The following is a 114229-nucleotide window of genomic DNA, read 5'->3' on the forward strand; positions in this document are numbered from 1 at the left end:
TCGCCGAGGAGCGGCCGGAGATCCGGCTGCGGCTGCTGGAGATCATGCCCGCCGGTCTCGGCCGGGACGCCGAGGACGAGGAGTTCTGGCTGGCGCTGCTCGCGGAGACCGGGGCGGACCGACTGCTCACGGACGCCTCGGCGGCCGCCGAGCACGGCGCCGATCCGGCGGACTGGCTGTCCCGCTGGGCCTCCTTCCGCAAGCACGGCGGCTCCTACTCCCGCCGCTGCCCGGCCACGCTGGCGCTGGCCGCCCGCATGGCTCCGGTGCTGCGGGACGCCGGCCGTCCGGTGGACCTGTGCACCGGCCGCTGGCACGCCGGCGCGGATCTGGACCTGCTGGACCTGTGCGCGGCCGAGCGGGTCCCGCTGTCGCTGCCGGACGCCGACGTGCCCGTGTACCTGCCGCTGCCCGAGTGGCTGCTGGACACCCGCGCGGGCCGGCGCGACCTGGCGGCCGTCACGGCCGACCCGCGCCTGCGGCGGCTGCTGCACCAGGCGGTGGACAAGGTCGGCGCGCATCGGCGCGCCAGCGAACTGCTGACGTCGATGGCCGCGCATCCGGTCCTCTCCGGGGTGCTGCGCGAGTGGCTGGACGAGGCCGCCGGCGACTTCACGCACGCGGCGGGCCTGCCCGGCGCCCGCGCGGCGCTCGACCGGCTGCGTCCCTTCCGGGTCATCGCCTCCGAGGTCGCGCCGGAGACGGTGGCCCGGGTCGCCGGCCGCGAGGTCGCGCCGCTGCTCGGGCGTACGGTGCGGGCCGGGATCCTCGACGAGCTGGGATGGCCCGCCCTCGACGAGGCGCTGGCGCTGCTCGACGGTCAGACCAGGAAGGGCGAGGACGACGCGCTGGCCGTCCACGAGGCCTGGCCGGCGCTGGTGCTGTGCCGCCGGCAGAAGGCGGTGGTGGTCGGCCCGGATCGGATCCTGCTCGACCACGACCTGCGCCTGCCCCATGACCTGGACCGCTGGCAGCGTCCCCGCTTCCGGTACGTGGACGGCGAACTGCTCGTGATGTGGCGGCACGGCAGCAAGCAGTACGGCTACTGGTCGGCCCGGCCCGCCGAGGTGTTCGAGCTGGGCGGCGAGCAGCTGCCCTCCTGGTGGTCCGGCCAGGAGACGGTCGTCCCGTCGATCCCGCTGCCGGGCGGCGGCCGGGCGACCGGAGGCCGCGCCCTGCACGCCGGTGACACGGACCTGCCGCCGTGCCGCGCGATCATCGGCGACGGCACCGCCCTGTGGCGCGAGGGCAGGCAGGGCCGGCAGACGGTGTGGCTGGAGTACGACCCGGTCACCGGGACGCACGGCCGCGCGTCCCTGCCGGCGCTGCTGCGCTCGGCGGTCCGTGAGGACGCCGCGCTGCTGCCCGGCGCGTGCGAGGTCCTGCCGCTGCAACCCGGCCTGGAGGACAGTCCGTTCGGCACCGACGGCACGGTGCTGGGACGCTGGGTGCGCACGGAGGGCGAGGGTGCGGACGAGCGTCGTACGGCCGGGACACCGGACGGGCGGACGGTGTCGGTCGCGAGGGGCGACGGCGACGGGGCGGTCGTACCTTTCGGCGCCCTGCGGCTGCCCGGCGGGGCCGAGCCGGTCGTCGTCCAGCTGAGCGGCCACAGCGCCCGGTGGGGTGGGCACATCGGTCTCTACGCCGGTGACGACACCTCTCCCGCCGGTCTGCTGGGCCGGCTGACGCCGAACGACCGTGGGGGCGAGTACGCGGCCGGTACCCGGCTGGTGCCCCCGCTGCCCTTCTGGCACGCTCTGCGCCCACGCGACGAGCAGGGCTCCGCGGTGCTGCGCGCGCTCACCGACGAGCAGGCCGCGGAGCTGCTGCGGCTCGCCGCGCAGGCCCTGGCGATCCGTCAGGAGGCGCTGGCGGAAGCGGGATCGGACGAGGCGGCCAAGGCCGCGGTACCGACCGCGGACACCGTCGTCCTGAAGGCGGTCGAGCACGTCCTGCCCAAGCTGACCGACGAGCGGCTGCGCAGGGGCGTCGCCGCCCTGGTCCGGTCGGCGCTGCGCGTCACCGAGTCGGCCACCGCCTTCGCGACTCCCCCCGAGGAGGGGCCGCGACAGCCGCGCAACCGGACCGAGGGCATGTTCGCCGACTACAGCCCCGTGCACGGCGACGACCGCACCCTGCACGACGCGCTGTCCGGTGTCGTCGGGCTGCACGGCTGGTGGTACGGCGAGCGGTGGAGCGTGCTCCGCCAGATCCGCGCGGTGAACCACGTGCTGTCCGGCAGGCCCGCCGACGGCACGCCGCTGCCCGGCCTGGAGCGCCTCGGTGCCCTCACGGACGGCTGGACCAGCGAGGAGCACACCGTCCCGGCGATCGGCATGGTGTGGCCACCCGTCCTGGGCGTCCTGCGGGCGCTGGCGTATCGGGCCGCCTCGCCCGCCCTGAGCGACACCCAGCGGGAGCCGCTGCTGTTGCTGGCCGAGGCCCTCGCGGAGGGGCCGCTCGTCGCGGCCGGCGGCACACTGCGGGAGCTGGTGCTGAGCGAACCGCAGGAGGAGAAGCAGGCGCAGCGGGCCGGGCAGGTGCTGCGCCGGGCCGGGCGCACGGTGGTGATCGTCGGCCAGCAGGGCGTCGACGTCCAGCGGGAGCGCGTCAAGTGGCTGGCGCTGGACCACGATCCCTCCGGCGGGTTCGGGGCCGTCGCGCACTTCACGCTGGAGCAGGAGACGCGGTACGCCCCGACGATCTCCACCGAGGACCTGGCCGCCGTCATCCGTCTCGTCCGTGACAAGGGCGCCGCGCCCTGGACGCCCTCGGCGCCCGAGGCGCTGGTGGCGGCGACGGGTGGCGCGCTGGGCCCGCTGCAGTCCACCGTGCTGCTCGCCGGGCAGCCGCAGGAACCGGAGGCCGAGGCCCTCGCCGTGATCGGACTGAAGCCCCGGCAGCGGGAGTTCGGTGCCGCTTTGCTGCAAGGGCTGGGCGTGGAACGGCGGGCGGCGCTCATGGGCGCGCTGCTGCCGGACGACCCGGCCGCCCTGTGGACGACGGGACCGGACCTCCAGGCCGCGGGGCGGGTGTGGGCCGAGCGGTTCGGCTCGCTCGTCCGGCTGCCGGAGGACCTCAGCGCCGAACTCGCCGGGATGCGCGCCGGAGGCACCCAGGACGTGCTCAACCCGTCCCGTACCCCCTGGCTGAGCCGCACCACGGTTCTGCGCCCGGACAAGGACGGCAACCTCGTCCCGGAGGACCCGCAGGCGATGCCCAGCGGCCACACCCTGACGGGGGCCGTCGGCGCGCTCTCCGCACTGGCGTACGTCCTGCCGTACGGCCACCCGCTGCGGGCCGCCCTGCCGGAGGGCCTGGCCGCGGTGCGCCGCCGGATGTCCGATCCGGAGCTGCTGCTCGGCCTGGACGTGGAGTTCACGGAGCAGGGCAGCTGCACGGCGGTGGAGCTGCGGAAGGTGTTCGGGCTGCCCGCGACGGGCGGTGCCGACGCGTACGGCACGACCCGGGTCGGCGACGCGCTCGCTCTGCGCCCGGGCTACCGCGACACCGAGACGGTCCTGGTCCGCCCGGCCGGCCTCACCGGGTCCGACGACGCGGTGTTCGGGCTGCTGGAAGGCCTGGTGGGTCCGCAACGCGGCCACGGACTGCGTGCGCTGCGCACGCTTCTCGGGGAGGAGCTGGGCCGCGCGGTCGCGGCCGGCGCCGAGGGTCGCACGGGGTACGCCCAGGATCCGGCCGTCAGCGTGCCCGCGCTCGTCACCGAGGTGGCCGCCGCACACGGGCTGGGCGAGGACGCCGCCGCGCTCTACCTCCAGCTGCTGGCCCTGCCGGATCCGACGGACCGCAACTGCGCCCGTTGGACCGGCTGGAAACCCGCACGCATGAAGAAGGCCCGCGCCGAGCTGTCCGCCACGGACCTCGTGGTGGAGGCCAAACGGCCGCGCGCCGGGCGGACGCTGTTCCTGCCGTGCGGCTGGCGCGACCTGAAGTCGCCCGCGCTGCCGGTGGAGACCTGGAAGGAGGGTCTGTACCCGATCGCGGACCACCGGCGCGCGATACCGCTGATCCCGGTGCCCGAGCTGTTCACGCATGCCTGGGACCGCGTCCGCGCGGGCGACGCCCCGGCGTACGAACAGCTGACCACCCGCGCGAACCGCCGGGGGCGGCGCCGATGACGTCCACCGTGCCGCGCACCACCGCGCCGGCGTCCGCCCACCCGTTCCCTTCGGCCTCCGGCCGCACGCTCGCCCCGACCTCCCTCCGTACCACGTCGAAGGATCCCCGCCGATGACCACCGCCCTCGCGCCCGACGCGACCCGTCAGATCGTCCCGCCCGAGGACCGGTACGCCGTCGAGCTGGCCTTCCTCGCCGCCCATGACTCCGGTCCACGCCCGCCCGCCTGGCGGCTGACGCCCCGGGCCGTCGTCACGTTCGTCATGGGCAGCGGCGGCCGGGCGCTGCGGCTGCCCGACGACGCGGAGGCCCCGCGGGGGGTGCCGCGCCGGCTGGAGATCACCGGCAAGTTCGTCGGGGACCGCGCGCTGGTCGAGCGCTGTGTGGTCACGCTCGCCGGGGAACGGGGCCTGCTGCTCGTCGGCGAGCCCGGTACCGCCAAGTCCATGCTGTCGGAGCTGCTGTCGGCCGCCGTGTGCGGGACCAGCGGCCTGGTCGTGCAGGGGACGGCAGGGACGACCGAGGACCAGCTCAAGTACGGCTGGAACTACGCCCTGTTGCTCGCGCAGGGGCCCAGCCGGCAGGCGCTCGTTCCGTCGCCGGTGCTCACCGCGATGGCCCGGGGGGCGATCGCCCGGGTCGAGGAGGTGACCCGCTGTCTGCCGGAGGTGCAGGACTCCCTGGTGTCGTTGCTTTCCGAGCGGCGGATCGCCGTGCCCGAACTGGCGGGGAGCGAGGACGCGTTGGCGCACGCGGCGCCGGGGTTCAACCTCATCGCCACCGCCAACCTGCGGGACAAGGGCGTCTCCGAGATGTCGGCAGCGCTCAAGCGTCGTTTCAACTTCGAGACGGTCGGTCCCATTGCGGACCTCGACGCCGAGACGGCACTGGTGCGTGGCCAGGCCCGGGCGTCGGTGGAGCGGGCGGGCGCGCCCTTCCAGGTGGACGACGCCGTGCTGGAGGCTCTGGTCACCGTCTTCCGCGATCTGCGGGAGGGCCGGTCGGCGGAGGGCTGGGAGGTGGAGCGGCCGTCCACGGTGATGAGCACGGCTGAGGCGGTGTCCGTGGCGGGCGCGCTGGGGCTGGCCGCGGCGTACTTCCCGGGGGACCGGGACGTCCTCGGGCTGCTGCCCGGCCATGTCCTCGGCGTCGTACGCAAGGACGACCCGGCGGACGCGGCGCGGCTGCGCGGCTACTGGGACGGCCCGGTCCGGCGCCGCGCCGAACAGGGTTCGGCCACCTGGCGCACCCTGTGGGACCAGCGCACGGTCCTGGAGGGCTGACGGTCGTGTCCTCCGCCTCCCCCGCCTCCTCTGTCGCCCCGCTCGACGCGTCGGCCGTGGCCCACTCCGGTCCCGGCGCGGACCCTGGGACGCCGGCCGGTCCCGAGGCCGCCGTGGCGGCCCTGACCGCTGCGGGAATGCCGTACCTCATCGGGGTACGGCACCACGCACCCTCCCTCGCCGCGGCCGTGCCCGCGCTGCTGGAGGCGGCCCGGCCCGATGTGCTGCTGGTCGAGCTCCCCGCCGACCTTCAGGACTGGCTGCCCTGGCTCGCCCACGAGGAGACCGAGGCTCCCGTCGCTCTCGCCGCCGCGCCGGGGGACGGCGCCGGGGGGCCGGCGTTCTATCCCTTCGCCGACTTCTCACCGGAACTGGCGGCCGTGCGGTGGGCCGCGCGCCAGGGGGTACCGGTGATCGCGTGCGACCTGCCGCTGGCGTACCGGCAGGCAGGGACGGCGGATCCCGGTCAGCCCGAGATCCAGGTCCAGGCCCAGCTTCCGGCCCGGTCCCGGGCCCCGGAGTCGGAGTCGGAGGCGGGCGGGGAAGGCGGGGCGGACCATGTCCCGGCGCCACGAACGGCCGAACGGCCCGGGACGGCCGGTCCCCCGGAAGCGAAGGCCGGCGGGCACGGCGGTGCTTCTGTCGCGACCGCGCTCACCTCGGTGCTGCGCAACCGCCTCACCGGCCGCCCCGGAGACGATCTGTGGGACCGGCTGGTCGAGGCCGCCGCTCCCGGTTCCCCGCCGGAGGCACTGCGCCGCGCCGCCCTGCTGACGGGATGGGCGCTGCGCGAGGAGGCGGTCGCCTCGGGCGGGGTGCCGGAGCTGGACCTGCGGCGGGAGCGGTGGATGCGGGCGTGCCTCGCCGCGGCGACGGTGCAGGGCGAGCGTGCCGCCGTGCTCGTCGGCGCCTTCCACGGCCCGGCGTTCCTGGCACCGGCCGACGGCGACACCCTTCCGCCGGCGCGGTCGCCCGCCGACCGGAAGGCGCAGGCCGCCGACTCGACGTGGACCACCTCCCTGATCCCTTACTGCTACGCCCTGCTCGACGAACGCTCCGGCTACCCGGCCGGCATCCGTGACCCGGAATGGCAGCATCTGGTGCTGGAGGCGGCCGGGGACCCCGCCGCACTGGAGGACGCGTTGACGCGGGCCGCGGTGCGCGTGTGCGCCGAGTTGCGGGCGCTGGGCCATCCGTCCGGACCCGCCGACGCCCGGGAGATCGTCCGACTGGCCGGTGATCTCGCTCGGCTGCGGGGGCTGCCCGCGGCGGGCCGGGGCGAGCTGGTCGAGGCCGTGCAGACGGTACTCGCCCAGGGGGAGCCGTACGGGCGCGGACGGGCCGTGGCCAGGGCGATGGAAAGGGTGCTCGTCGGCACGCGCACCGGCCGCCCGGCCCCGGACGCACCGCGCAGCGGCCTGGCCCCGGCGGTGGAGGCGGAACTCGCCGAGCTGGGGCTGCCCGGCCCGGCGGACTCGGGCCGGGCAGCCGCCCGTGACCTGCGCCTTGACCCGCTCCGCTCGGAGCGGGACCGCCGCCGTGAACTGCTGCTGCGGCGCCTCGCCGTGTGCGGCGTGCCGTACGGCGAACCCCAGGCGGTTCTCGGCACGGGCGGTGCCGACGCGCTCACCTCGCGCTGGGAGGTGCGCTGGACTCCGGCCACCGCGGCCATGCTGACCGCGGCGGGTGTGCGTGGAGTCACGTCGGCACAGGCCGCCGAGGGAGTGCTGCGCGAGGGCCGGCGCAGGGAGCGCGAGGAGGGCGGACCGACAGCGGCGCAGACCCTGCGCGGGCTGGAACAGGCGGCGGAGTGCGGTCTGCCCGGGCTCGCGGACGAGCGGCTGGCCGACGCCGCCGAGGTGCTGCCGGGTTCCGGCACACTGCCCGAACTTCTCGCGGGGCTCGCCCTGTCGGACCGGCTGCGGGCGGGACACATCGCCGGGCTCGGCCGTGACGACGACCGTACGGCGCGGGCGTCGGCCGTCGCCGGCCTGCTGACCGCCGCCGCGGTGCGTCAGGTCGACGGGCTCACCGGCTCCGAGGACCCGGCCGACGCGCACGCCCTGCTCGAACTCGCCCACCGGGCCGACGTGCTGGGCGGGATACGGCTCACCGACGCGCTCGCCCGGCTGGCGGCCGGCGGATCTCCGCTGATGCGGGGCGCCGCCGGAGCCGTACGTGTGCTGCTGGGGCAGGAGGAGGCCGGGGCGTTCGGCGACCGGGTCGCCTCCTGGGTGGACGGCGCGTGCGACGCCGGGTCCCGGTCGGCGCTCACCGCGCGGCTGACCGGGCTGCTGAGCGCGGCCGGGCCGCTGCTGGAGTCGGCGGCACCCGCGCTGGAACCCCTGCTGAACCGGATGGCGGAACTGTCCGACCGGGACTTCCTGGAGCGGCTTCCGGCGCTGAGAGGCGGATTCGACACGCTCAGCCCGGCCGCCCGCAGCCGGCTGCTGGCCACCGTCGAGCAGCGCCTGGGCGGGGAGCGTCCGGACGACACCGGGAGCGTCGACCCCGCGGCCCTGGCCCTGTGGACCCGCGCCGACCTCACGGCCCGCGAGACGCTGGCCGCACTGGGTCTCCTTCCGCCGTCCCGGCCGGCCGGCGCGACCCCCACGCCGCATCCCGGGGATCCCACAGCCTCCGAAGTCCCCACACCGGCCTCCCCGGGCCGCGACACCGGCGAGGGCCACCAGCTCGTCCCGGCCGACCGCTGGCGCCTGCTACTCGGCCGCAGAAGCGGTGAACTGTCCCCCGCCGCCCGGCCGTTGGCGACCGCACTGGACGAGCTGTACGGCAGCGGACGCGGTGAGGGAAGCCGAGGGGACCTCCCGGGGCAGGGCGGCCCGGGGTCCGGTGGCGGACGTACGGCGCCGTATCCCGGGGTGCGGGAGTGGTCCGAGGAACTGGCCGCGCTGTTCGGGCCGGGCATCCGCGAGGAGGTGCTGGCCGCGGCTGCCGCGGCCGGCCGCCAGGATGTCCTCGCCGAGCTGGACCCGGCCGGCGTACGGCCCTCCGTCGATCTGCTGCGCTCGGTGCTGCGGCACGCCGGCGGTCTGCCCGAGGCCCGGCTGGCCGCACTGCGTCCGCTGGTCCGGCGCCTGGTGGACGCCCTGACCCGGCAGTTGGCGACCCGGCTGCGCCCCGCGCTGCACGGCACCACCCTGCCGCGCCCCAGCCGGCGCCCCGGCGGTGGCCTCGACCTGGCCCGCACGCTGCGGGCGAACCTGGCCACGGCCCGCCGGATGCCGGACGGCACGGTCCGGGTCGTACCCGAACGGCCGGTGTTCCGCAGCCGGGCCCGGCGGTCGGCCGACTGGCGCCTGATCCTGGTCACCGATGTGTCGGGATCCATGGAGGCGTCCACGATCTGGGCGGCGCTCACGGCCTCGGTACTGGCCGGGGTGCCCACCCTGTCCACGCACTTCCTGGCCTTCTCCACCGAGGTGATCGACCTGACCGACCATGTCGAGGACCCGCTGTCCCTCCTGCTGGAGGTCAGGATCGGCGGCGGCACCCATGTCGCCGCGGGGCTGCGGCACGCGCGCACCCTGGTCACCGTGCCCTCGCGCACGCTCGTCGTGGTCGTCAGCGACTTCGAGGAGGGCTACCCGGTGGGCGGACTGCTCGCCGAGGTCCGCGCCCTGGTGGATGCCGGCTGCCAGGTGCTGGGCTGCGCGAGCCTCGACGACACGGGCCGGCCCCGGTATTCGACCGGTGTGGCGGGACAGTTGGTGTCCGCGGGCATGCCGGTGGCCGCTCTCAGCCCGCTCGAACTCGCCCGCTGGGTAGGGGAGAAGATCGCATGAGCCCGCTCCTTCCGCCGGTCGCCCCGGGTGTGACCGCCGAACTCGTCGCGGCCCTGACGCCCCGGCTGCGCAAGCGGCTCGACGGAGGCATCGCCAAGCTCGCGGACCGGCCGGTCGTCCGCGACGGCGACACCGTGCGCATCGCCCTCGACGACGACACCGATCTGGAGCTGCACGCCCCGGACGGCACGGTGCGCAGCGCGGACGCCATCCGCTGCGGCTGTCTGCTGGCCCCGGACTGCCTGCACCGCGCCGCGGCCGCCTCGGCGGCCCCGGTCGCCGAGGACGCCCCTGCCGAGAAGCAGAGGATCGGTTCGGAGGTACCGGCGGGCGCGGCGCCGGAGGAGGCGGAGCCGGAGGCGGCCGGCGCCGAGCAGCGCACCGCCGCGCTCGCGCTGCGCACCGCCGCGTCCGCCGTGCTGGAAGCGGGTGCGGACGGTGCGGGAGCGGTGCTCCAGGCGGAGCTGTTGCGGGCCGCCCACACGGCGCGGCTCGCGGGCCTGCACCGGGCCGCCGCCTCCGCCGTATCCGTGGTCACGGCTCTGCGCGCGGCCCGCGCCGCCGACCCGGCCTACCGCCTGGCGGACCTGGTCGCCGGCCTGCGTGACGTCCTGTCCGTGGCCCACCGCGTCCCGCACGCCACCGGCGCCGAACTGGCCGCACTGCGCGGCACCGTACGGCAGCCGTACCACCCGGACGGCTCGCTGCGGCTGTACGGCGTGTTCTGCGAACCCGTGCTCACCGCGAGCGGCTACGCGGGTGCCGTCACCTGGACCGCCGACGCCGAGGGCCGGCTGTACCAGGTGTCCGATGTCGCTCCGGGCGGTGCCGGGCGCGCGGTGGGCGCGGCCGACCGCGCGGTCCGGCTCGGCGACACGGCCCTGACCCACCGGGAGCTGTCCCGTGCGGGCCTCGCGGTGTCGGGGGCCACCGTCTCCCCCACCGGGCGGCTCGGAGCGGGCGCCGGAGTGCGGGCGGTCGGGGCATCCGGTGCCGGCTGGCGCGAGGAACCGCTGGACCGGCTCTGGCGAGTCCCCGTGGCCGAGCAGCTCACGCGTGCGCTGAACGGCGGCCACGGTCTGCTGTTCCTGGAGGTCACTCTGCTCGGTACGGTGGCGGAGGCGGCGGGCGACTGTCTGCTCGCCGGATGCGATGGCGCCGTCCTGCGGCTGACGGCCGCACATGACCATCCCGCGCTGCCGCACCGGGACAACCTGCGTCTGCTGTCCGCCGCCCGGGGTGCCGCGCTCCGGGTCGTCGCCCGGCTCACCCCTGCGCCGCATCCCCGCGCCCAGCTCCTCGCCACCGAGCATCCGGCGCAGTCCGGCACCCGGGTCGACGTGGGCCTGGACCGGCTCCAGCGCGCGGACCTGCCCACGGCACCCGCATCCCCGGTTCGTACGGCACCGAGTCCCGGGGAGGCGCCGGTCCATCTGCTGCGCCGCCGCGTCCAGCAGGCGGTCTCGGGCGGCCGACGCGTGCTGTCCTTCCCCGGCGAGACGACCGCCGACGCCCGGCGGCTGAGCCGGTCCGGGCTGGCGACGGCGGGTGGTCTGCTGGAGGAGCTGCACGCGGCCGCGGCGGAGCGCTCCCGCGATGTGTTCGGCCGCCTGCTGCCCGCGGACCCCGTTCGCTTCACCCACGCGTGGCTGGCGGCGGCCCGTTACACGGAGGAGCTGGACCGCGCGCTCTGCCTCGCGGCCTGGTCGGGGTGACGCCCGGGGCCGGCGTGCGGGCACGCTGGGGCTGCGACTTGCCGCCGTGCAGCGCCGCGGCCTATATCCAGGCAGCCGAAAGAATATGAACGGAGTACAAAAGCAATAAGCTGAGGCCCCGCCGAAAGGCGGGACCTCAGCTATCTCATACGCTTCGGCGTCAGGCGGGAGTGATGTTCTCCGCCTGCGGACCCTTCTGGCCCTGCGTGACGTCGAAGTTCACCCTCTGACCTTCCTGGAGCTCGCGGAAGCCCTGGCCGGCGATGTTCGAGTAGTGGGCGAAGACGTCGGGGCCGCCGCCGTCCTGCTCGATGAAGCCGAAGCCCTTTTCCGCGTTGAACCACTTGACGGTGCCAGTAGCCATGTCACATCTCCTGGGGGGCGGGGACCCACGCCATGTGAACCCCTGCGTCGCCACAATGAGCCCCGTCCGGACAAGCACCGGAAATACAGAAATGCCCGACGAAACACGACCGCCAAGACATTTGAAGTTTCGGGAACTACAACTGCAACTCCCTCAATTTTAGCACGGAACACGCAACCACTCTGCACGGAAGGCGGGATTTCGAACTCGTACGAGAGCCCATCCTCCGTAGGCCTCAGCGGCAGTCGAGCAGGCCCGCACCGCGCTTGGCGTCGAGTATCCGGCGCACGCTGCCGTTGACCTTGGCCCGGAACGAAGCGTCCTGCCGCATCCGGGTCTGGATTGCCTGTGCCATCGCGGGTACGGTGCTCGGCCGCACCGTGAGGATCATGTCCCCGCCCGCCGCGATGAAGTTCACGGCCCGCTGGGCAGGACTGAAGGACCGTACCGCGACCGCGTTCCCGAGGTCGTCCGAGATGACCACGCCCTTGAAGGCGAGTTGGCCGCGCAGCAGGTGATCGATGACCGTCGGTGAGAAGGCCGCCAGGTGCTTGGGGTCGATCCTGGTGTAGGTGGCCGACGAGATCATCACGAAGGGTGACCCGGCCCTGATTCCAGCCCGGAACGGCGTGAGGCTGGAACTGCCCGCGGTCGTCACCGAGTCGACGACGTCGGCGGTGGTGTCGGTGTTGCCGATCACCTGGCCCAGCCCGGGAAAGTGCTTGAGCGTGGTCATCACGCCCGACTGTGCGAAGCCGGCGGCGAAGGCGCTGGTGTGGGAGGTCACGGTGTCCGCGGTATGGCCGTACTCCCGCTGGAAGGAACCGATGGGGATGTTGCGGGCACCCAGAGCGGCCGGGACCACGTCGGCCACCGGTGCCAGGTTCAGGTTGACCCCGGCCGCCCTGAGCTGCTGGGCCCATCCGGCGGCCTGGGTACGCAGCGTCGCGGTCGGCCAGCCGCCCTGGGTCAGGCCGCTGGGGATGGCCGAGAAACCGGGGCCGTTGAGCACCTGCACCCGGCCGCCCTCCTGGTCGGTCGCGACCAGGAGACCGACCTGCCGGCCGGTGACGCGGTCCGCTTGGCCTCGGAAACCGTCGACGACTTTCCTGGTCGCCGACGTACCGGCGGTGCTGCGGCCGGTCAGCATGACGGATCCGACATGGTTGTCGCGCAGAGTGGCCAGCTGGGCCTGGTCGGGGTGCGCCGCGGCGATTCCGCCCATGAGGAGCTGTCCGGCCAGTTGAGCAGCGGTCATGCCGGACATGTATCGGTCGGTGCAGGTGGCGGCAGGCGCCGACGGGGCGGTACTCGCGGCGGCCGGGGCGGCTTCGGTGCCGCCACGGCTCGGCAGCGCACTGGCGGCACCCGGATCTCGTGCGCCATGGCTGGCGGCGAGGGATCTGGAGGAGTCGGCCGTGGCCCCGCCCGACGCACCGCAACCTGTGACGGCGAGCGCCAGAGTGACCAGCGGGACCCCGGTACGCAGGGCTCTGCAGCGGCGCCTTACGGGCTGCTGCCGGACGCGTATGGACATACTTCTTCTCCCGGCCTGGACGACCCGGGACTGCCGCGTGCTGCGCAGGCGCCTCCGTCACGGCGAACCCGGCTTGCTGCGTCCATCACACGGTACGTTATTGAGCATTTGTTCGCCCCTTGGCGCATGTGGGTGATGCCCTGCGGTCGCCCACGCACCACACCAGGGTCCGGGACGGCACGAACTCCCCGTCGGTGAGCAGCACCCGGTCCAACAGGCCGCTCCAGTCGCGCACCGAGCCGATGGTGATCCAACTCGACCGGGAACCTAAGGGAGTTGGAGCTCCTGGAAGTGGGTCCACCGGATCCTGGAGCGGTTTCTCCAGGCGGCCTGCCGGAGAAGGAACATGTCCTCGATCACGCTCTCCCGGCCCCCGTGGGCTCGGTGGCTGCGCGCCCCGCGTCCCGCACCGCTTCACACTCGTCCAGCTCCATCGCCCCGGGGGCGCGCATCATCGAAGGAGGGGAGACCGTCGACGAGGAGTGGCGATGAGGTTGGCGTTCCTTGAACCCCTCTACGCGGAGCCCGGCCCGTTCGCCTCCGTGTACCTGGACACCTCGCGAAACGTCGAGCATCCCGATCGGGCGATCGCGCTGCGCTGGCACCGGCTGCGCGAGAGTCTGTCCCGTCAGGGCTCGGACCGGGCGCTTCTCAACGTACTGGAGGAGGTGGTCGGCGCCGACACAGACGTGCCGGGGCCGCACGGTCAGGCCATCTTCGCCGCCCACGGCACGCTCGTCATGGACGGGGAGCTGCCCAGGCCCCCCAAGCACGACTCCGCCCGCTACAGCACCCTGCCGGACGCGATGCCCCTGGTCACCCAGCACGTTCCGGAGATCCCCTACATGGCCGTGGTCGTCCACTACGGCGGCCTTCCGACCGCCGAGACCCACGGCTGGGTGACGGTGGAGGCGGAGACCGGCACCTGGCCCGCGTCCACCGTCACCCCGGGTGAGCGGCTGCACCGCAGGGTCGCGGTGGCGACCTGGCACCGCGCCTCCCTCCGGCTCGGTCACCAGCTGGACGAACGGGCGCGGCGCGCCCACGCCGACGCCGTCGTCGTGGGCGGGGACGAGTGGGCGTGCAACGTACTGATCCGCCGCCTGCCGCACACCCTGCGGGACAAGGTCGTACGCGTGGGCGGCCGGACCCCCACCGACACCGGACGCGCGCTGCTGGAGCCGCAGCTCGACGGCGTCTTCCGCGACCACATGGCCGCGCACGACCGGGAACTCGTGGACATCTTCATCGGCCGGCGTGCCCTGGACGGACCCGTGACGGACGGGCTGGCCGCCACCGTCTCCGCCCTCCAGCGCGGCCAGGTCGCGGCACTGCTGCTGAACCGACCGCCCGGGCCTTCGCTGCGGCTCTGGACGGGCTCCCAGCCCACGGAGCTCGCCCTGACCGAGGCGGAGCTGGTGTCCTTCGGCGTGCGGGCCCCGCGCGAGGAACGCGGCGACGAGGCCCTCGTGCGGGCCCTCGTCGGCACCGGTGCCGAGCTGGTCGTCGTACCGGAGAGCGAGCTGAGACTGTACGAGGGCGTGGGCGCCCTGCTGAGGTACACCGACCCGGGGACCCCGTCCTGACGCCGACGCGCTGTGCCTCCCGGATCACAGGTCGCCCCGTGCGTCCGACCGCCCGGGATCGCGCCGCGCGCGGAACATGCCGACACTGGCCTGGAGCGGCAGCGCGGCGGACGAGGGGCGGACGGGGCACATGGACAGAGGCAGGAGCGGCGCGGAGGAGACGGACGTTCCGATCACACCGCCCGAGAGCTGGGCGGTGGGCCTGCCGGCGGTGGCCAACCCACTGTGGTGCTCCCTGGAGCAGACGACGGTCCGCCGTACGGCGCTGACGCTGCTCGACCTCGACCAGACCAGGGGCTTCGACGGCCTCGGTCGCGCCTGGCCGGAACCAGACCCCGCTCACCGGCGGTCCGATGGCCCATGAAGGGACCCCAGAAGACCTGGTTCGCGCGGCCCACGCCGTGGGCGTGACCGACGCCCGTCTCCTGGAGGCCGTACGCAGCGTCCCCCGAGCGGAATTCGTCCCCGCGGACGAGGCGGCGTCCGCGTACCGGGACACGCCCGTTCCGCTCCCCCACGGGCAGGTGACCACCCAGCCCTCGCTGATCGCCATGATGGTCTCCGCTCTCGGCCTCACCGGAGACGAACAGGTCCTTGAGGTCGGGACCGGATACGGCTGGCAGACCGCGCTGCTGGCCCGCCTGGCCGCGTACGTCGTCAGCGTCGAGCGCTGGCCCGACCTGGTCGACGAGGCCCGCCTGCGGCTGGCCGGACGGGGCGTCGGCAATGCCGAGGTCGTAGTCGGCGACGGGACCCTGGGGATGCCGGCCCGGGCCCCGTACGACGCCGTCATCGTCTGCGCGGCCTTCCCGCGAGTGCCCGAGCCGCTCGTGGATCAGCTCCGCGCCGGTGGCCGGCTCGTCCAGCCGATCGGGCAGGGCGGGCGGGAGCGCGTCGAGCTGTACGAGCGGCGGGCCCGCGGCCTGGTGCACCGCAGGACGGTCACCGCGGCACGGTTCGTCCGGCTGTACGGCGCCCATGGCTACGACCAGGGGTGACGTGCTCAGCGCTGATAGGTCCCGACCAAGGTGCCGGAGGCCAGTTCCCTGCCCTTCAGGGCACGGTGCACGTCCTCGGCGCTCGGGTGGCCGTGCAGCGGCAGCGGCTCGGACAGGGCGTACAGGCGGAAGAAGTAGCGGTGTGGCCCGTGCCCCGGTGGAGGCATCGGCCCTCCCCAGCCCACGCGGCCGAAGCCGTTCGGCCAAGGCAGGCCTCCCTGGGGCTTCTGGCCCTCCGCCGCCCCGGTGGTCCCCGGATCGATGCCGGTCACCAGCCAGTGCAGGAAGGTCGTCCCCGGCGCGTCCGGGTCCTCACACAGGAGTACCAGCTCCGTGGCCTCGTCGGGCACCCCCGCCCAGGTCAAGGGCGGTGAGATGTTCTCGCCCTCCCCGCTGTACCGACGGGGGATCACCGTTTTGTCGTCGAACGCGGTGCTGCTGAGTTCAATTCGGCTCATGCGCGCCGCTCTACCCGCAACGGCGGCACCGGCACCGGTCCGCACCCCGAAACGCCCGCTCGGCCGAGCCCACCCGGGCCGCCTCCGAAAGCGGGGGAAGATGGCGGTGTGCCGACGAGGATCCTGGTCGAGGGCCGTCCCGGCGCGGGCAAGACGACCGCCCTGCGTCGGCTCGCCGCGCTGCTGCCCACCCACGCGGCCAGCGGCTTCACCACGGAGGAGATCCGGCAATGCGGCGCCCGCGTCGGATTCGCCCTGGAGACCCTGGCGGGCCGACGGGACGTGCTCGCCCATGTCGACCTGCCCGGTCCGCCACGGGTGGGGAAGTACGGCGTCGACCCGGGCGTCATGGAACGACTGGCGCTGCCGTCGCTTCGGCCGGCAGCAACCGGGGAGGCAACGGGGAGGCTGGTGCTCATCGACGAGCTGGGGCGGATGGAACTGGCGTGCACGGCGTTCCGGCACGCGGTCGACGCGCTGTTCGTCGCAGAGGTCGACGTCGTCGCCACGGTCCACACGCACCGCGATCCGTTCACCGACGCCCTCAAGCGGCGTGCCGACGTCGAGGTCATCCAGCTCACCCCGGCGAACCGGGACGTCCTGCCGGGCGAGCTGGCGGCCCGGCTGCGGCAGCCCCGGACCCACGGGAGGCCGCCCTCTCACGGATGAGAGACCGCCCTCCGACCTGCTGGGACCAGAGCCGGGGCGGCAGGATGTGAAGTCGTCCGGTAGGCGTGCGGGCTGGATTGTTGGCTTCAACCCTGATAAATCATCTTGTCATGGCCATGAAGGCGATTGAACTGCACAGTATCAATCGTTGGGAGGCGTCCTTCCTGCGCGAGGAGGTGGGCGGCTATTTCACCCACGGCATCGAGTGCAGGCCGGGCGCGACGGTACTCGACGTGGGCGCCAACATCGGTGTGTTCTCGGCGGCCGTCTATGAGCGGCTGGACGGGGACGTGCGGATCTACGCCTTCGAGCCGGTGCCGCCGCTCCACGCGACACTCGACCGCAATGCTCGCGAGTTCTTCAACGGACGTCTGACCGCGCTCCCTTACGGCCTTGCGTCCCGTGACGACGAGCTCGATTTCAGCTATGTTCCGGCCGCCACGATCTTCTCGTCCTCCTCACGGGATCAGGGAAACATCGAGGCTGAGCGGCGGCGGGTCACCGCGAGCGTCGTCGAAATGATCCGCCAGGGCGGCCTGGGACCGGTCCTGCGCCGCGTACCCGCTCCCCTCCTCACTCTTCTCGTCAGCCGCAAGCTGCGGGTGATGCGGCGGCTTGAGACGCACCGGGTGAAGGTCAGGGCCCTGTCATCAGTGCTCGACGAGCAGGGCATCGACCACATCGACCTGCTCAAGGTCGATGTGGAAGGCGCCGAGCTCGATGTGCTCAGAGGCGTCGAGGAACGGCATTGGCCGCTGGTCCGCCAGGCCGTCGTCGAGGTGGAGCGCTGGCAGCAGAACCACGGCACAGTCTGCGAGGTCCTCCGCACCCGCGGCTTCACGGTGAGCACCGAGCAGGATTCGGTGCAGCAGGCCGGCGACATCGGCATGGTGTTCGCGGTCAGGCCCTGACCACGCGCAGCGCCCCAGGCACAACACTCCAGACCGAGTTGCTCTCACGGCCGGGCTGTGCTTCGCCTACCGCGCCAGGGCCTGTCCGGTGGATCACTGACCGTGGCGGTGAGCCGGGGCAGTGATCCACCACGCGTGACCGGGAACGGGGCGTCAGGCCATGGAGAACTTGGCGACGTACTCCTGGAAGGGTTCGATGCCTGCTTCCGCACGGAGTTCGTCCATCCGCTCGGGCTCTTCACACGGCCAGGGAACCGGCGCCCCGTCCTTCACGCCGGCGATCTGAGTGCCGTAGATCTGCTTACGGCCCTCGTTGACCAGCGTGCGGTCGCGCAGGAAGGCCAGCTCGCGCGGGCTGGCCGAGCCTGCCGACACCGCCTGCCGCATCAGCCGGAGAGCGCGACGCTGGACGTCGAGCTGCCGGTCGGCGTGCTGGGCGATCAGCCAGGCAGCGCGTGCGGCCTCCTCGCCGACCAGTTCCGCCGTCGGCCAGCCGTACTCGTCCATGATCTCGCCGAGCCGGTCACCGTGCCGAGCGGTCAGCCGTCGCCACGCCAGCTGCTCGGCGGGGTCATCGCTGTTCGCGCCGAGTGCGGACCGGTGATCGGCCGCAGCCATGTCCGTGAGTTCCACCGCCAGTGCGGCAACGTCGTGCGCCACTCTCAACCCCCAGGTCAGATCCGTGCTTTGTGTCCGCCCGCAAGCCTAGAGGCGCAAATCGGGTGTAAGGATCATTCCGGAGAACGGTGACAGACGCCTCCCCGCACCGGGATAATGGATCTACCCCCGAAGCCAGAGCCGGATGGCTGCGACGCTCACGGCGCCCTGGAAGTGCACGCTTGTCGAACCTCGTGGCCACATCTGGGTAGACGCGGCTCGCGAGAATGCTTGCCGAAGGAATCGCAGTCGTAGACGCTCTCGGAGAAGGAGATCCTCACCCGCGAGCAGGAGGCCGAGCAGCGCATCGCGCACGCCGTCCACGCCCTCCCCGCGGCACGACGAGCCCTCGATGAACTCCCGGCCTCGGACCGAGCGCCACGGCGCACTCGGCCGAGGGGAACTCGCCGCCATGCCGGCCGGCTCCGCGCACGGCTGGACGACGGCACCTGGCTCGCACGCCTCGTCCCACGCGGCGTCACCCATGGCACCGAGTTCCCCGACGACGCGGCCGGTCGGCGCGCTCCATGGTCCGACGCGCTCCCCGAAGCACAGGCCTAACCCAGGAAGGTCAACCGGACCTGACGACTGGGGTTGTCCCTGTTCGTGTCGACCAGGCACACCGACTGCCACGTGCCCAGTTCCAGGCGGCCGGCGATAACCGGGAGGGTCGCGTGGGGCGGGACGATGGCGGGGAGGACGTGGTCGCGGCCGTGGCCGGGGCTGCCGTGCCGGTGCTGCCAGCGGTCGTCGGCGGGGAGCAGGGTGTGCAGGGCGGCGAGCAGGTCGTCGTCGCTGCCGGCGCCGGTCTCGATGACGGCGATCCCTGCGGTGGCGTGCGGGACGAAGAGATTGAGCAGTCCGTCGCGGCCGGCTGCCGCCTCCCGCAGGAAGTCCTCGCAGTCGCGGGTGAGGTCGACGACGCGTTCCCGGGAGCCGGTGGAGACGTTCAGCATTCGGGTGGTGAAGGCATCTGACATGCCCCCATCCTGACCCATACGCCGGGTTTCACACTCGGTGGCGCGGGCGTCCGCCAGGACGGGCGTTCCGCGAGGCGAGACGCCGTTGGCCATGGAGCGGTCATCTGGCCACGTTCGACCGCATGTTGCGAACAGCTCTGCTCACCACGCGCGGTGACATCGACCTGCTGCGGGTGGCCTTCGCCGCGCATCGCCGCGGCTGCTGACGCCTTTCCCGCTCCCCCGGCCTCCTCGCTCCACCGCCTCGACCGTCAGCCGCGCTTGATGCCGGCAGGACGTGGCGGCATCGAGCCCGCCGAGCCGCATCCCCCGTGCCCCTCTCCCCTCCCCCGCGGAGCGGCCGGCACCGACGGCAAGGGCGCCGTCCCGCTCGGCGTCGGTGACCAGGAGGGCGGTTCCGAGGCCATCCTGAGGACAAGCCGCTCGTCGCCTCCGAGCAGCAGATCGCCGACACCTTCACCGCCTTGAAGCTCATCCCCGAGAAGGGACGTCTTCGCGGCGTCCGGGGGCTTCCCCGGCTGTAGGCCCGCATTTGGAATGTACCGAGTTGTTCGCCGGTGTCGTCCAGGACGAGGCGTTCGGGCCGCTTGTCGTCTTCGGTCTCGTCGGTACGGCGACCGAGCTGCTCGCCGACCATGCCGCCCGGCTCGCGCCGCTGACTGATCTGGATGTACGTGACCTGCTCACCTCCCCGCGCTGCTTCCCCCTGCTGTTCGGCTACGGTGGCACACCCGCCACTGACCTCTCCACCAGTTGGCAGAGGCCGACCTCAACCCGGTGCTGGCCGGTCCGCACGGCGTCATGGTCCTCGACGCCCGCGTGCGGCTCGTACCGCGCCATCCCCACGACCCGTATCTGCGCCGGCTGCGCTGATCGACTCGGGCGCATGGGCCGAAAAGCCCTGACCGCGGTCCGGGCGGCCCGTTGGTGCCAGTGCCCGGGGTCGCGCACGCTGGGATCGACAGCCCGTGAAGGGAGCAGGTGCGATGACTTCCGCCACCACCATCACCACGGCTCTTGAGCCCGTACACCGCGAACGGCTGATGCGCCTCGCCCGTGAGATCTCCTTCGACGCCGGCGCCCGCCTGTTCGAGGAGGGTCACCGGGCCGATCGCTTCTGGATCGTGCGCACCGGCACTGTCGCCCTCGACCTGCACGTGCCCGGCCGCCGCCCCGCCGTCGTCGAAACGCTCGGACACGGCGAGTTGGTGGGGTGGTCCTGGCACTTCCCACCCCACGTCTGGCACCTCGGTGCCGAGGCGATGAGCCCGGTACGGGCCTGGGAGTTCGACGCGGAGGAGGTGCTCGCGATGTGCGCCGCCGACGCCGAGTTCGGCCGGGCGATAGCGGTGTGGGTGGGCCGTGTGGTCGCTCAGCGGCTGCACTCCTCGCGCGTCCGGCTGCTCGACCTCTATGCCCCGTACGGCAGCGGAAGCCTGGCCTGAACCACTGGAGGAGAGCATGGACAGCAGCCCGCACCGGGTGGGTGACGTGATGACGCGTGCCGCCGTAGCGGTGGGCCGCACGGCTCTGTTCAAGGACATCGTCGAGCGCATGGAGCAGTGGAAGGTCAGTGCCCTTCCCGTGCTGGAGGGCGACGGCCGGGTCATCGGAGTGGTTTCCGAAGCCGATCTGCTGCCCAAGGAGGAGTTCCGGGACAGCGACCCTGACCGGTTCACCCAGATGAGCCGGCTACCCGACCTCGCGAAGGCCGGGGCGGTGTGCGCCGAGGACCTGATGAGCACGCCGGCCGTCACCGTCCACGCGGACGCGACGCTCCCCGAGGCGGCGCGCATCATGGCGCTGCGGCACGTCAAACGGCTGCCCGTGGTGAGCTCCGAGGGCGTCCTCGAAGGCGTGGTCAGCCGCGGCGACCTGCTGAAGGTCTTCCTGCGCACGGACAACGAACTCGCCGACGAGATCCGCCGCGACATCGTCGACGTCCTCTTCCCGGCGCCGATCGAGCCCATACACGTGAGGGTCACCGACGGCGTCGCGACGCTGACCGGGCGCGTCGGGGAATCTGCTCGGGTCGACCTGGCCACGCGCCTGGTCCGGGGCGTAGAAGGGGTCGTGGGGGTGGACTGCCATCTCACCGCCGCCGACGCGGCATGACCCCGCACGCGGCATGGCCCCCCAGTGGCCCTTGGAGCCGGCGACAGCAGTCAAGGTGACCCATCGCGATGGCGGCCTGCGCGGCGAAGCCCTGCAACATCTTGGTCTCGTGGCCGGAGAACACCGGCCGACCGTCGCTCGCGAGCGGGGCGGCAGCCGAGAAGGCAAGGCCTATCAGGGGCCCGGACAGAGGCTCCACTCACCAGCGGACCGCTCCTCCGTGGTGGGCCGATCGGCCCACCTGACGGGACCGAGGGCACCTCCCCCGGCGCCCCCCGTGGTTCCAGGCTGGAGGGGCACCGAATCATCGCGGAGCCGAGGAGTGGCGTCATGGTCCGCTATGTGTACGACTTCCAGAGCGGCGGCCGCGACATGGCCGGCCTGCTCGGCGCAAGGGCGCGAACCTGGCCGAGATGAGTCGGCTGGGCCTGCCGGTGCCGCCGGGGTTCACCGTCTCCACCGAGGCCTGCCGTACTTTCCTGACTACCGGTGAGGAGCCCGCGGGCCTCTCGGCGGAGATCTCCCGGTACCTGTCGGCACTGGAGACAACCACCGGGCGGCTGCTCGGACAGCCGGACGACCCCTTGCTGGTCTCCGTCCGCTCCGGAGCCCGCTTCTCGATGCCCGGCATGATGGAGACCGTCCTGGACATCGGCCTCAATGACGAATCCGTACTCGGTCTGGCCAAGGTGTCCGGCAGTGAGCGCTTCGCCTGGGATTCCTACCGACGGCTCGTCCAGATGTACGGCACCACTGTGATGGGCGTCGACCCCGCCCTGTTCGACGAGGCCATGACTTTGCTGAAAGCGGCTCGCGACGCTTCCGACGACCTTCGTCTTGACGCGGGTGACCTGGCCTGGCTCGTGGAAACCTACAAGCGGCTGATCCGCGACGAGGCCGGCCGAGACTTCCCGCAGTCCCCGGCCGAGCAACTGCACGAGGCGATCCTCGCGGTTTTCCGGTCCTGGAACGCCGAGCGGGCCCGACTGTACCGGCGCCGCGAGCACATCCCGGACGACCTCGGGACCGCCGTCACCGTGCAGCGCATGGTGTTCGGCAACCTCGGTCCTGACTCCGGCAGCGGCGTCGCCTTCACCCGCGACCCGGCCACCGGGCGCCCGGGCCTGTACGGCGACTACCTGCCCAACGCCCAGGGCGAGGACGTGGTCTCCGGCGTACGGGACGCTGTAGCGCTGGCCGAGCTGGAACACCTCGACCCGGTCTCCTACCGGCGGCTGCGCGACCACGCGCAGACGTTGGAGCGGCACTACCGCGACCTGTGCGACATCGAGTTCACCATCGAGCGCGGGACGCTGTGGATGCTGCAGACCCGGGTGGGCAAGCGCACGGCCGAAGCGGCGTTCGCCATTGCCGCCGAGTTGGTGGAGGAGGGACTCATCAGCGCGGACGAGGGCCTGGCGCGGGTGAGCGGCGACGGGCTCGCACGGCTCATGTTCCCCCGTTTCGACAGCGCCGCCACCGGTGAGCCGCTCGCCCATGGCGTGCCGGCCTCGCCGGGGGCCGCGGTGGGCGCGGCGGTGTTCGATTCGGCGGAGGCCGTACGGCGTGCCGCCACCGGCGAGAAGGTGGTCCTCGTCCGCGAGGAGACCACCCCCGACGACCTGCCCGGCATGGTCGCCGCGCAGGCGGTGCTGACCGGCCGGGGCGGAAAGACCAGCCATGCGGCCGTCGTCGCCCGCGGCATGGGCAAGGTGTGCGTGTGCGGCGCCCAGGACATCGCCGTCAACGGCGGGGCACGGCGCTTCACCACTCGGGACGGCACCGTCATCGAAGAGGGCACGGTCGTTTCGGTGGACGGCTCCGCCGGTGTCGTGTACTTGGGGCCGGTCCCCTTGGTCGCTTCCGCGGCCATGCGCTACTTGGAGAGCGGCGAGCAGGCCGACAGCGTGGTCTGCGCGGTGGGCCGGGCCCTGGATCACGCCGACGCCGTACGGAGGTTGGAGGTTCGGGCCAACGCCGACACCCCCGAGGACGCGGCGCGCGCCCGGCGCTTCGGGGCCCAGGGCATCGGGCTGTGCCGCACCGAGCACATGTTCCTCGGCGAACGGCGCAAGCTGGTCGAGGACATGATCGTCGCCCGTACGGACACGGACCGCGACCAGGCGCTGGCTGCCCTCCTTCCGCTGCAGCGGAAGGACTTCACAGGCCTTCTTCGGGCCATGGACGGGCTGCCGGTCACCATCCGGCTTCTCGACCCGCCACTGCACGAGTTCCTGCCCGAGCGCACCGGTCTTGCCGTGCGCATCGCCGCGATCGAAGCCGCCGGCGGACAACCGGAGCCTCACGACGTGGAGTTGCTCGACGCGGTGAACCGGATGCACGAGGAGAACCCGATGCTCGGCCTGCGGGGCGTGCGGCTGGGACTGGTGGTTCCGGGGCTGGTCACCATGCAGGTGCGGGCGATCGCCGAGGCGGTCGTCGAGCGCACCCGCGCGGGTGGCTCACCGCAGGCGGAGATCATGGTGCCGCTCGTCGGCGCCGTCGAGGAACTCCGGCTCGCCCACGAAGAGGTCACACGCGTCCTGGCCGAGGTCGGCGGGGAGACCGGCGTGACCGTCCGGTGTCCGGTCGGCACGATGATCGAGCTGCCCCGAGCCGCGCTCACGGCGGGCCGTATCGCCGAGGAGGCGGAGTTCTTCTCCTTCGGCACCAACGACCTCACCCAGACCACCTGGGGCTTCTCCCGCGACGACGTGGAAGCGGCCTTCTTCTCCGCCTATCTCGACAAGGGCGTCTTCGCCGCCTCACCGTTCGAGACACTCGACCGCGAGGGTGTGGGCCGGCTGGTCCGGATCGCGGTCGAGGAGGGCCGTGCGGCGCACCCGGGACTGGAGACAGGCGTCTGCGGTGAACACGGCGGCGACCCGGAGTCGATCCACTTCTTCCACGCCACGGGCCTGGACTACGTGTCCTGCTCCCCGTTCCGGGTCCCGGTGGCCCGTCTGGAGGCCGGCCGGGCGACGCTGACCGGCATGGACGCGAGTGACAGCAGGTGAGGGGGACGTCCGACCCCTCACCCGACCCTCATGGCACTGGAGAGCACATGCATCATGGCCGACGGTGGGAGCAGGAGGCCCCGTTCCCTGTGTGTCGCTCCACCCGCATCACACCCGACCGTCCAAGGACCGACTGGAGTCGGTGGCGGGACAGTTACTCATCTGAGAAGAAGCAGCCCATGACCCGCAAACACGCTCCCACGAACCGGCGCATCGAGCTGGACCCTGCCGAGGCGCTGCGGTTGCTGGGCAGCGTGCCGCTGGGCAGGGTCGTCTTCACCCGGCAGGCACTGCCCACGGTCCGGCCGGTCAACCACGTCCTGGACAGCGGGGACATCGTCATACGCACCCATGAGGGCGTGGCGCTGACGGCCCGTGCCGAGGAGGCCGACGACACGGGCGTGGTCGTCGCCTACGAGGCCGACGCCATCGACCCGGACACCCACCTCGGCTGGAGCGTCGTCGTCACCGGTTATGCCCACCTGGTCACCGATCCGGCCGAACTGGCGCGCATCCGGGACTTGTTGCAGCCCTGGGCGCCTGTCGAGGGCATGGACCAGGCGGTACGCATCCGCCCCGAAGTGGTCGCGGGTGTCCGCCTGACGGAGGCGGGCGCGACCACGACGTCATCCAGCTGAGCCGACCCCGGCCGGACGGTTCCGAACGGCTCGTTTCCGGAGCGGTGGGCCGTCGTGGCTCGGGCCCGGTCCGGGTGGCCCGTCAGGAGGGCCTCTCGGCCTCTGTGAGCGCGGCACTTACGGAGTCACCCTCAAAGGAGTCATCGCGACGTGGAGGTGTCCGTTATGAGCACCGGCAAACGGCTGTGGCGATGGCGGAGCAGTCCACTGCGGCGGCGCGAGGACGTCATCGAGGCCTGGATCGTCCTCGCAGTCTGGCTGGTCGTGGTGGTCTGTGGCGGCGTTGCCGCACTCGTCACGGACCGCAGCGCCGAGCACGAGTTCGCGCAGCAGCGCGCCCACCGGCATCCCGTCAGCGCTGTCCTGCTCTCCGACGCTCGGCACGGCGTCACCGCGGACTGGTCGACGGACGGCCGTGTCCAGGGACCCGTGCGCTGGAAGGCCCCCGACGGCTCCGCTCGCACCGGGCGCACGCTGGTGGACGGCGGCTTGAAGGCCGGGGCTCGGGTGACGGTGTGGCAGGACGACCGGGGCCGGCTCAGTCCGTCGCAGCCGACGGGCCGGGGTGAGGGTCATGTCGAAGCCGCGCTCTTCGGCGCCGCGGCGGCCCTCGCCGTCGCAGCCCCGGCCTTCGGCGCGGGCGCCGTCGCGCGAGCGCGGCTCGACCGGCGCCGCATGGCCCGTTGGGACCAGGAGTGGGATCTGGTGGGACCGCGGTGGGGCCCCAGGATGGGCTGATCCGCAGCGCCAGAGGCCCGCATCGGGCCTGCTGACCGGACACAGCGGGTCCTCGGCACGCGACTCGGGATCGAGGCGAGGTTCATGGACGTGACGCTGCCCCTCGGCCGGATCGCCGGTGTGCGGGTCGGCCTGAACTGGAGTGTCCTGGTCATCGTCGCCCTGGTGACCGTCGCTCTTGCGCACAGTGAGTTCCCGTCCGCCCACCCCGGCCATTCCGCCCTGCTGTACTGGGCTCTGGCACTGTTGGCGGCGATCGTCTTCCTCGCCTCGCTGCTGGCGCACGAGCTGGCGCACGCCGTGGTCGCCCGCCGCAACGGCGTGCAGGTCGACGGCATCACCCTGTGGATGCTGGGCGGCGCCGCTCGTCTGCACAGCGAGGCACCCACTCCGGGCGCCGAGCTGCGCATCGCCGCCGTGGGTCCGCTCACCAGTCTGCTCGCCGGTGGTGTCTTCGCCGGCATCGCCGCCGGGCTGCACGCGTTGCACGCGTCCGGGCTCGTCGTCGAGGCGGTCGTATGGCTGTCCGCGATCAACGTCATGCTGGCCGTCTTCAACGCGCTGCCGGCCGCCCCGCTCGACGGGGGACGGCTGCTGCGGGCGTACCTGTGGCACCGCACCGGCGACCGGCTGCGGGCCACTCGCGGGGCGTCGGCGGCGGGCCGGGGACTGGGCTGGTTCATGGTGCTGACCGGGTTCGCGGCAGTGTGGTTCGGGCACAGTCTGTCCGGCCTGTGGCCCGCGCTGATCGGCTGGTTCCTGATCGGTGCGGCGACCACGGAGGCTCGCCAGGCCGAGCTGCGGAGTGTGCTGGGCGGTGTCCCGGTCCGTCGCGTCATGACCCCGAACCCGGTCACCGTGCCGGACACCGCGACCCTCGGCGACATCCTGGCCGAGGGCCCCTTCGGCCCCTACCGCCACTCGGCCTTCCCGGTGCTGGCGGCCGACGGCTCGGTGGCCGGTCTGCTCACCGTGCGACGCGTCGAGGCGACGCCGGTCCAGGCTCGTACGAGCACGACGGTCCGGGAAGCGATGCGTCCGCTCGCCGAGATCATCACGGCCGCGCCCCAGGAGCCGATGCTCGACTTGCTGCCACGGCTGGAGGCCAGCCCCGTACGCCGCGCGGTGGTCCTCGACGAAGGGCGCCTCGTCGGCATCGTCACCGTCGCCGACATCACCCGTGCCCTGGCCTGGCCGAGCGGGCCCACCCAGGCGCAGCCGCACACCGCCGCCCCGCGTGTCACGAAGGAAGCGTGACGGACACGATGGCGGGCACCGTCCGGGTCATCACACTGCCCGGAGACCGCGTCGAGGCAAGTCACCCGCAGGCGCCAGGCGTTCGCCGTCGCGGTATGCGGCGCACACTGGCGGCCCCTCTGACGCCGATCGCACCTGAAGTGCTCATCGGTCCTCTTCCGGCACCGACCGCCGCTCGGCGAGGCGATCCGGACTCCCGGCCCGGGCTCATTCGGGCTCCGGTACGACCGCCACCGGGCAGGCCGCATGGTGCAGCACGCCGTGGGCGACTCGGCCGAGTTGGAGCCCGAAGGGGCCTTGGCGTCGTCGGGCACCGACGACGAGCAGGTCGGACTCACGGGACACCGCGATCAGGGCGTCCCGTGCGTAACCCTCGACCGTACGCCGCTGTACCTCCAACTCGGCCGGGGCGTCCCGCAGCGCCCCTTCCACCAGTTCCGCCGCCTGCGCCTCCTCCAGGTGGGCGGGTCCGCCGACCATCAGGGGATGTGCGGTCGGCTCGTGCAGTGGTCGGCGCCAAGCGCGTACGGCTTCCAGCGGGACCCGGCGCAGCATGGCCTCCTCGATCGCGAATCGTGCCGCGGCCGAACCCGCCGGCTTCTCTCCCACCCCGAGAACGATGCGGCCGTGTGTCCCTGCGCGTGCCTGGTTGTCGTGGCTTCCACGGAGCACGATCACCGGGCAGTGGGCGTGTCCCGCCACGGCGACACTGACCGAGCCGAGGAGGGCCGCCGTCACCCCGCTGCGGCCACGGCAGCCCAGCACCATCGCGAGGGCGCTGCGACTCTCGCGTACCAGGCCGTACTCCGGTTCTTCGGGCAGCACATCGGTGGTGACCTTCACACCTGGTTGCCGGTGACGGGCCCGTCGCTCGGCGGTCCGGACGATGTCCTCGGCCATCACCTCTTCGGACGGCTTACCGAGATCGGTGGCCATGGAAGCGCCCTCGTAGCGCTCCCAGAGCGAGGCGTACACCAGTCGGAGCGCCGCCCCGCGCAGGGCGGCCTCGTCGGCAGCCCAGCCCACGGCCCGCAAGCTCGGCTCTGAGCCGTCGACGCCGACGACCAGGGGAAGCTCCAGAGGCTCCCCATAGGCGTGTACGGCTGATGCACTCATGGTTTCTCCTTCTCCGGAGCGGAAGTCAGCTGTGCGCGACGACCGCGACGGGAGCGGCGATGTGGTGCAGGGCGGAGTGGGCGACATGGCCGATACGGGCACCGAACGACCTGGTACGGATGCGCCGGCCGACGACCACCAGGGAGGCGTCACGGGAGTCGTTGACGAGAACCTGCGCGGCGCTGCCGCACCGGCTGGCCTCGATCACCTCGACGTCAGGAAACTTCTGCCGCCAGGAATGCAGCACCTTGCTCAGGAGGGTGGCCTGTCCGCGTTCGAGCGAATCGTAGAGTTCGGCGTCGCCGGCGAAACGGTAGAAGGAGGTCGGCGGCTCGGGCCAGGCGTGGACGACCCGAAGGGTGGCTTTCCGCCGCGCGGCGGCGTCGAAAGCGAACTGCAGCAAGGTGTCGTCCGCTTGGTCGGTGTCGAGCCCCAGCACGACGGGCCGGAAGGGCGCCGCAGCGGACGGCACACCCGCCGGATCCATCTCGTGCTCGTCGGCGGCCTGCTCCCCCGCCCGCACCAGCACCACCGGCCGCTCGGCGCGGGCGACCACGCCCAGGCTCACCGAGCCCACCATGAACCCCTCCAGTCCACCGAGGGCCCGCGAGCCCAGGACCAGCAGCTCGGCAAAGCCCGCCGCCTCGCACAGGACGTCGGCCGGGGTCCCGGTCAGCTGCTCGGTGATCACCTCGATGCCCGGGTGGCGGAGCCGGATGCCGTCCGCGGACTCGCTTGTCACCCGCTCTGCCCAGTGCCGGTAAGTGTCGGGATCCAGCAGTGGAGTCCGGGCCACGAACCTGGGAGTCGGCTCGGAGACGTACATGATCTTGAGGGGCAGGTCGCGCAGCAGCGCTTCTCGCGCCGCCCACTCGGCCGCGGCCCGGCTCTCGGGCGAGTCGTCGACACCTACGGTGACGGTGCGGGACATGGTCTCCACCTCCCGGGACGAAGGTTCCGACACCAGCGTGGCGTCGCGGTGCCGAGACGATCAGGGGCCACCCGGCCCCATCAGGGCCCGACCGACCCTCTGCGAACGGGAAGCGATCTGCTGTGGCCCGAAGCCGCACGGGCCGGTCCGAGGGCCGTGCGGCCCCTGGCACTGCCGCTGTCCCCGGGCACACCCTGGAAGGAGCCGGACACCTCATCGAGGCCCTCACGGAGTCACCATGTACGGCACCCGTCAAATCGTCAGCGACGTGATGACCGAGACGGTCGCCGCCGTCGGCCGCCGTGCCCCCTTCAAGGAGATCGTGCAGCTGATGCAGGACTGGCAGGTCAGCGCCCTGCCCGTGATCGAGGGCGAGGGCCGGGTGGTCGGCGTGGTCTCCGAAGCCGACCTGCTGCCCAAGGAGGAACTGCGGGACGACCCCGACGCGGGCTACCTCCAGCTGCGACAGCCCGTCGATGTGGCGAAGGCCGGCGCCCTCACGGCCGACGACCTCATGTCGTCCCCCGCCGTCACGGTCAGGGCCGGCGCCACCCTCGCCGAGGCCGCGCGCATCATGGCGCACGAAGGGGTCAAGAGGCTGCCCGTGGTGGACGACGCAGGGCTGCTGGCCGGTGTCGTCAGCCGGGCCGATCTGCTCAAGGTCTTCCTGCGCGACGACGAGGACATCGCCGAGGAGGTGCGGCGGGAGATCGCCTCGTACCTCTTCCCGCCGCCGTCGGCCGTCCACGTGGAGGTGCACGACGGGGTCGTGACGCTCACCGGACGGCTCCCCGACACCGCCCTCGTGCCCGTCGCAGCCCGGCTGATCAGGGCTGTCGAAGGGGTGGTGGACGTGGAGTTCGACCTCGCTCACCACACCGCTGTGCGGTAACCGGAGGCGATATCGTCGTGGTGACTGGGTCCGGTCGGCCCTCGTGCGACCGCCGGTGACGATCGGCTCCTGAGGCAGTCGGCAGTCTGCCATCGTCCGCGAAACGTGGGATCGCCATGACCGAGATGCGGACCTTCAGCGAGCAGCCCCGATCCACGTGTTCCTGCTCGACGATCACGAGGTCGTACGGCGTGGCCTTGCCGCCCTCCTCGACGCGGAACCCGACATCAGCGTCGTCGGCGACGCGGACACCGCCGAACACGCGCTGGTCCGGGGCTTCGCCCTGCGCCCCCACGTGGCCGTTCTCGACGTCCGTGCCGGCGGAACCGGCCGGCCTCTCTCCCCGGGAAAGGGGAGTGCAGCGCCGGGTCCAGGCGGCCGTTCTCGCCTCCCACCTCGACCAGCCAAACCCCCACCTGCACGCTTCCCACCATGCCGGGAGGCCAGATCCCCCGGTGATCGGATGAGAGCGGGCGAACTCAGTCGGCGCTGAGCAGGTTCTTCACCTCGATGACGTCGGCGATCCCCTCGACCTCCGCCACGAGTCGGGCCATCGTCGCCGACGGCAGCCTCCCGGTCAGCTCCACGATCCCGTCGTGCACGGTGACGGCCACGCTCTCCCGGTCAGCCGGTGGGCAGCAGGCTTCGAGCGTGACCTGAACTTCCGCCCGGATACCGGAATCATCCCTGATCAGCGCCTGCAACAACGCGTCACGACGCACGACGCCCACGAGTCGGCCGTTGCGATCGGTGACGGGCATGCGCTTCACCCGGGACAACGCGGCGAGCCAGGCGGCCTCGGCCACCGTCGTGCCCGGCAGTACCGTGATCGCGGGACTCGTCATCAGGTCGGCGGCCGTCTCGCCCCGGGCCTTGTCGTGCATCCGGCGTTCGCGCAGTCTGCCGATGCGTCCGGGCCGGTGACCGGAGGCCTCGAACGCGACCTTGGCCAGCAGATCGGACTCCGAGACGACGCCGACGACATGGTCAGTGGTGTCCACGACCGGGAGCGCGCCCACCTGCTCGCGGGCCAGCAGCCGGGCGATGTCGCGATACGCCTGGTCCTCGCAGAGGGAAGCGGCGGGCACGTCCATCACGTCCCGCACCAGTGTCATACCTGGTTCCTGCGGGGAGCCTGGCCGGCGCGTGGGCGTCACGGTCGACGGTGCCCGCTCCTCGGTGTCCGCGTGCTCGGCCGCACTGCCGGAGTGCTTGGCCGCGGCCGAGGCGACCGCACCCAGGTAGCGGAGCAGCATGTCCTGTCGAGCCGTTTCTCCCGGGCTCCAGGCACGTGCGGAGACACCGTGCCGGGCATCGGCCCCCGCGCGGAGGTTCTCGTGCGCGTTCACAGCGGCCTCCTGACTCCGTCGAGTCGCCTACCGTCCCAGTCTCCCGTTCTCGCCGCCCGTGCCAAGAGCCGAACGGCCCTGGTGGAACGACGTAAGGGCCCTATCCGGTGCGGGGTGGGCCGGGAACGGTGAAACTGGAGGAGCACCGACCGGCAGGAGGCTGCCGATGAGCCTGCGGGACTTCCTGGAGCGGTTCCGTCCGGCGGGGGCGCCGGGGGCGTCCGCAACCGGCGTGCCTGGCGACCGCATGGCGGAGCGCGCGGCGGAACTGGAGCCTGCCCTTGCTCGGCTGACGGATGTTCAGCAGCAGGTGGCACGGATCCGGGCCGCCGCGGAGGAGACGGCAGAGGCCCTTCGACGGAACGCCGTACGGGAGGCGGAACATCTCCTGGCGGACGCGCGGGAACAGGCTCCAGAGGTTCGCCGGCAGGCCGCGGAACCCCTCCTCCGAGAAGCCCGGCAGGAGGCCGACGCGCTGCGCGCAGCCGCAGATCGTACGGCCTCGGCGATCCGCGAGCGGACCAGGGAACGCATGCCGCACCTGGTGGACCTCGCCGTGGCCGATGCCATGAGACTGGCGAGCGGGACGGTGAAAGAGCCGTGAAGGCCGGCTGGGTCGCCGGAGCGGTGCGGGCGCAAGCCCTCGTCGCACGGTATCCGGGCGCCGACGGGGCACGAGAGATCGCGCGCGGTCCGACGCTCGACGACGCCCTGCGGCACCTCGCCACGACGCCGTACGCACGGTACACGCGCACGACCGTGGGCCTTCCCGATGCTCAGCGGGCGGTGGCCGCCGGCCTCCTGTGGCATCTGCGGGTACTGGCCGGATGGCTGCCGCCCGGCGGCGCTCACCTGCTGGTTCCGCTCGCGTCGGGATTCGAGATCGCCAACGTGGTGTCCCGGTTGCCGGCACCGGAAGGTCGGCGCACCGAGGCACCGGAGCCGTACCGGCTGGGTGCCCTGGAGACGGCCTGGCGGAGCCTGGAGCGTGCCGGGACGCTCGCGGAACTGCGGGCGGCGCTCGCCGCGTCGCCTTGGGGTGACCCGGGCGACGACACTCCGTGGGCCCTGGTCACAGGCATGCGCATGGCCGCAGCGCGGCGCACCGCCGTGTCCGTCCCGCCCGCACAGCGCTGGGCTCAGGGCCGTGCGGTCCTGCTGGCCGCGCGAGAACTCTTCGTGCACCACCGTCCTCTCACGGAGTCCGTGCGTCGCGATGCGGCACGGCTGCTCGGGACACGGGCGTCGGCAGCCTCGTCCTACCGGGAGTTCCGCGACAGCCTTCCCTCAGCCGCCCGATGGGTCCTGGCGGACATCGACGAGCCCGGTGAGCTGTGGCGGGCCGAGACCCGCTGGTGGCGGACGGTACAGACCGAGGGCGCGGCGATGCTGCGGCAAGGCCAGTACGGGCCCGCGGTCGTCGTCGGCGCGGTCGCGTTGTTGTCCGTGGACGCGTGGCGGGTGCGGGCCGCGCTGGAGTCCGCGGCACGGGGTGGACGGCCCGGAGAGGCGTTCGATGCCCTGGTCTGAGGCGATGACACCGGTCCGGATGCGCCGTGTGGCGGTGGTCGTACCGCAGACGGGCCTGCGAGACGCGCTGGTGCGGATCGCCGAGGAGGGCTGCGTGGAACTGGACCGCGCCGAGGAGGCGGCGCCGGGGGCGGCGGCCGTGCGACTGCAGCGGTTGCGTGGGCAGGGAACGACGTCCGAGTCCGAGAGCGCCGCTCCGGCTGTACTGGCCGTCACGGCGCCCGATCTCGACATGCTCGGCCATCGGCGCCAGGTCGCCCTGCTGGCCGGTGAGGCCCAACTGGAGGAGCGTGCGCAGGGCGCCGTACGGCAGGGGGAGGTGGCCGCGCTGGCCGGATGGTGCCCGGCCGCCGAGGTACCGCGCGTCGCGGACCGACTGGCCGCGGCGGGCGGCGCGCTGTTGCCGTTGCCCCTGCCGCGCGGCACGGATCCGCCGACGCTGCTGCGCTCGGGCCGGGCCGCCTCCTTCACCCCCCTGGTGTCGACGTACGGCACACCGGCCTACGCGGACCTCGACCCCTCGTGGCCTGCCGGCCTGGTCTATGTCGTGATGTTCGGGATCATGTTCGGTGACGTGGGGCACGGGGCGCTGCTGATGCTCGGCGCGCTCGCCCTGCGCCTCGGGTGGCCCCGCCCCTTGGCGCGTTTCACCCGGCTGTGGCCGTTCCTGGCGGGCGCGGGAGCCGCCGCCATGGTCGCGGGCACCGCCTACGGCGAGTTCTTCGGGCCGACCGGGCTGCTGCCGGTGCTGTGGCTGAGCCCCCTGGACGCGCCCGCCCGGCTGCTGGCCGCCGCAGTGGTCTTCGGGGCCGGTCTGCTGGTGCTCGCGCATGCCGCGGGCGCGGTGAACCGCGTGCGGGAGAACGGCTGGGCCGTGGGCCTGTACGCGGCTTCCGGCTGTGCCGGGCTGCTGTTCTACCTGGGGCTCGCACTGGCCGCAGCAGGCCTGCTCCTGCACTGGCGGGCCTTGGCAGTGGCCGGGGCTGCGTGCGCCGCGGCCGGGCTGGCGCTGGTGGCCTTCGGCTTGTTCCGGGTAACGGCGGGCGGCGGCGCGGGAGTCGCCGAGACGGTGGTGCGGCTGTTCGACGTCGTCGTGCGTACCGGCACCAACACCCTGTCGTTCGCCCGGCTCGCGGCCTTCGGTCTCACCCATGCCGCGCTCGCCGACCTGGTGTGGCGCGGCACCACGGCCCTGTCAGGGCACGGCGCCGGCGGTGTCGCGGGCGCCGCTGTGCTGTTCGGCGTGGGCACGGCCGTCTCCTTCGGCCTGGAGGCCCTGGTGGCGGGCGTGCAGGCCTTGCGGCTGGAGTTCTACGAGCTCTTCTCCCGGCTCTTCGAGACCGAGGGCCGCCCGTTCTGTCCCTGGCACGTTCCCCGGGCGGAACCTGCCGACCCCGCTGCGAAGGTGATCGCATGCTCACCTGGCTGATCGTCCTGCCGGTCCTGGTCTCGGTGCTCGGTGCCGTCCGGTTGCTGCGGCGGCGCCGGACCAGACACGCATTCCGCTGGCTCCTGGCCACGAACCTCGCTCTGCTGGGCGGCGCCCTGGTCGTCCTGGGCACGGCGCTGACGGGGCCCGCACAGGCTTCGGCGCGGGCCGCCACATCCGGTGGGGTCAACGGATCCGCCTTGATCGGTGCGGCCGTCGCGGTGGCCGGAGCGTCGATCGGAGCCGCGATAGCCGTCGCCTACACGGGAGCCGCGGCACTGGCAGCGCTGAGCGAACGACCGGAGATGTTCGGCCGCGCCATGGTGATCGTCGGCTTGGCGGAAGGCATCGCCGTGTACGGGCTCGTCGTCGCGATCCTGCTGATCGGAAGGGCCTGACGATGGGTACGGTGGCCGCCATCGGCGCACGGACCAGCGTGTGCGGACTGGCGCTTGCCGGGGTCGACGTCCTCGTGGCGGAGGCCCCGGACGCCGTTCGCAGGGCCTGGCGGACGTTGCCCGGCACGGTCGGCCTGGTGATCCTCACTGCCGAGGCCGCCGATGTTTTGGGGGACGCGGCGACGGCGCCGGCACCGACCCGGCCGTTGACGGTGGTGATGCCCTCGTGACCGCGCCGGTTGATGAGCTGGACCCCGTCCGCGCCGAGCTGCTGCGCGCGGCACGAGCCGCTGCCGAGGCCACCCTGGACCATGCACGCACCGGCGCGGCCGACACCCTGCTCGCAGCCCGCACCGCGGCTGAAACAGTGCTCGCGCAGGCCCGCCGGCTTGGCGAGGCCGACGGCGCCGAAGAGGCCGACCGGGAACGGGTGCGGGCCGCGCAGGAGGCCTGGGAGACGGAACTCGTGGTCCGCGCCGAGGTCTACGCGGCCCTCAGGGCCGAGGTCCGACGGGGCGTGCGCCGGGCGCTGGCTCGGGAGGGTGTGGCTGCCCGGTCACACCTTGCTGACGTGGCACGGGCCGCACTGGGCCCGGAGGCAGAGATCACGGCCTCCGCTCAAGGTGGGGTGACGGCCGAAACACCTGGCCGCCGAGTCGATCTGTCGGCGGACGCCCTTGCCGACGGTGCGCTGGACCGGTTGGGGGTGCGGGCCGAGACGCTCTGGGGACCGCCATGATCACGCCTGGCGCCCCAGGGCCTGACCGGTTCGGGGCGGGCGCGCTTGCACACGTCGCGGGCGGTGCCCCGGCCGCCGACCGGGCTGATCGCCTCCACATCCTCCGTGTGGCCGGCTCCCTCGTGGAGATCGCCTGCCCGCCCACGGTCGCCATGCACGATCTCGTCCTGCTGGGCAGCGCCGGCCTGCCGGGCGAGGTGGTCGCCATCCACGGGGACACCGCCTCCGTCCAGGCATACGAGTACACCGGCGGGTTGGCGCCCGGACACCCGGCGGATCCTCAAGGGCGGCCGCTGACGGTGCGGCTGGGCCCGGATCTGCTCGGTGGGGTGTTCGACGGCCTCCTGCGCCCTCTGGGGTGCGCAGGCGATCTTCTGACGACGAGCGGGCCGGCGACCACCGAGGCGGCTGCGTGGCCGTTCACGCCCCGGGTGGTACGAGGGGAAAGGGTCGGGGCCGGTGACGTCCTCGGGGACGTCGGCGCGCGTGTCCCACTGCGGCTTCTGGTGCCCCCGGACCTGTCGGGCGAGGTGACACGGATCGCGTCGGCGGGCGCGTACCCCTCGGACGCCCCGCTCGCCGTCGTAGGCGGAGACGAAGTGCGCATGGCTCAGTCGTGGCCGGTGCGCAAGCCGCGGCCGGTTGCACGGCGCCTGCCGGCGGACGCACCACTGAACACCGGGCAGCGTGCCGTCGACCTGCTCTTCCCCGTGGCGCGCGGCAGCACGGTGGCCGTCCCAGGCGGTTTCGGCACGGGCAAGACCATGCTGCTGCAGCAGATCGCCAAGTGGTGCGACGCGGACGTGATCGTCTACGTCGGCTGCGGCGAGCGCGGAAACGAAATGGCGGACGTCATCGAGGAGTTGGCGGAGCTGACCGATCCACGGACCGGTGGCCGGCTGGCGGAGCGGACCGTGACGATCGCGAACACCTCGAACATGCCGATGATGGCACGCGAGGCGAGTGTGCACACGGGCGCGACCGTGGCGGAGTACTTCCGCGACATGGGCCTTGACGTCGTCCTCATCGCCGACTCGACCTCCCGGTGGGCGGAGGCGCTGCGCGAGTTCGCCTCCCGCATGGGCGAGTTGCCCGCCGAGGAGGGCTATCCGGCTTCGCTCGCCTCCCAACTGGCCGCGTTCTACGAGCGGGCGGCGGCCGTTCGTACGCAGGGCGGCGCGACGGGGTCCGTCACGGTGATCGGTGCCGTGTCTCCGCCGGGCGGCGACCGCACCGAGCCCGTCACGGCCCACACCGAACGGTTCGTGCGGTGTCTGTGGAGCCTGGACCGCGACCTCGCCTACGCACGGCACTATCCGGCCGTGTCCTGGTCGGAGTCGTTCTCCCGGGACGCCGCCGCGCTGTCGGCCGCGCACGCGCGCGCCGGTGACCCCGGGTGGGCCGAGCGGCGCGGGCGCGTCGCGCGGCAGCTGGCCGAGGCGGACCGGCTGGCCGACCTCGTCGAGCTGGTCGGCATCACCGCCCTGCCGCCCCGGGAACGGATCAGTGTGCTCGCCGGGCGGCTGCTGCGCGAGGCCGCGATCCAGCAGAGCGCGCTGTCCCCGGCGGACGCCTACAGCGCCCCCGCGAAGACGGCCGCTCTGGTGGACGCCGTGCTGACCGTGGTCGACCGTTGCCTGGAGGTGGTGGACGCCGGTACCCAGGCCGAGGTCGTCGAGGCGGTCGACTTCAGCCCGTTGCTGCGGGCACGCGAGGCGGCGGGCCCCGCGGAGACAGCCCCGGTGACGGCGGCCCGCGACACCGTGCTGGCCCGGCTCGCGGAGACAGCGTGAGCGGCCCGGTGGAGGTCGAGTACACGGGCGTGCGCGAACTGCGCGGTCCGCTCGTGGTCGTCGAAGGCGTGAGCGGGGTGGGCTGGGACGAGTTCGCCACGATCGTGCTCGACTCCGGTGAACGGCGACACGGGCTGGTCCTGGAGGTGGACCGCGACCTCGCGGTGGTCCAGGTTCTGGAGGACACGGCCGGCATGAACCGCACCGGCACCCGTGTCGCCTTCTCGGGGTCGCCGATGCGGATCCCGGTCGGTGCCGGTTGGCTGGGGCGGGTGGGCAACGGGCGCGGCGAACCGGCCGACGGTGGACCGCCGGTGCTGGGCGGGTCGTACGAGGCGGTCGGCGGCGCGCCGATCAACCCGGTACGCCGGGAACCGCCGAACGACCCGGTGCTCACCGGGGTGGGCGCTGTGGATGTGCTGACCACGCTGGTGCGGGGACAGAAGCTGCCGGTGTTCTCGGCCGCCGGGCTGCCGCACCTGGAACTGGCCGTGCAGATCGCGGCCCAGGCGACCTGTGGGGGTGAGCCGTTCGCCGTCGTGTTCGCCGGGATGGGGCTCACCCACGCCGACACGGCGTTCGTCCGTGACGGGCTGGCCGCGCGTTCCGCGGCACGGGAACTCGTCCTGTTCCTCAACACCGCCGACGACCCGGTGATCGAGCGGCTGCTCACTCCGCGACTCGCCCTGACCGTCGCCGAACACCTGGCGTTCGCCCAGGGCCGCCACGTTCTGGTGGTGATGACGGACATGACGGCCTACTCGGAGGCACTGCGCGAGGTGTCCGCCGCACGTGGCGAGATACCGGCACGGCGTGCCTACCCCGGCTACCTCTACAGCGACCTGGCCTCCCTCTACGAGCGCTGCGGCAGAATCAGGGGCCGCCCGGGGTCGCTCACCATCCTGCCGGTGCTCACCATGCCCGCCGGCGACATCACCCACCCCGTCCCCGACCTCACCGGCTACATCACCGAAGGCCAGATCGTGCTGTCCGCCGATGTCCAGGCGGCCGGCACGTATCCGCCCGTCGATCCGCTGGCCTCGCTGTCGCGTCTGATGCGGAAGGGAACCGGGGCAGGACGCACCCGTGCCGATCATCCGGCCGTCGCCGCACAGCTGATCGCAGCGCTGGCCCGGTCCCGGCAGGTCGCGGAACTCGCCGACCTGATCGGCCGTGCCGCGCTCAGTCCGACCGATCTGCGCCACCTGGAGCTCCAGGACGCCTTCCGGGACCGCTTTCTCCCGCAGGGCACCGACGAGGACCGGTCGTTGGACGATTCCCTGGATCGGGCCTGGGAGGTGCTGCTGACCCTGCCGCGCAGCCAACTCGGCATGCTTCCGGCCGACCTGCTCGACACCCACGCTCCACCGCGGCGCGAGGAACGGAGATGAGTCCGCAGGGACGCCGCGTCGCGGCAGGGCGGGCCGGGCGCCTCCGGCTGCGCCGCGGTCTCGCCACGGCGCTGCGCGGAGCGGACCTGCTCGAACGCAAACTCCGGCTCCTGCTGGACCGCGAGCGCACGGCACGCCGGGCTGCGGAGGACGCGCGCCGGGTGTGGGAGGAGAAGCTGGCCGACGCGGACACATGGCTGCTGCGCGGGGTGCTGCTCGGAGGCGAACGCGCGCTTGCCGAGGCGGCGCCCGCTGACCGGGCTCGCGTCGACATCCGGTGGGCCGCGCTGATGGGCGTACGCCACCCGGCGGCCGTGGAGTGCGCAGCGCCCATACGCTCCCCGGCGGAGCCGACCCCCTCCAACACCGCGCTCGCCCACGCCGAAACGGCCTCCCGCGCCGCGGTCCGCGCGGCGGCGGAACTCGCCGTCCATCAGGCAGCCGCCGACCTGCTCGCCGCCGAGGCCGAACGGACACGGCAGCGAGTCCGTGCCCTCCGCAGACACTGGATCCCCCGCCTGCGGGCCGAACTGGACGCTGTGGAACTGGCGTTGGAGGAGGCGGAACACGAGGAAGCGGTACGACGCCGCTGGGCCGCCACCCGCACGGACCGATGATGTCTGCGCCACGGCTCACCGACAGCGGGCCCGGACAGGGCCCGCCGGACCTCACCGGACGGTGTCAGTCGCGGTGCCGGATCTCCACGTGCTTCGCCTCCGTCTTCTTGGCGCCCAGGCCCACACTGACGGTGAGCATGCCGTCGGTGTACTCGGCCCTGACGTCCTCCTCGTCGGCACCGGCCGGCAGCGACACGCTGCGGCTCATCGCTCCGTACCGGATCTCGCTGCGATTCCCCGCGGGAAACCCCTCCGCTGGGACCGTGCGGTCCCTCTCGTTCGCTGCACGGGCCGGAACCGGGCGGCCTCGCAGGAGACTCAGTCGTTCCAGCTCCACTCGGCGACCTCGGGCAGGTCGGTGCCGTGCTCGCGGATCCAGGCCTGGTGCCGGACGCGGGTATCGGCCATTGCCTGCCGCACGGCCGCGGCCCGGACGGCGAGACCCGGAACGCGGTCGATGACGTCCATGACGAGCCGGTACCGGTCGAGGTCGTTGCGGACGACCATGTCGAACGGGGTGGTCGTGGTGCCCGACTCCTTGTAACCGCGCACATGAAGGTTCCTGTGGCCGGGGCGGCGGTAGGCGAGGCGGTGGACGAGCCACGGATAGCCGTGGTAGGCGAAGATCACCGGTTTGTCGGTGGTGAACAGGCCGTCGTACTCGAAGTCGGGCATCCCGTGCGGGTGTTCCTCGTGCGGCAGCAGCCGTGTCATGTCGACCACGTTGACCACCCGCACCGCCAGAGTGGGCAGGTGCCGGCGTAGCAACTGGGCCGCCGCCAGCACTTCCTGCGTGGGCACGTCACCGGCGCAGGCCAGGACGACGTCGGGTTCGCCGCCGTTCTCGGTCCCGGCCCACTCCCAGATCCCGGCGCCGCGCGCGCAGTGGACCCGGGCCTGTTCGATCGTCAACCAGTCGAAGCAGGGCTGCTTGCCCGCCACGACCACGTTGACGTAGTCGCGGCTGCGCAGGATGTGATCGGCCACGCACAGCAGGGTGTTCGCGTCCGGCGGCAGGTAGACGCGGACCACTTCGGGGCTCTTGTTGAGGACGTGGTCCACGAAGCCGGGGTCCTGGTGCGAGAAGCCATTGTGGTCCTGGCGCCAGACGTGCGAGGTGAGGAGATAGTTGAGCGAGGCGACCGGTGCGCGCCAGGACAGCTCACGTGAGGTCTTCAGCCACTTGATGTGCTGGTTGACCATGGAGTCGACGATGTGCACGAACGCCTCGTAGCAGGAGAACAGTCCGTGCCGGCCGGTCAGCAGGTATCCCTCCAGCCAGCCCTGGCAGAGATGCTCGGAGAGGATCTCCATCACGCGGCCGTGCCGGTCCAGGTGCTCGTCCACCGGGAGCATCCCCGCCTGCCAGGCCTTTCCGCTGGCTTCGAAGACTGCCTGAAGACGGTTGGAAGCGGTCTCGTCCGGGCCGACCAGGCGGAAGTCCCGACGCAGCCGGGTGTCGTTCATGACCTGTGCGAGCAGGGCGCCGAGGATCCGGGTGGGCTCGTGCAGCGTGGTACCCGGCTTGTCGACGGGCACGGCGAAGGCGTCCGGGGAGGGCAGTGGAAGCTCGCGGACGAGTAGACCACCGTTGGCGTGCGGGCTCACCCCGAGGCGCTTGGCTCCGTCGGGGACGCAGGCGAGGACGCCGTCGCTCGGGCGGCCGTCCGCGCCGAACAGCTCCTCGGGGCGGTAGGAGCGGAGCCACCGCTCCAACTGCTCCAGGTGAGCCGGGTTTTCGCGGACGGAAGCCAGGGGTACCTGGTGGGCACGCCAGGTACCCTCGACCGGTTCGCCGTCCACCTCGGCCGGCCCGGTCCAGCCCTTCGGAGTACGCAGCACGATCACCGGCCAGTGCACGCGCTCGGTGATTCCGTCGTCCCGGGCCCCGCGCTGCGCCAGGGCGATCCGGTCCAGGGCGTCGTCGAACGCGGCGGCCATGGCGCGGTGCACCGCCATGGGATCGTCTCCGGTGACGTGGATCGGTTCGTAACCGTAGCCCCGCAGCAGCCCGTCGAGTTCGTGCTCGGGGAGCCGGGACAGGACGGTCGGGTTGGCGATCTTGTAGCCGTTGAGGTGCAGGATCGGCAGGACGGCGCCGTCGTGGACGGGGTCGAGGAACTTGTCGGAGTGCCAGGAGGCGGCGAGCGGCCCGGTCTCCGCCTCGCCGTCACCGATCACGCAGGCCACCAGCAGGTCCGGGTTGTCGAAGGCGGCACCGTAGGCGTGTGCGAGGGAGTAGCCCAGTTCGCCGCCCTCGTGGATCGAGCCCGGCGTTTCCGGTGCCACGTGGCTCGGCACACCGCCGGGGAAGGAGAACTGCCGGAACAACCGCTCCATGCCCGCCTTGTCCCGCGAGACGTCGGGATAGGTCTCGCTGTAGCTGCCTTCCAGCCAGGATCCGGCGAGGACGGCGGGCCCGCCGTGGCCCGGACCCCAGACGCACAGCGCGTCCAGTCCGCGCGCTTTGATCACACGGTTGAGGTGGGTGTACACGAGGTTCAGACCGGGCGAGGTGCCCCAGTGGCCGAGCAGCCGCGGCTTGATGTGCTCGGGCCTGAGCGGTTCGGTCAGCAGCGGGTTGGCCATGAGGTAGATCTGGCCCGCCGCCAGATAGTTGGCAGCGCGCCAGTGGGCGTCCAGGGTGCGCAGTTCCTCGTCGGTGAGTGCGGTGGCGTCCGGGTGGGCGGCATGGGACATGGGCACCTCGGTGTGTTGTTTTGTCAGCCGTTCCGCGTGCGCTGCGGAAAGGTCCGGCCCCGTCGGCGTCCATTGCACCCCGTCCGGTCCCTGGGCGCTGGGGCCTAGTAGCCCATACGCGGGGCCTGAGGGCCCCATTTCCTCCTACACGGCCGCGACGAGACTGGGACCGAGGAACCTCGGCCCCGGCGGCGACAGCCATGTCCGACGTCACCACCACCGACCTCTACGAAGTGACCATGACCATGTCCTACCTCCGGGTGGAGAGGGACGACGCCGAGAGGTTCGCGGCCGCCTTGCACCGGCCTGCCCGGGACCTCGAACCGCTTCGCGGCCTGTCCTTCGCAGGCGAGGTGCGCGCGGTCGGAGGGGCATGTGCTCTTCGCCGGTGAGCCCTGCTGGAGGTGACCGCACCACTCCCTCAGGCCCAGCTCGTCGAGACGTACCTGCTGAACCAGCTCTGCCACCAGACGGTGGTGGCGTCCAAGGCGGCGCGTTGCGTCCTCGCTGCGGCCGGCCGACCGGTCGTATCTTCGCGCTGCGCCGCACGTACGGCCCGCGGGCGGGGCTGCAGGCCGCCCGGCTGGACGCCATGGTGGGCTTCGCCGGCACCAGCGACGTGCAGGACGCGCGCAAGCGGTTCCGCGAGGACTTGGCCGATCTGCCCGACTCGGCGCGCCGGATCGAGAATCCCGAGCCGGTCCGGCCGGTGCGGTCCGAGTCACTCGACCATCTGACGGCCTCGGTACAAGCCGACATCGAAGCCCGGCTGTGCCCGGAGGACCGCACCGCACCGTCGGACACAGCGGACCGCCGTTCCGCCACGCTCTCGGTCCCCCCGGACACTGATCGGACACGTGACGGCGGAGGGTTCGACGGGCCTCCGACGGGGACCATCGGCCCCTGGCAGGCCGACACCACCGTGGCCTTCCATGGAAGTGGCGGCGGCATCCCCCCGCGCCACCGCAGGGAGGAGGCGACGAGCGATGTCCGCTCCCGCACCAGCAACGAAGAACGCTGAGGCCGAAGCCCCCACCGGCTCAGAGGCAACCAGGGCCTCCACTCGCGTCCGCGTGGGCGACGAGATCGTGGTACGCGGGACCACGGCCGGGGTCGTCGCACGAGACGGCGAGATCGTCGGACTCCACCATGAGGACGGCACCCCGCCCTACGACGTGCGGTGGGCCGAGGACGGACGAGTGACCCTCTACTTCCCGGGTCCTGATGCGTACATCCGGCACTTGGTGACCGGAGGCGATCATGTCCGGGCCCGGTGAACGCCGACCGGTCGTGGTGGGCGTCGATCCCGATCCCGTCCACCGGATGGCACTGGTCTGGGCGGCCGACGAGGCCGCCCGCAGACGGCTGCCGTTGCGCGCCGTCCATGTGGAGGGCGTGCCCACCAGGGGGTACCGGAGGCAGGAGGTCCCGCCGTCCTGGGAGGAATGGAACGAGGCGCTGCACAAGGCCGGCGAGCAGGTGCTGGGGCAGGCCGTGGACTTCGTCTCGGCCCGGCACCCTCAGCTCCAGGTCGACGCGCTGCTCGCGGAGGGCGACCCGGTGTGGGTGCTGCGCGAGCAGAGCCGCGATGCCACCTCCCTCGTGCTGGGATCGCGGCACCTGAGCCGGAAGCAGGAGGTGTTCGGCTCCGCGTCGGTCGCTCTGCCGGTCATGGCCCGTACGCACTGTCCCCTGGTGGTCGTCCCCGAGCCGGAACACGTCACCGAGGAACCCCCGTACTTCGTCGTCGGCGTGGACGGCAGCGAGCACTCCGCCGCTGCGGTCGACCTGGCGTTCGAGGAGGCAGCCCTGCGCGGCGCCCGGCTGCGGGCCCTGCTCGTCTGGGAGCCAGGACCGCTGAGAGTCTTCGACGAGCACCAGCCGCAGCAGGAGGCCCGTCGGCTCCTCTCCGAGATCGTGGCAGGACGCCAGGCCCGCTATCCCGAGGTGGACCTGCACCACGAAGTGCTCGTCGGGCATCCCGTCCAGGTGCTCACCGACGCCTCGGCCCATGCGCTGGGCCTGGTGGTGGGGACCCGGGGCCGCGGAGGCTTCGCCGGCATGCTGCTGGGCTCGGTCAGCCAGGGCGTGCTGCACCACGCCCGTTGCCCCGTCATCGCCGTACCGACCCGCGAGTGAACCGGCAGACCGGCACGAAGGGAAGCCGCCGTGACTGCACAACCTCTCGACGTGGACACCGTCGCCGGGCTCGTGGCGGACGCCGCGGCGGCGCCCTCACTGCACAACGCCCAGCCCTGGACCTTCCGCTACCTGCGGGACATCGGGGTCCTTCGGCTGTACGCGGACCTGGAGCGGGCACTGCCGCGAACCGACCCCGAGAACCGCGGCCTGCACGTGGGGTGCGGCGCCGCGCTGCTCAACCTGCGCGTGGCCGCCGCGGCAGCCGGACTCGCGCCGGTCGTCCGGTTGCTACCGGACCCGGCCTGCCCGGATCTCCTCGCCGAGGCGCACCTGTGCGGCACGGGAACCCCCGACGGCGCGCTCGCCCGGCTGAGCCCTGCGATCCATCGCCGTCACTCCAGCCGCTTCCCCTTCCGCGAGGAGACCCTCCCCCTCGACGTGCAGGAGACGTTGCAGGAAGCTGCGCTCGCCGAGGGCGCACAGCTGCTGTTCCCCGGCGCATGGCACGTGCAGTCGATCCTGGAGCTGGTAGGGGACGCCGAGGGCAGGGAGGCGCTGGCGCCGGACGTGCGTGAGGAGACGGCGCGCTGGGCGCACACCGGCTCTTCCGGCAGCGCCGGGGCCGTTGACGGCATCGCCGCCGAGGCTTTCGGTCCTCGGCAGCGCCACACCACGGTCCCCGTGCGTGACTTCGCCGTCGGTCGTCCGGTGCCCGAACGCGGCTGGGCGCCCTTCGAGAGGGAACCGAACATCGCCCTGCTGGGTACGGCCCACGACGGGCCCGCGGACTGGTTGTCGGCCGGTCAGGCTCTGGAACGGGTCCTGCTCCAGGCCACGACGGACGGGCTCGTCGCCTCGGTCACGTCCCAGCCCCTGGAGTGGCCCGAGATCCGGTGGGCCGTCCGCGACCCCGTCTCCGCGATGGCCCATGTCCAGATGGTCATCCGGCTCGGTCACGGCCCCGAAGGCCCCGCGAGCCCACGGCGGGCTGTGGCCGAAGTGCTCGACGTTCTCTGAGTCCGGGCCCTCGAACCGTGGGACAGCGAGGAGGAGCGCATGAAGGTCTCCGAGGTGATGACGGCTCCTCCGGTGTGCGTGGCGCCGAACGCCACCCTGGCCGAGGTGGCCCTGCAGATGGCCGAGACCGCCGTCGGGTCTGTGCTGGTGGTCGAGGACGGAGCACTGCACGGCATCGTCACCGACCGCGACCTCGCCGTTCGTGGCATGGGCGGCGGCCTGGACGCGAGGGCCCGGGTGGACGCGGTGATGTCGACCCGCGTCGTCACGGTCGAGGCCGTCGAGGATCTAGGGGCTGCCTATCGCACGTTCCGTCGCACGGGGGTCCGTCGGCTTCCGGTCCTGGACGCGGGCCGGGTGGTGGGGGTGCTGACGATCGACGACCTCTTCCTCGACCTGTTCCGGCGGTTCGCCGACCTGCTGGGGCCGGTGGCCTGGAGCGTCCTGCAGGAGCCTCCGGGACCGCCCCAGGAGGCCGGAGCCCCGGATGCACCCTGAACGGACCCGGCAGGGCACGACCGCACTTCACGAGGACGGTCCGGCGGCGGGCAGCGGGGCCGCAGTGCAGGTGCCGGCCCCGGAGCGGCCGAGCACCCCTGTGCCGTCGATCCCCTCCCTGCCGGTTCCCGCGGTCTTCACCGCCCTGGAAAGCTCCCCGCGCGGTCTGACACCGGCCGAGACCACCGCCCGACGGGACCGCTACGGCCCCAACGAACTGCCCGGAGCGAGCCACGGCCAGGTATGGCGCCGGCTGCTCGCCCAGTTCACCGACCTCTTCGCGGTCGTCCTGCTGGTCTCCTCGGCGATCACGTTCCTCGCCTACTGGCTGGGACAGCCCCGGGACCCGGCCACCCTGCAACTGGCCCTGGCCATCTTCGCTGTGGTGCTGCTGAACGCCGGCATCGGTTTCGCACAGGAGTACTCCGCCGAGCGCACCGCGGAGTCCTTGCAGGCGATGGTGCCGCACACCTGCCGGGTACTGCGGGACGGGGAGCGGCGGGAGCTGTCCGCGCGGGATCTGGTGCCGGGCGATGTGGTGGTCCTGGAGGCCGGGGACGCGGTGCCGGCCGACTGCCGGCTGGTCGAGGCTCAGGAAGCAGCCGTCAACAACGCCGCACTCACCGGTGAGAGCGATCCCGTCACCCGCATCGCGGAAGCCGTGCCGCCGGGGCCTCCGCTGGAGGCGCGCAACTGCGTCTTCATGGGCACCGACCTGGTCGCCGGCACCGGCAAGGCCGTCGTGTTCGCCACCGGTACGGCCACCGAGTTCGGGCGCATCTTCCGGCTCACCGCCGCCGCCCCGAGGCAGCAGACCCCCCTGCAGCGGCAGGTCGCCGTCATGGCCCGCCGGGTCGCGGGCGTGGCCCTTGCGACCGGTGCTGCCCTGTTCGCGGTGCGCGTGCCCAGCGGACAGCCGTTCGTCGACACGTTCGTCTTCTCGCTGGGAGTGATGGTCGCTCTCGTGCCCGAGGGGCTGCCGGCCACGCTCTCCGTGTCGCTGGCGATCGGTGTCCGTCGCATGGCCCGCCGGCACGCACTGGTCAAGCAGTTGCTCGCCGTGGAGGCGCTGGGTTCGACCAGCGTGATCTGCACCGACAAGACGGGCACGCTCACGCAGGCCGAGATGACCGTCGTGCAGCTGTGGGCGGACGGGGTGTCGCACGCCGTGTCGGGGGTGGGGTACGCGCCGGTCGGTGAGATCACCGACGCCCCGCCCGTACGGGAGCTGCTGCGCGCGGCGGCTCTGTGCAGCAACGCCCGACTGGTGCGGCCCGCCGGGCGGGACGCGTGGCGGGTGCTGGGAGACACGACCGAGGGTGCGCTGCTGGTGGCGGCCATGAAGGCCGGTCTGGACCCCGCCGAGGAGGAGATGCGGGCACCCCGGGTGGGGGAGTATCCCTTCGACTCGGCGCGGAAACTGATGAGCACCGTCCATCGCGACAGCGACGGGACGTATTTCGCGTGTGCCAAAGGCGCCCCCCTCGAACTGCTCACCCGCTGCGACGCCCTCGGCCACGGTGACGGGAAGACGCCGCTGACGGAGGCCGATCGCAGCCGTGTGGCCGCAGCCGCGGACGGCATGGCCGGGCAGGGCCTGCGCGTGCTGGCGGTCGCACGACGGCAGGTCTCCGGGCCTCGGCCGCCGATCGCGGATGTCGAGTCGGAGCTGACCCTGCTGGGGCTCGCCGGGATGTACGACCCGCCCCGGCCGGAGGTACGGGACGCGGTGGACGCGTGCCGACGGGCCGGGATCCGCATCGTCATGGTCACCGGTGACCATCCGCTGACCGCGGAGGCGGTCGCCCGTCGCGTCGGCATCGTGCGCGAGGCGGCTCCGGCCGTGGCGACCGGCACCCAGCTGGACACGATGGACGACAGCGGGCTGGACGACCTGCTGACCGGCTCCACCGAACTGTTGCTGTGCCGCGTCAGCCCCGAGCACAAGATGCGGGTCGTCACCGCGCTGCAGCGGCGCGGAGAGGTCGTAGCCGTCACCGGCGACGGGGCCAACGACGCCCCGGCCCTCAAGCACGCCGACATCGGCGTCGCCATGGGCGCCTCCGGCACCGACGTCGCCCGCGAGGCCGCCGTGATGGTGCTGCTCGACGACTCCTTCGCCTCCATCACCACCGCGGTGGGACTGGGCCGTTCGGTCTACCGCAACATCCGCAAGTTCCTGATCTACCTCTTCAGCCACAACATCGCCGAACTCATGCCGATCCTCGCGGCGACCTTCGCCGGTTTCCCGCTGGTGCCGATCACGGCCGTGCAGATCCTCGCCATCGACCTCGGCTCCGACGTGCTGCCCGCCCTCGCGCTCGGCGCGGAACCGATGGAACCCGACGTCATGAACAGCCCGCCGAGGCCCCGCCAGGAGCGGCTCTTCTCGGCCGCCGTCATGGGCCGCATCCTCTTCCTGGGGGGTATCCAGGCCCTCGGCGTGTGCGCCGTCTTCTTCTGGCACATCCACGCCTCCGGCATCCCCTACGCGGACTTCACCCAGGACGACCCCGTCTACCGCGAGGCGATCACCATGGTCCAGGCCGGCATCGTCGTCAGCCAGTTCTTCAACGCCCTCGCCGTGCGCACCGACCGGCAGAGCGTCTTGCGAGCCGGTCTGCTGAGCAATCCGTGGCTGCTGGCCGCCGGCTGCTTCGGCATCGGGCTGATGGCCGCCATCAGCTACGCGCCACCGCTCCAGGCCATCTTCAACACCGCGCCGCTGACCCCAGCCGACTGGGCGGTCCTGGTGGCGTTCGGAGCACTGCTGCTGGCGGCCGAGGAACTCCGCAAATGGACGCTGCGCCGCCGGAGATCATCCCCGAAGGGAGGAACGCCATGAGAGTGATCATCGCGGGCTGCGGTCGGCTCGGGGCCACCCTGGCCACGCAACTCGTCACCGAGGGCCATGACGTCCGCCTCATCGACCACCAGCCCAAAGCGCGGCGGAGGTTGCCACCGGGCTTCCCCGGCGCCTTCCACGTCGGCAACGGCTTCAGCCGCTCCGCGCTGGAATCGGCCGGCATCGCCCATGCGGACGCCTTCGTCGCCGTCACCTCCGGAGACAACAGCAACATCGTCAGCGCGCGCACCGCCAAGGAGACGTACCGGGTCCCGATCGTCCTCGCCCGCATCCACGATCCACGCCGCGCCGACATCTACCGGGACCTGGGAATCCCGACCATCTCCAGCGTCCGCTGGGCCGTGGGCCGCATCCACCAGATGCTGCTGCACCGGCACCTCACACCCGAGGTCTCCTTCGGCAACGGCGAGACGCTCCTCGTCCGCTCCCAGCTGCCGTCCTATCTCACCGGACGGCAGGTCACGGAGTTCGACGTCGACGGCGAGATCCGGGTCGTGGAGATCACCCGTGGCGGCCGGTCGCTGCTCCCCGCACGCGGTGTCCTCGCCGAGCCCGGCGACCTCGTCACCTTCGGTGTCGCCGCAACGGCGCTGGGCCGGCTGAGCGGCTTTCTCGACAAGGAGCTGGGAACGTGAAGGTCCTGATCGCGGGCGCGGGCCGACTCGGCACCCAGATCGCCCAGGTGCTGTCCGCCGCCCGTAACGACGTCACTCTCGTCGAGTACGACGACGAGCGCGTGGCGGAACTCGGAGGCCTGCCGCACGTGCGCCTCGTGGCGGGGGACGCCTGCGAGCCGGGCCTGTTGGAGAGCGCGGGCGCGCTGGCCTGCGATCTCGTCATCGCGGTCACCGGCCGCGACGAGGACAACCTGGTCATCAGCCTGCTGGCGAAGCGGCAGTTCGGGGTGGGGCGGGTGGCCGCGCGCGTCAACGAGGCGGAGAACGCCTGGCTCTTCGACCAGCGGTGGGGCGTGGACGCGGCGGTGCCCGCCGCCACCCCGCTGATCTCCCTCATCGAGGAAGCCACCGGGGCCACGGACACGGTGGCACTGCTGCGGCTGAGCAAGGCCGGTGTCGAGGTCATCGAGACCGCGATCACCGAACGGTCCCGGGCCGCCGGTCACACGCTGGGCGAGGTCTCCCTGCCCGCCGGCACCGTGGTCGCCACCGTCGTACGGGGCGGGCAGCCCACTGTCCCGGGTCCCGAGGTGCGGCTGCTCCCCGGCGACGAGTTGCTGCTCGTGTCGCACGCGGCGACCGAACAGGAGATCCACGCGGCCTTCCAGTGAGCTGCCCCGGCGCCGGACCGGCCCGACGTCACTGCTTCTGGCAGCGCACGATCACGACGGGGCAGCTCGCATGCTGCGACACATGCTGGCTGACGGAACCGAGCAGGGCGCGGGCGAATCCGCCCCTGCCCCGGCTGCCGACGACCAGGACCTCGGCTCCTTCGGCTGCCCTCAGCAGGACGTCGGCGGGGTTTCCGTGCACCACGTGGGTCCGGACCGCGTCGGCAGCTCCCGCGCCGAGCACATCGGTCAGTTCCTGGCTCATCTTCTGCCGGGTCTCGTCCTCGTCGACGTCCATGTCCACGGCGGGCGCCGACCAGCCGTACAGGCCCGGCAGCTCCCACACCGCGACCGCGTCCACGGTGCCGCCGACCAGGCCGGCATAGCGCACTGCCCAGCGCAGGGCCTCGTACGAGGACTGCGACCCGTCGACACCGACCACCACCCGGCGCTCGGAGGCATCCTTGTCCATGCGTCCCACCTCTCCTTCGTCTGTGCCCGCCGGGCCGGTGCACCTCTGTTCTCCACGCTGCGGGCCTCCTCGCCGGACCGCCAGAGATGAGCATCCAGCGGCATGACGGACGACGGGAGCGACGGTGCCGTCAGCGCCCGAACCTTCACTGCCGTTCGGGCACGACCGCGACCGGGCACCGGGCATGGTGCAGGAGTGCATGGCTCACGCGGCCGAGCTGGAATCCGAAGGCGCTCGTCCGGCGCCGGGCCCCGACGATCACCAGGTCGGCAGCCGCCGACCGGTCCACGAGGACCTTGGCGGCCGGTCCCTCCGGCGTCGCCGGGCGCGTCCGGACATGCGGATACTCGGCGATCGCGGCCTTGAGCCGGGCGTCGACGACAGCGGAGGCACGCTCCGCGTACGTGTCCGCCGGCCCTCCTGTACCTATCCTGTTGCCGTTCCTGTCGAAGGCGGGCCTGCGCCAGGCATGCACCACGTCCAGGACACAGCCGCGCACCTCGGCCTCCCGGAAGGCGAACCGCACGGCCTCGGTGCTGGTGTCGTCGGCGTCACCGATGCCCAGCAGGATCCGCTCATGCGTGCCCGCGAGCCCCGCCGGATCGCCCCGGACGACGATCACCGGGCAGTGCGCCCGAGCCGACACGGCCAGACCTACCGACCCGAGAAGCAGTCCCTTGACCTCGCCCCGGCCACGCGAACCCGTCACCAGCGTGATGGCCTGGCCACTCTCGTGAACAAGAGCGGCCACCGGGTCCTCCGGGATGATGTCGGTGGTGACCTTGACATCCGGGTTGCGCCGTTCGGCACGATCGGCCGCCGAAGCCACGATGTGCTCGGCCAGCACCTGCTCGGAAGGGCGCCCCAGGCCCACCGAAGGAAGGCCGAGCTCATAGCGCTCCCACAGGGAGGCGTACACGAGCCTCATCGGAGCACCGTGGCGCACGGCCTCGTCCACGGCCCAGCCGACCGCCGTCAGAGACGAGTCCGATCCGTCGACGCCCACCACCAGGGGAAGTGTCACCGTCCCCACCGCCTTTCATGGGGCCGTCTGTCATAAAGCACGGGGGGACCTTCACCGTCGCACCCCGTCGCCGCGGTCGCGAGGGCGCTTCGGCCCGCACCGGAGGACCATCGGCCCCCTACTGCTCGCGGTCTTGTCCGTGCGCCTGTCGAACAGAGGCGGCGACCCGGTCGATCAACTCGGGAAGCGCCGACCGCACCACGCCGCTCAGCCCCTCGCCCACTTCCACGTCGGCCACTTCCATGGCGTGCACCACCAGTCTCGGCGGCAACTGGTCGAGGGCCGCCGCCAAGGCCAGGCACTCCCCCAGGCCGAGTGCGTGCGTGCTCGCCGTGGCCGCTGTCCAGGAGGCCGCGTCGGCCGCCGAGAGGACGTGCAGCTCCCCCGGCCGGGTCGGCCGCGTCCGGAGCGCTTCCACCACGACCACCGTGTCTGCGCCGCGCCACAGGTCGAGCATGCGGGCGGGTTCACCGTCGCTGACCGCCAGGACGGTTCCGTCGGGAACCCGGGCCCGCAAGGCCTCCACGGCTGCCGGGCCGACACCGTCGTCGCCACGCAGGGGATTGCCCACGCCGATCACCACGACCCGCCGGCTCATGCGCGTTCCACGGTGACGTCGAGGAAGTGGGCGGCACAGGAGATGCAGGGATCATGGTTGCGGATGGCCCGTTCGCAGAGACGAGTCAGTTCCTCGTCGTCGGCGGCCGGCCCGGGCCCGTCGAGGCGAGCCTGGACGGCTCTGCGCACGTCCTCCTCGATGGCCGTCTGGTTCTGGGCCGTGGGCGGGACGATACGGGCCTCGGTGAGCGTGCCGTCCTCCGTGAGCGCGTAGCGGTGGTACAGCAGCCCCCGGGGCGCCTCGGTGGCCCCGGCGCCGGACCCCTGGCGCGGCAAAACCTCGACGGCCGGCCGGGGAGGTCGTTCGTATCCGTCGATGATCCGCAAGGCCTCCTCTACGGCCTGCACCACTTCGACGGCCCGTACGACGATGCTGCGGAAGGGGTTGTCGCAGATGGCGCCGGCCCCGGGATCACCGAGACCGGCTTCCCCCGCCGCCTCGGCAGCCACGGGATGCAGCCACTGGCCGTTGATCGCGTAGCGGGCCAGCGGGCCGGTGAGGTAGCGGCGGCCGTCGAGCGTGGCCGTCAGGGCGGTGGAGTGGGGTACTTGCCCTTCCCGGACGTGCTGTTCGAAGTCGGACAGGGGGACCGAGTGCGGCGCCCGGCCGTTGTCGGCAGCGGCCATGACCGCCGGTGTTCCGGTGTCGACGGCGTACCGGCCGGGGTCGCTCAGCGCCAACAGGTCGTGGTCGCACACCGCGTCGGGGAAGTCGAACGCCGCCACCCAGCGGACGGTCTCCAGCGCGTCGTCCCGGGCTTGCCGAAGCCGCTCCGCCAGCGGGCGCAGCTCGTCCGGTGCGGGCGTCCGGTAGAAGCCGCCGATCCGGACGTTGACCGGGTGGATGGGGCGGCCGCCGAGCTGTTCGACGATCGCGTTGCCGGCCTGCTTGAGTCTCAGGCCGCGCTCGACGGCCGCTCGTTGGTCGCGGGCGAGTTCCACGACGTCGGCACGCCCCAGGAAGTCCGGGGCGTGCAACAGGTAGATGTGCAGGGTGTGGCTCTCGATCCACTCGCCGCAGTACAGCAGGCGGCGCAGCTGCGCGAGGGGGCCGTCGACCGTGACGCCACAGGCGTTCTCGATCGCCTGGCAGGCGCTCATCTGGTAGGCGACCGGGCAGATGCCGCAGATCCGGGCGGTGATGTCAGGGGGTTCGGTGTGGCCCCGGCCGGTCAGGAAGGCCTCGAAGAAGCGTGGGGGTTCGTAGATGCGCAACCGCGTCTCGGCGACCGTGTCCCCCTCGACGCGCAGGTGGAGGGCAGCCTCGCCTTCCACCCTGGCCAGCGCGTCCAGCCGCAGGACGCGGGTTCCGCGATGGTTCATGCGAGCCTTTCCGGGCGCGGGTCCGTCAGGCCGGAGGGCCCTGTCGCTCCTCGGCCGCGAGGTCGGGTACGGGGGCATATTCCGGCGACGCGGCGTTGAAGGTGCGGAAGACACGCTGGACGTCCCGCTCGCTCATCCCGTCGTGGCGCAACTGGGCGATCATGGAGCGCAGGTTGGGTTTGCTCGACGGTCCGAAGCAGCCGTAGCAGCCGCGACCGTAGGCGGGGCAGATGGCACCGCACCCCGCGTGCGTGACCGGGCCCAGACAGGGGGTGCCGTGGGCCACGGTGATGCAGGTGGTGCCGCGCCTCTTGCACTCGAAGCAGACGCTGTGGTTGGAGATCTGGGGCCTGCGGCCGGCCAGGTAGGCGGTGATGACCTCGAGGAGCTGGCGACCGTCGATGGGGCACCCACGCAGCTCGAAGTCGACCGGCACATGGGCCGAGATCGGTGTCGAGGTCTCCAGCGTGGCGATGTACTCCGGCCGGGCGTACACGGCGGCGAGGAAGTCGTCGACGTCGGCGAAGTTGCGCAGGGCCTGGATGCCGCCCGCGGTGGCGCAGGCCCCGATGGTCACCAGGTACCGGGAGATGCGGCGGACGTGCTGGATCCGCTCGGCGTCCTCGACGGTGGTGATCGACCCTTCGACCAGGGAGAGGTCGTACGGCCCCCGGCCGTCCAGCCGCGCGCGTTCCCTGTCGGCGCCCTCGGCCGGGCTCATCTCCAGGAAGTGGTCGATCCGTACGCGCCCGGTGACGCCGAGGAGTTCGTCCTCGCAGTCCAGCAGCGTCAGCTGGCAGCCGTCGCAGGAGGCGAACTTCCACACGGCGAGCGTCGGCCGTGTGCGAATGACCGGGCCGAGGTCGGTGACCATGTCACAACTCCCTCACAAGGAGTAGGGGCGCCACCCGGTCGTAGCCGACGACCGGCCCGTCGCGGCACAGCAGGAGCGGACCGAGCTGGCAGTGGCCGCAGTGGCCGGTGGAGCAGTGCATGTTGCGTTCCAGGGACACCTGAATGCGGTGCGGGGCCAGGCCCCGCGCCACGAGGTCGCGAGCGGTGTGACGCATCATCACCTCAGGCCCGCACACCGAAGCGCAGGTCCGTTCCGGGCGCAGTTCGAGGCGGTCCAGGAGCGTGGTGACCACGCCCACCGCGCCCTGCCAGCCCGGGGCGGCCCGGTCGACGGTCACCTCCACCCGGGCCTGGCCGCGCCAGCTCTCGACCTCGTCGCGGTAGACCAGATCGGCAGGGGTACGGGCGCCGACGAGGACCGCGAGCGGACCGTACGCCGCCTGCCGGCCCAGGACGGCGTGGACGACCGGCCGCAACGGTGCCAGACCGATGCCGCCGGCGACGATCAGAACATCGTGGCCGACCGCCGCGTCGAGGTCCCAGCCGGTGCCGTACGGCCCGCTGAGCCCGACGCTGTCACCCGGGCGCAGTCGGCAGAGGGCGGCGGAGACCGCACCCACCGCACGCACGGTGTGTACGAGCCCTCCGTGGCGGCCCTTCAGGGCGCTGGCAGAGATGGGCACCTCACCGACCCCGAACGCGTAGAGCATCGCGAACTGCCCTGGGGCGAAAGGCGGGAGTCTCCGCCCGGCCGGTACGAGCTCGATCGACCGGGTGTCGCCGGTCTCGTCCCAGGTGCCGGCGACCCGGTACGGCAGCGGGGGCGTCACGGTGCTCATGGTGGCTCCGGCGTCGATGCCGACGTCCCGGACTGTGTCCAGTCGTGCAGGGCGGCCGCTTCCTCGGTGATGTCGATGCCGACGGGGCACCACACGATGCAACGCCCGCAGCCCACACAGCCGGACGAGCCGAACTGGTCGTACCAGGTGCCGAGTTTGTGGGTCATCCACTGCCGGTAGCGGCTGCGCGAGGAGGCACGGACCGGACCGCCGTGCAGCTGGGAGAAGTCCAGGTCGAAGCAGGAGTCCCACAGCCGCCACCGCTCCGCGTGGTCGCCGGTGAGGTCGGTGACGTCCTCAGTGGTGGTGCAGAAGCAGGTGGGGCACACCATGGTGCAGTTACCGCACGTCAGGCACCGCCCTGCGACGTCGTCCCAGCGCGGGGCGTCGAGGGTCCCGGCCATCAGCTCCCGCAGGTCGGCTTCGGGCATGGTCCGGCCCATGCGGTCCGCGGCGGCCGTGACGCCCGCGCGAGCCGTCTCCTGGGTTGCGGGGTCCGCCGGACGAGCGGGCAGTTCGGCCAGGATCTCCGCGCCTTCCTCGCTGCCGCTGCGCATCCAGAAGCGGTGCCCGTCCTCGTCGACCACTTCGGTCATCACCAGGTCGTAGCCGGGACCGGCAGCGGGTCCGGTGCCCATCGAGACGCAGAAGCACGTGGCGCCGGGCTCCGTGCACTCGACCACGATCAGCAGGGCCCCGGAACGCCGCCCCTCGTAGCCGGGATCGCGGTACGCCCCACCGGTCAGGACGCGGTCCTGGATGGCGATGGCCCTCAGATCGCAGGGGCGCACACCGAGGAACGCGTACCGAGGCGGCGTGGCCTGGTGGGCCGTGAAGACCAGATCGCCATCCACCCGGTCGGCGCTCCACTCCCGCACCCGTGCCGGGTGCAGGAAGGACTTCCACGACTGGGGACCCGCCGCGTTCGCGAAGGCCGCGCCGTCCGGCCGCTCCCGCAGCCGGTACCGCCCGGCCTCCAGCTCCACTCCCCACCCGTACGGCAACTCGTCGGCCGACCGCAGCTCCGCCAGCACGATGGCGCCGTCCCGCACCGTGGGGCCGACCACGGTGAACCCACGCCGGATCAGCACGTCCACGAGCACGGCCATACCGTCCTTGCCCATGACGAGTCCGTCGGACGCGGGCGGCTGGGAGGCATGCACTTCGGCGTCGGTGCTCATGACCGACCTCCTTCGGCACAGCGGACGGCACGTGGAGCCCCGCCGTCCCCTCACACCTACGATCGCAGCATTTCCGCTGTGGCGCCGCGCCGACAGAGCCATGTGGACACACACGCGGGGTCCGTTGGTCCCGGTGACCGGAGCCAGCAGGAGACCAGGTGGACCCGTGCGAGCGCGACGATCGGACGGCGGCGGTCCGTTCCGCCCACGCCTCTCACCGGGCGCGGCGAGGGCGACCGAATGCGGTCGGCGGTCGGCCCAGGAACAGGGACGAACGTCCCCTGGCGTGCACTCGTAGTGCGGCGATGTCATGAAGAAGGACTCGACCCGAGAGTCATCGCACCCGGCACTCAGGTATGCCATGAATGACCGACCCTCCCTCACGGCACGACTGCGTCGCTCGATCGCGGCGGGTGTGTCGCCGCGGCTCGAACCCGTCCTGCTGGCCGTGACGGCAGCGGCCCTGATCGCTGGTGGCATCGCCTGGCTCATGGACGCCGGTGACTTGGCCGGCCTCTTCTGGGAACTGGGCACCCTCTTCGCCCTCGTTCCCGCGGTGGGATGGGTACTGGCCGCGCTACGGCAGGGCCGCACGGGTGTGGACCTCATCGCCGTACTCGCGCTCGGCGGCACCCTGGCCGTGCACGAGTACCTGGCCGGTGCCCTGATCGCACTGATGCTGGCCACCGGCCGCACGCTGGAGGCCGCAGCCCAGCGACGTGCCTCGCACGACCTGCGTACCTTGCTGGAGCACGCACCACGCTCCGCACGCCGCCGCACTCGCGCCGGGGTGACCATGGTGCCGCTGGCGGAGGTCGCCGCCGGTGACCTGCTCGTCGTCGGCCCTGGTGAGGTGGTTCCCGTCGACGGCCGCGTGGAGAGCGCCACCGCGGTCCTCGACGAGTCGGTGCTCACCGGTGAGCCCCTGCAGGTCGAGCGGGCGGGCGGGGAAACCGTGCGCAGCGGCGTGGTCAACGCCGGAGACGCCTTCGAGATGCGGGCCACGGCCACCGAGCAGGGCAGCACGTACGCCGGGATCGTGCGACTGGCCCAGCAGGCCGGCGCCGGGTCCGCGCCGGTCGTGCGGCTGGCGGACCGGTACGCGGCCTGGTTCCTGCCGCTGTCCCTGGCGGTGGCGGGACTGGCGTGGCTGATCAGCGGCTCGGCTGTACGAGCGGTCGCCGTACTGGTGGTCGCCACCCCGTGCCCGCTGCTGCTGGCGGCACCGGTCGCGATCGTCTCCGGTCTTTCCCGCGCCTCCCGCCTCGGCGTCGTCATCCGCGACGGCGGCGCCTTGGAGAACCTGGGCCGCGCCCGCACCCTCCTGCTCGACAAGACAGGCACTCTCACCCGAGGTCGGCCCCGCGTGGTCGACGTCACCGCCGCCCCCGGCATCAGACCCACGGAAGTCCTGCGCCTGGCGGCCTCCCTCGACCAGTACTCGCCCCACGTACTGGCCCAGGCCATCGTCGACGCCGCCCGGGATCGCAAGCTGGAGCTGTCGATCCCCTCCGACGTCGCCGAGGAACCGGGCCGGGGCGCCACCGGCACCGCCGATGGGCACCGGCTCGCCATCGGCCGTATCGCCGCCGGCGAGGACCGGCCGACCTGGGCCCGGGCGGTCGACAAGCGCGCCCTCCTCGACGGCGCGGCCGTCGCCTGGCTGACCCTCGACGGACACCTGGCCGGCGCCGTCCTGCTGCGCGACCCGCTGCGCCCCGACGCACCGCGCACCCTGCGCCACCTGCGGGCGGCAGGCTTCACGCGGCTGCTGATGCTCACCGGGGACCGTGCCGCACCCGCCCGCGAAGTCGCCACCGTCCTCGGTCTGGACGACGTACGTGCCGAACTCTCCCCCGCCGACAAGGTCGCCGCCGTACGGGCCGAAGGCGAGCGCGCGGTCACGGTGATGGTGGGCGACGGCGTCAACGACGCACCCGCCCTCGCCGCTGCCGACATCGGCGTCGCCATGGGCGCACGCGGCTCCACCGCCTCCTCCGAAGCGGCCGACATCATCCTGACCACCGATCGCGTCGACCGCCTCGCCGACGCCGTCGCCATCGCCCAACGCGCGCGGCGCATCGCCGTCCAGAGCGCCCTCGGCGGCATGCTGATGTCGCTGGCGGCCATGGCCGCGGCTGCTGTCGGCCTGCTCCCGCCCGCCGCCGGCGCGCTGCTCCAAGAAGGCATCGACGTCGCTGTCATCCTCAACGCCCTGCGCGCCCTGCGAGTCGGCCAGGCCGCCCGGCCGGCCCTCGCCCCCGCCGCCGAGGCCCTCATCCACCGTTTCGCCGCCGAACACGAAGGGCTTCAGGACGTCCTCGAATCCGTCCGCGACACCGCCGACCGGCTCTCCGACTCCCCTGGCCCCCAGGCCCTGGAAGCTGTCGAGGAGACCCACCGGCTGCTCGTCCAACGGCTCCTCCCGCACGAGTACGCCGAGGAGCACGAGCTGTACCCGGCCCTCGCGCCGACGCTCGGCGGACCCGAGGCCACCGCCACCATGAGCCGTGCCCACACCGAAATAGAGCGTCTCTCCCGCCGCATCGCCATCCACCTGCAACTTGCCCACGCAAGCGGGGGCCTCTCCCCCGAGCAACTCGACGACCTGCGCTCCTGTCTGTACGGCCTGAACACCGTCCTGCGCCTGCACTTCACCCAGGAGGAGGAGAACTACTTCTCCCTCGCTCCCTGAACGACGGCATCGTCAGGCTCCGTGTTCCGGGTCGGCAGGCGATGAGGACGACACGGATCTGAGCCGTCCGGCCGCGGATCGGGGCCCTTCGACCCAGTGCGGACGGGGCAAGCCGGGCGGATGGTCGAAAAGGATCCGGAGGAAGGAGGGGCCGGCATGCCGTGGGAGACCATCCGCAAGGACACCCCGCTGGGCACCGCCCCCAATCTGCGCGACTACGACAAGGAATGCGCGAGCTTTTCGTGGCAGGCGGCACGCGGCAGGCTGCAGGGGCTGCCCGGTGGGCGGGGACTGAACATCGCGCACGAGGCCGTGGACCGGCACGCGGCGTCGGAGCGGGCCACAGCGGTCGCGCTGCGCTGCGTGGGACGGGACGACTCCGTCACCTCGGTGACCTACGGGGAGCTGGGCCGCTCGACGGCACGGTTCGCCAACGTGCTCCGCGGCCTCGGAATCGGGTACGGCGACCGGGTGGTGACGCTGCTGGGACGCTGCCCCGAGCTGTACACCGTTGTCCTCGGCACGCTGAAGAACACCAGTGTCCTGTGCCCGCTGTTCTCCGCCTTCGGACCCGACCCGGTGTTCCAGCGGATGACGCTGGGCGACGCGCAGGTGCTGGTCACCACGGCGGACCTGTACCGGAAGAAGGTCGCCGCGCGACGCGACGCACTCGCCGCCCTGGGTCACGTGCTGATCGTCGGCGAGGGCGCGGACGACCTGCCCGGCACGCTGTCCTTCACCGCGCTGATGGCCGACGCGTCCGACACCTTCACCATCCCGCCGACCTCTCCCCACGACATGGCCCTGCTGCACTTCACGAGCGGCACGACCGGCATCCCCAAGGGGGCGGTGCACGTGCACGAGGCAGCCGTGGCCCACTACATGACCGCGCTGTACGCCCTCGACCTCCACGAGGACGACGTGTTCTGGTGCACCGCGGACCCGGGCTGGGTGACCGGCATGTCCTACGGGATCGTCGCCCCTCTCATGCACGGAGTGACGGTCGTGGTGGACGAGGGCGACTACGACGCCCGGCGCTGGTACCGGATCCTCGCCGAACAGCGGGTGAGTGTCTGGTACACGGCGCCGACGGCCCTGCGCATGCTGATGCGGACGACCCCGAGGACGGGGCCGTATGACCTGCCGCGCTCTTTTGACTTGAGTGCGCTGCGGTTCATCGCGTCGGTCGGCGAGTCGCTCAACCCGGAGGCGGTGGTGTGGGGTCGGGACGTGCTCGGCCTGCCGGTGCACGACAACTGGTGGCAGACCGAGACCGGCGCCATCATGATCGCCAACTTCGCCGCCTGCGACATCCGCCCCGGTTCGATGGGGCGCCCGCTGCCCGGCGTGGAGGCGGCGGTGCTGCGGCGCGGCGAGGACGGCCGGGCCGAGGTCGCCGACGGGCACGTCACCATACTGGAGGAGCCCGGCGTAGAGGGTGAACTGGCGCTCCGGCCCGGCTGGCCGTCCATGTTCCGCGGCTACCTGCACGACGAGCCACGCACCGCGGCGGCCTTCGCGGACGGCTGGTACCTCACCGGTGACCTGGTACGGCGCGACACGGACGGCTGGTACTGGTTCGTCGGGCGCGCCGACGACGTCATCAAGTCGGCAGGACACCTCATCGGGCCGTTCGAGGTCGAGAGTGCTCTGATGGAGCATCCGGCGGTCGCCGAGTCCGGGGTCATCGGCCGGCCGGACCCCGTGGCAGGGAACATCGTCAAGGCGTTCGTCACTCTGCGACCGGGCTTCGACGCGAGCAGCGCGACCCGGCGGGATCTGCTGGCCTTCGCCAGGCGTCGGCTGGGCCCGGCCGTGGCGCCCCGCGAGATCGCCTTCGACCAGCACCTGCCGCACACCCGCAGCGGCAAGGTCATGCGCCGCCTGCTACGGGCACGGGAACTCGGCCTGCCCGAGGGCGACATCTCCACCCTGGAGGAGCCCACTTCGGAGGCCGCCTCCACGGCGAGGACGGAGCAGCCCGCATGACCACCACGCGCAGCCCCCGCGCACCACGGCCCGCCGCCCGGCCGAACCGTCAGGCCGCACATCGCCTGGCCCTGCTGGAATCCATGCTGCGCGTCCGCCGGTTCGAGGAACGCTGTGTGGAGCTCTACAGCGCGGCACGCATCCGGGGTTTCATGCACCTCTACATCGGCGAGGAAGCCGTGGCCGTCGGCGTCAACGAGGCCCTCACGGACGACGACGCGCTCGTGTCGACGTACCGCGAACACGGGCACGCACTCGCCCGCGGCGTTCCGGCTGAGGCGATCATGGCGGAGATGTTCGGCAAGGTCACCGGCTGCAGCCGAGGCCGTGGCGGCTCGATGCACCTCTTCGACGCCGGCCGCCGCTTCTACGGCGGCAACGCGATCGTCGGGGGCGGGCTCCCCCTCGCGGCCGGCCTCGCCCTCGCCGACCGCATGACCGCACGCAACCGCGTCACCTGCTGCTTCTTCGGCGACGGCGCCTTCGCCGAGGGCGAGTTCCACGAGACCGCCAACCTCGCCGCGCTCTGGCAGCTGCCCCTGCTGCTGGTCTGCGAGAACAACCTGTACGCGATGGGCACCGCTCTGGCCCGTCACCAGGCCCAGACCGACCTCGCGCTGCGCGCGGCGGCGTACGGCATGGTCTCCTGGGCCGTCGACGGCATGGACGTCTTCGCCGTCGAGGACGCCGCCCGGCGGGCCGCCGAAGGGGTGCGTGCCGGAACCGGTCCGCACTTCCTGGAGATGCGCACGTACCGCTTCCGCGCTCACTCCATGTACGACTCGGACCGTTACCGCGACAAGGCCGAGATCGAGCACTGGAAGGAGCGCGACCCGGTAGAGGGGCTCGCCCGGCGGATGCGGGAGGCGAAGGAGCTGACCGACAGGGCCCGCACGGCCCTCGAGGACCGTCTGGCCGCCGAGATCGACGCGGCCGTGGAAGCGGCCGACAAGGCTCCGGAAGAGCCCGTCGAGGATCTGTTGAAGTACGTCACCAGCCCGGTGGAGGTGACCCGGCCATGACCACGACGCACCCGCGCATCGCCGAAGCCGCCGCGCCATCCGGCCGGAAGACGACGTATCGGGAAGCCATGCGTGAGGCCATGCGCGAGGCGCTGCGCAGCGACGAGCGGGTGTTCCTGATGGGCGAGGACGTCGGCCGGTACGGCGGCTGCTTCGGTGTCAGCCTCGGCCTGCTGGAGGAGTTCGGGCCCGAACGGATCCGCGACGCCCCGCTGTCGGAGTCGGCGTTCGTCGGTGCGGGCATCGGTGCCGCTCTGGCGGGCATGCGGCCGATCGTCGAGATCATGACGGTCAACTTCAGCCTGCTGGCCCTGGACCAGATCCTCAACAACGCGGCGACCCTGCTGCACATGTCGGGCGGCCAACTGCCCGTACCGATCGTGATCCGGATGACCACGGGCGCGGGACGACAGCTCGCGGCCCAGCACTCGCACAGCCTCGAGGGCTGGTACGCGCACATCCCCGGCCTGCGGGTCCTGGCCCCAGCCACCCTTACCGACGCCCGGTACATGCTGGCTCCCGCGTTGGCCGACCCCGACCCGGTGCTGATCTTCGAGCACGGCACCCTGTACAACGTCTCGGGCGACCTGCCCGCCGGCGCCGGGCCGGTCGACATCGACCACGCGGCCGTCCGCCGGCCCGGCACGGACGTCACACTGATTACGTACGGCGGCTCCCTGCCCAAGGCATTGGCCGCCGCCGACGACCTCGCGAGCGGCGGCATCAGCGCCGAGGTCATCGATCTGCGCACGCTGCGTCCCCTGGACGACGCCGCCGTCGGCGACTCGGTCGCGCGCACGCACCGGGCCGTCGTCGTCGACGAGGGCTGGCGCACCGGCAGCCTCGCCGCGGAGATCTCGGCACGCCTCACGGAACAGCACTTCTACGATCTCGACGCCCCCGTCGAGCGGGTGTGCAGCGCCGAAGTGCCCATACCCTACGCGCGCGGGTTGGAAGAGGCCGCGCTGCCTCAGGTCGACGGAATCGTCGCGGCCGCGCACCGCGCCGTGGGTGAACCGGTGCTGACCGGAGCCAACGGGACGGAACGGCAACCGGTGACCGGAAGGTCGGGCTGAGATGACCGCGTTCACCATGCCCTCGCTCGGCGCGGACATGGACGAGGGACTGCTGCAGGAGTGGCTCGTGAGTCCCGGGGAGCGGGTGCACAAGGGCGATGTCATGGCGGTCGTGGAGACCGACAAGGCGGCCATCGAGGTCGAGTGCTTCGAGTCCGGGACGGTGGGGCGGTTGCTCGTCGAGCCCGGAACCCGGGTACCTGTGGGAACACCGCTCGCGCTGATCGAGGACCAAGCCGTGCCGGACGAGCGGGCGGGCGTCGGGGAGGCCATGGTGAGCAAGGCGCCCACGTGCGCGACAGGCGGCCAGGAACCGGCCACACGGCACCAGCGTCCGGCGCCTCGGAGGAAGGCGGCCCGCAAGCCCGAGGTGACTCCGGAGCCGGCACTCGCCGCATCCCGGAAGGAGCCGACCGGCGAGCACGTACATGCGCCCCCGGAGCCGTCCGGTGGAGCCGACTCGGTGATCGGCGCCGGCCCGCTCGTACGGCACCTGGCCGTGCTGCGCGGTGTCGACCTGACGACGCTGCACGGCACCGGCCCGGGCGGCCGGATCACACGCGCCGACGTGGAGCACGCCCAGCCGCCGCTGGCCCCAAAGGTGCGGGCCAGCCCGTACGCACGGCGCCTCGCCCACGACCTCGGCGTCGACCTGGCGGCGGTGCAGGGCACCGGGGACGGCGGAGCCGTGCGGGCGGCGGACGTGCGCACGGCCATGCGCACCCTTGCCGGAGGAAAGGGACCCGAGCGAACCGACCGAGGCCCGCTGACGGGCGACACGCTTCCGGACGCCGCCATACGAAGAGACAGCCGCCCGGAGGACCGTACGGACACCATGCGCCGTGCCATCGCCGACCTCATGAGCCGCTCCAAGCGGGAGATCCCGCACTACTACCTGTCCACCACCATCGACCTGACGGCGGCCGATGACTGGCTCCGCCGGATCAACCGCGCTCGTACGCCCACCGACCGACTCGTGCCGGCGGCCCTGCTCCTGAAAGCCGCCGCCGTGGCGGCACGCGAGGTGCCGGCGCTCAACGGCTACTGGCAAAACGGTGAATTTGTCCCCGCATCCGAGATCAACCTGGGCATCGCGGTCTCACTCCGGCAGGGCGGACTGCTCGCCCCGGTCATCCACACCGCCGACACACTGCCGCCCGACGCCCTCATGACCCGTCTGAAGGAGTTGGTACAGCGAGCCCGCCGAGGGCGGCTGCGCGGAAGCGAGATGACCGGCGCGACCCTGACCGTCACCAGCCTGGGCGACCAGGGCGTGGAGGCCGTGTTCGGGGTGATCCACCCGCCCCAGGTGGCCCTGGTGGGCTTCGGCGCCGTCGTCGAGCGGCCCTGGGCAGCGGGCGGCATGCTCGGAGTGCGTCCGGTGGTGACCGCGACCCTGGCCGCCGACCACCGGGCCACGGACGGCGCCGTGGGGGCGCGCTATCTCACGGCGGTCGACCGACTTCTGCAGAGACCGGAGGAGCTGTGAGTCAGATGAGGCCACTGAACAGCGCGGAGGCTCTGTCGCTGATCAAGGAGTCGATCACGCAGATCGTCCCCGACGCCGACTTCACTCTGGTGGAACCGGACGACAAGTTCCGCGACGTGCTCGAACTGGATTCGCTCGATTTCCTCAGCCTGGTCGAGCTGCTGTCCGAGCGTGCGGGCGTCCTTATCGACGAAGAGGACTACCCGGACCTGACCACGCTGTCCGACACGACGCGGTTCCTGGTCGAAAGGACCCGCCGGGGGTCATGACGACTCCCGATGCAGCACGACTTTCAGGGCGCCTGTGCTGGTGCCGCGCGCGAACACCTCGTAGGCGTCCTCCATCCGGTCGAGGTCCAAGTTGTGGGTGACCAAGGGAGAGACTGGCAGACGGCCGAACCGCAACAGTTCCAGCAGCCACGGTGTGGAGGACGTGTCGACCTGGCCCGTGCTGATCGTCACGTTCTTGCGCCAGAGGGACTCCAGATGCAGTGACACCGGTCTGCCATGCGTGCCGATGTTGGCGATGTGTCCTCCCGTGCGGACGGCCCGCGTGCAGAGCACGAACCCGTCCGGGTCGCCGGACGCCTCGATGACCACGTCGGCCCCTGGCCCCTCGGACAGGTCGGCGATCATGGTTCCTGGCGACTCGGCGGCATCCGCCCCCACACGCTTGGCGTTCTCCAGCCGAGCGTCGGCCAGGTCGACGACGATGATCCTGCGGGGCGAGTAGAGCCGCGCAAGGACCACCGTGGCGAGACCGACGGGGCCGGCGCCCACCACGACGACGGTGTCTCCGGGGCCGACGTGTCCGTTGCGGACCCCGACCTCGTAGGCGGTGGGGAGGAGTTCGGCGAGCAAGACCCCGTCAGCGAGCGGGAGGTCGGGGGGCCGTCGGGTGGTGGAGTGATCGGCGAACGGCACGCGCACCAGTTCGGCCTGGGTGCCGTTGATCAGACTCCCCAGGATCCAGCCGCCACCCCCACGGCACTGTCCGTACCTGCCGTCGCGGCACTCCGCGCAGTCACCGCAGGCCGAGACGGACGACACGATCACCTGATCGCCGGGGCGCAGGTGGTGGACCTGCTCACCGATGTCGACGACCTCACCGACGGCCTCGTGGCCGAGGACCGTCCCCGGCATCACCTCGGGGAAGTCGCCCCGCCAGATGTGCAGGTCAGTGCCGCACACAGTGGTGGCGTCGATCCGCACGATCGCGTCGGTCGCCTCCTCGATCACCGGATCGGGGACGGTGTCCCAGGAGGTGTGTGCCGGGCCGTGGTAGACGAGCGCTCGCACCGCTTTCACTCCCTCGCTCCCCCACCTCCACGGTCACCCCCGCACCGCGCCCGGGCAACACGGCCACCCGCAACACCTCAGTCCGGCTCCATGTACGGGCGGCGGAAGACCGGTGCCTGTCCGGTGCCCCACGGGCGTACGGCCGCCAGCGCCTGGGTGACCGCGGACTCCAGCGCGCCACTGGTGTCGACCCGGACGGCTTCGGGCCACGGCGGCTCCCTGGCAGCCATGGCGGTGGCGATGTCGGGACCGGCGTCGGAGATGCCCGGGGCGCGCGCGCTCAGTCGGGCCGCCGACAGTTCGCCCGGCGCCTGGCAGTGGAGGGCCACCAGGTCGGCGCTGGTTCGGTCGGCCATATGCAGCGCGGCTTCGCGCTGCGCGGCGTCGGACCAGGTGGCGTCGAGGACCACCGATTCACCCGAGGAGAGCAGTGCGGCCGCGTGGTCGAGCAGGGCGGCGTAGGTCCTGGCCGTCCACTCGGGCGTGTACAGCCCTTCGCCGTAGCCCGCCGCGGCGGACTGCTCCGCCGGGATGCCCGCCAGCTCCTTGCGCATGCGGTCACTGCTGAGCAGGGTGACCCCCAGCCGGTCGGCCAGGGCGCCGGAGAGGGTGGACTTCCCGCTGCCCGGCAGTCCGCCGACGAGGGTGAGGCCGACAGCGGAGGTGCGCAGGTGACGCAGTGCCATGGACGCGAGCCGCCGCGCCGCGGTTTCGGCGCCGGATGTACCCTGCCGGGCCTGGATCACCGAGACCTTGGCACGGACGAAGGCGCGGTAGGCGACGTAGTGGTGCCGCAGGGACGGGGGCGCGGGGTCCCCGGAGTATTCGCCGTACCGGGCGAGGAAGTAGGCCGCGGCCTCCTGGGCTCCAAGCTGTTCCAGGTCCATGGCGAGGAAGGCCGCGTCGTCCAGGCCGTCGACGTAGCGGAGGCGGTCGTCGAACTCCAGGCAGTCCAGGACGCGAGGGCCGTCGTCAAGGCAGAAGACGTCCTCGGCGAGCAGGTCACCGTGGCCGTCGACCACCCGCCCCTGCGCGATACGGGTGTCGAACAGCCGCTTGCGACCGGCGAGATAGCGGCGTACGAGCTGCTCGGTCTCGCTCAGACAATCGGGCACCGCGCCGTCCGCGGCCAGTGCCCGGACCTGCTCGAAGTTCGCCTCCCAGCGTGCCGACAGCGCATCCCGCGTGCCTTGCTCGTCCACATCGCGGCCACGGGGCGCGTGGGCGTGCCATGCCGCAAGCTGCCGGGCGACGGTGCGAAGGACGTCGTCCACGACAGCCCCCGCCCGGACAAGGTGGGAGAGGCGGCGCTCCTCCGGCATGCGACGCATCACCACGAGCGGTTCGGGTGCCTCCCCGTCGGGACTGCGGAACTCACCGAGACCCACGTAGACGTCGGGGGCGAACCGGCGGTTGAGGGCTATCTCGCGCTCGCAGGCGGCTCGGCGGCCCGCGATCGTGGTGTAGTCCAAGAACCCGAGATCGACCGGTTTCTTGACCTTGTAGGCTCGGTCGCCGACGAAGAACAGCGTCGCGCTGTGGGTCTCGCACACGGCAGCCCGCGGCAACGACTGCCCGTCGTGCGGAGCACCCGACCGTCGAGCGGACACGTCGACGCGCGGCTCGCGGAGACGTGGCTCAGTCATGAGGAACCACGGCGACCGGGCAGCGTCCATGATGGATCGCGGCCTGCGCCACTGGACCGAGGTGGGGCACCAGACCGGCACGGTGCCGGCGGCGACCCACGACCAGCAGCGAGGCGCCCTCCGCAGCTCGTACAACGGCCTTGGCAGGGCTTTCGAGACGGATGCTGTCGACCACGTCCACCCGCGGGTACTTCTCCCGCCACAGCTGCAGCGCCTTGCTCACCTGCTCGTGCGCGCTCCGGATGGTCTCCTCGCTGAAGCCGTGGTCCACTCCCCAGGGCGTACGTGCGCGAAGCGGCACGCTGCGGCCGTGGACGGCGAGGACGGGAATCTCCCTGGCCACGGCGGAACGAAAGGCGAAGTCGAGCAGGTCGTCCGGCGATCCGTGCAGTTTCAGGGCCACAACGACAGGGCGCGCGACCGTGGCTGGCCCCCACTCGTCCCTGGGTTCGGCGCGCACCAGCACCACCGGCCGCTCGGCCCGTGCGACAACAGGCATGCTGACGTCCCCGAGGAAGTAGCTCTCGACGGACTCGAGTCCCCGGGAGCCCAGGACGACCATCTCCGACTCGGAGGCCGCTTGGAGCAGGGCGTGCTGGGCATCGTCGGCGACCAGGTTCTTGCCGATGGCCAGGTCCGGGTAGCGCGCCCGGAGTTCCGCCTGCACCGAGTCGACGAGGAGTTTCGCCCAGTAGTTCTGATCGGCTTCAGCGGGGAGACGGGGAGGTTCCGGAGCAAGCGTCGGCCACGCGTGCAGCAGCCGGAGAGTGAGCTTTCGCCTCCCGGCCTCGTCGGCGGCCCAGCGGGCGGCGGAAAGACTCTCGTGCGAGCCGTCGAGGCCCACGGTGACAACTGGTTGCATGGCGGCGGTCTCCGTCTCGTAAGAAGCTGGAGAGGACGGCGAACGAGTCCGATCGCGTGGACGGTCGGGACATCGCCTGCATGCCGGGAGCGACGGCTTCTTCTCCCCTTCGAGGATCTCCCGGTCTTCGCCACGGCGCACGTGGACCCCGGGGCGGGCGCGACAGCGGGGCGTGCGGCAGGAGAGGAGGCAGGCTCGGTGACAATTCCCCTGGTGGTGGGCGTCGACGGCTCCGAGGCGAGTCTTGAGGCCGTCGACTGGGCCGCCGCCGAGGCGGCCCGGCACGGCGTCCCCCTCCACCTGCTGCACTCGGCGGCCGGTGAACAGGAGGCGTCCGCCGTGATCAGCGCTGCCTCGGCGCGCGCTGGGGAGGACGCTCCGGCGGTGCGGTTGTCCAGCGAGGTGTCACACGAGGACGCGGCTTCCGCCCTGGTCGACAGGGGGCGTAACGCCTTCGCGCTGGTACTGGGGAGCAGGGGGCTCGGTGATCTCTCCGGCATGCTGCTCGGGTCGGTCAGCCTCGCCGTGGCCGCACGCGCCGACTGCCCGGTGGTCGTGGTCCGAGGGAGTTCGGAGCACCGCGCCGCCCGGTTCGGAAGCGTCGTCGTGGGTGTCGAGGACGGGGAGGGCAGCGGCACGGCCGTGGACTTCGCGGTGCGTGAAGCCCAGGTGCGGCGCTGCCTGCTCGAGGCCGTGCACGCCTGGAGTGCACCGTCCGGTGCGTGTACGACACCCCAGGCACCCTCGCGGCAGTTGGAGGCCCACCGGCGTCCCCCTGCGCAGGTGCTCGACGACGCTCTGTGCCGGCCCGCGGAAAAATACCGCGACGCCACAGTGAGCCGGCGCTTGATCGAGAAGCCGGCGCGCCAGGCGCTGTTGGAGGCCGCGTCGACCGCAGATCTGCTGGTCGTGGGAGCTCGGCGGCGACTTGGGCATCCGGGGCTGCAACTCGGCCTGGTCAACCACGCGCTGCTGCATCACGCACCGTGTCCTGTGGCCGTCGTACCCCAGATGTAGCCGCCGCAGCACCGGCTTCCAGGGCCGGTCGCCGGTAGCCCGGGACCTTCGGCCCCGTGATCCAGAACGGCCGTCGTCGGATCGTGGAGAAGCGGAAGCAAGGAGGGAACGATGTCGCACACAGGACAGTGGAAGGTACGTCTCGATCTCTTCGAGGACGACGACGGGACGACGAAAGCCCACCTGGTGCTGGACACCGGCACCACGGCGCTCACCGGCCACGGAACCGCGCACTGCCATCCGGCGGACACGAACGTGCCGGAGATCGGCGACGAGCTGGCGGCAGGCAGGGCACTGGTCGATCTGGCTCATCAGCTGCTGGAGACCGCCGAACGCGACGTCCAGGCCAACGCCCCACGACCCAGCGCCCGTCAGACAGCCGGACAACCCCTCTGATGCCCAGCCGCTTCACAGCGTCCCGGTAGGTGTGTCCCGGGCGTCATCCGTCCGGAAAGAGATCTGCGCGGTGACCGAGACCACGCCGTCGACGCCCCGGCACAACTGCTCGATGACGGGGATCAGAGTCCTGTGCTCCACGGTGCCTGCAAGGGCGACCCGCCCGTCGCGGACCTCCGCGGTGACGTCCCTCGGATCAAGCCCCAACGTGCGCCGCAGAACGTCTCCGGTGATCTCCTCGCGGATGGCGTCGTCACGACGAAGGAAGACCCTCAGCAGATCACCACGACTGACGATGCCCAGCAGCCGATCGGCTTCGTCGACCACGGGCAGGCGTTTGACATTCTGGGCTTCCATGAGGCGGGCTGCCTCGACCACGGTCCACTCGGGCCGGGCGCACACCGCGGGAGCGGACATGAGTTCCTCGGCCCGGGATCCCTCGGCCTTGGCACGTTCCCAGGCCTCCAGATGCGGAATGGGGGTCCTGCCGGTCGGGTCGGCCTGATCAGCGCTCTTGCGCAGCAGGTCGGCCTCGGACACCACGCCCATCGGACGGTCGAGCTCGTCCAGCACGGGTACGGCGGTGACGTCGTTCTCCTCCAGCAGCCTGACGAGCTCCTTGAACGGCGTGTCGGGCCGTGCCCGGACGACGTCCCGGGACATGAGCTCCTCGACTGTTCGGTGATGCATGGTGCCTCCCGGGTGCGGGACACCCACCGCGCGGATACGAGGCCACCGCCCCGTGCGGCGGTGCGGCCCGCGTGGCAGGTTGGATACAGCACCATTCTGAGGAGAGGGCGGCGACCATGCGAGCTCACCTCGGCGACCAACTCGTCATCGAGAGTCCGGCGACCGGCGGCGCCAGGCGCGACGGCGAGATCGTCGGACTGCACCACGAGGACGGAACACCCCCCTACGACGTGCGCTGGTCGGACACGGACGATGTGACGCTCGTGTTTCCCGGCCCGGACGCCCACATACGCCATCTCGAGCACGAGCAGCCCCCGGGGGTGGGCGAGGCGCCGCCGACAACCGGCGAGGCGGCGGCCCCGCCCACGGTGACCAGGCCAGCCGGGACGGGCAATCCCGGGGACATCGGCCGGCGGGTGGCCGTCGAACGCCGAAGGCGCGGACTGAGCCGAGAGGAGACAGCCGGCCGCGCGCGAATGTCGCCCTACTATCTGGCCTATCTGGAGGAACAGCCCGCCGATCCGACCTTGGCGACGCTCATCAGACTGGCCGACGCGCTGGGCACCTCGGTCGCCGCACTGCGTGGCGGAGGCATCGATCTCCCGCCCGGTCAGGGCCACGCACTGCTGCACCCTCAGCTTCGGGACCTCAGCCGGGAGGAGTGCCGCACCCTGCTCTCCACGCACGGGGTGGGGCGGGTCGCGGTGGCGACGTCCGAGGGCCGCCCGGCGGTCGTCCCGGTCAACTACGAATTCGTCGATGACGCCATCGTCTTCCGGACCGCGCCCGACTCCGTGACGGCGGCGGCAGCGGAGACGGAGGTCGCCTTCGAGGTCGACCACGTGGACGACGCCCTGAGCCAGGGCTGGAGCGTGCTCGCCGTCGGACCGGCACGTGTGGTGACGGACCCTGAGGCAGTACGCGAGCTCGCCCAACGCGCGCACACCGCGCCGTGGGCGGGCGGCGCGCGCGAGATGTGGGTGTCGATCGAGCCCACCAACCTCACCGGCCGCCGGATCACGCCTGCCGATCAGTAGACGGTCATGGCTCGGACGCAGGGCCGTGCGGTCCGGAACCCTCGCCGCTCAGTTGTGATTCGACGCCCACCACGCCCTCCAACCCGTTCACGAGGCGCTCGGCGACCCAGATGAGCGAGGTGTCGTGGACGGGCCCGCGGAGCCTGACGACACCGTCCCGCACGGACACGTGGATGGCGTGGGCGTGCGTGGGGAACAGGTAGGACACCACCGTGCGGCGGACCTCCTCCTCGATGTCCTCGTCCGACCGCAGGAAGACCCGCAATAGGTCGCCACGGCTGACGATGCCGCGCAATCCGTCCTCGGCATCGACGACGGGGAGCCGTTTGACGTGGTGCACGGCCATGAGGCGTGCTGCCCGGGCCAGGGTGTCGTCGGGGCGGACCGTGACAGCGGGCGCGCTCATCACCTCCTCAGCGGTCATACCTTCCGCCTTGGCCAGGTCGGAGCGCAGTCGCATCCGCTCGGAGCGGGTGGGCCCGCGATCCCGGAACTCCTCCTTCGGCAGCAGGTCGGCCTCGGACACCACGCCGACGACCCGCCCTTCCCCGCTCACGACCGGCACGGCACTCACGTGCCGCTCGTCCATGACCCGCACGATCTCCTTGAACGGCGCGTCGCACCCGACGGCGACCGCGGGCGTGGTCATCACATCGCTCACGATGTGCGCAACGGTGACGGGCATGTCTCGGTCCTCGAAGGGCGGCCGGGGAACCCGGCGCGGCCGATGCCTCCAGCATCACCCTGACCTGACAGGTCGCAAACCGGCCGGAGAGCCACCCTGGCCCGGGACCCGGTGGCGTGTCGCGGCGCCGGGCAGGCAGTGCGACGGTATTCACAGGAGGACCTCGGCAGCCGGGCGAGAAGGCGGTGACGGCTATGGAACTCCCACTGGTCGTGGGCGTCGACGGATCGGACTCCAGTCTGGCAGCCGTCGACTGGGCCGTGGACGAGGCGGCACGGCACGGTCTGCCCCTCCATCTCGTCCATGCCTCCCTCTGGGAGCTGTACGAGGGAGCCCAACCGTCCTTCAGCACCGATCGTCCGGCCGAGGAGGTCATGGCCGAGCACATCGTCGCGTCGTGCGTGGAACGGGCCCGGCGACGCAATCCCGAGGTCAAGGTCTCCGGCAAGGCGCTGCCGGAGGACGCCGTGTCCGCGCTGCTGCGGACGGCGCCCGAGGCGTTCGCCCTGGTCACGGGGTCACGTGGGCGCGGCGAGATCGCCGGGATGCTGCTGGGATCCGTCAGCCTCGCGGTCGCGGCCCGCGCCGTCTGCCCGGTCGTCGTCATCCGGGGCGCGGAGGCCAACCGCCGGGGGGCCTACGGCCGCGTGGTGGTGGGGGTGGGTGACGCGTCCGGTGGTGCGGGGGCCGTACGGTTCGCCGTCCGGGAAGCCGAGGTGCGCGGCTGCGCCCTGACAGCCGTACGGGCCTGGCGCAATCCGTCACAGGAACCCGTGGACCACATGCTGATCGCCGACGACGCCGCCCGGCTCCGCGAGGAGCGGGCCGCGACGAGTCTCGAAGACGCCCTGCGCGAGGCGGTACGAGAGCACCCTCAGGTCGATGTCCGTCGCAAGGCGGTCGAGGGCACCGCCCATCGGGTCCTGCTGCGGGAATCGGCCGAAGCGGACCTGATCGTCGTCGGTGCTCAGCGCCGGCACGGCCACTTCGGTCTGCAGCTCGGCCGGGTCGTTCACACCCTGCTGCACCACTCGGACTGCCCGGTCGCCGTCGTTCCCCAGCCGGTCTGAGGTCCGCCACAGGTACCTGCGCCGGCACAGCCTGCGGAGGAGAGGGAAAGGTGGCGGATGTCGGAGTGGACATGGGAGTGGACGGGCTACGATCCCGCCGCCGAGCAGCTGCGTGAGGCCCTCTGCACACTGGGCAACGGTTACTTCGCCACACGCGGGGCCCTGCCGGAACACCGGGCCGGCCTGGTGCACTATCCGGGCACTTATGCAGCGGGGTGCTACAACCGCCTGGAGTCGACCGTGGCGGGGCGGCAGGTCGTGAACGAAGACGTGGTCAACCTCCCCAACTGGCTCTTTCTCCGGTTCCGGGCGCGCCGCACGGATGGGACGTGGAGCCCGTGGTTCTCCCCCGGCACGCACACCCTCCTGGACCACCGGCACACCCTGGATCTGCGCCGGGGCACACTCGCACGGTCCTCCCGCCACCGGAACGACGAACTGGGTGTGCTCAGCGTCGAGCAGACCCGCCTGGTGCACATGGAGGACCCGCACCTGGCCGCACTGCGGACGGTACTCACGGCCGAGGACTGGACCGGGCAGATCGAAATCGAAAGCTCTCTGGACGGCGATGTCCTCAACGGCAATGTGCACCGCTACCGCGCACTCGACCGCCACCACCTGAACCACGTGCGAACCGGTGCGCACGAGCCCGACACCGTCTGGCTGAGCTGCCGGACCAGCACCTCGGACATCACCGTCGCCCTGGCCGCCCGGACGACGGTCCGCGCGGACGAGGCTCCGGTCTCATCAGTGCTTCGGCCAGCCCGCCACCGCGCCGTCCACCGTCTGGTCGTCCCGATCACCCGCGGCAGGCCTGTCATCGTGGACAAGACGGTGGCAGTGCACACCTCGCGGGACACAGCGATCAGCGATGCCCTCGGCGAAGCCGTCGAGCGGGTGTCCGTGGCGGCGGACTTCCCGGCCTTGCTCGACTCCCATGTCGCGGCCTGGGAGCGGCTGTGGCGACGCACGGACGTACAGGTGCCCGGAGAAGCCGGCCGCATCCTGCGCTTCCATCTCTTCCACGTCCTGCAGACGCTGTCACCGCACACGGCGGAGCTGGATGTGGGCGTGCCTGCCCGGGGTCTGCACGGCGAGGCGTACCGGGGTCATGTGTTCTGGGACGAGCTCTTCGTCCTCCCCTATCTCAACCTGCACCTTCCGGAGGTGTCCCGGGCGCTGCTGAACTACCGCCACCGACGCCTCCCTCGGGCCTGCGCGGCGGCCAGCGCGGCCGGCAGGGCCGGGGCGATGTATCCGTGGCAGAGCGGCAGCAACGGGCGTGAGGAGTCCCAGGAATGGCATCTCAACCCCGCCTCGGGCCGCTGGATGCCGGACCACTCGCGCCTTCAGCACCACGTGGGTTCGGCGATCGCCTACAACGTCTGGCAGTACTGCGAGGCCACCGGTGACACGGAGTACCTGCACACCAAAGGCGCGGAGATGCTGCTGCAGATCGCCCGTTTCTGGGCCGACTCGGCAGTCTTCGACCATGACACGCGCCGCTACCGCATCCGCGGTGTCGTCGGCCCCGACGAGTACCACGACGGCTATCCCGGTGCCGCGAAGCCCGGGCTGGACGACAACGCGTACACCAACGTCATGGCCGCCTGGGTCCTCACCCGCGCTCTGGAGCTCGTGCGGCGCCTTCCCGCATGGCGGCGCGAGGAACTGTTCCAGCGGGTCCGGCTGAGCGCCGACGCGCTGCCGGAGTGGGAGGAGGTCTCCCGACGCCTGCGGGTGCCCTTCCACCAAGGCGTCATCAGCCAGTTCGAGGGCTACGACGGCCTCACCGAACTCGACTGGGAAGCCTACCGCGCACGCTACGGCACCATCCGGCGGCTGGACCGCGTTCTCGAGGCCGAGGGCGACACGGTCAACCGCTACAAGGCGTCCAAGCAGGCCGATGTCCTCATGCTCGGTTACCTGTTCTCGCCCACGGAACTGCGTGCTCTGTTCCGGCGTCTCGGTTACCACGTGGACGACGAGATCTGGCGCAGCACCGTCGACTACTACCTCCGGCGCACCAGCCACGGCTCGACCCTGAGCGAACTCGTCCACGGCCTGGTCCTCGCCAGGGCCAGACGGGCCGACGCATGGCAGTACGTCCACGAAGCCCTGGAGGCGGACATCGCCGACATCCAGGGCGGCACCACGGGCGAAGGCATCCACCTCGGCGCCATGGCCGGAACCCTCGACCTCGTCCAGCGCGGCCTGACGGGACTGGAGACACGCGAGGACGCCCTCTGGCTGGACCCGGTCCCACTTCCGGCACTCTCCGAGTACGGCTTCACACTGCACTATCGCGGTCACCGGGGTATCGGCGTGCGCCGCCGGAGCGGGCAGCTGGAGATCGCCGTACCCGACTCGGAAGAGTCGGCGATCCGCGTGGTGCTGGCCGATCGAGCGGTGACCATAGCCCCGGGGGAGACCTGCACGCTCCTTCTGCCGAGGGACTGAGCCTCACAGGTCGTCCTCCGATGGCTGCGGGCCGGGGCTGCCGCGTGGTGTCGAGCCGGGTCCGGGAAGCGGGCTTCATTCGAGCGGTCGCTACGGTCCTGGGTCCGTGGCAGAGCCGTTGGCACGGAACTGGGGTCCGAGCCAAGGATGTGGTCTGCCCTGCAGTGCCACCGGTGCCACACCCGGCGCTCCCTCGGACCTGGGCATCCGACACCCCGGTCCGGTCCCTCCGCTGCCTGCACGACCCGAGCGCAAGGAAGAAGGTGCCCGTGTCCGGCGGTCCGCACCGATCGCCGGGGCTGCCCGCGGCGACCCCGGCGGCCTGGTCCGGCTGCCCTGGTCTCGCACACCAGCCACCACACCGCCCTGTCTTCCTGTGCCGGTCAGCGCGTCACCGTGGTCGGCGGCGAGCCCGGCTGCTGATGACGACGGGCACCGGCGAGGTAGCGGACAAGTGCGACGAGGCCAAGGATCAGGACGGCCCAGAGCAGCACCATGAAGGCCGTCATGACGATCCAGCCGCCCCAGCCCCCTCCGCCGTCGTACCACATCATGCCGATCGCTTCCCTCGGCTGATGGCTCCAGCGCCACCAGGATGGATCAATGGGACCCCGGTCGGCTTGGGCCACGCTCCCCAGGTACAGAGCCGGTGGACCCTCGCCTGATCCGGACCGGGCTCGAGTGGGAGGTGCTGACGCGGGTACCACGCGCCGCCCGACACCGCTTCGGTCCTCGTGCGGCGGTGCCGCACCTGAGCGCGGCCCGGATACCCTTTGCCCCATGTCTGCGCGACCCAGCTCCGGGGCTTCCTTGCCCTGTCCCGCCGGGCAGGAGCCGGACGCCCGGCTGCTCACCGAAGCCATCACCCGGCTGCATCGCGCGCTGCACTCCTGCATGGTCCGCACCGACTACCCACGGAAGACTCTCCCCTTGGCCCAGGTCGAGCTGCTCCAGGTACTACGGGAACGCTCGCCCGCGCACATCAGTGACCTGACAGCCCGCCGCCACCTGGCGCCCAGCACGGTCAGTGGACTCATCAGCCGGATAATCGGCGCCGGACTGGTCGCGCGTGATGTAGATCCGGTCAACCCTCGATCCTCCGTCGTCACCCTCACCGATGCCGGCCGTGAGAAGCTCGCCGCCTGGACCAGGACCCACAAAGATCCTATGGATGCCGCCTACGCCGCCCTCGGCGACAGCGAGCGCGCGGTCATCGCGCAGGCGCTGCCCGTGCTCTTCCGGCTCGCGGAGCACGTCGATGAGCAAGCACACGGCCCTGAACTGGGCTGAAAGCCGTACCGCCGAGCACGGCGCGGGCTCATCCCTGGCTCGCCGGCGAGACGCGCCGCCCATGGATCCCCTCGAACGGCGCCAGCCGGACGGCCGGCGTGCCGCAGACTGTGGATCGGTCGTCAGTGTGCTTGGAGCGGTGTCTCCTCGGTCGGGCCGTATCCGCCTCCGCCGGGGGTGCGGATGACAAGCGTGTCCCCGGCGCCGACGTCTGCCGTGTCGCAGCCGCGCAGAGGCGTGGTCGTGCCGTCCACGCGTGCGATGAGGTTCTCGCCCAGAGCGCCGGGGCGGCCGCCGTCCATGCCGTAGGGCGGGATGCGGCGATGGCCGGAGACGACTGCGACGGTCATCGGTTCCAGGAAGCGGATCCGGCGTTCCACACCGCACCCGCCGTGCCAGCGGCCCGCGCCCCCGCTGCCCTCGCGGACGCGGAAGTCCTCCACCCGTACCGGGTAGCGCCATTCCAGGATCTCGGGGTCGGTGAGGCGGGAGTTGGTCATGTGCGTCTGTACGGCGTCCGCGCCGTCGAAGCCTTCGCCCGCGCCGGCGCCGGATGCGACGGTCTCGTAGTACTGCACGTGATCGTTGCCGAAGGACAGGTTGTTCATGGTGCCGGAGCCCTCCGCCTGGGCGCCCAGCACGGCGTACAGGGCACCGGTGACGGCCTGGGACGTCTCGACGTTGCCGGCGACGGTGGCGGCCGGGTGGACCGGGGCGAGCATGCAGCCGTCGGGAACACGGACGTCGAGTGGCTTCAGGCAGCCGCTGTTGAGGGGGATGTCGTCGGCGACCAGGGTGCGGAAGACGTACAGCACGGCCGCCATGACGACGGATGTGGGGGCGTTAAGGTTGCCGGGCTGCTGGGGTGATGTTCCGGTGAAATCCAGTACGGCGCTGCGGGTTTCGTGGTCGACGCGCAGGGCGACCTGGATGACGGCCCCGTTGTCGGTCTCATAGCGGTGTTCGCCGTCGTGGAGGGTGGCGATGATACGGCGGACGGATTCCTCGGCGTTGTCCTGCACGTGCCGCATGTAGGCGTGGACGACGTCAAGACCGAACTCGGCGATCACCATGCCTAGTTCACGGATGCCCTTGTTGTTGGCGGCGATCTGGGCACGCAGGTCGGCGAGGTTGGTCTCCGGGTCGCGCGACGGGTAGCGGGCGGTCAGCAGCAGGTCGCGGGTTTCGGTCCCGCGGAAGTGTCCGTCCCGCACGAGCAACCAGTTGTCGAACAGGACGCCCTCCTCGTCGATCGTGGTGCTGAAGGCGGGCATCGACCCGGGGCTGATGCCGCCGATCTCGGCGTGGTGGCCGCGCGAGGCGACGAGGAAGAGCAGACGCACCCCAGTCTCGTCGAAGACGGGGGTGACGACGGTGATGTCGGGCAGGTGAGTGCCGCCGTGGTAGGGGTCGTTGATGGCGTAGACGTCGCCGGGCCTCAGTGTGCCGGAGTTGCGGCGCAGCACCTCCTTGATGGACTCGCCCATCGACCCGAGGTGGACAGGGATGTGTGGCGCATTGGCGATGAGATTGCCGTCCGGGTCGAACAGGGCGCAGGAGAAGTCGAGGCGCTCCTTGATGTTGACCGAGTGCGCCGTGCTCCCGAGGCGTACCCCCATCTGTTCGGCGACGGACATGAACAGGTTGTTGAAGACTTCCAACATCACCGGGTCGACGGTGGTGCCCACCGCTGTACGGGACGGGCGGGGCCGGGAGCGGGTGAGGACGAGGTCGCCGTGCTCGTCGGCCGCGGCGCGCCATCCGGGGTCGACAACCGTGGTCTCGTCCGCCTCGGCGATGATCGCCGGACCCTCGACCGCGTCCTGCGGGCGGATGTCCTCGCGTAGGTACAGCCGCGCGGGCTGCCAACGGCCCTCGGTGAACATCCGGACGACAGCGACGGGTTGAAGTGCGCCGGTCCGCGGCGGCAGCGCGGACGTGGTGGTGGTACGTGGGCCGGAGGAACCAGTGGCCTCGACCGCGACGGCCTCGACGACCAGCGGCTTGCTCATGGTGAAGCCGTAGCGTTCCCGGTGATCGCGTTCGAAGGCTGCCTGCATCTCCTGCGCAGGCCCCAACGGCACCGGCAGCGAGAAGTCCGTGCCCTGGTAACGCAGCAGCGCGCGGGCGGTCGTACGGACGGTGGCGTCCGGCACGCCGTCCTCCCGCAACTGGACGCGTGCCCGCTCCTCCAGTTCGGCGCGGACGGCTTCGACACGGGCCGCTGCCTCCGGCCGGTCGAGGGGGGCCTCGATGGAGCGTTCGCGCAGCGCGAGCGCGTCCGCCATCCCGATCCCGTAGGCGGACAGAACCCCGGCGAGCGGCGGGATCAGCACGGTGTCGATGCCGAGCCGGTCGGCGACCGCACAGGAGTGCTGGCCGCCCGCGCCACCGAAGGCGACCAGCGCGTAGCGGGTGATGTCACGGCCACGCTGGACGGAGATCTTCTTCACCGCGTTCGCGATGTTGAGCACGGCGATGTCGAGGAAGCCCGCCGCGACCTCCTCCGGGCCAAGACGCCTTCCGGTCGCGGCGGCGGTCTGCTCGGCAAGCTCCGTGAATCGGGCACGGACCGCGGCCTCGTCCAACGGCTGATCGCCGTCCTTGCCGAACACCGCCGGGAAATAGGCGGGTTGGACACGGCCCAGCATGACATTGGCGTCGGTGACGGTCAGCGGCCCGCCGCGGCGGTAGCAGATGGGGCCGGGATCGGCACCGGCCGAGTCCGGCCCCACGCGGTAGCGCATCCCGTCGAAGTGCAGGACGGAGCCCCCGCCCGCGGCGACGGTGTGGATGTCGGTCATCGGCGCCCGCATCCGCACGCCCGCCACCTGGGTGCCCAGAACCCGTTCGATCTCGCCCGCGTAGTGGGACACGTCGGTCGAGGTGCCACCCATGTCGAAGCCGATCGCCCTGGTGCGGCCGGCGCGCCGCGCGGCGCGGGCCATGCCCACGACGCCGCCCGCCGGGCCGGAGAGCACGGCGTCCTTGCCCCTGAAGCGGGCCGCCTCCCGCAGACCTCCGCCGGACTGCATGAACATCAACCGCACACCGCTCAGTTCACAAGCCACCCGGTCCACGTAGCGCCGCAGGATGGGTGACAGGTAGGCGTCGACCACGGTCGTGTCGCCCCGCGGCACCAGCTTGATCAGCGGGCTCACCTCATGCGAACAGCTCACCTGTTGATAGCCGACCGAAAGGGCCGCCTCGGCCACGGCACACTCGTGATCCGGGTAGCGGTAGCCGTGCAGGAAGACGACCGCGGCACTGCGGAACCCGTCCGCGTACGCCGACGCGAGCGCCTCGCGCACGCCACCGAGGTCGAGCGGGCGGACGAGCTCACCGCGCGCGCTCACCCGTTCCTCCACCTCGACCACCCGGTCGTACAGGGCCTCCGGAAGGAGGATGCGGCGGTCGAAGATGTGCGGACGGTTCTGGTAGGCGATCCGCAGGGCATCCCGGAAACCCCGAGTGATCACGAGAACGGTGGGCTCGCCGGTGTGGGTCAGCAACGCGTTGGTGGCGACGGTGGTGCCCATCTTCACCACCTCGATCCGGTCGGCCGGAATCGACTCGTCCGCCTCCAGGCCCAGCCCCAGACGGATCCCGGCGACCGCCGCGTCCCGGTACGCCTCCGGCCGGTCCGACAGCAGCTTGCGGCTGACCACCTCGGAGTCCGGCGTCACCGCCACGACATCGGTGAAGGTGCCACCACGGTCGATCCAGAACTGCCAGCGACCAGCCATGGGCCCATTGTGCGCTTCCCGTGTGCGGTGGGTGATCGGCCGGCCCGACGCCCCGGTCGCAGCTCGACCACCTGTGGCGAACCGGTCACGGCCTGCACCCACCTGCGCGGCCCACACCGCTCAGGTCCACCCAGGCCATCAGGCGACTACTGGCCGAGGAGCAGCCGGTCGCCGCGTGATCCTTCGCCGGTTCAGCGGACGGACTGCGGCGGGGAGGACGCGGACCCGCCCGGGCCGTGGCTCGCGTTCTGGTGCAGGGCGTTGAATTCCGCCACGTTGCGGGTGTGCGTCGCGTAGTCGGAGGTGAAACGGGTGTCGCCCGGCCTGACCGTGACGAAGTAAAGCCAGTCGCCCGGCGTCGGGTTGAGCGCGGCGCGCATCGCCTCCTCACCGGGATTGTCGATCGGCGTGGGCGGCAGTCCCATGTGCTGGTAGGAGTTGTACGGGCTCTCGACCTGGGTGTCGTCCTGGCTGGTGTGGACGGTGCTGCGGTTCATCGCGTAGTTGATCGTCGAGTCCATCTGCAGCGGCATGCCGCGCTCCAGACGGTTGAGGACGACCCGGGCGACCTTGCCCATGTCCGCAGGCGTCGCGGCCTCCGCCTGGACGATGCTGGCGATGGTGACGGCCTGGTAGACGTTCATGGCGTTGCGCTGAGCCCCCGCCGCGACCGGCGCCGCGTTGAACTCGCCGTTGGCGGTGTCGGCCATGGAGCGCAGCAACGACTCGGGCGTGGCTCCCTTGTCGATGTGGTACGTCGCCGGAAAGAGATAGCCCTCCGGGTTGCCCTGGGCTTCGCTCGGCAGTGTCAGGCCGGCTTTTCCGACGGACTTGCGCGTGCTGCCCGCGGGGAGCCTGAGGGCCTTGTCGATCGCGTCGTACACCTGGCTCGCGCGCCAGCCCTCGGGGACGACCAGCGAGGTGGGCGGCGGGGGCTCCGCCGGAGCGCTGTCCAGCGTCAGCAGCGGCACCGCCACGGCGGTGCCGACCACGACAGCGCCGGCCGCGAGGAGTGCGAGTCTGCCCCGGCGTGTCAGTCGCGTCGTGCCTCGTGGCGGAATGTTCGTCTGCATGCGGGCACGGTAATACGCATATCGCCATAAACCCGGCACATATTACGTTGTCGCTCCGTTGTCGGCCGGAGGGTCAGCTTGTCGGTTCCGCCGCGCCCAGCCCGAGTGTTCCGGCCGTGCTCGGCTCACGTGCTCCGGTCGCGTTCAGCGTGTGGGTTCCGGCTGTGCTCAGCGCGTGGGTTCGAGTTGTGCGTCCCGGCGCACCAGCGCGGCGTACCTGCCGTCACGTTCCAGCAGTTCCTCGTGGCTGCCGCGTTCGGCGACCCGCCCGGAGTCCAGGACCACGATCTGGTCGGCGCCGCGGATCGTGGACAGCCGGTGGGCGATGGTGATCGTCGTCCGGTCGGCCGACAGGGCGTCGATCGCCTCCTGGACGGCGGCCTCCGTCCGGGTGTCGAGCGCGCTGGTCGCCTCGTCGAGGATGAGGACCGGCGGATCGCGCAGGATGGTGCGGGCTATCGCGAGACGCTGCTTCTCCCCGCCGGAGAAGCGGTGGCCGCGCTCGCCGACGACCGTGTCGTAGCCGTCGGGCAGCGCGGCTATGTGGTCGTGGATCTGCGCCGCCCTGGCCGCCGTCCGCAGTTCCTCGTCGGTGGCGTCCGGCTTGGCGAAGCGGAGGTTGTCGGCGACCGAGGCGTGGAAGAGGTACGTCTCCTGCGAGACGACGCCGACCGCGCGGGCGAGGGTGTCGAAGTCGAGGTCCCGGACGTCGACGCCGTCCAGGGTGACGCGGCCGCCGGTGACGTCGTACAGGCGGGGCACCAGATAGCCGAGCGTGGACTTGCCTGCGCCGGTCGGGCCGACGACGGCGAGGCTGCCGCCCGGGGGCACGGTGACGTCGATGCCGTCGAGGACGGGGCGCGCCCTGTCGTCGTTGTCGTAGCGGAATCCGACTCCCTCGAAGCGGACTTCGCCCTTGACCTGGTCGAGGTGGACGGGCCGCTCGCGCTCGGTGATGTCGACGGGCAGGTCCAGGTACTCGAATATGCGCTGGAAGAGGGCGAGGGAGGTCTGGATCTGGACGCCGGTCGCGAGCAGGCTCACGGCGGGACGGAACAGTCCCTGCTGGAGCGAGACGAAGGCGACGATGGTACCCAGCGAGACCTTCGGGCCGCCGAACTGGAGGGCGAGACCGGCGGTCCAGTAGATGACGGCGGGCATCGCGGCCATGACGATCGTGATCACGGCCATGCGCCAGCGGCCGGCCATGTTCGACCGCACTTCCAGATCGACCAGGCGCTCGGACTCCTCCGCGAAGGACGCGGTCAGCGAGTCGGAGCGGCCCATGGTCCGGCCGAGCAGGATGCCGCTGACCGAGAGGGACTCGGTGACGGTGGCCGCCATCGCGGCCATCTGCTTCTGCCGCTGGGTGGTGATCTTCTTGCGTTCGTTGCCGACGCGGCGGCTTATCCACACGAACGCCGGCAGCAGGAGCAGCGAGACGACCGTGAGCCGCCAGTCGAGGGCGACCATCGCGACGATCGTGGCCACGACGCTGGTGGCGTTGGAGACCAGGGAGGTGGCGGTGGAGGTGACGGTGGCCTGCATGCCACCGATGTCGTTGGCGATCCGGGACTGCACCTCGCCGGTGCGCGTGCGCGTGAAGAAGGCGAGCGACATGCGCTGCAGGCGGCCGTAGACGGCGGTGCGCAGGTCGTGCATGACGCGCTGGCCGACGGTGGTCGAGATCAGGGTCTGCAGCACGCCGAAGACACTGGAGAGGACCGCGCTGACGATCATGCCGAGCGCGAGCAGGCTCAGCAGACCGGTGCGGCCCTGCGGGATCGCGACGTCCAGGACCTCCTTGAGCAGGAAGGGTGTGGCCACCGAGACCAGTGAGGAGGCGCCGACCAGCAGGCCGACGACCGCCAGCCGGCCGCGGTAGGGACGGAAGAGCTTCAGGATGCGGCGCACCTGCCGGGGCTGTTCCTTGGCGTCGGCAGGTGGGGTCCAGGACGTTTCACGGTCGGGATGCATGGGCTCCTACGGAGGTGAACGGGGCCGGCCGGAGGTCGGCCGACGATGACGAAACGGATCGTAGCTCATTGTTACCTATACTCACAATGAACGGCATCCTGATATTGTTCCCGCATGACCAGCCCCGATCCCGACGGCCTGCTCGCCGAGCAGTTGCTGCGGCTGACCCGCCGGGTGCACCGCATCCAGAAGCGCCACCTCGAGCGGAACGACCTGGGTGTCACCCCGGCCCAGTCCCGGCTGCTGCGCACCCTCGCGCACTACGCCTCGCCGCCTCGCATGGCCGACCTCGCCGAGCGCCTGGAGGTGGTGCCGCGTGCGGTGACGACGCTGGTCGACGGCCTGGAGGCCGGCGGGAAGGTACGGCGTGTGCCGGATCCGGCGAACCGGCGCGTGACACGGATCGAGCTGACGGCCGAGGGGCACACGACCCTGCGCGAGCTGCGCGGCGCACGCCGCTCGGCGGCCGAGGAGATACTCGCTCCGCTGACCGAGAAGGAACGCCAGGTGCTCGGCGTCCTGCTGGACACGTTGATCGAGGGAGACTGCGGCACACGCTGCTGAGCCCGCGGTGCGGGAGGCCGTGGCCGGTGCCGGCCACGGCCTCCCAGCCGCTCGACGGCGGCTCCCCCGCCCGATCAAGGCGTCCGTTGGGCCGCGCGCGCTCCGCGCTCAACAGCCCGAGCGGTCCTCCGTCAGCACCCCTTGAACCGTGCTCAGCGAACGGTCGTAGCAGCCGTCGGAGCCGAACAGCCGATAGCGCTCGGTCGACGTGCCGACGGCGTGCCGCTGGTCGCGCGGGACGTCGAGGGTGTACGCGGCGTCCCCGCTGTAGGTGTCGTCGAGCCGCGACCACGTGGTGCGCCGGCCGTCCCGCAGTTCCACGGCCGAGGCGCGGTCGCCCAGCGTGAGCACGGTGCGCAGCCGGTTGTCCGTGCCGATGGTCGTCGCGCCGTTCATGGTGTACGTCCGGTGCGTGTGCGTCGCCCGCGCGGGCCCGTGTCCGACGACGGTGACCGTCTGGTCGTCGGACCAGGTCGCGTCGATTCCGTCCGTGTTCTCGCCGTCGGTCCAGCGGTGGACGGAGGTGTTGGCCAGCGTCCGGGTGACGCTGGCGGTCACGCGTCCGTGTGAGGTGTCGAGGTAGCCGGAGACGGTGAGCCGGTGTCCGGCGTCGGTGGCCAGGCGGTTCTCCGAACCGGGCGTGTAGACGGAGGAGTCGGCGATGTCGGTCGCCCTGTCCGCGGTGAGCGCGCCCGTGACGTGGGCTCGGTGCGCGTCCTGCCAGACCAGGACGTTCACCGGCGCGCTCCAGCCCGGCTGGCCCGCGGGGACGCCGACCACGGAGACCTCGACCCGGTGCGGACGGCCGTCGTTGAGCAGGCCGGCGAAGGGTGTGAGGTCGTAGGCGATCGGCCGCACGTCGAAGGCCCCCGGCGCCGGCAGGACGTACCAGAGGAAGGGGTTGGACCAGCCGCCGGTCCAGACGTTCGGGAACGGCGCGGCGATTCCGGCGAGCCGGCCGTCGACCTTGATCTGCACCTCGCGGTACGGCCCGTGGTCGGCCTTGCAGGAGTACGACGCCGGGTCGGCCACCGTCAGATACCAGAACTCCTCACAGCCTCCCCCCGAACCCGTGGCGTACACCTCGGCGACGATCCGCTCGCTGTTGCGCGGCGTCGTGAGGGTCGTGCCGTCGGGCGTGCCGGCGAGGGTGAGCACGCGGTCGGGGGTCCGCTCCGCGGGCCGGCCGGCGTAGAAGGTCAGCGTGACGTGCACGTCGATGACCCCGGTGTACGTGTCGTCCACGACGTTGCCGATCAGCATCTCGACGTCCTGCGCGCTGCGGAAGGTGTCGCTGTAGCGGGTGACGTCCTTCTCGACATGCCATTCGATGCCGTCGGGCGAGGGTTCCGGAGTGGAGGTGCGCAGGATCTCGACCCCGCCGACGTGCAGATAGCCCAGGCGGTCGTACTGACGGCCCTTCACCTTGCCGTCGAGCCTCAGGACGACCTTGCTCCAACGGTCGCCGCAGCCCTGGGGCGGGGTGTACGCGCCACGGTAGGGCGTGAAGTCGCGGAACTGGACATCGGCGAGGGTGACCTGACAGGACGTGGTGTGCGGCCGGTCGACAGACGGTGCCGCGGTGACCGGGTCGTGCCAGTCGGTGCCGAACTCGGCCGGAACGTCGGACGCCTGTGCGACGGCGGCTCCGGTGCCGAAGAACGCGCTCGCCAGGAGGGCCGCTCCGGCGAGCATGGACATGACTATCCGTCTTCTCATGGCCCGTGTTCTACGGGGAGTTGGCCGTCGACCGCAACGACGAGATCGGACGACACCCGCCGCGCGATCCCGGCCGCCTGGAGCTCTCACCGACCGGCCACACAGCGGAACATTTCATGCTATAAGCACACCTCACTGCCATAGTGCGGTCATGGAGACCATGCCCGTCGGCCGCCCCCCAAACTCCCCCCGCCAGGAGTCCCGGCACCGGCGCCCCCGCCCTGCCCTGCGCACCCCGCGCGCGGCCCTGACCCTGGCCCTCGCCGGCGCCGTCACCGGTGCCGCCGTGGTCACCGCCCTGCTCCCGCGCGCAGCCCGCGACTCGCCCGCCCCCGGCCCGGCCGCCTCCCCGGGCCCGGCGCCCGCTCCCGGCGCACCGGGCATCGGCGACCCCCTCATGCCGCTCGCCGGCAACGGCGGCTACACGGTCCGCCGCTACACGCTCGACTTCGACTGGCGGGCGCCCCGGACGCCGTTCGCCGCCGGCGCGACCGTCAGCGCCACCGCCACCCAGTCCCTGTCCCGCTTCGACCTCGACTTCGCGGGCAACGCGCTGCACCAGGTGACGGTCGACGGCGCACCGGCCACCGCCGTACGGAACGGCGACGAACTCGTCGTCACCCCCGCGCGCCCCATCCCCCAAGGCAGCGCGTTCACCGTCCGCGTCACCTACACCGCCGATCCGACGCGGAGCAGGCACCGCGACGACGCGATCCGGGACTACGGCTGGGTGCCCACCGCCGACGGCACGTTGGTCTGCGCCCAGCCCGACGGCGCCAAACTGATCTTCCCGGCGAACGACCACCCCAGCCTGCGGGCGCCCATCACCTTCCACATCACCACCCCGCCCGGCATCAGCGCCGCGGCCAACGGCCGACTGGTCGGCACCGTCCGGCGACCAGACGGACGTGTCAGATGGACCTACGACTCCGAGCAGCCGATCGCGGCGCAGCTGGTCCAGATGGCGATCGGGAAGTTCACGTTCGTCGACGGCACCGGCCCGCGCGGCCTGCCGGTCCGGGACGTGGTCCCGGACGACCTGGTCGGCGACACGGCGGACTTCCGCTCGCTCACCCCGGAGCATCTCGCGTGGCTGGAACGACGCCTCGGCCCGTACCCGTTCCGCCGCTACGGCGTGCTGGTCGGGGACACCGACCTGCCGGTGGCCCTGGAGACGCAGTCGCTGTCGGTCGTACCGAAGGACGACCTGCTGGGCGACCGGGTCGACGCCGAACGCAACCTCGTGCACGAGCTGACCCACCACTGGACGGGTGACAGCGTCGCCATCCGGCGCTGGTCCGACCTGTGGCTGAGTGAGGGTCACGCGCGCTTCTACGAACGTCTGTACTCCGACGAGCACGGCGGGGCCGGTCTGGAGGCCGCGATGCGGGCGGCCTACGAACAGCACGACCAGTGGCGGCACGACGAAGGGGCGCCCGCCGAACCCACGGAGCCGACGCTGTTCAAGGTGATGCGCTACGACGGCTCGGCGCTGGTGCTGTACGCCCTGCGGGAGAAGGTCGGCGCGGAGACCTTCGAGCGGATCGAGCACTCCTGGGTGACGGCGTATCAGGGCCGGGCGGCCGGCACCCGGGACTTCATCGCCCTCGCGTCACGGGTCGCCGGCGAGGACCTGAGCCCGTTCCTGACCCCCTGGTTGTACGGGCCGCACACCCCGCCCATGCCGGGCCACCCCGACTGGCGGGTGGACCCGGTCGAGGACTGAGCCGGCACGCCGCCGACCGAGTGGCCCCTGCCCGGCCGCTCGGCCACCCCGGTGACCCTTGGCGCGACACGGCGCGAAAGGCACGGAAACGTACCAGGGGTGGCGTCCAGGACAACTGCCTTTGTTCTGGTGGAGACGAACATGTCTGGAGAACCGTGCAATGAGAAGACCGGCCACCCCGCGTGTTCCCAACTCCCTCCGCGAGTGCCGCCGGACGGCCTGCGTGATCGCGTCGGCTGCGGTGCTGGTGCCGCTGCTGCTCATCCCGCTGGCCGACGACGAGGCACCTGACCAGCAGTTGCAGAACACCTTCACGGAGGCCGCCCGCGAGTTCCACGTGCCGCGCAGTGTGCTCATGAGCGTGTCCTACATGCAGACGCGCTGGGACACCCATTCGGGCGCTCCCAGCGTCGCGGGCGGCTACGGGCCGATGCACCTGGTGGACACCGGCCGCATCGAGGCCCCGGCGGTGGCGGCGGGCCCGTCGGCGCAGCACGGCGCCGGCACCCGGCCTGACACGGGCGATGCGGCCGCCCCTGCCGCCCCTGAGACCTCCCCCTCGCCGGGCCACACCGTACAGCCGGCGGACCTGGACCGCGCCGCACGCCTGCTGGAGGTCCCGGCCGAACGCCTGCGGACGGATCCCACCGCCAACATCCGCGGCGGCGCGGCGATCCTGGCGGCCACACAACGCCAGCTCGGCAAGCCCCTCACCACCAACCCGGCGGACTGGTGGGAGGCGGTCCAGCACTACCCGGGCACCCGCGACATCACGGCGGCGACCGCCTACGCCAACGATGTCTTCGACGTGATCCGCAAGGGAGCGCACCGCACCACCGCCGAAGGACAGGACGTCACCCTCGCCGCCAATCCCCGCGTACGCCCCCACGTCACCCGCGCCCAGACCCCACCGCGGCCCAAGGAGGTCGAGTGCCCGGCGGAGCTGGCCTGCGACTGGCTCAGCGCCCCGTACGAGGAGATCGACGAGGACGGCGACTACGGCAACCACGACCTCGGCAACCGGCCCGTCGACCAGAAGATCGACTACATCGTCATCCACGACACCGAGGCGTATCTGCCGAACATGTTCAAGACGGTGCAGGACCCCACGGAGGCGTCGTGGCACTACTCGATCCGCTCCAGCGACGGCCACATCACCCAGCACGTGCGGACCAAGGACGAGGCCTGGCACTCCGGCAACCAGTTCGTGAACGCCCGCTCGATCGGCATCGAGCACGAGGGCTTCCTCACCCAGCCCGGCAAGTGGTTCACGGAACCGATGTACCGGGCCTCGGCGCGCCTGGTGCGCTACCTGGCGAAGAAGTACCAGGTCCCGCTCGACCGGCAGCACATCATCGGTCATGACAACGTGCCGTCGCCGACCGCCGACAGCATCCCCGACATGCACGACGACCCCGGTCCCTTCTGGGACTGGCGGCACTACTTCGACCTGCTCGGCGCGCCGCTGCGGGCCTCGGCCGGACCGGACAGCGACATGGTGATGATCCTGCCGGACTACGCCACCCACAAGCCCCCGTTCACCGGGTGCAAGGGCGACGGTCACCCGTGTCCGCCGCACGGCTCCAACGCCGTACGCCTCCACACGCGGCCGGACGACAACGCCCCGCTGATCCAGGACCCCGGCCGCAAGCCGGACGGCGACCCGTCCACGGAGGACGTCAACGACCTGGGCTCACGCGTCTCCGCGGGCCAGGCCTTCGCCGTCGCCGAGCGGAGCGGCGACTGGACGGCGATCTGGTTCCAGGGCAACAAGGCATGGTTCAGGAACCCGCAGAGACAACCGACGGCCGTCGGCGCGAGCGGCAGCATGGTGACGCCCAAGGAAGGCCTGGACGAGATCCCGGTGTACGGGCGTGCCCTCCCGGAGGAGGACGCCTACCCCGAGGACGTGGAGGAGGAGCCCGAATCGCCGCTGCCCTACCGGCTCCAGGCGGGCCAGCGCTATGTGACACAGGCTCGGGTCCGCAGCTCGTACGTCCCCCGGTCGTCCATCGTCGACTCACCCGAGCCGGTGGTGAAGGGCCGCGAGGGGTACTACGAGATCCAGTTCGGCCACCGCCTCGCCTACGTCCGGGCGAGCGACGTGGACGTCGTCGAGAGCGCCTCCGCCGCGGCGGGACCACCGGCGGCGCGGGACGACCGCCCGGCGGGGCACTAGGCGGCCAGTTCCGCCCGGTCCCCCATCACCACGACCGGATCGCGCGCCGGATCGAGCGTGCGCAGCAGGAATGCCATGGCCTGCCGGGAGACGCTGACGCAGGCCGAGGTGCCGCTGCCGTGGTCCAGGTGCAACCAGATACCGCCGCCCTTGTCCTGGCCCCAGGGGCGACCGGCGTCGCGCGGCGGGGTACCTCGCAGGCGGTTGTAGTCGATGGCGATGACGTAGTCGAAGTCGTGCTGGTGCGCCTCGTCCCATTCGGCCGGTGGCGTATAGGCGCTGACGTCGTGATCGTAGGGCAGTCGGGCTCCCGGGTCGCGGAGCACGCCGCCCGCGTCGGAGAGGGTGAAGACACCCACCGGGCTGCGCTGGTCCCCCTCGTGGTGGTCGGTGGTCCAGCCGTGCCGCCCGTTGTGGGCGGGCCAACTGCCCGCCGGGTGCCACCGGGCGCCACGCCGGGTGTACAGCACCAGCCTGGACTCGGCGGAGTCCACGCCCTCGCCGTAGACGGCCACGATCTGGCGGGAGGCTTCGGGGATCCGCCGGTAGAGGCGGGCGCCGACGCCCGGGACACGGGTCGGGTCGGTCGTGGGAGCGGAGGAGACGGTCGGGCCCTGCGCGGTCGGGCCGTGCGCGGTCGGGCCCTGCGCGGTCCGGTCGCGGGGCGCCGGGGCACCGTCGGTCCGGGCGGGGCCGGATGCGGGGCCGCCGCACGCGGTGAGGACCGCGAAGAGCGTCCCCAGGGCCACCACCCCAACCGTCACACGCCGCCGCACGCTGTCGATCTCGATGTGCACCGGGCCATGGTGACAGCGCACACCGGCTGATCGTGCGATCTCCCCGGCATTCACCGAGCCGGGTGACCGGCCACCCGGCCGCCCCCTGCGGGACTCGGGAAAACCGTTTGAAATTCAGCACGCTTCGGAGCCAACCTGTCACGGTCTGTCAGCGCTCATCGCCGCTTCCCCCTCCCCTGACACGAGCCACTGGGACGTCATGCAGATTCAAGACCTTCCGTATCCCGATCCCGGCGTCCCCGACGCGCGCTCGGGCCCCCGATTCCTGTGGTGGCTCTGGCTGAACCAGCTGGGCGGGCAGCTGAAGTCGCTCGCCTGGGGCCTGCTGCACTTCGTGTCCGTCTCGGCCCTGCCCTTCTGCGTCGGCCTCGCCGTCCAGGCGGTCGTCGACCGCTCCGGCACCCGGCTCGCCCTGACGGGTGCTCTGCTGCTGCTGTGCGGCACGGGCATCGCCCTCGGCGAGACCTTCCTGCACCGGGCCGCCGTCACCAACTGGATCACGGCCGCCACGCGCGTCCAGCAACTGCTGGCCCGCAAGGCCGCCCAGCTGGGATCCGCCCTGACCATGCGGGTGGCCGCCGGAGAGGTGGTGGCCGTCTCCACCGGCGACGTCGAGAGGATCGGCTGGTTCGTCGAGGCCGTCTCCCGGTTCACCGCGGCCGCGTTGACGGTCGTCGTGGTCGGTGCCGGGCTCCTCGTCTACCAGCCCGCCCTGGGCGTGGTCGTCGCCGTCGGACTGCCCGTGGTGGCCCTCGCGGTGCTGCCTCTGCTGCCCCGTGCCACGCGCCGCGCCGACGTGCAGCGCGAGAAGGCGGGCCGGGCCACCGAGCTGGCCTCGGACACGGTCGCCGGACTGCGCGTACTGCGCGGCATCGGCGGCGAGGAACTGTTCCTCGACCGCTACCGCCGCGCCTCGCAGGAGGTACGCCACGCCGCGGTGCGCAGCGCCCGGATGTGGTCACTGATCTCCGCCCTCCAGGTGCTGCTCCCCGGCCTGCTGCTCATCGCCGTCGTCTGGCACGGCGTCCAGCTCGCCCGCCAGGGCCGTGTCACGGTCGGCGAGCTCGTCACCGTCTACAGCGCGGTGATGATCCTCAACTATCCGCTGCGGCACTTCGAGGAGATCGCCATGGCGTACTCCTTCTCACGCCCGTCGGCCAGACGGACGGCCGGCGTCCTGTCGCTGGAGCGGTCCACCGCCACCGAGGGCAACCGCGCGCCGGAGGTACCGGACGGCGACCTGTACGACCCCGGCACCGGTCTGCTGGCTCCCGCGGGCCGTCTCACCGCAGTGGTCTGCGGCGACCCGGACGCGGCGGGCAGGCTCGCGGAGCGGCTGGGTGGCCATCCCGCCGAGCCGGGCCGCTCGGTGCTGCTCGGCGGGGTGCCGCTGGACGAACTCCCCCTGGACAGCGCCCGTACCGCCGTCCTCGTCCAGGACAAGGATCCGGTGCTGTTGTCCGGGACCCTGCGTGAACTGCTCGACGTCCCCGCCTCCGGAACCGTACGCGCCGCGGACGCGCTGGATGCGGCGCAGTGCGGCGACGTCCTGGACGCTCTCGTCCAGGGGTCACTGGGCGCCGCGGACCCGATGGACGCCCGCATCACCGAACGCGGGCGCTCCCTGTCCGGTGGCCAGCGCCAGCGGCTCGCGCTGGCCCGGTCGCTGATCACGGACCCCGAGGTGCTGGTGCTGGACGAGCCGACCTCCGCGGTCGACTCGCACACCGAGGCCCGGATCGCGGACGGGCTGCGCCGGCTGCGCTCGGGGCGCACGACGGTGGTGTTCACCTCCTCTCCGCTGCTCCTCGACCGCGCGGACCGGGTCGCCCTGGTCGCCGAGGGCAAGGTCGTGGCGGTCGGCGTGCACCGCGAACTGATCGTCAGCGAGCCGCGATACCGGGCCGTGGTGACGCGGGAGACGGACGACGAACTGGCCGCGGCCGACGAGGCGGCCCTGGTGGGCGCGCGGCAGGAGCTCGAAGAAATCGAGGAGAGCGCATGATCGGCGTTGCGCCACCCGTCTACGACCCGGCGGCCCCGACGACCGCCACCACCCTGCCCGTCGGCGCGGCCACGACCGTGCGTGCCTACGTCGCCGAGCTGTTCCGCCGGCACCGCCGGGCCTTCCTGCTGCTGGTCGCGGTGAACACGGTGGCCGTGGTCGCGTCCATGGTGGGTCCGTACCTGCTCGGCGGCCTGGTCGAGCGGGTGTCGGACGGGGCCCGGGAGCTTCATCTGGGCCTGACCGCCGGGCTGTTCGTGCTCGCGCTCGCCGTACAGGCCGTGTTCGTGCGGCAGGTACGGCTGCGGGGTGCGATGCTCGGCGAGCGGATGCTGGCCGACCTGCGGGAGGACTTCCTGGTCCGGTCGGTCGGGCTGCCGCCGGGCGTGCTGGAACGGGCGGGCACCGGCGATCTGCTGTCCCGCATCACCACCGACATCGACCGTCTGGCCAACGCGATGCGCGAGGCCGTGCCCCAGCTGGCCATCGGTGGCGTGTGGGCTCTGCTGCTGCTCGGCGGGCTCGTGGTGACGGCGCCGCCGCTGGCGGCCGCAGTGCTGCTCGCCGTACCGGTGCTGGTGGCCGGGTGCCGGTGGTACTTCAAACGGGCGCCCTCCGGATACCGCTCCGAGGCCGCCGGGTACGCGGCGGTCTCCTCCGCTCTCGCCGAGACGGTCGACGCGAGTCGCACCGTCGAGGCGCACCGGCTCGGCCCCCGCCGCGTCGCCCTGTCGGAACGGCGGATCAAGGAGTGGACGGCCTGGGAGCGGTACACGCTCTGGCTGCGGTCCGTACTCTTCCCGGTCATCAACGCCGTGCACGTCATCGTGCTGGGCTCGGTCCTCCTGGCCGGCGGGGCGTTCGTCCTGCGCGGCTGGATCGGGGTGGGCCAGCTGACCACGGGCGCCCTCGTCGCCCAGATGCTCGTCGATCCGGTGAACCTGATCCTGCGCTGGTACGACGAGGTGCAGGTCGCCCAGGTGTCGCTGGCCCGTCTGGTGGGTGTGCGGGACATCGAGCCCGACGCCGGGGACGCCTCGCTGGCACCGGACGGACGGGACGTGCACGCCGACCGGGTGCACTTCGGCTACCGCGAGGGCGTCGACGTGCTCCGCAACGTGTCCCTGGAGGTCGCCCCGGGCACCCGGCTGGCCCTGGTCGGCCCGTCGGGCGCGGGCAAGTCCACCCTCGGCAGGCTGCTCGCCGGGATCTACGCGCCACGGGACGGCCGGATCACCCTGGGCGGCGCGGAGCTGTCCCGGATGCCGGCGGAACGCGTCCGCTCGCACGTCGCCCTCGTCAACCAGGAGCACCACGTCTTCGTCGGCTCCCTGCGCGACAACCTCCTGCTGGCCCGCAGCGGTGCCACGGACGCCGAGCTGTGGGCGGCCCTGGGCGCGGTCGACGCGGATGCCTGGGCGCGGGCGCTGGACGACGACCTGGACACCGAGGTCGGCTCCGGCGGCCTCGCGCTGACCCCCGCGCAGGCCCAGCAGATCGCGCTGGCCAGGCTCGTGCTCGCCGATCCGCACACGCTGGTCCTGGACGAGGCGACCTCGCTGCTCGACCCGCGCGCGGCCCGGCATCTGGAGCGGTCCCTGGCCCGCGTGCTGGACGGCCGCACGGTGGTCGCCATCGCCCACCGTCTGCACACCGCCCATGACGCCGACGTGATCGCCGTCGTGGACGACGGACGCATCAGCGAGCTGGGCAGCCACGACGAGCTGGTCACGGCCGACGGCGCGTACGCCGCGCTCTGGCGGTCCTGGCACGGATGAGGCGGCACCGACCACGCGGCCGACCGGTACGACGGCCCCGTGGCCGCCCGCGGCGCAGGTCTCCCCGTTCCGCACGGCGCTGCCATCGCCCGTGACGCGGCCAAAACCACCGGCGCCCGCGTCCGCGGCGACCGCGGCCGGGAGCAGCGGGGGCACGGCGGGGCCGGCATGCGGGCGGGTCTGCTGGCGTCGAGGGGGAACCGGCCGAAGGGACGGCGGGCCATGGGAACAGGCCGCCTGCGCCGAGTGCGGGTCCAGCGAAGCCTGCCGACGCCTGGGACAGCGGCGGACCGGCTTGTGGCCAGCTGCGGCCGGGGATGGACGGCGGGAGGGACTTCCGGCCGTGCCGGTCGGCGTGGGGGACAGCGGTGGGGTGGCATGCGGCGGAGTCCGCCGGCCTCGGCGGGGCGGCGTGTGGCGGAGTCCGCCAGGGCTCGGGGCGGCCAGGTGTGGGCCGGTCGGTGCGCGGTGGCGCCTGCCGGGAGCCGGTGCAGGGTGCGAGCCCGGGCCGGCGCCGGCGTCCGTGCCGTTGCGCGGTGCCGAGCAGGGGTGGAAGGCTGGAGAACGGCACAGGCTCGGGGAACGCTGCGGAACCACCCGGTCCGCAGCGTGTGACACCTGCGCCGCGCGTGCCGACGGCCCGGCGCCCCTCGCGGTGGCCCATGGCCGTCCTCACCACCAGGAGGTACTCGTGGACAGCGCCGACGGCTGGGGGGACGACGTCTACCAGCCCGATTCCTCGGAGATCCGGGAGGATTCGGGGGTGCTCGACGTCGAGGACACACTGGACTTCGACGGCGTCGACGACCCGCTCGACCGCGGCTGGTCCCCTCCCGAGCGCCCCTGGGCGGTGGAGCGCCTCGGGGTGACGGCGGCCGAACGCCAGGCGGGCGAGACGCTCGACCAGCGGCTCGCCGAGGAGCTGCCCGACCTCGACACGGCCGACGGCGACGGCCTCGGTGACTGCACCGGAACCGACGGGGAACTCCTGGACAACGAGGTCGGCAACCTCCGCTCGGGCCGGCTGGTGGCCCCGGACGAGGGAGCGCACGAGGACGATGAGGCCGCCCTCGTCGCCACCGACGTCGGTATCGACGGCGCCGCCGCTTCCGCCGAGGAGGCCGCGATGCACATCGTCGACGAGGACTCCCTGTCCGGCTGAGCCCCACGAGGAGCCGCCATGCAGCAGGACGAGCAGCCCGACTACCGCCCCGTGGTCTTCCGGGACCGCGCCGCCGGCTACGCCTTTCTGACCCGGTCGACCGCGCGGAGCGAGCAGAGCATCGAGTGGGACGACGGCCAGACCTACCCGGTGATCGACGTGGAGATCTCCTCGGAGAGCCACCCCTTCTACACGGGCAAGGCCCGCACCGTCGACACCGAAGGCCGCATCGCCCGCTTCGAACGCCGGTACGGCGGAGCCGACGCAGGCGACGCGACCTGATCGCAAGCGCTGGCCCGGGCCTGGGGCCGGGAGCCTCAGATCACGTTGAGGGCGGCCGCGCAGCCCACACCACCGAGCAGCATGAACACGGGCATCAGCACCCTCAGCTCCACCCAGCTTCCGGCACGGAACCGCATCACCTTCGGCGGCCCCAGGGGGTACCAGCGCTTGCGGCCCACGGGGATCGGCCACAGGATCGGGCAGCCCGACACCGTCAGCGCGTCCCCGATGTCGTGCACCAGGGCACCGAGCACGATCGGCAGGCCGAGCCACAGGTACTCCTGCCCCGGCGCGGTGAACAGCCAGTCGGAGCCGTTGCCCGGCTTGTCCAGGATGCCCGCGAGAATCCATGCGCTCGTCGCCGCCAGCAGCCAGACCAGGACATCGCTGCTGGAGCCGCGCGCCGCCCGCCACAGCAGACCCTCGATCGCCAGCACCATGTGGACGAACAGGATCGCCAGCACCGCCCAGCGGCCCCCCGTGATCGCCGCCGCAGAGCACCCGGCGCCGATCATGACCGCCCACACCCAGGTGTGCGTCAGCGTGCGGTGGCCGCCCGAGCGGCGCGGGTCGCCCTGTTTCCTGGTCGATTTGTAGACGGCGTACGACAGCTTGTCCACGATCTCGCAGAGCCAGCGCGAGAACGGCCCGAAGGCCCGGGAGATGGTGGCCGCCTTGTGGTCGAGGTCCGGGGCGAGCGCGGCGCCGGCGCAGATCAGGGCGCCGACGAGCAGCACCGGCCAGGGCATCGGGCGCCCGGCCGCGGCGGCGGCCGCTCCGACGCCGAGCCAGGCCGCGGCCCCCGACAGTGAGTGTGCTGGTCCCATCATGGCCGCTTCCCGCCCCATTCCTCGTGTGCCGCTGTCCAGTTGACCTGGTGCGCCGACCCTGCGTCGGCGTCACAGCGTAGCGGCCATGATCTTCGTGCCCGCAGCCGATTCCCTTCTCGGGGACGAGGCCAGGCAAGATGGGGGCGTGACCCTCATCGATCAGCTGCCGCCGACCGCCGACCCCGACGCCCTGTACGAAGCCTTCGAGTCGTGGGCGCAGGATCGCGGCCTCACCCTCTACCCGCATCAGGAGGAGGCGCTGATCGAGGTGGTCTCCGGGGCGAACGTGATCGTCTCGACGCCCACCGGCTCCGGCAAAAGCATGATCGCCGCCGGCGCGCACTTCGCCGCCCTCGCACGGGACGAGGTCACCTTCTACACCGCCCCGATCAAGGCACTGGTGTCGGAGAAGTTCTTCGAGCTGTGCAAGCTCTTCGGCACCGAGAACGTCGGCATGCTCACCGGCGACGCCTCCGTGAACGCCGACGCGCCCGTGATCTGCTGCACCGCCGAGGTCCTGGCCTCGATCGCGCTGCGCGACGGCAAGAACGCGGACGTCGGCCAGGTCGTCATGGACGAGTTCCACTTCTACGCCGAGGGCGACCGCGGCTGGGCCTGGCAGATCCCGATTCTCGAGCTCCCTCAGGCACAGTTCATCCTGATGTCGGCCACTTTGGGTGACGTGTCCTTCTTCGAGAAGGACCTCACCCGCCGCACCGGCCGCCCCACCTCGGTGGTCCGCTCGGCGACCCGCCCGGTGCCGCTCTCCTACGAGTACAAGTTCACGCCGCTCACCGAGACGCTCACGGACCTGCTGGAGAGCAAGCAGGCGCCGGTGTACATCGTGCACTTCACGCAGGCGCAGGCCGTGGAGCGGGCGCAGGCGCTGATGAGTATCAACATGTGCTCGCGCGAGGAGAAGGAGCAGATCGCCGAGCTGATCGGCAGCTTCCGCTTCACCACCAAGTTCGGCCGCAACCTCTCCCGTTATGTCCGGCACGGCATCGGCGTCCACCACGCCGGCATGCTGCCCAAGTACCGGCGTCTGGTGGAGAAGCTCGCCCAGGCCGGTCTGCTGAAGGTCATCTGCGGCACGGACACGCTCGGCGTGGGCGTCAACGTGCCCATCCGTACGGTGTTGTTCACGGCGCTGACCAAGTACGACGGCAGTCGTGTGCGCACCCTGCGGGCCCGGGAGTTCCACCAGATCGCGGGGCGGGCCGGCCGGGCCGGTTTCGACACGGCCGGGCTCGTCGTCGCGCAGGCGCCCGAGCACGTCATCGAGAACGAGAAGGCGCTGGCGAAGGCGGGTGACGATCCGAAGAAGCGGCGCAAGGTGGTGCGCAAGAAGGCTCCGGAGGGCTTCGTCGGCTGGACGGAGAACACCTTCCAGAAGCTGATCGATTCGGATCCGGAGCCGCTGACCTCGCGTTTCCGGGTCACGCACACGATGCTGCTGTCGGTGATCGCCCGCCCGGGCAACGCGTTCGAGGCGATGCGTCACCTGCTGGAGGACAACCACGAGCCGCGCAGGCAGCAGCTGAGGCACATCCGCCGGGCGATCGCGATCTACCGCTCGCTGCTCGACGGCGGCATCGTGGAGAAGCTCGACCAGCCCGACGCCGAGGGCCGCATCGTCCGGCTCACGGTCGACCTGCAGCAGGACTTCGCGCTCAACCAGCCGCTGTCCACGTTCGCGCTCGCCTCGTTCGAACTCCTCGACCCCGAGTCGCCGTCCTACGCCCTCGACATGGTGTCCGTCGTCGAGTCCACCCTGGACGACCCGCGGCAGATCCTCGTCGCCCAGCAGAACAAGGCGCGTGGCGAGGCCGTGGCCGCGATGAAGGCGGACGGCGTCGAGTACGAGGAGCGCATGGAGCGCCTCCAGGACGTCACCTACCCGAAGCCCCTGGAAGAGCTGCTCTTCCACGCGTACAACACCTACCGCAAGAGCCACCCCTGGGTCGGCGACCACCCGCTGTCGCCGAAGTCCGTGATCCGCGACATGTACGAACGGGCACTGTCCTTCACGGAGTTGGTGTCCTTCTACGAGCTGGCCCGCATCGAGGGCATCGTCCTGCGCTACCTGGCCAGCGCCTACAAGACCCTCGACCACACCATCCCGGACGACCTGAAGTCCGAGGACCTGCAGGACCTCATCGAGTGGCTCGGCGAGATGGTGCGCCAGGTGGACTCCAGCCTGCTGGACGAGTGGGAGCAGCTCGCGAACCCGGAGGAGATGACCGCCGAGGAGGCCCAGGAGAAGGCCGACGAGGTCAAGCCGGTCACGGCCAACGCGCGCGCCTTCCGGGTCCTGGTCCGCAACGCGATGTTCCGCCGCGTGGAGCTGGCCGCCCTCGACCAGGTCGATGAGCTGGGCGAGATGGACGCCGAGTCCGGCTGGGACGCCGACGCCTGGGGCGAGGCGATGGACACGTACTGGGACGAGTACGAGGACCTCGGTACCGGTCCCGACGCCCGCGGCCCCAAGCTTCTGGTCATCAAGGAGGAGCCGGAGAACGGACTCTGGCGCGTCCGCCAGATCTTCGACGACCCGAACGGCGATCACGACTGGGGCATCAGCGCGGAGATCGACCTCACGGCCTCCGACGCCGAAGGCCGTGCCGTCGTCCGCGTCACCGACGTCGGCCAGCTGTGAGCCGCTGCCGACCAGTTGTGAGCCAAGGAGAATCCCACCGATGACGAACCCGGCCGAGAGACTGGTCGACCTGCTCGACCTGGAGCAGATCGAGGTCAACATCTTCCGTGGCCGAAGCCCGCAGGAGTCGCTGCAGCGGGTCTTCGGCGGCCAGGTGGCGGGCCAGGCCCTGGTCGCCGCCGGCCGCACCACGGAGGGCGACCGCCCGGTGCACTCGCTGCACGCGTACTTCCTGCGTCCGGGCCACCCCGGCGTACCGATCGTGTACCAGGTGGAGCGGGTCCGCGACGGCCGGTCGTTCACCACGCGCCGGGTCACGGCCGTGCAGCAGGGCCGCACGATCTTCAATCTCACCGCCTCCTTTCACAAGCCTGAGGAAGGACCGTTCGAGCACCAGCTGCCGCCGGCCCGCGAGGTGCCGGAGCCGGAGTCGCTGCCCACGGTCACCGAGGAGATCCGCAAGCATCTGGGCGCGCTGCCGGAGCAGTTGGAGCGGATGGCGCGCCGCCAGCCCTTCGACATCCGCTACGTCGACCGGCTGCGCTGGAACGCCGAGGAGATCGACGGGGCCGAGCCGCGCAGTGCCGTGTGGATGCGCGCGGTCGGGCCGCTCGGTGACGACCCGTTGGTCCACACGTGCGCGCTGACCTACGCCAGTGACATGACCCTCCTGGACGCGGTCCGTATCCCCGTCGAACCCCTGTGGGGTCCGCGGAACTTCGACATGGCCTCGCTGGACCACGCCATGTGGTTCCACCGGCCGTTCCGCGCGGACGAGTGGTTCCTGTACGACCAGGAGTCGCCGATCATCACCGGCGGGCGGGGCCTGGCCCGCGGCCGTATCTACGACCTGCAGGGGCGCCTGCTTGTCTCCGTCGTCCAGGAGGGCCTGTTCAGGTCGCTGTAGCGAGCCGGCGGCCGGACCCGGCGGCCGGGTGCTTCAGACCTGGGCCGGCCGGGGGTTTCTCCGCCGCAGCCAGGAGCGCAGAGTACGACGGGGCTGCGCCGGGGCCCGCTCGGGCCGACGGTGACCCGGGCGGGACGAGGACACCGCTGCCGGCCGCACCACCGGCACGCCGTGCCCCTCGGACGCTCGGCTCACCGGTGCGTCCGTCGGATCGGCCGGTCCCGGCCGCGGCCCGCCGTTCGGCCTGAAGGCTCCGGCCACCGTCCCACCGCTCTGCGCCTCGGACACCTGTGCCGCGATCGGCTGTTCGCCGGGCGCCGACGCCTGGGCCGTCGGTTCCGCAAGCCGCGTGACCGTGCGGGCCATCGGCGGGATGGGCTGTGCCACCGCCCGCGCGCTCGGTGCCGCGCGGCGGGCGGTCGGGCGCGGGGCCCTGCAGAAGGCGCGGGCCTCCTCCAGGGCGTGGGCCAGCTCGCTGCGCAGCCACTCGGTCTCGTCCGCGTCCTGTGCCGTCGCGATCCGCTCGGCCAGGTGCGCGGCAGGCGATCCCGGCATGCCGTGACCTGGTGGCGTCGGGCGGAACCGGTTCAGGTAGGAGCGCTCGTACGGATCCCTGACGACGTCGGCGACCTCGACGGGCGAGAGGAAGGCCGCGACGGCTCCGGCCCGGGCCCACGGCTGCTCGGCCTGGCGCAGCAGGAAGCCGAGATGTCGCCCACGCCAGTTACGGGCACGCAGGTCCACCCCGGCGGCCAGCCGGGCGCGCAGGCTCTCGGACGTACGCCCCTTCAGCAGACGCGCACTCTCAGGCTGCGACGCGAAGTGCCGCAGTTCGTCCGCGAGATACAGCCAGACCACGGCACGGTAGCGGTTCAGATACCACGTCACCGGCACCAGCAGGCCCAGCCGGGCGAGGCGGGTGAAGCGACCGACCGGGATCTCCATGAGCGCGGCACCCTCGGTGGTACCCACCACCCGCACGCGGTCACGCAGGGCTTCCGCACACCCTTCCTGCGCACGGAGGCGGTCGATCTCCGCACGCTCCACCCTCCGGGCCCCTCCGCCGCCTTCGTCGGGCACGGTCCGGATGTGGCCGAGGTGCACGGCGAGCTCGAACTCGCCTCGCTTGAGGCCCAGTTGTCGCGCGGCATGGCTGGGTGCGCAGGTGACGGGCCGGGGCGGGCTGACAGTGCTTGCCGACATGGTCGTACTCCCCCGTGGAGTCGTGGGCTCACGCCCGGTGCGCTCGCCGTGCACACACCGTAGCCAATCCGGCGCAGGTCGTGGCGAGCCTGTGGATAACTCCACCGACGAAGGAGGAATCGCAGGTCAGAGGTCTGCGAGGGGAGTGCGCTCCGGTTGCCGGGCATCGACGCCGAGGTGTTCGCCGACGCGATTGACCAGCAGGGTCATCTCATAGGCGATCTGGCCGATGTCGGCCTCCGCACCGCTGAGCACGCACAGGCAGCTGCCGGTGCCGGCCGCGGTCACGAACAGGACGGCGTCGTCGTACTCGATCATGGTCTGGCGCACCCGGCCCGCGCCGAAGTGGCGTCCCGATCCTTTGGCCAGGCTGTGCAGTCCGGACGCCACGGCGGCCAGATGCTCGGCGTCCTCACGGCGTAGGCCCGTACTCGCGCCGGTGACCAGGCCGTCGTTGGACAGGACCAGTGCGTGCCGCACGTGGTCCACCCGCTCGGTCAGATCGTCCAGGAGCCAGCCGAGTCCCTGGTTCTGCGCCATCTCCGTCTCCCCGTGTGATGTCTCCCCCTGGCTGGAGGAACTCCCCGCCAGCCTTCCCCACCACCGGCGCCCGGGCAAGCAAGATGGGCGTATGGCACAGAAGATGACCGACGAGGAATGGCGGGCGTTCGTCTCGAACGGCACCCGGACCGGCAAGCTGTCCACCGTTCGCGCCGATGGGAGCCCTCATGTGGCCCCGATCTGGTTCCTGCTGGACGGCGACGAGCTCGTCTTCAACACCGGTAAGGAAACGGTGAAAGGGCGCAATCTGGCCCGCGACGGCCGGGTCGCCCTGTGCGTGGACGACGACCGGCCCCCGTTCCACTTCGTGGTGCTGAACGGCCGCGCCCGTGTGTCGGAGGAGCTGGACGAGGTGCGTCACTGGGCCACCCGGATCGCCGCCCGGTACATGGGCGAGGACCGCGCCGAGGAGTACGGCGCCCGCAACGGCGTTCCGGGGGAGCTGCTGGTCCGGGTCGGCATCGACCAGGTGGTGGCGGTGAAGGATCTGGCGGCCTGAGCGGCTGGGTCAGCCGACCGAGTCCAGGAGCCGGGCGGTGTGCATCCGCCCGGCGTACTCGACGAGCCTGATCAGGACCTCCTTGCCCGAGTCCCGCTCCCGCGCGTCGCACAGCACCACGGGGGTGCCCTGGTCGAGGTCCAGAGCCCGGGAGACGTCGTGCGCGCCGTAGGTACGGGCTCCGGCGAAGCAGTTGACGGCCACCACGAACGGTATCCGCCGGTGCTCGAAGTAGTCGACCGCGGGAAAACAGTCCTCCAGGCGCCGGGTGTCCGCGAGGACGACGGCACCGAGGGCACCCTGGGACAGCTCGTCCCAGAGGAACCAGAAGCGGTCCTGTCCGGGTGTGCCGAAGAGGTAGAGCGACAGACCGGAGCGGATGGTGATGCGCCCGAAGTCCATGGCGACGGTGGTGGTCACCTTCTGGTCCACGCCGTCGGTGTCGTCCACCGACTGCCCCGCCTCACTGAGCAGTTCCTCGGTGCGCAGCGGACGGATCTCGCTGACGGCCCCGACCAGGGTCGTCTTGCCGACGCCGAACCCTCCGGCGACGAGAATTTTCAATGCCAGGGCGGAGGTGTCGCCGACGGCGTCGGAGTGCTCGGTGACCATGATCACTTCTTTCGGGAGGACCGGCTGTGGTCGGCGTCCGCCTGCTGTGGCGGTGAAGTCGGCATCAAGTTCGGCATGTTCGCCTACAGCGCTCGCAGTCCCTCGATGACCTCGCGCAGAATCCGCTCGTCGGGCAGGTGGGCAGGGGGCACGGGACGGCTGATGACCACACAGCCGATCTCCAGCAGGTCGCCGAGGAGCACCCGGATCACGCCGACGGGGAGGTCCGCGTCCGCCGCGAGTTCGGCGACGGACTGCGTCTCCGTACGGCACAGCGCGACCAGGGTCCGGTGTTCGGGGCCCAGCGCGACGTCGTCGAGTGCCGGTGCCGCGGGGTCGAGGGTGACGAGGGCGATGAGGTCGAAGCGCACGCCGGTGGGCCCCGGCTGGGTGCGCCCGCCCGTCATCGCGTACGGGCGGACCAGCGGTCCGGCCTCGCCGTCGTACCACTGGCTGCCGGGCTCCCACGGGCCGTCGGTGCGGTTCTCCGTCATCGGTGCCGCCTTGCGGCTCATCCGGCTGCGGGGGGCTGCGCGGCGACGCGCGGCGGTGTGTACAGGTGCTCGCCGACCCTCTTCACCAGCCGCGCCATCTCGTAGGCGACCAGTCCGATGTCGGCGGTGACGGCCGTGAGGACGGCGAGGCAGGAACCGTCGCCGGCGGCGGCCACGAAGAGGAACGCGTCGTCCATCTCCACCATGGTCTGTCGCACGCCGCCCGCGCCGAAGTGCCGTCCCACGCCCTTGGCGAGGCTGTTGAAGCCGGAGGCGACGGCGGCGAGGTGCTCGGCGTCCTCCCGGGCGAGGTCGCTGGAGGCGCCGACGGCCAGACCGTCGTTGGAGAGCACGATGGCGTGCCGCACCTCGCTCACGCGCATCACCAGGTCGTCGAGCAACCAGTCCAGTTCGCCGGAGCGCTGGCCGGCCCTCGTGTTGGGGTCCTGGATCATGCCGGGTCTCCTTCGCTGCTGTCTCTGCCCGTTGGGCCTTCCGGGGCGGCGTCGCGGCCGGGCCGTCTGCCGCCGCCACGGGCCCAGCCGTCGCGGTAGGCCGCCATGCGGTCGCGTACCAGCTCGGGGGTGCGCCGTTCGTCGGCGTGCCGTGCGGTTCCCGGTGCCTGTGCTTCGGGGCGTTGCCGGAGCTGGGGGGCGAGGCTCGCCTGGCGCACACGGCGTGGGAGGTCGTCGTTGGTCTCGGAGGCTTCGGGCGGTCGGTGCAGCCTCAAGGCGGTGACTCCGGGGGGCGGGGGTTCGTCGATGATTCCGGGCGGATCCGGCGCGTCGGGAACGCCGCGGAGGTGCTCGGGCCTGGTGGCCGCGAGGGCGGGCAGGTCCGGCCGCGCGACGACGGCGTCCTGGTGCCCGATGGCGCCGGGGACGCGCGCGTACTCGCGTTCCTGCTGGTGACGGCCCTGCTCAGCGTGGTGGGCGGCGCGTTCCGACGTGCTGCTGTGGAGCAGGGCGGTGGGCAGCAGGACGACGGCTGTGGTGCCTCCGTAGGGAGAGGCCCGCAGATGCACCTTGACGTCGTGCCGGGAGGCGAGCCGGCTGACCACGAAGAGTCCGAGCCGGTCGCTGTCGAACAGGTCGAGGGCCTCGGACTGCTCGATGCGCCGATTGGCCTCCGCGAGGGTGTCGGCGCCCATACCGAGTCCCCGGTCCTCGATCTCCAGCGCGTAGCCATTGCCGACGGGTTCACCGGTGACGCGCACGCGTGTGTGGGGCGGTGAGAACTGGGCGGCGTTCTCCACGAGTTCGGCGAGCAGGTGGGTGAGGTCGGCGACGGCGCCGCCGACGACGTGGGCCTCGGGGAGCTGACGTACCTCCACGCGCGCGTAGTCCTCGACTTCGGAAACGGCGGCCCGTACGACGTTGGTCAGGGACACCGGCATGCGCCAGGCGCGCCCTGGTGCGGCACCGGAGAGGATGATCAGGCTCTCGGCGTGCCGCCGCATGCGCGTGGTGAGGTGGTCCAGGCGGAACAGGTCGCTCAGTTCGTCGGGGTCGTCCGAGCGGCGTTCCATGCTGTCCAGGAGGCTGAGCTGGCGGTGGACCAGTACCTGGCTGCGGCGGGCCAGGTTGACGAAGACGCCGGAGATGCCGCTGGCGAGTTCGGCGCGTTCCACCGCGGCGTGCAGGGCGGCGCGGTGGACGGTGGTCAGGGCTTCCGAGACCTGGCCGGCCTCATCCTCGGCGGGTGGTCCGGCGGGCGCCTCGGCCTGGATGTCGATCTCCTCGCCCGCCCGCAGTCTGCCCATCGCTTCGGGGAGTTTGCGGCGGGCGATCTCGAGGGCGTCGTTGCGCAGGCTGACGAGCTCGACCACGAGGGCGCGTCCGATGCGGACGGAGATGACGAGCGAGGCGGCCACGGCGGCCAGACCCAGCAGCACGGCGGCGCCCGCGGGGCTGAGCAGGCCGCGCGTGACCGGGTCGGCACGGCCCGCGACGGCCCGGCCCGTGTCCGTCGCGATGTCCCGCATGCCGTCCCGCACGCGTGCGTGGGCGGGGCTCCAGGCCGCCTGCGCTGCCGCGTCGGCTGGTTTGACGCCCGGGCGGGCGGTGAGGATCTTGTCCTCGGCGACACGGAGAGCGGTGTAGGAGTCGCTATGGGCCAGTTCCTGCCAGGCGGCGCGCTGGGCGGCCGGCAGATCGGCGACGGCCGTCTCGGTGAGGGTTCGGCGCGCGTCGACGGCCGCGCCGAACAGCCGCAGCCGTTCGCCCTGCAGCTGCGCGGCGGTCAGCGCGCTGTCGAGGACGGCGTCCTCCTGGGCCAGTGCCTCGGCGGCGCGGCTGAATTCGAGCAGCACGCGCGCGTCGGAGCCGACGTCGGCCTGCTGGATGCCGGTGAGGGCGCCGTCCACGGTGAGAGCGGCGCCGATGGTCTTCGTGTACTGCGCGTACACCGTCCCCCAGGCGGCCCTGTGGTCGAGTACGGCCGTGCGCAGTGCGCGCAGGTGCTCGGCGCCGGTGACGAAGGCGCCGAGGCGCCCGGAGACACCGGCGGGCAACTCCTCGCTGTCGGCGACGGTGTTGTGGCGTCCGAGCCGTAGCTCGGCGACGGCCCGGTCGGTGCGGGCGGCCAGGCTTCGCAGGTCGCTGCCGTCGGCCGCGCCCGGTGCGCCGGCGTAGCGTACGGCGGCGGTGCGCTCCGCCTGGAGAGCGGCGACGGCCGTGGCCACCGGGGTGCGCAGTTCGACGTCGACCCACTGGGACTGCCGCAGCCGGGCGACGTCCTGGGCGGTGGTGACCGTGGCGTACGCCCACAGGGCGAGCAGGGACACCACGGGCACCATCAGCAGGCTGACCACCTTGGCGCGCACGGTGCGGGGGCGAAGGTGCCGGCGGTTGCCACGCGCGCGTGCCGTGACCGGTGGTGTGCCGAGCGGACGGTCGTGGCCCTCGTCGGCGGGCGGTCCGGCGTGGGCGCGGCGGCCTCGTGGCGGGTGCGCCGGGGCTCCGGCTTTCGGGGCGGTACGGGGTGGGCGCATGGCCTCCTCGCTCGGGACGTGGGTCGGGGCGCTCGGACCGGGCTCCCGCTAGCGGGCGATGCTCTCGACGGGCCGTTGGGCGGAGGCGGACGCCTCCCGCTCGTCGGCCGTGGGTGAGAGGGCGACGAAGGCCGAGGTGATGAACAGGTAGGACCCGAGGCCGACGGCGAGGGGGAAGATGAACTGCATCGCCGTGGCCCCGGGCAGAGGTGCACCGGACGGCTGTACACGCACGCTCACCGCGAACATCCCGGTGTAGTGCATGCTGCTGACGGCCACTCCCATGACGAGGGAGGCGACGGTGACCGCGAGGGGGGACTTGATGTTGAGGCCGGCCCACAGGGCGGCGGTCGCCGCCACGACGGCGATCAGCACCGACACTCCGACCAGGAGGGGGTCGTACGTGATGCCGCCGTGCAGCCGGACGGCTGCCATGCCCAGGTAGTGCATGCTGGCGACGCCCAGCCCGGTGGTGAGGCCGCCGAGGAGGAGCGCCCGGTTGCGGTCACGGCTGTAGCCGACGGCGAAGACGCCGGCGCAGACGACGACCACGGCGACGAGGAGGCTGAGGATGGTCAGCGGCACGTCGTAGCGGATGTCGGTGCCGCTGACGCGGAAGCCGAGCATCGCCACGAAGTGCATGGTCCAGATGCCGGTCCCGATGGCGGAGGCCGCGGTGACGAGCCAGTTGCGGCGCGAGCGGCCGGTGGTGGCGAGCGCTCGGACGGTGCAGCGCAATCCGAGCGCGGCGCCTGTGCAGGCCATGACGTACGACAGTACGGGGGTCAGCCAGCCGAAGGCGGCGTGGTCCAGGTGTCCCATGGCCACGGGACGCTAAGGGTGCACGGGCGCACAAAGGGGGCGCGTTTCGAAAGGTGTTGGAATATGACACACAGATGCGACGGAACGATCGGGTCCGGCCCGAACATGTGCGCCTACATATCCCCCGGGACGGTGAGGGATCATGCGGAACATGAGCGATGACCACACGCATGTCCAGGAGTTCTTCAGCGCCCGCGCCGCCGACTGGGACAGCAAGTTCCCCGACGACGGCCCCGCCTACGCGGCCGCCGTCGGCGAGCTCGGGCTGCGGCCCGGCGACCGCGTGCTGGACGCGGGGTGCGGCACGGGGCGGGCCCTGCCGCCGTTGCGGGCCGCCGTGGGCCCCTCCGGAGTGGTGCTGGGCGCCGACCTGACCCCGGCGATGCTTCAGGCCGCCGCACGGGCGGGCCGGAACCGGGACGGGCGGCTGCTGCTCGCGGACGTCGCCGCGCTGCCGCTGCGGTCCGCGTCCCTGGACACCGTGTTCGCGGCCGGTCTGATCGCGCATCTGCCGCAACCGGAGCAGAACCTGCGGGAGCTGGCCCGCGTGGTGCGGACCGGCGGAAAGCTCGCACTGTTCCACCCCATCGGGCGCGCCGCCCTGGCGGCACGGCAGGGACGGCGGATCACACCGGACGACCTGCGCGCCGAGGCCAGCCTCGGCCCGCTGCTGTCCCGTTCGGGATGGAACATGACGTCGTACGTCGATGAGGACGCCCGTTTCCTCGCGCTCGCGGTGCGCGAGCGCTGAACGTCCCACGGCGGAAGCGGCGGGAGGCCGGGACGGGTCAGCCCTTTCCGGCGACGGCCGCGGCGAAGGCGTCGGGGTTGTCGAACATGACGTTGTGCCCGGCTCCCGGCACGGTCACGACGCGTACGCCCGCGGCTTCCAGGCCCTCCCGGCCCGGAAGTTCGCCGCTGTACTCGCCCTGCAGGTAGACCCGCTCGACGGGCAAGCTCTCCAGCATCGCGCGCATCACAGGACGGGATCCACGGCGCAGGCCGACGGCGCTGCGGTGCAGGGCGCGTGGGTCGGCCAGCCGCATGGTGGCCGCCCACACGGGCCCGACCGCCTCCAGCACGCGCACGTGCTGCCGTTCGACGAAATCGTCCTCTTCGTAGGCGGCGATTCCGCTGCTTCCGGCCGCGGCCGGCGGGAAGGCGTCCAGATTGGCCTCGGTGAGGACGAGCCGGGACGCGAGGTCGGGCCGCCGATGGGCCAGCACGATCGCCACGGCGCCACCCATGCTGTGCGCGATCAACTCGGCGCCACGGACTTCGGCCTCGTCCAGCGCGACCGCCACCGCGTCGGCGTGCTCCTCCAGCGTGTACCCGAACGAGCGCGGCCGGTCGCTGAGGCCGTGTCCGGGCAGGTCCAGAAACAGGCTGCGGCGGCCCGCGAGTTCGGGACGCGCCGCGATGTGCGCGTGGTAGACGGCGGACATCGAGCCGAGTCCGTGCAGATACACACGCGCGGGCTCCGCTCCCGGCACCTCGGTCCAGCTGATCCGGCTTCCCTCGTGGTCGAACACGACCTGCTTCACGTGACCCCTCCCTGATCGTCCGATCCGGACTGTACATCGGAACCGATGTATACCTGCAACGTGGTATCGAAGTGACGAGGTACATCTCCCTGCGCAAGAATGCGGCGGTGCTCGAACTCGCCATCCTCGGTTTCCTCTACGACGCCCCGCTGCACGGATACGTCCTGCGCCGGCACATCGCGGCCCTCACCGGCCATGTGCGGCCCGTCGCCGAAAGCACGCTGTACCCGGCGATCAAGCGGCTGGAGAAGGCGGGCCTGCTGGTCCGGGCCACCGAGCCCGGCGCGGTGGCGGCACCGCGCCACGTGCTGCGGCTCACCGAGGAGGGGAGGCGCGAGCTGAAGCGGAGACTGGCCGAACCCGCACAGCGCGAGATCACCGACGAGAACAACTGGTTCACGCTGCTCGCGTTTCTGCGGCACCTGGCGGATCCCGCCGCCCAGGCAGCCGTGCTGCGCCGCCGGCTGGCCTTTCTGGAGGAGCCGACGAGTTTCTTCTACGACGGCGACCGGCCGCTGGCCGCGGAGGAGGTGGACGACCCGTTCCGGCGCGGTGTGCTCACCATCGCGCGTGCCACGAGCCGGGCGGAACTGGCCTGGCTGCGCGACACCCTGGCGTCACTCGACGGAGTCGGCCGCTGAGATGGCCCGGTTCCCCACCGGGCAGCCGCGCAGCCCGGGAACCGCGTGGGTGCCCAGACCGGAGACCCGGTAGCCGTCCGGGTAGCTCTTGATCTCCCGGTTCTGGCGTGCGAAATGCGGCGAGCGGCGCGGTGGGAGCAACCGGACGAACCGGCCACGCGCGCGCACGGCACGGCGCACCCAGGCGGAGGTGGCCGCGCCGGGCGGGGCGTAACGGAACGCACGCAGCAGTGGCTCGTCGAGCAGGGCGAGGGTCGCCGTGCGCAGCAGCGGCGCCAGGGGACGCGGGTACCAGGACGCCATCAGGTCGAGCGTGGCGTCGGAGACCCGCCGGGCCTGCTCGTCCCAGCCGAAGTGTTCCTGCTCGTAGGTGTCGAGGAGGGTCTCGAACTCCTCGTAGGTCTCGGGGATGCCGGGAATGCCCATGCGCCGGCCGAGGGTGCGGTAGTACTCGGTGGCGGCGACGACCTCGTGCCGGGACAGCCGCCGCCAGCCGTAGGCGTCGATCCAGCGCCTGGGCATCACGACGAAGGTGCTCAGCACATACCTCATGTCGTCGTCGCCGATGTCGTAGCTGCGGTGCATCTGGTTGATGCGGCGGATCGCGCTACGGCCCTCCTCCGCGGCGAAGCCGTGCTCCACGATGGCATCGAGGAGCAACACGGTGTCGTCGTACCGCTTCTGCGTGTGCTCGGTCAGCTCCGCGGTCCGCGCGAGCAGCCTCCCGATGCTCGGCACCGCGTAGGTGCGGTACAGGGCGAGTTCGAGGGCGCGGGTGTAGTCCCACGGAAACTCGAACGTCGCACTGAGCCGGTAGATCTCCAGCGCGTCCGCCACCGGGTCCAGCCGGCGGATCTGCCGCAGCCGCTCGAAGCGCTTCACCGCCTCGTCCCCCTTCTGCCGCCGAAGGTCCAACTACTCTACGTTGATTGACAGCAGATGAGCGATCGGCGACGGCGCCGTTCGAGGGAAGGGTGGTCCGTGTGTTCGGCCAGATACGCAAGTACGCCTCCAGGCTCCGCGACTCCACACAGGCGCAGCCGGCGGGCGCTCGGGAACGGCGTACACACAACTTGTTCGAAGCGGCCGCCACCTATGTCGTCGCCCGCGCGGAGGACGATCAGGACCGGATCGCGGAGGCGACGACCTGGGTGTCCCCGGAGGCGCTGTCGTTCGGGGTGAGCGAACTGGCCTGCCGGGCGGTCGTCGCGCTGGCCCGGGAGCGCGGCGAGTCTCCGGCGGCGGTGGCCCGGGATCTCCTCGGGCTGCCCACGGGCTGACGAGGACCCCCTCCAGCATGGTCGTTTCGCCCCCGTCCAGGCGGAAACCTGCAGCTCCGCGTGGTGTGCGGAGTCGTGACAAGCGGCTTCCGCTCGCACTAGGGTGCGCGCCGATGGACGAACCACTGGGAGGCAGGGATGGCCGGGAACGACGATGAGGCCGTCGCCGCCGCGGACGATGCGCTGTACGTGCTGACGGCGGTGCTGCTGACACCGGCGCAGTTTCCGAGCGTGCTGGGCGACGACTATCCGGAGGCGTGCGCGGCGCTGGGACTCGCGCCCCTCGCCGACGGCTACGGCCTGGTGCTGGGCCAGGACGGCGAGGGCGCCCGCTGGACGGTCGTCATCGACGACGTCTCGCTGGTCGCCGTGGCGATCGCGTCCTGGGACTGCGGCATGGAGTACGAGCTGTCTCCGGACGAGCGAGCGGTCGTGGCCGCGCTGCCGGGCTGGCCTCTGGCTGTCGCCGTCGCGGCTCCTGGCGTCGCCGCCCCGCACGATCCCGCTCCGGAGGCGGCGGACCGCCCTGCGCTGCGCCCGCCGGACACCAGCTCCTGGGGGCCGGCCCAGCGCCGTCTGGGCGCCGACGAGATAGCGCTGCAGTGGGCGACGTGGCGGGAACAGATCAACGACGCCGAGTTCTCGGTGCGGGGCGAGCAGGACACGCCTGGCGGGCAGGACAGGCCCGAGGGGCGGGAGAACCCGGAGGAGTCACGGCCGGCGGACGGGAAAGGCGTGCCGCGCAGCGGCCACCAGGGGGTCAGGCGGGTGCTGGCGGAGGCTCGCGCCTACGTCGACTCGCAGCCGCCGCTCGGCCGGGTGCGCTCGTCGTTCGCCCCGGGGGACGCGCGTACGCTGCGCGCCGACGGCCCCGGCTGGTCGATCGTGGCCCGCACCGACGACATCGCCTTCGTCCTGCTCGACGAGGAGCCCGGCGAGGTCCTGCCGGTGGGCCGGGGCCCCGAACTGCCGGGTCTGCTGGAAGCCTTGGACAAGATGGCCGTACGCCCCCTCTGAGGGAGCCCCTGGGGTCCGTGGTGCTGAGGATCCCAGATGGGGCCCCCGCCGGCCGGTGCGGTCTCCACGGGTCGCACCGGCACCACCGGCGCTCAGCCTGCTCGCCGCGTCCGCCGTGGCGTCAGCGGCCGAGTTCCTTGCGGGTGATCCTGCGCAGCCTGCGCCGCTGTGCGGGATCCAGCGCCAGATACCCGGCCACCGGCACCCCGACCACGACCAGGAACGCCACCCACCAGGGCAGCCAGATCAGCAGGATCAACCCGACCGCCACACCCCCGACGGCGATCTTCGCGTTGTTGGACATGAGCGTCGCCTCCTTCGCGGCCACTGCCGCTCTCTGCTCTGGAAACGGCCCCCCGCTCGCCGCAGTTCCGGAACCTGGCCCTGAGACAACCCTGAGTCCCGCCCCCTAGTGGCTGAGGCCCCCGGCTAACCCGGGGCCGACAGGTGCGCCCACTCGCGCCGGACAGGGCCCTCGCGCTCCCGATTCTCCGGCACGCCCGGTCCCGGCACACCCCCAGACCTCCTGGTGCGGTGAGGGCCCGCCGAACGGGAGCCGGCCCGGCACCGGCAGCGGCCACTGTCCGCTCGCCGCACGAACGGACGCCAACCATCGAACAGATTGTGAAGTGGCCCGGATCACGGCGCCACTATGCCCGGGGCCGTCCTCGGCGCGCTGCGCCCTCGGCGGCTCCGACCCGGTAGCCCGATGTGAGGACGGCGACGCCCCTCCCGACGTTGCTGTCGACTCCCTGGCGAAGCTGGACATCGTGATGCCCATGGCGGACGGCGTCGCCGTGCCGGTCCGTACGCCCGCACTCGTGCCTCCTGTGCACGATGCCCTGCCGTTGCTCACACGCGCGCGTGCACTGCGGCAGGCGCATCGCTCGGCCGGCTTCTGGGGTGCCGCCTGCCAACTGGCCCTGTCCTTCCTGCCGAGGAGTCGGGCCGTGGCCGCGAGGGGCTGGCGGCGGCTGTCCGTGCCTGGTGTGCCGGGGGTGTGGCGGCCCTGGCCGTGCTCGACGAGGAGTGGCAGGTGGAGGACGTGGCACTGGCACGCGCGCGTGCGGCGCTCGAAGCGGCCTGGGAGGCGGACGAGCGGCCGCCGTTCCACGGCGGCAATCGGTGGACCGTCCCGGTCGGGCTCCAGCTGCGCCTCGGCCGGGACGGCCGCTGGTGGCCGTGTCGCGGGGAGGACGAGCGCTGGATCCCCGCAGGCGGACCGGCACCTGATCCGGCGACGGCACTCGCCGCGGCACGGCCGGGTGCGGAACTGGAGGCCGAGGAGAACCGCTGACAAGCCACGAAGCCGACGGCCCGGCGCTGTCCAGCCGGCACGTCGGCACCCTGCAAGCACCGCGAACCGATGACCGTCGGACGCCGGCCGTTCACCCTCCGGTCTCACGACGTACCTCCTGGAGCCCAAATCTGGCCCCCGTCAACGAACTTGTCCCCAGGAGGCCCGATGTCCCCGCACACCGCCGGCCGGCGCCGCGTCCACCGTTCCGTCGTCACGAGCCTGCCCCTGGCCCTGGCCGCCGTGCTCGTGGCCGCGGGAACGGCCACGGCGGCGCCGCCCCAGGACGCCCGCGTCATCCGCACCGCGACACTCGGCGAGATACCGCTCGGCGCGTTCAGCAACACACTGCTGCCCGGCAGCGTCGCCGACGACCACGGGGTGAAGCTCGGCGGTGTCGGCAGTGACATCTACCCGGCGGACCGCGAGGGCGAGTACTGGACGGTGACCGACCGCGGCCCCAACGGCCAGATCAAGGTGAACGGCGCGAAGCGGCGCACGTTCCCGGTGCCGGGTTTCGACCCCGCGATCGTGAAGATCCGGGTCTGCGGCGACACGATCCGGGTCATCGACGCCATCCCGCTCACCACCTCCTCCGGCAAGGCCGTCACCGGGCTGCCCGACCAGCCGGGCCGCGATGAGGCGCCGTACACCTACGACGCGCGGACGCCGCTCTCGTACAAGCCGAACGGCCTCGACACGGAAGGCATCGTGCGGGCCGGCGACGGGAGTTTCTGGGTCGCCGACGAGTACGGCCCGTCGCTCGTCCACGTCTCCCCGCGCGGGCAGGTGCTCACCCGGTACGTGCCCAAGGGGCTCGGCCTGACGGGCACGGACTACCCGGTGGTGGAGGCGCTGCCGTCGATCCTGCTGCACCGCAAGGTCAACCGGGGGTTCGAGGGGCTCGCGCAGCTGCCCGGCGGGGATCTGGTACTGGCCCTGCAGAGCCCGCTGTCGCTGCCGGACGCGGACGCCGGGAACGCCTCGCGCACCACGCGGCTGCTGCGCTTCTCCCCGCGCGAGAGGGCCGTCACCGAGGAGTACGCCTACCGGTTCGACCCGGTGGACGTGGTCGACCCGAGTGAGGACGACACCTCCGAGCTGAAGATCTCCTCGGTCGTGGCCGTGGGCCGCGACCGGCTGCTCGTCGAGGAGCGCACGGACAAGGCGGCCCGGCTGCAGCTGGTCGAGCTGAAGAGGCGGTCCAGCATTCTGGGCGGCCCCTGGGACGACGACACGACGTCTCCGTCCCTGGAACAGCTG

96 protein-coding genes and 6 pseudogenes (2 of these 102 cut by a window edge) are annotated in these 114229 nt (G+C 72.0%); 63 read left to right on the forward strand and 39 right to left on the reverse strand.

Translation table 11 applies throughout. The features are described 5' to 3' along the window. The 4 genes from IE244_RS19875 to IE244_RS19890 all read left to right on the forward strand — a co-directional run. On the forward strand, window positions 1–4142 hold the 3' portion of the coding sequence (locus tag IE244_RS19875) for a hypothetical protein (protein ID WP_191874897.1). It extends 868 nt beyond the left edge of the window; only the last 4142 of its 5010 coding nucleotides appear in the window; the start codon falls outside the window, past its left edge; its stop codon occupies window positions 4140–4142. Between the two features lie 112 nt (window positions 4143–4254). Beyond that, complete coding sequence (locus IE244_RS19880; protein ID WP_191874898.1) at window positions 4255–5424, forward strand: ATP-binding protein; 1170 nt, start codon at window positions 4255–4257, stop codon at window positions 5422–5424. A gap of 137 nt (window positions 5425–5561) precedes the next feature. Beyond that, the gene (locus IE244_RS19885; protein ID WP_191875008.1) at window positions 5562–9230 is read left to right on the forward strand and encodes a vWA domain-containing protein; all 3669 of its coding nucleotides are present in this window, start codon (window positions 5562–5564) and stop codon (window positions 9228–9230) included. Further along, entirely contained in the window at window positions 9227–10945 is a 1719-nt protein-coding gene (locus IE244_RS19890) for a hypothetical protein (protein ID WP_191874899.1), read from the forward strand. Before IE244_RS19885 ends, IE244_RS19890 begins: the two co-directional genes overlap by 4 nt. Window positions 10946–11105: 160 nt before the next feature. Here IE244_RS19890 and IE244_RS19895 read toward each other — a convergent pair whose 3' ends face one another. Together IE244_RS19895 and IE244_RS19900 are read right to left on the reverse strand one after the other, a co-directional pair. Then, window positions 11106–11309: a cold-shock protein gene (locus tag IE244_RS19895; RefSeq protein WP_031160403.1), complete on the reverse strand. Its 204-nt coding sequence runs from the start codon at window positions 11307–11309 to the stop codon at window positions 11106–11108. A gap of 235 nt (window positions 11310–11544) precedes the next feature. Next, window positions 11545–12567, reverse strand: a complete 1023-nt coding sequence (locus tag IE244_RS19900) for a glycoside hydrolase family 3 N-terminal domain-containing protein (protein ID WP_229854224.1) — start codon at window positions 12565–12567, stop codon at window positions 11545–11547. A 767-nt stretch (window positions 12568–13334) separates the two neighbouring features. Between IE244_RS19900 and IE244_RS19905 the strand changes: the two genes are divergently transcribed. The 3 genes from IE244_RS19905 to IE244_RS19915 all read left to right on the forward strand — a co-directional run bounded on the left by IE244_RS19905 (window position 13335) and on the right by IE244_RS19915 (window position 15430). Continuing rightward, complete coding sequence (locus tag IE244_RS19905) at window positions 13335–14432, forward strand: baeRF2 domain-containing protein (RefSeq protein WP_191874901.1); 1098 nt, start codon at window positions 13335–13337, stop codon at window positions 14430–14432. Window positions 14433–14562: 130 nt separating this feature from the next. Beyond that, window positions 14563–14796 carry a hypothetical protein gene (locus IE244_RS19910; RefSeq protein WP_191874902.1) on the forward strand — a complete coding sequence of 78 codons (234 nt, stop codon included), beginning with the start codon at window positions 14563–14565 and terminating at the stop codon, window positions 14794–14796. Beyond that, window positions 14786–15430: a protein-L-isoaspartate(D-aspartate) O-methyltransferase gene (locus tag IE244_RS19915; RefSeq protein ID WP_191874903.1), complete on the forward strand. Its 645-nt coding sequence runs from the start codon at window positions 14786–14788 to the stop codon at window positions 15428–15430. Before IE244_RS19910 ends, IE244_RS19915 begins: the two co-directional genes overlap by 11 nt. A gap of 5 nt (window positions 15431–15435) precedes the next feature. Here the strand turns inward: IE244_RS19915 and IE244_RS19920 are convergent, their stop codons facing one another. After that, complete coding sequence (locus IE244_RS19920; RefSeq protein WP_191874904.1) at window positions 15436–15888, reverse strand: YbhB/YbcL family Raf kinase inhibitor-like protein; 453 nt, start codon at window positions 15886–15888, stop codon at window positions 15436–15438. A 108-nt stretch (window positions 15889–15996) separates the two neighbouring features. Here IE244_RS19920 and IE244_RS19925 point away from each other — a divergent pair, with 108 nt between their 5' ends. Both IE244_RS19925 and IE244_RS19930 read left to right on the forward strand, forming a co-directional pair. Next, window positions 15997–16557 (forward strand): nucleoside-triphosphatase, encoded by a 561-nt coding sequence (locus IE244_RS19925; RefSeq protein WP_191874905.1) that lies wholly within the window; start codon window positions 15997–15999, stop codon window positions 16555–16557. A 110-nt stretch (window positions 16558–16667) separates the two neighbouring features. Continuing rightward, window positions 16668–17468: an FkbM family methyltransferase gene (locus IE244_RS19930; RefSeq protein ID WP_191874906.1), complete on the forward strand. Its 801-nt coding sequence runs from the start codon at window positions 16668–16670 to the stop codon at window positions 17466–17468. A 153-nt stretch (window positions 17469–17621) separates the two neighbouring features. Here IE244_RS19930 and IE244_RS19935 read toward each other — a convergent pair whose 3' ends face one another. Together IE244_RS19935 and IE244_RS19940 are read right to left on the reverse strand one after the other, a co-directional pair. Beyond that, a complete protein-coding gene (locus IE244_RS19935; protein WP_191874907.1) occupies window positions 17622–18128 on the reverse strand; it encodes a DUF6624 domain-containing protein in 507 nt (168 codons plus the stop codon). A 554-nt stretch (window positions 18129–18682) separates the two neighbouring features. Then, window positions 18683–19105 (reverse strand): secondary thiamine-phosphate synthase enzyme YjbQ, encoded by a 423-nt coding sequence (locus tag IE244_RS19940; protein WP_191874908.1) that lies wholly within the window; start codon window positions 19103–19105, stop codon window positions 18683–18685. Window positions 19106–19646: 541 nt separating this feature from the next. On the opposite strand from IE244_RS19940, the pseudogene IE244_RS19945 reads away from it, so the two are divergent. The 7 genes and pseudogenes from IE244_RS19945 to IE244_RS19975 all read left to right on the forward strand — a co-directional run. Continuing rightward, window positions 19647–19978, forward strand: a pseudogene (locus tag IE244_RS19945) (acetate--CoA ligase family protein); the annotation flags it as partial. A 113-nt stretch (window positions 19979–20091) separates the two neighbouring features. Further along, window positions 20092–20550 (forward strand): cyclic nucleotide-binding domain-containing protein, encoded by a 459-nt coding sequence (locus IE244_RS19950; RefSeq protein WP_191874909.1) that lies wholly within the window; start codon window positions 20092–20094, stop codon window positions 20548–20550. 16 nt (window positions 20551–20566) lie between these two features. After that, window positions 20567–21220 carry a CBS domain-containing protein gene (locus IE244_RS19955; RefSeq protein WP_191874910.1) on the forward strand — a complete coding sequence of 218 codons (654 nt, stop codon included), beginning with the start codon at window positions 20567–20569 and terminating at the stop codon, window positions 21218–21220. Window positions 21221–21550: 330 nt separating this feature from the next. Then, window positions 21551–24237: pseudogene (ppdK, locus tag IE244_RS19960) on the forward strand (pyruvate, phosphate dikinase). Window positions 24238–24416: 179 nt separating this feature from the next. Next, on the forward strand, window positions 24417–24875 hold the full coding sequence (locus tag IE244_RS19965; protein WP_191874911.1) for a pyridoxamine 5'-phosphate oxidase family protein: 459 nt from the start codon (window positions 24417–24419) through the stop codon (window positions 24873–24875). A gap of 165 nt (window positions 24876–25040) precedes the next feature. Next, window positions 25041–25613 carry an Rv1733c family protein gene (locus tag IE244_RS19970; protein ID WP_191874912.1) on the forward strand — a complete coding sequence of 191 codons (573 nt, stop codon included), beginning with the start codon at window positions 25041–25043 and terminating at the stop codon, window positions 25611–25613. A gap of 84 nt (window positions 25614–25697) precedes the next feature. Beyond that, complete coding sequence (locus tag IE244_RS19975; RefSeq protein WP_191874913.1) at window positions 25698–26870, forward strand: site-2 protease family protein; 1173 nt, start codon at window positions 25698–25700, stop codon at window positions 26868–26870. 207 nt (window positions 26871–27077) lie between these two features. Here the strand turns inward: IE244_RS19975 and IE244_RS19980 are convergent, their stop codons facing one another. Further along, window positions 27078–27986 (reverse strand): universal stress protein, encoded by a 909-nt coding sequence (locus IE244_RS19980; RefSeq protein WP_191874914.1) that lies wholly within the window; start codon window positions 27984–27986, stop codon window positions 27078–27080. A gap of 25 nt (window positions 27987–28011) precedes the next feature. Beyond that, complete coding sequence (locus IE244_RS19985; protein ID WP_191874915.1) at window positions 28012–28917, reverse strand: universal stress protein; 906 nt, start codon at window positions 28915–28917, stop codon at window positions 28012–28014. A 238-nt stretch (window positions 28918–29155) separates the two neighbouring features. On the opposite strand from IE244_RS19985, the gene IE244_RS19990 reads away from it, so the two are divergent. Then, on the forward strand, window positions 29156–29809 hold the full coding sequence (locus IE244_RS19990; protein WP_191874916.1) for a CBS domain-containing protein: 654 nt from the start codon (window positions 29156–29158) through the stop codon (window positions 29807–29809). 116 nt (window positions 29810–29925) lie between these two features. Further along, a pseudogene (locus tag IE244_RS42075) lies at window positions 29926–30125 on the forward strand (response regulator transcription factor); the annotation flags it as partial. A 163-nt stretch (window positions 30126–30288) separates the two neighbouring features. Here the strand turns inward: IE244_RS42075 and IE244_RS19995 are convergent. Then, on the reverse strand, window positions 30289–31158 hold the full coding sequence (locus tag IE244_RS19995) for a CBS domain-containing protein (RefSeq protein WP_191874917.1): 870 nt from the start codon (window positions 31156–31158) through the stop codon (window positions 30289–30291). 166 nt (window positions 31159–31324) lie between these two features. On the opposite strand from IE244_RS19995, the gene IE244_RS20000 reads away from it, so the two are divergent. The 9 genes from IE244_RS20000 to IE244_RS20040 all read left to right on the forward strand — a co-directional run bounded on the left by IE244_RS20000 (window position 31325) and on the right by IE244_RS20040 (window position 39055). Beyond that, complete coding sequence (locus IE244_RS20000; protein WP_229854226.1) at window positions 31325–31762, forward strand: hypothetical protein; 438 nt, start codon at window positions 31325–31327, stop codon at window positions 31760–31762. Then, window positions 31759–32688: a hypothetical protein gene (locus IE244_RS20005; protein ID WP_191874918.1), complete on the forward strand. Its 930-nt coding sequence runs from the start codon at window positions 31759–31761 to the stop codon at window positions 32686–32688. The genes IE244_RS20000 and IE244_RS20005 overlap by 4 nt, the downstream gene beginning before the upstream one ends. Continuing rightward, a complete protein-coding gene (locus IE244_RS20010) occupies window positions 32675–34117 on the forward strand; it encodes a V-type ATPase 116kDa subunit family protein (protein ID WP_229854227.1) in 1443 nt (480 codons plus the stop codon). Before IE244_RS20005 ends, IE244_RS20010 begins: the two co-directional genes overlap by 14 nt. Then, a complete protein-coding gene (locus tag IE244_RS20015) occupies window positions 34102–34515 on the forward strand; it encodes an ATP synthase subunit C (protein ID WP_191874919.1) in 414 nt (137 codons plus the stop codon). Before IE244_RS20010 ends, IE244_RS20015 begins: the two co-directional genes overlap by 16 nt. 2 nt (window positions 34516–34517) lie before the next feature. Next, window positions 34518–34745, forward strand: coding sequence for a V-type ATP synthase subunit F (locus IE244_RS20020; protein ID WP_229854228.1), 228 nt, complete (start codon window positions 34518–34520; stop codon window positions 34743–34745). Beyond that, complete coding sequence (locus tag IE244_RS20025; RefSeq protein ID WP_191875024.1) at window positions 34742–35254, forward strand: hypothetical protein; 513 nt, start codon at window positions 34742–34744, stop codon at window positions 35252–35254. The genes IE244_RS20020 and IE244_RS20025 overlap by 4 nt, the downstream gene beginning before the upstream one ends. A gap of 107 nt (window positions 35255–35361) precedes the next feature. Continuing rightward, a complete protein-coding gene (locus IE244_RS20030; RefSeq protein ID WP_229854229.1) occupies window positions 35362–37047 on the forward strand; it encodes a V-type ATP synthase subunit A in 1686 nt (561 codons plus the stop codon). Beyond that, window positions 37044–38438: a V-type ATP synthase subunit B gene (locus IE244_RS20035; RefSeq protein ID WP_191874921.1), complete on the forward strand. Its 1395-nt coding sequence runs from the start codon at window positions 37044–37046 to the stop codon at window positions 38436–38438. Before IE244_RS20030 ends, IE244_RS20035 begins: the two co-directional genes overlap by 4 nt. Further along, a complete protein-coding gene (locus tag IE244_RS20040) occupies window positions 38435–39055 on the forward strand; it encodes a V-type ATP synthase subunit D (RefSeq protein WP_229854230.1) in 621 nt (206 codons plus the stop codon). Before IE244_RS20035 ends, IE244_RS20040 begins: the two co-directional genes overlap by 4 nt. Before the next feature lie 64 nt (window positions 39056–39119). Here the strand turns inward: IE244_RS20040 and IE244_RS42815 are convergent, their stop codons facing one another. Both IE244_RS42815 and IE244_RS20050 read right to left on the reverse strand, forming a co-directional pair. Then, the gene (locus IE244_RS42815) at window positions 39120–39392 is read right to left on the reverse strand and encodes an Hsp20/alpha crystallin family protein (RefSeq protein ID WP_268252897.1); all 273 of its coding nucleotides are present in this window, start codon (window positions 39390–39392) and stop codon (window positions 39120–39122) included. Continuing rightward, complete coding sequence (locus IE244_RS20050; protein ID WP_191874923.1) at window positions 39374–41755, reverse strand: phosphoketolase family protein; 2382 nt, start codon at window positions 41753–41755, stop codon at window positions 39374–39376. Before IE244_RS20050 ends, IE244_RS42815 begins: the two co-directional genes overlap by 19 nt. Before the next feature lie 200 nt (window positions 41756–41955). Between IE244_RS20050 and IE244_RS20055 the strand changes: the two are divergent. The 8 genes and pseudogenes from IE244_RS20055 to IE244_RS20090 all read left to right on the forward strand — a co-directional run. Next, window positions 41956–42386 (forward strand): annotated as a pseudogene (locus IE244_RS20055) (nicotinate phosphoribosyltransferase); the annotation flags it as partial. Between the two features lie 442 nt (window positions 42387–42828). Continuing rightward, entirely contained in the window at window positions 42829–43032 is a 204-nt protein-coding gene (locus IE244_RS20060) for a DUF1918 domain-containing protein (protein WP_229854231.1), read from the forward strand. Further along, window positions 43016–43894, forward strand: coding sequence for a universal stress protein (locus tag IE244_RS20065; protein ID WP_191874925.1), 879 nt, complete (start codon window positions 43016–43018; stop codon window positions 43892–43894). Before IE244_RS20060 ends, IE244_RS20065 begins: the two co-directional genes overlap by 17 nt. 30 nt (window positions 43895–43924) lie before the next feature. Continuing rightward, complete coding sequence (locus tag IE244_RS20070; protein ID WP_191874926.1) at window positions 43925–44914, forward strand: Acg family FMN-binding oxidoreductase; 990 nt, start codon at window positions 43925–43927, stop codon at window positions 44912–44914. 39 nt (window positions 44915–44953) lie between these two features. Then, entirely contained in the window at window positions 44954–45412 is a 459-nt protein-coding gene (locus tag IE244_RS20075) for a CBS domain-containing protein (RefSeq protein ID WP_191874927.1), read from the forward strand. Beyond that, a complete protein-coding gene (locus IE244_RS20080) occupies window positions 45402–48257 on the forward strand; it encodes a cation-translocating P-type ATPase (protein ID WP_229854232.1) in 2856 nt (951 codons plus the stop codon). The genes IE244_RS20075 and IE244_RS20080 overlap by 11 nt, the downstream gene beginning before the upstream one ends. Further along, a complete protein-coding gene (locus tag IE244_RS20085; protein ID WP_191874928.1) occupies window positions 48254–48913 on the forward strand; it encodes a potassium channel family protein in 660 nt (219 codons plus the stop codon). The genes IE244_RS20080 and IE244_RS20085 overlap by 4 nt, the downstream gene beginning before the upstream one ends. Then, on the forward strand, window positions 48910–49566 hold the full coding sequence (locus IE244_RS20090; RefSeq protein WP_191874929.1) for a potassium channel family protein: 657 nt from the start codon (window positions 48910–48912) through the stop codon (window positions 49564–49566). Before IE244_RS20085 ends, IE244_RS20090 begins: the two co-directional genes overlap by 4 nt. 28 nt (window positions 49567–49594) lie before the next feature. Here the strand turns inward: IE244_RS20090 and IE244_RS20095 are convergent, their stop codons facing one another. The 7 genes from IE244_RS20095 to IE244_RS20125 all read right to left on the reverse strand — a co-directional run bounded on the left by IE244_RS20095 (window position 49595) and on the right by IE244_RS20125 (window position 55878). Beyond that, a complete protein-coding gene (locus IE244_RS20095; protein ID WP_191874930.1) occupies window positions 49595–50038 on the reverse strand; it encodes a universal stress protein in 444 nt (147 codons plus the stop codon). Between the two features lie 145 nt (window positions 50039–50183). After that, window positions 50184–51071, reverse strand: coding sequence for a universal stress protein (locus IE244_RS20100; RefSeq protein ID WP_191874931.1), 888 nt, complete (start codon window positions 51069–51071; stop codon window positions 50184–50186). A 109-nt stretch (window positions 51072–51180) separates the two neighbouring features. Beyond that, the gene (locus IE244_RS20105; RefSeq protein ID WP_191874932.1) at window positions 51181–51660 is read right to left on the reverse strand and encodes a hydrogenase maturation protease; all 480 of its coding nucleotides are present in this window, start codon (window positions 51658–51660) and stop codon (window positions 51181–51183) included. Next, window positions 51657–53003 (reverse strand): Ni/Fe hydrogenase subunit alpha, encoded by a 1347-nt coding sequence (locus tag IE244_RS20110; RefSeq protein WP_191874933.1) that lies wholly within the window; start codon window positions 53001–53003, stop codon window positions 51657–51659. The genes IE244_RS20105 and IE244_RS20110 overlap by 4 nt, the downstream gene beginning before the upstream one ends. A 25-nt stretch (window positions 53004–53028) precedes the next feature. Next, the gene (locus IE244_RS20115; protein WP_191874934.1) at window positions 53029–53877 is read right to left on the reverse strand and encodes an NADH-quinone oxidoreductase subunit B family protein; all 849 of its coding nucleotides are present in this window, start codon (window positions 53875–53877) and stop codon (window positions 53029–53031) included. Between the two features lies 1 nt (window position 53878). Next, the gene (locus tag IE244_RS20120; protein ID WP_191874935.1) at window positions 53879–54697 is read right to left on the reverse strand and encodes an FAD/NAD(P)-binding protein; all 819 of its coding nucleotides are present in this window, start codon (window positions 54695–54697) and stop codon (window positions 53879–53881) included. After that, window positions 54694–55878: a 4Fe-4S dicluster domain-containing protein gene (locus IE244_RS20125; RefSeq protein WP_191874936.1), complete on the reverse strand. Its 1185-nt coding sequence runs from the start codon at window positions 55876–55878 to the stop codon at window positions 54694–54696. Before IE244_RS20125 ends, IE244_RS20120 begins: the two co-directional genes overlap by 4 nt. Window positions 55879–56239: 361 nt before the next feature. On the opposite strand from IE244_RS20125, the gene IE244_RS20130 reads away from it, so the two are divergent. The 6 genes from IE244_RS20130 to IE244_RS20155 all read left to right on the forward strand — a co-directional run bounded on the left by IE244_RS20130 (window position 56240) and on the right by IE244_RS20155 (window position 64418). Continuing rightward, window positions 56240–58573 (forward strand): heavy metal translocating P-type ATPase, encoded by a 2334-nt coding sequence (locus IE244_RS20130; protein ID WP_191874937.1) that lies wholly within the window; start codon window positions 56240–56242, stop codon window positions 58571–58573. Window positions 58574–58729: 156 nt separating this feature from the next. Next, window positions 58730–60562 (forward strand): acetate--CoA ligase, encoded by a 1833-nt coding sequence (gene acsA / locus IE244_RS20135; protein WP_191874938.1) that lies wholly within the window; start codon window positions 58730–58732, stop codon window positions 60560–60562. Then, window positions 60559–61584, forward strand: coding sequence for a pyruvate dehydrogenase (acetyl-transferring) E1 component subunit alpha (gene pdhA, locus IE244_RS20140; RefSeq protein WP_229854233.1), 1026 nt, complete (start codon window positions 60559–60561; stop codon window positions 61582–61584). The genes acsA and pdhA overlap by 4 nt, the downstream gene beginning before the upstream one ends. After that, on the forward strand, window positions 61581–62660 hold the full coding sequence (locus tag IE244_RS20145; protein WP_191874939.1) for an alpha-ketoacid dehydrogenase subunit beta: 1080 nt from the start codon (window positions 61581–61583) through the stop codon (window positions 62658–62660). The genes pdhA and IE244_RS20145 overlap by 4 nt, the downstream gene beginning before the upstream one ends. Window position 62661: 1 nt before the next feature. Then, entirely contained in the window at window positions 62662–64149 is a 1488-nt protein-coding gene (locus IE244_RS20150) for a dihydrolipoamide acetyltransferase family protein (RefSeq protein WP_191874940.1), read from the forward strand. A 5-nt stretch (window positions 64150–64154) separates the two neighbouring features. Then, entirely contained in the window at window positions 64155–64418 is a 264-nt protein-coding gene (locus IE244_RS20155; RefSeq protein WP_191874941.1) for an acyl carrier protein, read from the forward strand. Here IE244_RS20155 and IE244_RS20160 read toward each other — a convergent pair. From IE244_RS20160 to IE244_RS20170, 3 genes are all read right to left on the reverse strand, one after another. After that, complete coding sequence (locus tag IE244_RS20160; protein ID WP_191874942.1) at window positions 64413–65447, reverse strand: alcohol dehydrogenase catalytic domain-containing protein; 1035 nt, start codon at window positions 65445–65447, stop codon at window positions 64413–64415. The genes IE244_RS20155 and IE244_RS20160 overlap by 6 nt on opposite strands. A 77-nt stretch (window positions 65448–65524) precedes the next feature. Continuing rightward, window positions 65525–67000, reverse strand: a complete 1476-nt coding sequence (locus IE244_RS20165; protein ID WP_191875015.1) for a bifunctional aminoglycoside phosphotransferase/ATP-binding protein — start codon at window positions 66998–67000, stop codon at window positions 65525–65527. Between the two features lie 85 nt (window positions 67001–67085). Next, window positions 67086–67955 (reverse strand): universal stress protein, encoded by an 870-nt coding sequence (locus IE244_RS20170; protein ID WP_191874943.1) that lies wholly within the window; start codon window positions 67953–67955, stop codon window positions 67086–67088. A gap of 198 nt (window positions 67956–68153) precedes the next feature. On the opposite strand from IE244_RS20170, the gene IE244_RS20175 reads away from it, so the two are divergent. Together IE244_RS20175 and IE244_RS20180 are read left to right on the forward strand one after the other, a co-directional pair. Beyond that, window positions 68154–68972, forward strand: coding sequence for a universal stress protein (locus IE244_RS20175; RefSeq protein ID WP_191874944.1), 819 nt, complete (start codon window positions 68154–68156; stop codon window positions 68970–68972). Window positions 68973–69083: 111 nt separating this feature from the next. Next, window positions 69084–69368, forward strand: coding sequence for a DUF1876 domain-containing protein (locus tag IE244_RS20180; protein WP_191874945.1), 285 nt, complete (start codon window positions 69084–69086; stop codon window positions 69366–69368). Between the two features lie 12 nt (window positions 69369–69380). Here IE244_RS20180 and IE244_RS20185 read toward each other — a convergent pair whose 3' ends face one another. Further along, window positions 69381–70058: a CBS domain-containing protein gene (locus IE244_RS20185; protein WP_191874946.1), complete on the reverse strand. Its 678-nt coding sequence runs from the start codon at window positions 70056–70058 to the stop codon at window positions 69381–69383. A gap of 116 nt (window positions 70059–70174) precedes the next feature. On the opposite strand from IE244_RS20185, the gene IE244_RS20190 reads away from it, so the two are divergent. Then, window positions 70175–71095, forward strand: a complete 921-nt coding sequence (locus IE244_RS20190) for a pyridoxamine 5'-phosphate oxidase family protein (protein ID WP_191874947.1) — start codon at window positions 70175–70177, stop codon at window positions 71093–71095. 4 nt (window positions 71096–71099) lie between these two features. Here the strand turns inward: IE244_RS20190 and IE244_RS20195 are convergent, their stop codons facing one another. Then, complete coding sequence (locus tag IE244_RS20195) at window positions 71100–71780, reverse strand: CBS domain-containing protein (RefSeq protein WP_191874948.1); 681 nt, start codon at window positions 71778–71780, stop codon at window positions 71100–71102. 194 nt (window positions 71781–71974) lie between these two features. On the opposite strand from IE244_RS20195, the gene IE244_RS20200 reads away from it, so the two are divergent. Together IE244_RS20200 and IE244_RS20205 are read left to right on the forward strand one after the other, a co-directional pair. Continuing rightward, window positions 71975–72850 (forward strand): universal stress protein, encoded by an 876-nt coding sequence (locus IE244_RS20200; RefSeq protein WP_191874949.1) that lies wholly within the window; start codon window positions 71975–71977, stop codon window positions 72848–72850. A gap of 57 nt (window positions 72851–72907) precedes the next feature. Then, window positions 72908–75310 carry a glycoside hydrolase family 65 protein gene (locus IE244_RS20205; protein ID WP_191874950.1) on the forward strand — a complete coding sequence of 801 codons (2403 nt, stop codon included), beginning with the start codon at window positions 72908–72910 and terminating at the stop codon, window positions 75308–75310. A 383-nt stretch (window positions 75311–75693) separates the two neighbouring features. Here the strand turns inward: IE244_RS20205 and IE244_RS20210 are convergent, their stop codons facing one another. Beyond that, a complete protein-coding gene (locus IE244_RS20210; protein ID WP_191874951.1) occupies window positions 75694–75864 on the reverse strand; it encodes a hypothetical protein in 171 nt (56 codons plus the stop codon). Window positions 75865–76090: 226 nt separating this feature from the next. On the opposite strand from IE244_RS20210, the gene IE244_RS20215 reads away from it, so the two are divergent. Continuing rightward, window positions 76091–76600 carry a MarR family winged helix-turn-helix transcriptional regulator gene (locus IE244_RS20215; RefSeq protein WP_191874952.1) on the forward strand — a complete coding sequence of 170 codons (510 nt, stop codon included), beginning with the start codon at window positions 76091–76093 and terminating at the stop codon, window positions 76598–76600. A gap of 122 nt (window positions 76601–76722) precedes the next feature. Here the strand turns inward: IE244_RS20215 and IE244_RS20220 are convergent, their stop codons facing one another. The 3 genes from IE244_RS20220 to IE244_RS20230 all read right to left on the reverse strand — a co-directional run bounded on the left by IE244_RS20220 (window position 76723) and on the right by IE244_RS20230 (window position 83396). After that, window positions 76723–80346, reverse strand: coding sequence for a hydantoinase B/oxoprolinase family protein (locus IE244_RS20220; RefSeq protein ID WP_191874953.1), 3624 nt, complete (start codon window positions 80344–80346; stop codon window positions 76723–76725). Between the two features lie 191 nt (window positions 80347–80537). Then, window positions 80538–81419 (reverse strand): endolytic transglycosylase MltG, encoded by an 882-nt coding sequence (gene mltG / locus IE244_RS20225; protein WP_191874954.1) that lies wholly within the window; start codon window positions 81417–81419, stop codon window positions 80538–80540. Between the two features lie 168 nt (window positions 81420–81587). Further along, entirely contained in the window at window positions 81588–83396 is a 1809-nt protein-coding gene (locus tag IE244_RS20230) for an ABC transporter ATP-binding protein (RefSeq protein WP_191874955.1), read from the reverse strand. 114 nt (window positions 83397–83510) lie between these two features. Between IE244_RS20230 and IE244_RS20235 the strand changes: the two genes are divergently transcribed. Continuing rightward, window positions 83511–83960, forward strand: a complete 450-nt coding sequence (locus IE244_RS20235) for a MarR family winged helix-turn-helix transcriptional regulator (RefSeq protein ID WP_191874956.1) — start codon at window positions 83511–83513, stop codon at window positions 83958–83960. Window positions 83961–84068: 108 nt separating this feature from the next. On the opposite strand, the gene IE244_RS20240 is transcribed toward IE244_RS20235, so the two are convergent. Beyond that, on the reverse strand, window positions 84069–85679 hold the full coding sequence (locus IE244_RS20240) for a peptide-N4-asparagine amidase (RefSeq protein WP_229854234.1): 1611 nt from the start codon (window positions 85677–85679) through the stop codon (window positions 84069–84071). 151 nt (window positions 85680–85830) lie between these two features. Between IE244_RS20240 and IE244_RS20245 the strand changes: the two genes are divergently transcribed. Next, window positions 85831–87405 (forward strand): M1 family metallopeptidase, encoded by a 1575-nt coding sequence (locus IE244_RS20245; protein WP_229854235.1) that lies wholly within the window; start codon window positions 85831–85833, stop codon window positions 87403–87405. Between the two features lie 223 nt (window positions 87406–87628). Further along, on the forward strand, window positions 87629–89584 hold the full coding sequence (locus tag IE244_RS20250; RefSeq protein ID WP_229854236.1) for a peptidoglycan recognition protein family protein: 1956 nt from the start codon (window positions 87629–87631) through the stop codon (window positions 89582–89584). Here the strand turns inward: IE244_RS20250 and IE244_RS20255 are convergent. Next, window positions 89581–90381 (reverse strand): L,D-transpeptidase family protein, encoded by an 801-nt coding sequence (locus IE244_RS20255; protein ID WP_229854237.1) that lies wholly within the window; start codon window positions 90379–90381, stop codon window positions 89581–89583. The genes IE244_RS20250 and IE244_RS20255 overlap by 4 nt on opposite strands. Before the next feature lie 199 nt (window positions 90382–90580). Here IE244_RS20255 and IE244_RS20260 point away from each other — a divergent pair, with 199 nt between their 5' ends. From IE244_RS20260 to IE244_RS20275, 4 genes are all read left to right on the forward strand, one after another. Further along, window positions 90581–92386, forward strand: a complete 1806-nt coding sequence (locus IE244_RS20260) for an ABC transporter transmembrane domain-containing protein (RefSeq protein ID WP_191874958.1) — start codon at window positions 90581–90583, stop codon at window positions 92384–92386. Then, on the forward strand, window positions 92383–94164 hold the full coding sequence (locus tag IE244_RS20265) for an ABC transporter ATP-binding protein (RefSeq protein ID WP_191874959.1): 1782 nt from the start codon (window positions 92383–92385) through the stop codon (window positions 94162–94164). Before IE244_RS20260 ends, IE244_RS20265 begins: the two co-directional genes overlap by 4 nt. 691 nt (window positions 94165–94855) lie before the next feature. After that, window positions 94856–95326 (forward strand): DUF5709 domain-containing protein, encoded by a 471-nt coding sequence (locus tag IE244_RS20270; protein ID WP_191874960.1) that lies wholly within the window; start codon window positions 94856–94858, stop codon window positions 95324–95326. Between the two features lie 18 nt (window positions 95327–95344). Then, on the forward strand, window positions 95345–95608 hold the full coding sequence (locus tag IE244_RS20275; RefSeq protein WP_191874961.1) for a type B 50S ribosomal protein L31: 264 nt from the start codon (window positions 95345–95347) through the stop codon (window positions 95606–95608). Between the two features lie 35 nt (window positions 95609–95643). Here IE244_RS20275 and IE244_RS20280 read toward each other — a convergent pair whose 3' ends face one another. Then, on the reverse strand, window positions 95644–96438 hold the full coding sequence (locus IE244_RS20280; protein ID WP_191874962.1) for a metal-dependent hydrolase: 795 nt from the start codon (window positions 96436–96438) through the stop codon (window positions 95644–95646). A 145-nt stretch (window positions 96439–96583) separates the two neighbouring features. Between IE244_RS20280 and IE244_RS20285 the strand changes: the two genes are divergently transcribed. Both IE244_RS20285 and IE244_RS20290 read left to right on the forward strand, forming a co-directional pair. Further along, window positions 96584–99097: a DEAD/DEAH box helicase gene (locus IE244_RS20285; protein WP_191874963.1), complete on the forward strand. Its 2514-nt coding sequence runs from the start codon at window positions 96584–96586 to the stop codon at window positions 99095–99097. Between the two features lie 40 nt (window positions 99098–99137). Next, window positions 99138–100004, forward strand: coding sequence for an acyl-CoA thioesterase (locus tag IE244_RS20290; RefSeq protein ID WP_191874964.1), 867 nt, complete (start codon window positions 99138–99140; stop codon window positions 100002–100004). Window positions 100005–100370: 366 nt separating this feature from the next. On the opposite strand, the pseudogene IE244_RS42080 reads toward IE244_RS20290, so the two are convergent. After that, a pseudogene (locus IE244_RS42080) lies at window positions 100371–101207 on the reverse strand (DUF6397 family protein); the annotation flags it as partial. A gap of 126 nt (window positions 101208–101333) precedes the next feature. Next, on the reverse strand, window positions 101334–101747 hold the full coding sequence (locus IE244_RS20300) for a roadblock/LC7 domain-containing protein (RefSeq protein WP_191874965.1): 414 nt from the start codon (window positions 101745–101747) through the stop codon (window positions 101334–101336). 91 nt (window positions 101748–101838) lie between these two features. On the opposite strand from IE244_RS20300, the gene IE244_RS20305 reads away from it, so the two are divergent. Further along, window positions 101839–102267, forward strand: coding sequence for a PPOX class F420-dependent oxidoreductase (locus tag IE244_RS20305; RefSeq protein ID WP_031160280.1), 429 nt, complete (start codon window positions 101839–101841; stop codon window positions 102265–102267). Between the two features lie 9 nt (window positions 102268–102276). Here the strand turns inward: IE244_RS20305 and IE244_RS20310 are convergent, their stop codons facing one another. The 5 genes from IE244_RS20310 to IE244_RS20330 all read right to left on the reverse strand — a co-directional run bounded on the left by IE244_RS20310 (window position 102277) and on the right by IE244_RS20330 (window position 107187). Beyond that, window positions 102277–102879, reverse strand: coding sequence for a GTP-binding protein (locus tag IE244_RS20310; RefSeq protein ID WP_191874966.1), 603 nt, complete (start codon window positions 102877–102879; stop codon window positions 102277–102279). Between the two features lie 83 nt (window positions 102880–102962). Beyond that, window positions 102963–103373, reverse strand: coding sequence for a DUF742 domain-containing protein (locus IE244_RS20315; RefSeq protein WP_191874967.1), 411 nt, complete (start codon window positions 103371–103373; stop codon window positions 102963–102965). A gap of 17 nt (window positions 103374–103390) precedes the next feature. Further along, complete coding sequence (locus tag IE244_RS20320) at window positions 103391–103828, reverse strand: roadblock/LC7 domain-containing protein (protein WP_191874968.1); 438 nt, start codon at window positions 103826–103828, stop codon at window positions 103391–103393. Then, window positions 103825–106365 (reverse strand): sensor histidine kinase, encoded by a 2541-nt coding sequence (locus IE244_RS20325; RefSeq protein WP_191874969.1) that lies wholly within the window; start codon window positions 106363–106365, stop codon window positions 103825–103827. The genes IE244_RS20320 and IE244_RS20325 overlap by 4 nt, the downstream gene beginning before the upstream one ends. A gap of 48 nt (window positions 106366–106413) precedes the next feature. Then, complete coding sequence (locus IE244_RS20330; RefSeq protein ID WP_191874970.1) at window positions 106414–107187, reverse strand: MHYT domain-containing protein; 774 nt, start codon at window positions 107185–107187, stop codon at window positions 106414–106416. A 151-nt stretch (window positions 107188–107338) separates the two neighbouring features. Between IE244_RS20330 and IE244_RS20335 the strand changes: the two genes are divergently transcribed. Next, window positions 107339–107938, forward strand: a complete 600-nt coding sequence (locus tag IE244_RS20335; RefSeq protein ID WP_191874971.1) for a class I SAM-dependent methyltransferase — start codon at window positions 107339–107341, stop codon at window positions 107936–107938. 37 nt (window positions 107939–107975) lie between these two features. Here IE244_RS20335 and IE244_RS20340 read toward each other — a convergent pair whose 3' ends face one another. After that, complete coding sequence (locus IE244_RS20340; RefSeq protein ID WP_191874972.1) at window positions 107976–108731, reverse strand: alpha/beta fold hydrolase; 756 nt, start codon at window positions 108729–108731, stop codon at window positions 107976–107978. A 107-nt stretch (window positions 108732–108838) separates the two neighbouring features. Between IE244_RS20340 and IE244_RS20345 the strand changes: the two genes are divergently transcribed. After that, window positions 108839–109372 carry a PadR family transcriptional regulator gene (locus IE244_RS20345; RefSeq protein WP_191875020.1) on the forward strand — a complete coding sequence of 178 codons (534 nt, stop codon included), beginning with the start codon at window positions 108839–108841 and terminating at the stop codon, window positions 109370–109372. Here the strand turns inward: IE244_RS20345 and IE244_RS20350 are convergent. Beyond that, window positions 109349–110254: an oxygenase MpaB family protein gene (locus IE244_RS20350; protein ID WP_191875021.1), complete on the reverse strand. Its 906-nt coding sequence runs from the start codon at window positions 110252–110254 to the stop codon at window positions 109349–109351. The genes IE244_RS20345 and IE244_RS20350 overlap by 24 nt on opposite strands. 101 nt (window positions 110255–110355) lie before the next feature. Here IE244_RS20350 and IE244_RS20355 point away from each other — a divergent pair, with 101 nt between their 5' ends. After that, window positions 110356–110652: a hypothetical protein gene (locus IE244_RS20355; protein WP_191874973.1), complete on the forward strand. Its 297-nt coding sequence runs from the start codon at window positions 110356–110358 to the stop codon at window positions 110650–110652. Window positions 110653–110790: 138 nt separating this feature from the next. Then, window positions 110791–111669: a hypothetical protein gene (locus IE244_RS20360; RefSeq protein WP_191874974.1), complete on the forward strand. Its 879-nt coding sequence runs from the start codon at window positions 110791–110793 to the stop codon at window positions 111667–111669. A 121-nt stretch (window positions 111670–111790) separates the two neighbouring features. Here the strand turns inward: IE244_RS20360 and IE244_RS20365 are convergent, their stop codons facing one another. Further along, window positions 111791–111973: a tail-anchor membrane protein gene (locus IE244_RS20365; RefSeq protein ID WP_191874975.1), complete on the reverse strand. Its 183-nt coding sequence runs from the start codon at window positions 111971–111973 to the stop codon at window positions 111791–111793. 630 nt (window positions 111974–112603) lie between these two features. Here IE244_RS20365 and IE244_RS20370 point away from each other — a divergent pair. Together IE244_RS20370 and IE244_RS20375 are read left to right on the forward strand one after the other, a co-directional pair. Continuing rightward, window positions 112604–112966 (forward strand): annotated as a pseudogene (locus IE244_RS20370) (SWF or SNF family helicase); the annotation flags it as partial. Window positions 112967–113134: 168 nt separating this feature from the next. Continuing rightward, on the forward strand, window positions 113135–114229 hold the 5' portion of the coding sequence (locus IE244_RS20375; protein ID WP_191874976.1) for an esterase-like activity of phytase family protein. Its footprint extends 246 nt past the window's final position; only the first 1095 of its 1341 coding nucleotides appear in the window; it begins with the start codon at window positions 113135–113137; the stop codon falls past the right edge of the window.

Source organism: Streptomyces filipinensis, assembly GCF_014649495.1.
Classification (GTDB): domain Bacteria; phylum Actinomycetota; class Actinomycetes; order Streptomycetales; family Streptomycetaceae; genus Streptomyces; species Streptomyces filipinensis.

Excerpts from the sequence above, each read along its gene's own strand:
- IE244_RS19880 (WP_191874898.1), top strand. The coding sequence starts at position 4,255 with ATGACCACCGCCCTCGCGCCCGACGCGACCCGTCAGATCGTCCCGCCC.
- IE244_RS19885 (WP_191875008.1), top strand. The coding sequence starts at position 5,562 with ATGCCGTACCTCATCGGGGTACGGCACCACGCACCCTCCCTCGCCGCG.
- IE244_RS19890 (WP_191874899.1), top strand. The coding sequence starts at position 9,227 with ATGAGCCCGCTCCTTCCGCCGGTCGCCCCGGGTGTGACCGCCGAACTC.
- IE244_RS19895 (WP_031160403.1), bottom strand. The coding sequence starts at position 11,309 with ATGGCTACTGGCACCGTCAAGTGGTTCAACGCGGAAAAGGGCTTCGGC.
- IE244_RS19900 (WP_229854224.1), bottom strand. The coding sequence starts at position 12,567 with ATGACCGCTGCTCAACTGGCCGGACAGCTCCTCATGGGCGGAATCGCC.
- IE244_RS19905 (WP_191874901.1), top strand. The coding sequence starts at position 13,335 with ATGAGGTTGGCGTTCCTTGAACCCCTCTACGCGGAGCCCGGCCCGTTC.
- IE244_RS19910 (WP_191874902.1), top strand. The coding sequence starts at position 14,563 with ATGGACAGAGGCAGGAGCGGCGCGGAGGAGACGGACGTTCCGATCACA.
- IE244_RS19915 (WP_191874903.1), top strand. The coding sequence starts at position 14,786 with ATGGCCCATGAAGGGACCCCAGAAGACCTGGTTCGCGCGGCCCACGCC.
- IE244_RS19920 (WP_191874904.1), bottom strand. The coding sequence starts at position 15,888 with ATGAGCCGAATTGAACTCAGCAGCACCGCGTTCGACGACAAAACGGTG.
- IE244_RS19930 (WP_191874906.1), top strand. The coding sequence starts at position 16,668 with ATGGCCATGAAGGCGATTGAACTGCACAGTATCAATCGTTGGGAGGCG.
- IE244_RS19940 (WP_191874908.1), bottom strand. The coding sequence starts at position 19,105 with ATGTCAGATGCCTTCACCACCCGAATGCTGAACGTCTCCACCGGCTCC.
- IE244_RS19950 (WP_191874909.1), top strand. The coding sequence starts at position 20,092 with ATGACTTCCGCCACCACCATCACCACGGCTCTTGAGCCCGTACACCGC.
- IE244_RS19955 (WP_191874910.1), top strand. The coding sequence starts at position 20,567 with ATGGACAGCAGCCCGCACCGGGTGGGTGACGTGATGACGCGTGCCGCC.
- IE244_RS19965 (WP_191874911.1), top strand. The coding sequence starts at position 24,417 with ATGACCCGCAAACACGCTCCCACGAACCGGCGCATCGAGCTGGACCCT.
- IE244_RS19970 (WP_191874912.1), top strand. The coding sequence starts at position 25,041 with ATGAGCACCGGCAAACGGCTGTGGCGATGGCGGAGCAGTCCACTGCGG.
- IE244_RS19975 (WP_191874913.1), top strand. The coding sequence starts at position 25,698 with ATGGACGTGACGCTGCCCCTCGGCCGGATCGCCGGTGTGCGGGTCGGC.
- IE244_RS19980 (WP_191874914.1), bottom strand. The coding sequence starts at position 27,986 with ATGAGTGCATCAGCCGTACACGCCTATGGGGAGCCTCTGGAGCTTCCC.
- IE244_RS19985 (WP_191874915.1), bottom strand. The coding sequence starts at position 28,917 with ATGTCCCGCACCGTCACCGTAGGTGTCGACGACTCGCCCGAGAGCCGG.
- IE244_RS19990 (WP_191874916.1), top strand. The coding sequence starts at position 29,156 with ATGTACGGCACCCGTCAAATCGTCAGCGACGTGATGACCGAGACGGTC.
- IE244_RS20000 (WP_229854226.1), top strand. The coding sequence starts at position 31,325 with ATGAGCCTGCGGGACTTCCTGGAGCGGTTCCGTCCGGCGGGGGCGCCG.
- IE244_RS20010 (WP_229854227.1), top strand. The coding sequence starts at position 32,675 with ATGCCCTGGTCTGAGGCGATGACACCGGTCCGGATGCGCCGTGTGGCG.
- IE244_RS20015 (WP_191874919.1), top strand. The coding sequence starts at position 34,102 with ATGCTCACCTGGCTGATCGTCCTGCCGGTCCTGGTCTCGGTGCTCGGT.
- IE244_RS20020 (WP_229854228.1), top strand. The coding sequence starts at position 34,518 with ATGGGTACGGTGGCCGCCATCGGCGCACGGACCAGCGTGTGCGGACTG.
- IE244_RS20040 (WP_229854230.1), top strand. The coding sequence starts at position 38,435 with ATGAGTCCGCAGGGACGCCGCGTCGCGGCAGGGCGGGCCGGGCGCCTC.
- IE244_RS20050 (WP_191874923.1), bottom strand. The coding sequence starts at position 41,755 with ATGTCCCATGCCGCCCACCCGGACGCCACCGCACTCACCGACGAGGAA.
- IE244_RS20065 (WP_191874925.1), top strand. The coding sequence starts at position 43,016 with ATGTCCGGGCCCGGTGAACGCCGACCGGTCGTGGTGGGCGTCGATCCC.
- IE244_RS20075 (WP_191874927.1), top strand. The coding sequence starts at position 44,954 with ATGAAGGTCTCCGAGGTGATGACGGCTCCTCCGGTGTGCGTGGCGCCG.
- IE244_RS20080 (WP_229854232.1), top strand. The coding sequence starts at position 45,402 with ATGCACCCTGAACGGACCCGGCAGGGCACGACCGCACTTCACGAGGAC.
- IE244_RS20085 (WP_191874928.1), top strand. The coding sequence starts at position 48,254 with ATGAGAGTGATCATCGCGGGCTGCGGTCGGCTCGGGGCCACCCTGGCC.
- IE244_RS20095 (WP_191874930.1), bottom strand. The coding sequence starts at position 50,038 with ATGGACAAGGATGCCTCCGAGCGCCGGGTGGTGGTCGGTGTCGACGGG.
- IE244_RS20105 (WP_191874932.1), bottom strand. The coding sequence starts at position 51,660 with ATGAGCCGGCGGGTCGTGGTGATCGGCGTGGGCAATCCCCTGCGTGGC.
- IE244_RS20110 (WP_191874933.1), bottom strand. The coding sequence starts at position 53,003 with ATGAACCATCGCGGAACCCGCGTCCTGCGGCTGGACGCGCTGGCCAGG.
- IE244_RS20115 (WP_191874934.1), bottom strand. The coding sequence starts at position 53,877 with ATGGTCACCGACCTCGGCCCGGTCATTCGCACACGGCCGACGCTCGCC.
- IE244_RS20120 (WP_191874935.1), bottom strand. The coding sequence starts at position 54,697 with ATGAGCACCGTGACGCCCCCGCTGCCGTACCGGGTCGCCGGCACCTGG.
- IE244_RS20125 (WP_191874936.1), bottom strand. The coding sequence starts at position 55,878 with ATGAGCACCGACGCCGAAGTGCATGCCTCCCAGCCGCCCGCGTCCGAC.
- IE244_RS20130 (WP_191874937.1), top strand. The coding sequence starts at position 56,240 with ATGAATGACCGACCCTCCCTCACGGCACGACTGCGTCGCTCGATCGCG.
- acsA (WP_191874938.1), top strand. The coding sequence starts at position 58,730 with ATGCCGTGGGAGACCATCCGCAAGGACACCCCGCTGGGCACCGCCCCC.
- pdhA (WP_229854233.1), top strand. The coding sequence starts at position 60,559 with ATGACCACCACGCGCAGCCCCCGCGCACCACGGCCCGCCGCCCGGCCG.
- IE244_RS20145 (WP_191874939.1), top strand. The coding sequence starts at position 61,581 with ATGACCACGACGCACCCGCGCATCGCCGAAGCCGCCGCGCCATCCGGC.
- IE244_RS20150 (WP_191874940.1), top strand. The coding sequence starts at position 62,662 with ATGACCGCGTTCACCATGCCCTCGCTCGGCGCGGACATGGACGAGGGA.
- IE244_RS20155 (WP_191874941.1), top strand. The coding sequence starts at position 64,155 with ATGAGGCCACTGAACAGCGCGGAGGCTCTGTCGCTGATCAAGGAGTCG.
- IE244_RS20170 (WP_191874943.1), bottom strand. The coding sequence starts at position 67,955 with ATGCAACCAGTTGTCACCGTGGGCCTCGACGGCTCGCACGAGAGTCTT.
- IE244_RS20180 (WP_191874945.1), top strand. The coding sequence starts at position 69,084 with ATGTCGCACACAGGACAGTGGAAGGTACGTCTCGATCTCTTCGAGGAC.
- IE244_RS20185 (WP_191874946.1), bottom strand. The coding sequence starts at position 70,058 with ATGCATCACCGAACAGTCGAGGAGCTCATGTCCCGGGACGTCGTCCGG.
- IE244_RS20190 (WP_191874947.1), top strand. The coding sequence starts at position 70,175 with ATGCGAGCTCACCTCGGCGACCAACTCGTCATCGAGAGTCCGGCGACC.
- IE244_RS20195 (WP_191874948.1), bottom strand. The coding sequence starts at position 71,780 with ATGCCCGTCACCGTTGCGCACATCGTGAGCGATGTGATGACCACGCCC.
- IE244_RS20200 (WP_191874949.1), top strand. The coding sequence starts at position 71,975 with ATGGAACTCCCACTGGTCGTGGGCGTCGACGGATCGGACTCCAGTCTG.
- IE244_RS20205 (WP_191874950.1), top strand. The coding sequence starts at position 72,908 with ATGTCGGAGTGGACATGGGAGTGGACGGGCTACGATCCCGCCGCCGAG.
- IE244_RS20210 (WP_191874951.1), bottom strand. The coding sequence starts at position 75,864 with ATGATGTGGTACGACGGCGGAGGGGGCTGGGGCGGCTGGATCGTCATG.
- IE244_RS20215 (WP_191874952.1), top strand. The coding sequence starts at position 76,091 with ATGTCTGCGCGACCCAGCTCCGGGGCTTCCTTGCCCTGTCCCGCCGGG.
- IE244_RS20220 (WP_191874953.1), bottom strand. The coding sequence starts at position 80,346 with ATGGCTGGTCGCTGGCAGTTCTGGATCGACCGTGGTGGCACCTTCACC.
- mltG (WP_191874954.1), bottom strand. The coding sequence starts at position 81,419 with ATGCAGACGAACATTCCGCCACGAGGCACGACGCGACTGACACGCCGG.
- IE244_RS20230 (WP_191874955.1), bottom strand. The coding sequence starts at position 83,396 with ATGCATCCCGACCGTGAAACGTCCTGGACCCCACCTGCCGACGCCAAG.
- IE244_RS20235 (WP_191874956.1), top strand. The coding sequence starts at position 83,511 with ATGACCAGCCCCGATCCCGACGGCCTGCTCGCCGAGCAGTTGCTGCGG.
- IE244_RS20240 (WP_229854234.1), bottom strand. The coding sequence starts at position 85,679 with ATGAGAAGACGGATAGTCATGTCCATGCTCGCCGGAGCGGCCCTCCTG.
- IE244_RS20245 (WP_229854235.1), top strand. The coding sequence starts at position 85,831 with ATGGAGACCATGCCCGTCGGCCGCCCCCCAAACTCCCCCCGCCAGGAG.
- IE244_RS20260 (WP_191874958.1), top strand. The coding sequence starts at position 90,581 with ATGCAGATTCAAGACCTTCCGTATCCCGATCCCGGCGTCCCCGACGCG.
- IE244_RS20265 (WP_191874959.1), top strand. The coding sequence starts at position 92,383 with ATGATCGGCGTTGCGCCACCCGTCTACGACCCGGCGGCCCCGACGACC.
- IE244_RS20275 (WP_191874961.1), top strand. The coding sequence starts at position 95,345 with ATGCAGCAGGACGAGCAGCCCGACTACCGCCCCGTGGTCTTCCGGGAC.
- IE244_RS20280 (WP_191874962.1), bottom strand. The coding sequence starts at position 96,438 with ATGATGGGACCAGCACACTCACTGTCGGGGGCCGCGGCCTGGCTCGGC.
- IE244_RS20290 (WP_191874964.1), top strand. The coding sequence starts at position 99,138 with ATGACGAACCCGGCCGAGAGACTGGTCGACCTGCTCGACCTGGAGCAG.
- IE244_RS20300 (WP_191874965.1), bottom strand. The coding sequence starts at position 101,747 with ATGGCGCAGAACCAGGGACTCGGCTGGCTCCTGGACGATCTGACCGAG.
- IE244_RS20305 (WP_031160280.1), top strand. The coding sequence starts at position 101,839 with ATGGCACAGAAGATGACCGACGAGGAATGGCGGGCGTTCGTCTCGAAC.
- IE244_RS20310 (WP_191874966.1), bottom strand. The coding sequence starts at position 102,879 with ATGGTCACCGAGCACTCCGACGCCGTCGGCGACACCTCCGCCCTGGCA.
- IE244_RS20315 (WP_191874967.1), bottom strand. The coding sequence starts at position 103,373 with ATGACGGAGAACCGCACCGACGGCCCGTGGGAGCCCGGCAGCCAGTGG.
- IE244_RS20320 (WP_191874968.1), bottom strand. The coding sequence starts at position 103,828 with ATGATCCAGGACCCCAACACGAGGGCCGGCCAGCGCTCCGGCGAACTG.
- IE244_RS20325 (WP_191874969.1), bottom strand. The coding sequence starts at position 106,365 with ATGCGCCCACCCCGTACCGCCCCGAAAGCCGGAGCCCCGGCGCACCCG.
- IE244_RS20330 (WP_191874970.1), bottom strand. The coding sequence starts at position 107,187 with ATGGGACACCTGGACCACGCCGCCTTCGGCTGGCTGACCCCCGTACTG.
- IE244_RS20335 (WP_191874971.1), top strand. The coding sequence starts at position 107,339 with ATGAGCGATGACCACACGCATGTCCAGGAGTTCTTCAGCGCCCGCGCC.
- IE244_RS20360 (WP_191874974.1), top strand. The coding sequence starts at position 110,791 with ATGGCCGGGAACGACGATGAGGCCGTCGCCGCCGCGGACGATGCGCTG.
- IE244_RS20365 (WP_191874975.1), bottom strand. The coding sequence starts at position 111,973 with ATGTCCAACAACGCGAAGATCGCCGTCGGGGGTGTGGCGGTCGGGTTG.